Origin of the sequence: Streptomyces dysideae, from assembly GCF_001514305.1 — a bacterium.
Classification (GTDB): domain Bacteria; phylum Actinomycetota; class Actinomycetes; order Streptomycetales; family Streptomycetaceae; genus Streptomyces; species Streptomyces dysideae.
The window spans coordinates 1-114,505 of sequence record NZ_KQ949098.1; the positions used below are offsets into that span (position 1 = coordinate 1).

99 protein-coding genes and 6 pseudogenes (1 of these 105 cut by a window edge) are annotated in these 114,505 nt (G+C 71.9%); 55 read left to right on the plus strand and 50 right to left on the minus strand.

Features of this window, described 5'->3' with window-relative positions; translation table 11 throughout:
• Window positions 1–65: 65 nt before the first annotated feature.
• The gene (locus AQJ91_RS30795; RefSeq protein ID WP_067028050.1) at window positions 66–314 is read right to left on the minus strand and encodes a cellulose binding domain-containing protein; all 249 of its coding nucleotides are present in this window, start codon (window positions 312–314) and stop codon (window positions 66–68) included.
• A gap of 309 nt (window positions 315–623) precedes the next feature.
• Between AQJ91_RS30795 and AQJ91_RS30800 the strand changes: the two genes are divergently transcribed.
• The gene (locus AQJ91_RS30800) at window positions 624–1,064 is read left to right on the plus strand and encodes an ester cyclase (RefSeq protein WP_159054690.1); all 441 of its coding nucleotides are present in this window, start codon (window positions 624–626) and stop codon (window positions 1,062–1,064) included.
• On the opposite strand, the gene AQJ91_RS30805 is transcribed toward AQJ91_RS30800, so the two are convergent.
• From AQJ91_RS30805 to AQJ91_RS30835, 7 genes are read right to left on the minus strand one after another with little or no spacing between them, the layout of a single operon-like run.
• Entirely contained in the window at window positions 1,053–1,526 is a 474-nt protein-coding gene (locus AQJ91_RS30805; RefSeq protein WP_067028054.1) for a carboxymuconolactone decarboxylase family protein, read from the minus strand. The two genes, AQJ91_RS30800 and AQJ91_RS30805, sit on opposite strands and share 12 nt — an antisense overlap.
• Window positions 1,523–2,008, minus strand: coding sequence for a DUF6917 domain-containing protein (locus tag AQJ91_RS30810; protein ID WP_234383093.1), 486 nt, complete (start codon window positions 2,006–2,008; stop codon window positions 1,523–1,525). The genes AQJ91_RS30805 and AQJ91_RS30810 overlap by 4 nt, the downstream gene beginning before the upstream one ends.
• Window positions 2,005–2,958, minus strand: a complete 954-nt coding sequence (locus tag AQJ91_RS30815) for a Gfo/Idh/MocA family protein (protein WP_067028056.1) — start codon at window positions 2,956–2,958, stop codon at window positions 2,005–2,007. The genes AQJ91_RS30810 and AQJ91_RS30815 overlap by 4 nt, the downstream gene beginning before the upstream one ends.
• Window positions 2,958–4,076, minus strand: a complete 1,119-nt coding sequence (locus AQJ91_RS30820) for an Ldh family oxidoreductase (RefSeq protein WP_067028058.1) — start codon at window positions 4,074–4,076, stop codon at window positions 2,958–2,960. Before AQJ91_RS30820 ends, AQJ91_RS30815 begins: the two co-directional genes overlap by 1 nt.
• Window positions 4,073–5,386, minus strand: a complete 1,314-nt coding sequence (locus AQJ91_RS30825) for a M20/M25/M40 family metallo-hydrolase (RefSeq protein WP_067028277.1) — start codon at window positions 5,384–5,386, stop codon at window positions 4,073–4,075. The genes AQJ91_RS30820 and AQJ91_RS30825 overlap by 4 nt, the downstream gene beginning before the upstream one ends.
• Complete coding sequence (locus AQJ91_RS30830) at window positions 5,383–6,282, minus strand: sugar phosphate isomerase/epimerase family protein (RefSeq protein ID WP_067028060.1); 900 nt, start codon at window positions 6,280–6,282, stop codon at window positions 5,383–5,385. The genes AQJ91_RS30825 and AQJ91_RS30830 overlap by 4 nt, the downstream gene beginning before the upstream one ends.
• The gene (locus AQJ91_RS30835; protein WP_067028062.1) at window positions 6,272–7,300 is read right to left on the minus strand and encodes a Gfo/Idh/MocA family protein; all 1,029 of its coding nucleotides are present in this window, start codon (window positions 7,298–7,300) and stop codon (window positions 6,272–6,274) included. The genes AQJ91_RS30830 and AQJ91_RS30835 overlap by 11 nt, the downstream gene beginning before the upstream one ends.
• A 279-nt stretch (window positions 7,301–7,579) precedes the next feature.
• Between AQJ91_RS30835 and AQJ91_RS30840 the strand changes: the two genes are divergently transcribed.
• Both AQJ91_RS30840 and AQJ91_RS30845 read left to right on the plus strand, forming a co-directional pair.
• Window positions 7,580–8,788, plus strand: a complete 1,209-nt coding sequence (locus AQJ91_RS30840; protein ID WP_067028064.1) for a DegT/DnrJ/EryC1/StrS family aminotransferase — start codon at window positions 7,580–7,582, stop codon at window positions 8,786–8,788.
• A complete protein-coding gene (locus AQJ91_RS30845) occupies window positions 8,785–9,915 on the plus strand; it encodes a DegT/DnrJ/EryC1/StrS family aminotransferase (RefSeq protein ID WP_079085314.1) in 1,131 nt (376 codons plus the stop codon). Before AQJ91_RS30840 ends, AQJ91_RS30845 begins: the two co-directional genes overlap by 4 nt.
• 19 nt (window positions 9,916–9,934) lie before the next feature.
• On the opposite strand, the gene AQJ91_RS57510 is transcribed toward AQJ91_RS30845, so the two are convergent.
• Window positions 9,935–10,069 carry a hypothetical protein gene (locus AQJ91_RS57510; RefSeq protein ID WP_267891251.1) on the minus strand — a complete coding sequence of 45 codons (135 nt, stop codon included), beginning with the start codon at window positions 10,067–10,069 and terminating at the stop codon, window positions 9,935–9,937.
• A gap of 93 nt (window positions 10,070–10,162) precedes the next feature.
• Window positions 10,163–10,382, minus strand: a pseudogene (locus tag AQJ91_RS56200) (nucleotide sugar dehydrogenase); the annotation flags it as partial.
• 430 nt (window positions 10,383–10,812) lie between these two features.
• Here AQJ91_RS56200 and AQJ91_RS30850 point away from each other — a divergent pair.
• The 12 genes and pseudogenes from AQJ91_RS30850 to AQJ91_RS50305 all read left to right on the plus strand — a co-directional run.
• Window positions 10,813–11,301, plus strand: coding sequence for a hypothetical protein (locus tag AQJ91_RS30850; protein WP_159054691.1), 489 nt, complete (start codon window positions 10,813–10,815; stop codon window positions 11,299–11,301).
• Between the two features lie 69 nt (window positions 11,302–11,370).
• Entirely contained in the window at window positions 11,371–11,703 is a 333-nt protein-coding gene (locus AQJ91_RS30855; protein ID WP_199848064.1) for a hypothetical protein, read from the plus strand.
• Between the two features lie 93 nt (window positions 11,704–11,796).
• A complete protein-coding gene (locus AQJ91_RS30860; protein WP_067028069.1) occupies window positions 11,797–12,624 on the plus strand; it encodes a class I SAM-dependent methyltransferase in 828 nt (275 codons plus the stop codon).
• The gene (locus AQJ91_RS30865) at window positions 12,621–14,324 is read left to right on the plus strand and encodes a CoA transferase (RefSeq protein WP_234383094.1); all 1,704 of its coding nucleotides are present in this window, start codon (window positions 12,621–12,623) and stop codon (window positions 14,322–14,324) included. Before AQJ91_RS30860 ends, AQJ91_RS30865 begins: the two co-directional genes overlap by 4 nt.
• Window positions 14,321–16,015, plus strand: a complete 1,695-nt coding sequence (locus tag AQJ91_RS30870) for a class I adenylate-forming enzyme family protein (RefSeq protein ID WP_067028071.1) — start codon at window positions 14,321–14,323, stop codon at window positions 16,013–16,015. The genes AQJ91_RS30865 and AQJ91_RS30870 overlap by 4 nt, the downstream gene beginning before the upstream one ends.
• On the plus strand, window positions 16,012–17,463 hold the full coding sequence (locus AQJ91_RS30875) for an NAD(P)/FAD-dependent oxidoreductase (RefSeq protein WP_067028073.1): 1,452 nt from the start codon (window positions 16,012–16,014) through the stop codon (window positions 17,461–17,463). Before AQJ91_RS30870 ends, AQJ91_RS30875 begins: the two co-directional genes overlap by 4 nt.
• Window positions 17,453–18,454: a UbiA family prenyltransferase gene (locus AQJ91_RS30880; protein WP_067028075.1), complete on the plus strand. Its 1,002-nt coding sequence runs from the start codon at window positions 17,453–17,455 to the stop codon at window positions 18,452–18,454. Before AQJ91_RS30875 ends, AQJ91_RS30880 begins: the two co-directional genes overlap by 11 nt.
• Before the next feature lie 51 nt (window positions 18,455–18,505).
• The gene (locus tag AQJ91_RS30885) at window positions 18,506–20,119 is read left to right on the plus strand and encodes a class I adenylate-forming enzyme family protein (RefSeq protein WP_067028077.1); all 1,614 of its coding nucleotides are present in this window, start codon (window positions 18,506–18,508) and stop codon (window positions 20,117–20,119) included.
• An 86-nt stretch (window positions 20,120–20,205) separates the two neighbouring features.
• Entirely contained in the window at window positions 20,206–21,537 is a 1,332-nt protein-coding gene (locus AQJ91_RS30890; RefSeq protein WP_067028078.1) for a protoporphyrinogen/coproporphyrinogen oxidase, read from the plus strand.
• A 202-nt stretch (window positions 21,538–21,739) separates the two neighbouring features.
• On the plus strand, window positions 21,740–22,261 hold the full coding sequence (locus AQJ91_RS30895) for a hypothetical protein (protein ID WP_199848065.1): 522 nt from the start codon (window positions 21,740–21,742) through the stop codon (window positions 22,259–22,261).
• A gap of 215 nt (window positions 22,262–22,476) precedes the next feature.
• Window positions 22,477–23,022, plus strand: coding sequence for a copper chaperone PCu(A)C (locus tag AQJ91_RS30900; protein ID WP_067028079.1), 546 nt, complete (start codon window positions 22,477–22,479; stop codon window positions 23,020–23,022).
• A 55-nt stretch (window positions 23,023–23,077) separates the two neighbouring features.
• A pseudogene (locus tag AQJ91_RS50305) lies at window positions 23,078–23,284 on the plus strand (hypothetical protein); the annotation flags it as partial.
• Between the two features lie 74 nt (window positions 23,285–23,358).
• Here the strand turns inward: AQJ91_RS50305 and AQJ91_RS30910 are convergent.
• The 11 genes from AQJ91_RS30910 to AQJ91_RS30960 all read right to left on the minus strand — a co-directional run bounded on the left by AQJ91_RS30910 (window position 23,359) and on the right by AQJ91_RS30960 (window position 36,909).
• Window positions 23,359–24,162, minus strand: coding sequence for an ABC transporter ATP-binding protein (locus AQJ91_RS30910; RefSeq protein WP_067028083.1), 804 nt, complete (start codon window positions 24,160–24,162; stop codon window positions 23,359–23,361).
• Window positions 24,159–25,124 carry a FecCD family ABC transporter permease gene (locus tag AQJ91_RS30915; protein ID WP_067028287.1) on the minus strand — a complete coding sequence of 322 codons (966 nt, stop codon included), beginning with the start codon at window positions 25,122–25,124 and terminating at the stop codon, window positions 24,159–24,161. Before AQJ91_RS30915 ends, AQJ91_RS30910 begins: the two co-directional genes overlap by 4 nt.
• 77 nt (window positions 25,125–25,201) lie before the next feature.
• Window positions 25,202–26,230, minus strand: coding sequence for an ABC transporter substrate-binding protein (locus tag AQJ91_RS30920; protein ID WP_067028085.1), 1,029 nt, complete (start codon window positions 26,228–26,230; stop codon window positions 25,202–25,204).
• Between the two features lie 81 nt (window positions 26,231–26,311).
• Window positions 26,312–30,613, minus strand: a complete 4,302-nt coding sequence (locus AQJ91_RS30925; RefSeq protein WP_067028087.1) for a non-ribosomal peptide synthetase — start codon at window positions 30,611–30,613, stop codon at window positions 26,312–26,314.
• A complete protein-coding gene (locus AQJ91_RS30930; protein WP_067028089.1) occupies window positions 30,600–30,857 on the minus strand; it encodes a phosphopantetheine-binding protein in 258 nt (85 codons plus the stop codon). The genes AQJ91_RS30925 and AQJ91_RS30930 overlap by 14 nt, the downstream gene beginning before the upstream one ends.
• 40 nt (window positions 30,858–30,897) lie before the next feature.
• Entirely contained in the window at window positions 30,898–32,490 is a 1,593-nt protein-coding gene (locus AQJ91_RS30935) for a fatty acid--CoA ligase (RefSeq protein WP_079085319.1), read from the minus strand.
• Window positions 32,491–32,567: 77 nt separating this feature from the next.
• The gene (gene scoD / locus AQJ91_RS30940; RefSeq protein WP_067028091.1) at window positions 32,568–33,110 is read right to left on the minus strand and encodes a (2E)-enoyl-ACP glycyltransferase; all 543 of its coding nucleotides are present in this window, start codon (window positions 33,108–33,110) and stop codon (window positions 32,568–32,570) included.
• Window positions 33,107–33,994, minus strand: coding sequence for a (3R)-3-[(carboxymethyl)amino]fatty acid oxygenase/decarboxylase (gene scoE, locus AQJ91_RS30945; protein WP_067028093.1), 888 nt, complete (start codon window positions 33,992–33,994; stop codon window positions 33,107–33,109). Before scoE ends, scoD begins: the two co-directional genes overlap by 4 nt.
• Before the next feature lie 53 nt (window positions 33,995–34,047).
• Window positions 34,048–34,284, minus strand: coding sequence for an acyl carrier protein (locus tag AQJ91_RS30950; protein ID WP_067028095.1), 237 nt, complete (start codon window positions 34,282–34,284; stop codon window positions 34,048–34,050).
• The gene (locus AQJ91_RS30955; protein ID WP_067028291.1) at window positions 34,281–35,309 is read right to left on the minus strand and encodes a beta-ketoacyl-ACP synthase III; all 1,029 of its coding nucleotides are present in this window, start codon (window positions 35,307–35,309) and stop codon (window positions 34,281–34,283) included. The genes AQJ91_RS30950 and AQJ91_RS30955 overlap by 4 nt, the downstream gene beginning before the upstream one ends.
• Window positions 35,310–35,502: 193 nt before the next feature.
• A complete protein-coding gene (locus AQJ91_RS30960; RefSeq protein ID WP_067028097.1) occupies window positions 35,503–36,909 on the minus strand; it encodes an MFS transporter in 1,407 nt (468 codons plus the stop codon).
• Between the two features lie 426 nt (window positions 36,910–37,335).
• On the opposite strand from AQJ91_RS30960, the gene AQJ91_RS30965 reads away from it, so the two are divergent.
• From AQJ91_RS30965 to AQJ91_RS30975, 3 genes are all read left to right on the plus strand, one after another.
• Window positions 37,336–37,548, plus strand: coding sequence for a hypothetical protein (locus AQJ91_RS30965; RefSeq protein ID WP_234383095.1), 213 nt, complete (start codon window positions 37,336–37,338; stop codon window positions 37,546–37,548).
• The gene (locus AQJ91_RS30970; protein WP_079085323.1) at window positions 37,545–39,899 is read left to right on the plus strand and encodes a heavy metal translocating P-type ATPase; all 2,355 of its coding nucleotides are present in this window, start codon (window positions 37,545–37,547) and stop codon (window positions 39,897–39,899) included. Before AQJ91_RS30965 ends, AQJ91_RS30970 begins: the two co-directional genes overlap by 4 nt.
• 168 nt (window positions 39,900–40,067) lie before the next feature.
• Complete coding sequence (locus tag AQJ91_RS30975) at window positions 40,068–40,601, plus strand: copper chaperone PCu(A)C (RefSeq protein ID WP_079085325.1); 534 nt, start codon at window positions 40,068–40,070, stop codon at window positions 40,599–40,601.
• A gap of 4 nt (window positions 40,602–40,605) precedes the next feature.
• On the opposite strand, the gene AQJ91_RS30980 is transcribed toward AQJ91_RS30975, so the two are convergent.
• From AQJ91_RS30980 to AQJ91_RS52565, 3 genes are all read right to left on the minus strand, one after another.
• Window positions 40,606–41,358: an aspartyl/asparaginyl beta-hydroxylase domain-containing protein gene (locus tag AQJ91_RS30980; protein ID WP_067028101.1), complete on the minus strand. Its 753-nt coding sequence runs from the start codon at window positions 41,356–41,358 to the stop codon at window positions 40,606–40,608.
• A gap of 297 nt (window positions 41,359–41,655) precedes the next feature.
• The gene (locus AQJ91_RS30985) at window positions 41,656–42,264 is read right to left on the minus strand and encodes a sigma-70 family RNA polymerase sigma factor (protein WP_067028104.1); all 609 of its coding nucleotides are present in this window, start codon (window positions 42,262–42,264) and stop codon (window positions 41,656–41,658) included.
• Between the two features lie 221 nt (window positions 42,265–42,485).
• On the minus strand, window positions 42,486–43,253 hold the full coding sequence (locus AQJ91_RS52565) for a hypothetical protein (protein ID WP_067028105.1): 768 nt from the start codon (window positions 43,251–43,253) through the stop codon (window positions 42,486–42,488).
• Window positions 43,254–43,427: 174 nt separating this feature from the next.
• Here AQJ91_RS52565 and AQJ91_RS30995 point away from each other — a divergent pair, with 174 nt between their 5' ends.
• Entirely contained in the window at window positions 43,428–44,804 is a 1,377-nt protein-coding gene (locus AQJ91_RS30995) for a YyaL domain-containing protein (protein ID WP_067028106.1), read from the plus strand.
• 304 nt (window positions 44,805–45,108) lie between these two features.
• Here the strand turns inward: AQJ91_RS30995 and AQJ91_RS56205 are convergent.
• From AQJ91_RS56205 to AQJ91_RS31015, 5 genes and pseudogenes are all read right to left on the minus strand, one after another.
• Window positions 45,109–45,183: pseudogene (locus AQJ91_RS56205) on the minus strand (twin-arginine translocation signal domain-containing protein); the annotation flags it as partial.
• Window positions 45,184–45,236: 53 nt separating this feature from the next.
• On the minus strand, window positions 45,237–46,478 hold the full coding sequence (locus AQJ91_RS31000) for a LacI family DNA-binding transcriptional regulator (protein ID WP_067028108.1): 1,242 nt from the start codon (window positions 46,476–46,478) through the stop codon (window positions 45,237–45,239).
• Between the two features lie 140 nt (window positions 46,479–46,618).
• Window positions 46,619–48,658 (minus strand): ATP-binding SpoIIE family protein phosphatase, encoded by a 2,040-nt coding sequence (locus AQJ91_RS31005; RefSeq protein ID WP_234383100.1) that lies wholly within the window; start codon window positions 48,656–48,658, stop codon window positions 46,619–46,621.
• Between the two features lie 323 nt (window positions 48,659–48,981).
• Complete coding sequence (locus AQJ91_RS31010; RefSeq protein ID WP_067028110.1) at window positions 48,982–50,673, minus strand: bifunctional 3'-5' exonuclease/DNA polymerase; 1,692 nt, start codon at window positions 50,671–50,673, stop codon at window positions 48,982–48,984.
• A gap of 64 nt (window positions 50,674–50,737) precedes the next feature.
• The gene (locus AQJ91_RS31015; protein ID WP_067028112.1) at window positions 50,738–51,505 is read right to left on the minus strand and encodes a Clp protease N-terminal domain-containing protein; all 768 of its coding nucleotides are present in this window, start codon (window positions 51,503–51,505) and stop codon (window positions 50,738–50,740) included.
• A gap of 77 nt (window positions 51,506–51,582) precedes the next feature.
• On the opposite strand from AQJ91_RS31015, the gene AQJ91_RS31020 reads away from it, so the two are divergent.
• On the plus strand, window positions 51,583–52,698 hold the full coding sequence (locus tag AQJ91_RS31020) for a DUF2786 domain-containing protein (protein WP_067028114.1): 1,116 nt from the start codon (window positions 51,583–51,585) through the stop codon (window positions 52,696–52,698).
• A 1-nt stretch (window position 52,699) separates the two neighbouring features.
• Here AQJ91_RS31020 and AQJ91_RS31025 read toward each other — a convergent pair whose 3' ends face one another.
• The 4 genes from AQJ91_RS31025 to rpmB all read right to left on the minus strand — a co-directional run bounded on the left by AQJ91_RS31025 (window position 52,700) and on the right by rpmB (window position 54,464).
• Window positions 52,700–53,221: a DUF4232 domain-containing protein gene (locus AQJ91_RS31025; RefSeq protein ID WP_067028116.1), complete on the minus strand. Its 522-nt coding sequence runs from the start codon at window positions 53,219–53,221 to the stop codon at window positions 52,700–52,702.
• A 93-nt stretch (window positions 53,222–53,314) separates the two neighbouring features.
• Complete coding sequence (locus AQJ91_RS31030; RefSeq protein WP_407696952.1) at window positions 53,315–53,845, minus strand: hypothetical protein; 531 nt, start codon at window positions 53,843–53,845, stop codon at window positions 53,315–53,317.
• A gap of 77 nt (window positions 53,846–53,922) precedes the next feature.
• A complete protein-coding gene (gene rpsN / locus AQJ91_RS31035; protein WP_067028118.1) occupies window positions 53,923–54,228 on the minus strand; it encodes a 30S ribosomal protein S14 in 306 nt (101 codons plus the stop codon).
• Complete coding sequence (gene rpmB / locus AQJ91_RS31040; protein ID WP_067028120.1) at window positions 54,228–54,464, minus strand: 50S ribosomal protein L28; 237 nt, start codon at window positions 54,462–54,464, stop codon at window positions 54,228–54,230. Before rpmB ends, rpsN begins: the two co-directional genes overlap by 1 nt.
• A 62-nt stretch (window positions 54,465–54,526) precedes the next feature.
• Here rpmB and rpmG point away from each other — a divergent pair, with 62 nt between their 5' ends.
• The 5 genes from rpmG to AQJ91_RS31065 all read left to right on the plus strand — a co-directional run bounded on the left by rpmG (window position 54,527) and on the right by AQJ91_RS31065 (window position 57,210).
• Window positions 54,527–54,691 carry a 50S ribosomal protein L33 gene (gene rpmG / locus AQJ91_RS31045; protein ID WP_067028123.1) on the plus strand — a complete coding sequence of 55 codons (165 nt, stop codon included), beginning with the start codon at window positions 54,527–54,529 and terminating at the stop codon, window positions 54,689–54,691.
• Window positions 54,692–54,700: 9 nt separating this feature from the next.
• A complete protein-coding gene (locus tag AQJ91_RS31050; protein WP_067028124.1) occupies window positions 54,701–54,949 on the plus strand; it encodes a type B 50S ribosomal protein L31 in 249 nt (82 codons plus the stop codon).
• A gap of 4 nt (window positions 54,950–54,953) precedes the next feature.
• Window positions 54,954–56,375: a GTP-binding protein gene (locus AQJ91_RS31055; protein ID WP_407696953.1), complete on the plus strand. Its 1,422-nt coding sequence runs from the start codon at window positions 54,954–54,956 to the stop codon at window positions 56,373–56,375.
• 7 nt (window positions 56,376–56,382) lie between these two features.
• Window positions 56,383–56,616 (plus strand): 30S ribosomal protein S18, encoded by a 234-nt coding sequence (rpsR, locus tag AQJ91_RS31060; protein WP_067028130.1) that lies wholly within the window; start codon window positions 56,383–56,385, stop codon window positions 56,614–56,616.
• A gap of 315 nt (window positions 56,617–56,931) precedes the next feature.
• Window positions 56,932–57,210, plus strand: coding sequence for a DUF397 domain-containing protein (locus AQJ91_RS31065; RefSeq protein WP_067028132.1), 279 nt, complete (start codon window positions 56,932–56,934; stop codon window positions 57,208–57,210).
• Between the two features lie 92 nt (window positions 57,211–57,302).
• On the opposite strand, the gene AQJ91_RS31070 is transcribed toward AQJ91_RS31065, so the two are convergent.
• A complete protein-coding gene (locus AQJ91_RS31070) occupies window positions 57,303–57,791 on the minus strand; it encodes an ATP-binding protein (protein ID WP_107122582.1) in 489 nt (162 codons plus the stop codon).
• 352 nt (window positions 57,792–58,143) lie between these two features.
• On the opposite strand from AQJ91_RS31070, the gene AQJ91_RS31075 reads away from it, so the two are divergent.
• From AQJ91_RS31075 to AQJ91_RS31105, 7 genes are all read left to right on the plus strand, one after another.
• Entirely contained in the window at window positions 58,144–58,968 is an 825-nt protein-coding gene (locus AQJ91_RS31075; protein ID WP_067028134.1) for a helix-turn-helix domain-containing protein, read from the plus strand.
• A gap of 80 nt (window positions 58,969–59,048) precedes the next feature.
• Window positions 59,049–60,509 carry an aldehyde dehydrogenase family protein gene (locus AQJ91_RS31080; protein WP_067028137.1) on the plus strand — a complete coding sequence of 487 codons (1,461 nt, stop codon included), beginning with the start codon at window positions 59,049–59,051 and terminating at the stop codon, window positions 60,507–60,509.
• 123 nt (window positions 60,510–60,632) lie between these two features.
• The gene (locus tag AQJ91_RS31085; protein WP_067028139.1) at window positions 60,633–61,166 is read left to right on the plus strand and encodes a DinB family protein; all 534 of its coding nucleotides are present in this window, start codon (window positions 60,633–60,635) and stop codon (window positions 61,164–61,166) included.
• Window positions 61,167–61,184: 18 nt separating this feature from the next.
• Entirely contained in the window at window positions 61,185–61,826 is a 642-nt protein-coding gene (locus tag AQJ91_RS31090) for a PadR family transcriptional regulator (RefSeq protein ID WP_067028141.1), read from the plus strand.
• An 82-nt stretch (window positions 61,827–61,908) separates the two neighbouring features.
• Window positions 61,909–62,865 carry an ATP-binding cassette domain-containing protein gene (locus tag AQJ91_RS31095; protein ID WP_067028143.1) on the plus strand — a complete coding sequence of 319 codons (957 nt, stop codon included), beginning with the start codon at window positions 61,909–61,911 and terminating at the stop codon, window positions 62,863–62,865.
• Window positions 62,862–63,629, plus strand: a complete 768-nt coding sequence (locus AQJ91_RS31100; protein WP_067028146.1) for an ABC transporter permease — start codon at window positions 62,862–62,864, stop codon at window positions 63,627–63,629. The genes AQJ91_RS31095 and AQJ91_RS31100 overlap by 4 nt, the downstream gene beginning before the upstream one ends.
• Before the next feature lie 420 nt (window positions 63,630–64,049).
• Window positions 64,050–64,967 carry a hypothetical protein gene (locus AQJ91_RS31105; protein ID WP_079085331.1) on the plus strand — a complete coding sequence of 306 codons (918 nt, stop codon included), beginning with the start codon at window positions 64,050–64,052 and terminating at the stop codon, window positions 64,965–64,967.
• 4 nt (window positions 64,968–64,971) lie between these two features.
• On the opposite strand, the gene AQJ91_RS31110 is transcribed toward AQJ91_RS31105, so the two are convergent.
• Entirely contained in the window at window positions 64,972–66,384 is a 1,413-nt protein-coding gene (locus AQJ91_RS31110; protein WP_067028150.1) for a glutamate decarboxylase, read from the minus strand.
• Window positions 66,385–66,472: 88 nt separating this feature from the next.
• On the opposite strand from AQJ91_RS31110, the gene AQJ91_RS31115 reads away from it, so the two are divergent.
• The gene (locus AQJ91_RS31115) at window positions 66,473–67,234 is read left to right on the plus strand and encodes a MerR family transcriptional regulator (protein ID WP_067028153.1); all 762 of its coding nucleotides are present in this window, start codon (window positions 66,473–66,475) and stop codon (window positions 67,232–67,234) included.
• A 166-nt stretch (window positions 67,235–67,400) separates the two neighbouring features.
• Window positions 67,401–68,270 (plus strand): DedA family protein, encoded by an 870-nt coding sequence (locus AQJ91_RS31120; protein WP_067028297.1) that lies wholly within the window; start codon window positions 67,401–67,403, stop codon window positions 68,268–68,270.
• A gap of 56 nt (window positions 68,271–68,326) precedes the next feature.
• Here AQJ91_RS31120 and AQJ91_RS31125 read toward each other — a convergent pair whose 3' ends face one another.
• Both AQJ91_RS31125 and AQJ91_RS31130 read right to left on the minus strand, forming a co-directional pair.
• On the minus strand, window positions 68,327–69,967 hold the full coding sequence (locus tag AQJ91_RS31125; RefSeq protein ID WP_067028155.1) for a threonine/serine exporter family protein: 1,641 nt from the start codon (window positions 69,965–69,967) through the stop codon (window positions 68,327–68,329).
• Window positions 69,968–70,072: 105 nt separating this feature from the next.
• Window positions 70,073–70,564 carry an inorganic diphosphatase gene (locus AQJ91_RS31130; protein WP_030599677.1) on the minus strand — a complete coding sequence of 164 codons (492 nt, stop codon included), beginning with the start codon at window positions 70,562–70,564 and terminating at the stop codon, window positions 70,073–70,075.
• Between the two features lie 79 nt (window positions 70,565–70,643).
• Between AQJ91_RS31130 and dacB the strand changes: the two genes are divergently transcribed.
• From dacB to folE, 6 genes are all read left to right on the plus strand, one after another.
• A complete protein-coding gene (gene dacB, locus AQJ91_RS31135; RefSeq protein WP_067028157.1) occupies window positions 70,644–72,263 on the plus strand; it encodes a D-alanyl-D-alanine carboxypeptidase/D-alanyl-D-alanine endopeptidase in 1,620 nt (539 codons plus the stop codon).
• Window positions 72,264–72,318: 55 nt separating this feature from the next.
• Window positions 72,319–73,443: a zinc-dependent metalloprotease gene (locus tag AQJ91_RS31140; RefSeq protein WP_067028159.1), complete on the plus strand. Its 1,125-nt coding sequence runs from the start codon at window positions 72,319–72,321 to the stop codon at window positions 73,441–73,443.
• Window positions 73,444–73,635: 192 nt separating this feature from the next.
• Entirely contained in the window at window positions 73,636–74,679 is a 1,044-nt protein-coding gene (tilS, locus tag AQJ91_RS31145; protein ID WP_067028160.1) for a tRNA lysidine(34) synthetase TilS, read from the plus strand.
• A 107-nt stretch (window positions 74,680–74,786) separates the two neighbouring features.
• Window positions 74,787–75,347 carry a hypoxanthine phosphoribosyltransferase gene (gene hpt / locus AQJ91_RS31150; protein ID WP_067028163.1) on the plus strand — a complete coding sequence of 187 codons (561 nt, stop codon included), beginning with the start codon at window positions 74,787–74,789 and terminating at the stop codon, window positions 75,345–75,347.
• A gap of 195 nt (window positions 75,348–75,542) precedes the next feature.
• Complete coding sequence (ftsH, locus tag AQJ91_RS31155) at window positions 75,543–77,582, plus strand: ATP-dependent zinc metalloprotease FtsH (RefSeq protein WP_067028164.1); 2,040 nt, start codon at window positions 75,543–75,545, stop codon at window positions 77,580–77,582.
• A 117-nt stretch (window positions 77,583–77,699) separates the two neighbouring features.
• Complete coding sequence (gene folE / locus AQJ91_RS31160; RefSeq protein WP_067028166.1) at window positions 77,700–78,305, plus strand: GTP cyclohydrolase I FolE; 606 nt, start codon at window positions 77,700–77,702, stop codon at window positions 78,303–78,305.
• Window positions 78,306–78,336: 31 nt separating this feature from the next.
• Here folE and AQJ91_RS31165 read toward each other — a convergent pair whose 3' ends face one another.
• From AQJ91_RS31165 to AQJ91_RS31190, 6 genes and pseudogenes are all read right to left on the minus strand, one after another.
• Window positions 78,337–78,825, minus strand: coding sequence for a DUF3180 domain-containing protein (locus AQJ91_RS31165; RefSeq protein WP_067028167.1), 489 nt, complete (start codon window positions 78,823–78,825; stop codon window positions 78,337–78,339).
• A 99-nt stretch (window positions 78,826–78,924) separates the two neighbouring features.
• Entirely contained in the window at window positions 78,925–79,536 is a 612-nt protein-coding gene (gene folK / locus AQJ91_RS31170; RefSeq protein WP_067028169.1) for a 2-amino-4-hydroxy-6-hydroxymethyldihydropteridine diphosphokinase, read from the minus strand.
• Window positions 79,533–79,892 carry a dihydroneopterin aldolase gene (gene folB, locus AQJ91_RS31175; RefSeq protein ID WP_067028171.1) on the minus strand — a complete coding sequence of 120 codons (360 nt, stop codon included), beginning with the start codon at window positions 79,890–79,892 and terminating at the stop codon, window positions 79,533–79,535. The genes folK and folB overlap by 4 nt, the downstream gene beginning before the upstream one ends.
• Before the next feature lie 272 nt (window positions 79,893–80,164).
• Window positions 80,165–80,668, minus strand: coding sequence for a nuclear transport factor 2 family protein (locus tag AQJ91_RS31180; protein ID WP_067028173.1), 504 nt, complete (start codon window positions 80,666–80,668; stop codon window positions 80,165–80,167).
• Window positions 80,669–81,311: 643 nt separating this feature from the next.
• Window positions 81,312–82,176 (minus strand): annotated as a pseudogene (folP, locus tag AQJ91_RS31185) (dihydropteroate synthase); the annotation flags it as partial.
• Between the two features lie 144 nt (window positions 82,177–82,320).
• Window positions 82,321–84,129, minus strand: coding sequence for a phosphatidylglycerol lysyltransferase domain-containing protein (locus AQJ91_RS31190; protein WP_067028175.1), 1,809 nt, complete (start codon window positions 84,127–84,129; stop codon window positions 82,321–82,323).
• Window positions 84,130–84,427: 298 nt separating this feature from the next.
• Here AQJ91_RS31190 and AQJ91_RS31195 point away from each other — a divergent pair.
• Window positions 84,428–84,732 (plus strand): annotated as a pseudogene (locus tag AQJ91_RS31195) (esterase); the annotation flags it as partial.
• 133 nt (window positions 84,733–84,865) lie between these two features.
• On the plus strand, window positions 84,866–86,203 hold the full coding sequence (locus AQJ91_RS31200; protein ID WP_199848066.1) for a hypothetical protein: 1,338 nt from the start codon (window positions 84,866–84,868) through the stop codon (window positions 86,201–86,203).
• 40 nt (window positions 86,204–86,243) lie between these two features.
• On the opposite strand, the gene AQJ91_RS31205 is transcribed toward AQJ91_RS31200, so the two are convergent.
• On the minus strand, window positions 86,244–87,578 hold the full coding sequence (locus AQJ91_RS31205; protein WP_067028181.1) for a PH domain-containing protein: 1,335 nt from the start codon (window positions 87,576–87,578) through the stop codon (window positions 86,244–86,246).
• Complete coding sequence (locus tag AQJ91_RS31210) at window positions 87,575–88,078, minus strand: PH domain-containing protein (RefSeq protein WP_067028183.1); 504 nt, start codon at window positions 88,076–88,078, stop codon at window positions 87,575–87,577. The genes AQJ91_RS31205 and AQJ91_RS31210 overlap by 4 nt, the downstream gene beginning before the upstream one ends.
• Before the next feature lie 31 nt (window positions 88,079–88,109).
• Here AQJ91_RS31210 and AQJ91_RS31215 point away from each other — a divergent pair, with 31 nt between their 5' ends.
• Entirely contained in the window at window positions 88,110–89,261 is a 1,152-nt protein-coding gene (locus AQJ91_RS31215) for an NADH-quinone oxidoreductase subunit D (RefSeq protein WP_067028185.1), read from the plus strand.
• 21 nt (window positions 89,262–89,282) lie between these two features.
• Here the strand turns inward: AQJ91_RS31215 and AQJ91_RS31220 are convergent, their stop codons facing one another.
• Window positions 89,283–90,311, minus strand: a complete 1,029-nt coding sequence (locus AQJ91_RS31220) for an SAM-dependent methyltransferase (RefSeq protein WP_067028186.1) — start codon at window positions 90,309–90,311, stop codon at window positions 89,283–89,285.
• Window positions 90,312–90,429: 118 nt separating this feature from the next.
• Here AQJ91_RS31220 and AQJ91_RS31225 point away from each other — a divergent pair, with 118 nt between their 5' ends.
• Together AQJ91_RS31225 and AQJ91_RS31230 are read left to right on the plus strand one after the other, a co-directional pair.
• Window positions 90,430–91,632: a sensor histidine kinase gene (locus AQJ91_RS31225; protein WP_067028188.1), complete on the plus strand. Its 1,203-nt coding sequence runs from the start codon at window positions 90,430–90,432 to the stop codon at window positions 91,630–91,632.
• 65 nt (window positions 91,633–91,697) lie between these two features.
• On the plus strand, window positions 91,698–92,369 hold the full coding sequence (locus tag AQJ91_RS31230; protein WP_067028299.1) for a response regulator transcription factor: 672 nt from the start codon (window positions 91,698–91,700) through the stop codon (window positions 92,367–92,369).
• A 41-nt stretch (window positions 92,370–92,410) separates the two neighbouring features.
• Here the strand turns inward: AQJ91_RS31230 and AQJ91_RS31235 are convergent.
• The 4 genes and pseudogenes from AQJ91_RS31235 to AQJ91_RS31250 form a co-directional block, all read right to left on the minus strand.
• Window positions 92,411–93,505 (minus strand): annotated as a pseudogene (locus tag AQJ91_RS31235) (DUF5937 family protein); the annotation flags it as partial.
• Window positions 93,506–93,632: 127 nt separating this feature from the next.
• The gene (locus AQJ91_RS31240) at window positions 93,633–94,619 is read right to left on the minus strand and encodes an aldo/keto reductase (protein ID WP_067028190.1); all 987 of its coding nucleotides are present in this window, start codon (window positions 94,617–94,619) and stop codon (window positions 93,633–93,635) included.
• 51 nt (window positions 94,620–94,670) lie between these two features.
• Complete coding sequence (locus AQJ91_RS31245) at window positions 94,671–95,459, minus strand: thioesterase II family protein (RefSeq protein ID WP_067028192.1); 789 nt, start codon at window positions 95,457–95,459, stop codon at window positions 94,671–94,673.
• Window positions 95,456–96,733, minus strand: a complete 1,278-nt coding sequence (locus tag AQJ91_RS31250) for a cytochrome P450 (RefSeq protein WP_234383103.1) — start codon at window positions 96,731–96,733, stop codon at window positions 95,456–95,458. The genes AQJ91_RS31245 and AQJ91_RS31250 overlap by 4 nt, the downstream gene beginning before the upstream one ends.
• Window positions 96,734–97,068: 335 nt before the next feature.
• On the opposite strand from AQJ91_RS31250, the gene AQJ91_RS31255 reads away from it, so the two are divergent.
• From AQJ91_RS31255 to AQJ91_RS31300, 10 genes are all read left to right on the plus strand, one after another.
• Window positions 97,069–98,673 carry a condensation domain-containing protein gene (locus tag AQJ91_RS31255; protein ID WP_267891252.1) on the plus strand — a complete coding sequence of 535 codons (1,605 nt, stop codon included), beginning with the start codon at window positions 97,069–97,071 and terminating at the stop codon, window positions 98,671–98,673.
• Entirely contained in the window at window positions 98,673–102,095 is a 3,423-nt protein-coding gene (locus AQJ91_RS31260) for a non-ribosomal peptide synthetase (protein WP_067028195.1), read from the plus strand. Before AQJ91_RS31255 ends, AQJ91_RS31260 begins: the two co-directional genes overlap by 1 nt.
• A complete protein-coding gene (locus AQJ91_RS31265) occupies window positions 102,092–103,264 on the plus strand; it encodes a cytochrome P450 family protein (protein ID WP_067028197.1) in 1,173 nt (390 codons plus the stop codon). The genes AQJ91_RS31260 and AQJ91_RS31265 overlap by 4 nt, the downstream gene beginning before the upstream one ends.
• Window positions 103,265–103,266: 2 nt before the next feature.
• Window positions 103,267–107,184 carry a type I polyketide synthase gene (locus AQJ91_RS31270; protein ID WP_234383106.1) on the plus strand — a complete coding sequence of 1,306 codons (3,918 nt, stop codon included), beginning with the start codon at window positions 103,267–103,269 and terminating at the stop codon, window positions 107,182–107,184.
• The gene (locus AQJ91_RS31275) at window positions 107,177–108,481 is read left to right on the plus strand and encodes an MFS transporter (RefSeq protein ID WP_067028199.1); all 1,305 of its coding nucleotides are present in this window, start codon (window positions 107,177–107,179) and stop codon (window positions 108,479–108,481) included. The genes AQJ91_RS31270 and AQJ91_RS31275 overlap by 8 nt, the downstream gene beginning before the upstream one ends.
• A complete protein-coding gene (locus tag AQJ91_RS31280) occupies window positions 108,481–109,857 on the plus strand; it encodes a cytochrome P450 family protein (protein WP_079085339.1) in 1,377 nt (458 codons plus the stop codon). The genes AQJ91_RS31275 and AQJ91_RS31280 overlap by 1 nt, the downstream gene beginning before the upstream one ends.
• Window position 109,858: 1 nt before the next feature.
• Window positions 109,859–110,572 (plus strand): thioesterase II family protein, encoded by a 714-nt coding sequence (locus tag AQJ91_RS31285; protein WP_067028201.1) that lies wholly within the window; start codon window positions 109,859–109,861, stop codon window positions 110,570–110,572.
• Between the two features lie 31 nt (window positions 110,573–110,603).
• Window positions 110,604–111,428: an SDR family oxidoreductase gene (locus tag AQJ91_RS31290; RefSeq protein WP_067028203.1), complete on the plus strand. Its 825-nt coding sequence runs from the start codon at window positions 110,604–110,606 to the stop codon at window positions 111,426–111,428.
• Between the two features lie 43 nt (window positions 111,429–111,471).
• Window positions 111,472–114,186 (plus strand): amino acid adenylation domain-containing protein, encoded by a 2,715-nt coding sequence (locus tag AQJ91_RS31295; protein WP_079085340.1) that lies wholly within the window; start codon window positions 111,472–111,474, stop codon window positions 114,184–114,186.
• Between the two features lie 110 nt (window positions 114,187–114,296).
• Window positions 114,297–114,505, plus strand: partial view of a Rossmann-like and DUF2520 domain-containing protein gene (locus AQJ91_RS31300; RefSeq protein ID WP_067028207.1) — the start only. The gene runs 721 nt beyond the window's last position; 209 of the gene's 930 nt are visible here — the first part of the coding sequence; the start codon lies at window positions 114,297–114,299; its stop codon lies beyond the right edge, outside the window.

Here is a 114,505-nt window from a genome sequence, read left to right on the forward strand (position 1 = left end):
TCCCGTGCGGGGCCCGGACCGTCGGCGACCAGGACGGAAACGAAGGGGATGGCTGGTGGCTCCGATCAGACCTTCACGCAGCTGCGGCCGTTCAGCTCGAAGTCGTACGCCGGGGAGTTCGCGTCCTGTCGGGAGGTGGGGAAGCCGAAGGAAAGGGTGCCGTTCGCGGCGACCGCCCTGCTGTAGGCGGTGGCGGTGACGCGGGAGCCGTTCTGGGCGAACCTGGCGTCCCACATCTCGCCGACGTTCTGGCCGTCCCGGAAGGGCCAGGCGACGCGCCAGTCGTCCAGGGCCCGTTCGGCGGCGAGGGGCACCGACGGAAGTGCCTGATCAGGTGTGATGGATAGCCTTCCCAGGCTGGTTCCCGCGAGAGTGATCCTTTCCCATCTGAGGGTGGACAGACGCCTTTGGACGGTGCATCACGGGGTGGCACGGGTCAACCTGCTGCACATGCTCTGATCAGGTAAAACGTCACTGGACAGCATGACGAGGCACGAGGCAAGGAATCCTGGACACGGGTTACGCGGCTGGGGCCGGGGTAGTTGACCCCGCCTCACGGATCGAGGTTGCTCCCATTTGACCCGGATGCGTGATGGTGTGCGGGTCCCGGCACTCCTAGCATCGTGATCACTCAAGACAGGAGCGCGATAATGCTTGCCACCCAGATTCATCAGCGGCAATGGAAGGCCGTGGAGAAATACGACTGGGAGGACATGAGGTCGCTGTACCACCCGGACTACATCTACACCGACAACACCGGAACGCAGTTCCCGGAAACCGACACCCCGGTGGCTGTGATGCGCCACCTGCACACCGCGTTTCCGGATGTGCGGTTCTCCTACCAGGACTTTCACTCCGGCAAAGCCGATACCGTCTCCGTTGTCGAGGTGGTCTGCCGCGGCACCCACCTCGGCCCGCTCGGGGACATCCCACCGACCGGTAGAACGGTCGTGTCGCACGCCTGCCATGTCATCGAAGTCCGCGACCGGCTGATCTACCGTGAACGGGACTACTTCGACACCCTCTCGATCCTCCGTCAGATCGGTGCCGCGTCAGGGAGATGATGTTCTCCTGCCCATGCCGGTGGCGACGCCGATCCGGTTCCAGGCGTTGGCTGCCGCCGCCGTCCACAGCAGGTGGGTGAGACTGGTCTCGTCGAACCAGGCTGCCGCCTCGGCGTATACGGCATCGGGGACGCCGGTGTCGGGCAGCAGGGTCAGGGCCTCACAGAGGGCGAGCGCGGCACGCTCGGCCGGGGTGAACACAGCCGACTCGCGCCAAGCCGGGAGTACGTGAAGCCGTTGCTCGCTCTCGCCGGCCTTGCGCGCCGCGCGGGTGTGCAGGTCCACGCAGAACGCGCAGCCGTTGATCTGCGACACCCGGGTGCTCACCAGTTCGGCGAGGAGCGGGGGGAGCTCCTTCTCGGCCGCCTGCTGGAAGGCGGCCATCGCTTGGTAGACGTCGGGCGCGGCGGCCACCGCGTCCACCCGCTCGACAGCCTCGGTGTCGGTGGGGTCAGGGTTCATCGTGTCTCCTTGGGCTCGTTGGCGGGCATGGGCACGCGGGTGGCGCGAGCGAGCTCACGTGGACCGGCCACCACGGTCATGTCGGCGGGGACGAAGCGCACCTCGGCCTCGGGCCGCAGCGCGAGGTTTCGGCCGGTCACCGGCTCCGGCACGGAAATCAGGATGTTGTAGTGGTTGGGGAAGTGACAGGAGTCGAAGCCGAGGACGGTGCCGACCAGCCGGCCCTCGATCCAGACCTGATCGCCCCGGTCGAGGACTCCGGCGCAGCCGATCTCCGCGAAGCCGAGGAAACCGACCCGGTCCACCCGAGTGCCCGGGGCGGTGTCCCGCTGGTCCGTCGTCACCAGCTCGTGGACCTCGCCCCGACGCACACACCGGCTGGCGAACTCCTCCATGCGCATGCCGCGGTCGTCCCTGCGGTGGGTCAGCACCTTGACCACGGTCCCGTGGACCATTCGCTTGCCGCCGCCTTCACCGGTCATCGGGTCAGCGCCTCCTTCGTTGTCGCCGGGCCGCCCAGCGGGCGCGAGCGGGCAAGGCGATAGGTCTGCTCGGTCAGGGAGAGTGCGGCGAGTCCGGCGCCGCCGTGTTCGGTGTCCGTGCGGATCGCGTGCTCGAAGTCGTCGAGCACGCCGACGTATTCGTGCCACAGCGAGCCTTTGAACTCCCGGAATCCGCTCAGCATGTCGGCCGTGTGGACCGAGCCGTCCGCCAGGCGGACCGAGATGTCCTTCACCTCGCCCGGGTAGGACCAGTCGAGCTCGACACGTACCGGCACTCCACTGGGCGAGCGCAGCCCCACCGTGGCCCGCCGGTCCACGCCGAGTGCGTCACGCTCCACCTCGGCATGCTCCACCCGTACCTCGCCGACCAGGAGCCGGGCGAGGTCGTAGGCGTTCGGCCCGTTGTCGGCGACGCAGCCGCCGCCGCACCGCGCCGGGTCCAGGTACCAGGCGTCGCCGCCGATGTGGTCCTCGATCCGCTCCAGGTAGCGGATGGTGACCTCGACCGGCACGGTCGCGGTGCGCAACTCGCCGTGCAGCGCACGGACGGCGTGGTTGTAGCGGCGGTGAAACGCGGTGAACAGGCATACGTCACGCACCCTGGCCGCTTCCGTCAACGCCTCGGCGTCCGCCGGCCGGGTGGCCAGCGGCTTCTCCACACACACCGGGACGCCGGCGGTGACCAGGTCCGCCGCGATCGTCGCGTGCACGTCGTTGGGAACGGTGACCACGACCGCGTCCAGCTCGGCCTCGGCGAGCATCGACCGGTGGTCGGTGAAGGCGGGCAGGTGATCGCGGTGTGGGAGGAGCCGCTCGGCCGATACGTCGCACACCGCCGCCAGCTGCCAGGCGGCGGACGCTTCGATCGCGGCCAGGTAGAACCGGGAGATCGCGCCGAGCCCGACGACCGCGATCCGCCGTCCCCGCATCACCGTTCACCCCGGTCCGCCGGGAACGGAGTGCCGAGAGTCGCGGCGAGCTCGGCCAGCTCGTGGTGGACCTCCGGCTCCAGCGGGACGCCGTGTCGGCGGTGGTGGCGGGCCCGCTCCGCCTCCGGCCACCCGGGGTAGCGGACCGGGGCGTTCCGGTCGACCGGCGGGCAGGCCAGCACGGTGCCGAACAGCTGCTCCGCGTCCTGTGCGACGGCCTCCGGCCCGCGCAGCAGCGCGGGCGCGATCGCCACCATCAGCATGCCGATGTCGTCGTCGCGGCCGGACGGTCGGCCATCGCCGGTGAGCGCTTCGGCGGCGGGGCCGAAGCCGGAGCCGGCGACCAGGGCGGAGAGCACCTCCACCATCAGTCCGAGTCCGAATCCCTTGAAGGCACTGCTCGTCGCGCCGAGCCAGAGCAGATGCGCCTCGCCGCGGTCGAAGGCCGACGGGTCGGTCACGGCTCGGCCGCCGTCGTCGGCGAGCCACCCCGGCGGGATCTGGTGCCCGATGCGGGCCGCCGCCCGGACCCGACCGGTCGGCGCCGCGGTGGTGCTCATGTCGAGAACGAACGGCGGGTGCTCGCCGGCCGGGGCGGCGACGCTGAGCGGGTTGGTGCCGAGCAGCGCCACCGCGCCGCCGGGCGGGCGCGCGATCCGCTGCCGACCGCAGTTGGACGCCACCAGGCCGACCATGCCCTGCTCGGCGGCGCGCCGGGCGTGGTGGCCCGCGCACCCGAAGTGCGTGCCGTTGCGCACCGAGACGAGGCCGACGCCGAATCGCGCCGCCCGCTCGATCGCCAGGTCCATGGCGTCGCCGGCCTGCCACAGGCCGAGTGTGCGGCGCGCGTCCACCAGCACCGCTCCGCCGTGGTCGGCCAGGACAACCGGGGACCCGGCCGGATCGGCCCGCCCTTCTTCCAGCAGAGGCAGGTAGAGGCGGGTCAGGTTGACGGTGCCGTGTGAGCCGGCGCCGACGAGGTCCCCGTGGCAGAGCGCCTCGGACGCCTGGCTCGCACGTGTCCGGGGGAGTCCGCGTGCGACGAAGGCCGCGGTGGCGAGGTCCAGCAACTGCTCATAGGGGACGCGGACCTCGGTGGTCTCACTGGTTCCGATCACTGTGGCTGCTCCTCGCTTAGGGTGTCGCCCCTGCAGGTGTCCCGGAACGCGAGCAGGATCCTCGCGATACCGGCGGCGAACGATTCGAGCTCCGCCAGGTCGATGAACTCGCCGCGCGCGTGGGCGTGGTTGCCCTCCAGTGACCCCGGCCCGTACACCACCGCTGCCGCGTCCGCGCGGTCGGCCAGCCAGATCGCGTCGCAGGTGAACGGGGCCTCCTCGTCCGGCCACCGGTCGATGCCGGCCGCCTCTCCCAGCAGTCGCCCGGCCCAGGGAGCGGTGCCGGAGAGCGCGGGAAGCCCTCTCTTGCGCCAGTGCAGGCGGGTGATGGCCGTGGCATCCCGGGCGGTCCGGGCGAGCTCGCGAACCCCGCCGAAGCGGGCGCGGAACTCCGTGAGGCCGGCGCGCAGCGCGTCACCGGCCGCCGCCTCGAGCCGCCGCGCCGTCTCGCCGCTCGTGTACGAGAGGTTGAGCAGCAGTTCGCCGCGGCCGTAGACGCGGTTGTGCAGCGGTCCCGTCGTCAGCCCGGCCACGCACACCCGCCCCTCGGCGGCGAGCGGTGACAGCGCCAGACCCAGGTGCTGCGCCAGGTAGCCGAGGAGCACAGTGGCGTTGTGGCCGTGCTCGGCACGGTCGTCGACGGCGTCATCGCCGTCGACCCGGACGCTGGCCGTCATGGCCGCGCTCGCCCGGGGGAGATAACGCAGACCCGTCGGTTCGCAGAACACGTTGAGCCGGCCGTACCAGCCCTGCTCGACCAGCGGCCGCGTACCGATCGTGCCCAGCGCGCCGCCCTCCTCGCCGGCGACCGCCTGGATCACGACGCCGATCTCGCGGCCGAGGTCCGGTCGCCGGGCAAGCGCGGCCCTGATTCCGGCGAGCAGGCCGACCGCGGGACCCTTGGCGTCGACCGCACCTCGCCCGGTGAACCGCCGACCGTCGAAGCCCACCGGTTCCCTGCCTGACACGGTGTCGAGATGGACGTTGAACATGACGGTGCGCCGGCGCGGGTGGGCCGTGCCGAGCCGCAGTACCAGATTCGGCTGGCAGTCGAGGAACCCGGAGTCGGCCGCCGCGGCTTCGCGCACCGCGAGCGGCACACCGTCCGCCTCGATGTCCTCGGGCCGTGCCGGTGCGTGGTGCGCCACCGTGAAGCCGTGGGCCGCGGCCGCTTCGGCGTATCGCCGCTGCGCGGCCCACAGCTCCGGCTCGGGGGCGCCGGCGCCGGTCTCCAGGGGGCCCGCCGTGGGCAGCCGCAACAGGTCGAGCAGCAGCGCATGGTCGGCGTGGCCGACCAGTGGGGCGTTCATCGGGGCCACCCCGCCCCGACGGCGGAGGGACGGCACTGCTCGGTGGTCAGCGTCCCGAGCAGGTCGGCGAGGGCTCGTCCGCAGGCGGCGAATGCCGCCGCGCACTCGGCGTCCGGCGCCCGTCGTCCCTCGTGCGGCACCACGGCCAGGTGCGGCTCGATCGACAGTACGCCGGTGTAGCCGGCGCCGAGCAGCAGCCGCAGGCAGTCCGCGACGCGTGCGTGCCCCTGGCCCGGCAGCCGGTACACCGGAGCCGCGGACGGTCCCTCCGCGTCCTTGATGTGGACGTGCCGTACCCGACCGACGATGTCGCCCAGCAGGTCGTGGGCCGAGTAGCCATGGGCGATGCCGTTGCCGGTGTCGAAGAGCAGGCCGAGCGCCGGGCTGTCCACGGCGTCCAGCAGCTCGCGCATGCGGCGTGCGCTGGTTCCGGCCCAGCCGGCGCAGTTCTCGTGCAGCAGGGTGAGGCCGGCGCTCTCCGCGCCTTCCGCCAGCGCCTTCATCCGCTCGATCACGGTCGCCCGCCAGGCGGGCTCGGCCAGGGAGCCGCGCGGGTAGGACATGACCCGGACATGGCGTGTGCGCAGCGTGCGGCAGCGTCGGCTCAGGATGCGGAGTTCGTCCAGGTCGGTGGCGAAGTCGCCGTCGGCCGCCCGCGACCAGCCGCCGATGCGTGAGTCGACCGCGACCACCCTCAGCCCCGCGCCCTCCACCGCCGCGACCACCTGCGCGAAGGCCGGCTCGGAGAGTTCGGCCAGCGCGACGCCGTCGACGCTGCGCAGCTCGATCGCACCCCAGCCGAGCGCCCGGATCGCGGCCACTTGCGCATGGATTCCGTACCCTGCCTCGTCGCCGACTCCGGCGAGGGTGAGGCCCGCCCGGGCGTCAGCAGGCATCGCTGGTGCATCCCGCCGCGACCTGTGCCCGCTGCTCGCGAAGCACGCAGAACCGCTTGGCCTCGTCCACCAGCCGCACCGCCTCGGCGGCCAGGTGGGTGCCGAACGGGCCGCCGTCGGCGAAGCGTTGGTATGCGTCACGGAGAAACGAGGGCAGCGCGTCGTCGGGGAACACCTCAAGTGCCGTGCGGTCGCGGCTCGCGATGGCGAGTTGGGCGTACCCGTCGCCCCCGCTGACCGGGTAGTGGCCGACGACGGTCGCGTGGGCGAACTCGCAGGTGATCCTGCGCTCTCGGACCGGCGCTGTCAGATCCGAGGTGATGCTGGTCGACGGCCCCCGTCGGTGGGCCAGGCGCAGCGTCGCGGTACCCAGGCGGGGCCGCACGACACCGCCCGCGGCCAGGTCCGACCAGGCGGCGTCGGTCAGCCGGGCGGGTCCGGCCAGCCGCAGGGCGACGCCCAGCGCGTGCGGAACCTCGACGTCGAACGCGGTCGGATGGCCGGTGGTGGCCAGGCTGCGGCTGAAGCGGGGCTTGCGCTGGACGACGCGGATCTCGCGCAGCTCACCGAACTCCCCGTCGGCCATGCACTCCTCCAGCCGTCGCGTCAGGCTGCTGACCTGCCACTGCGCCACCACGACCAGCCGCAAGCGGTGGCGGCGGCAGAGCTCTTCGATCCGAGTGAGCTGGGCGACGTCCACCGCCAGCGGCTTCTCGACGAGCAGGTTGGCGAAACCGAGCCGGGCCAGTTGCTCGATCACCGCAGCACGGCCCTCCGGTGGCGTGCACACATGGGCGACGGTCTCCTCCGGGTCGAGGTGGGCGCGGGCCCGCTCCAGGGTCGGTAACACGACCGTGCCCGGGAGGAGAGCGGCAGGGCGTGGCATGGGATCCACGGCGACCACAGGAGCATCGGCGAACAGCGTCCCCGCAGGGCTGCGTTGCCGGAGCCGGTTCAGCACCGGCAGATGCAGGCCTGCACCGGCGCGGCCCAGCCCGACGACGAGAGTGCGGAACATCGCGCGTCCCCCCTTCCATCCACGTTCCATCAATGCCTGAGCTGGTCGATACAGGCCTTGAACTGACGCCATGTCGGCTTTGAGTAGATTTTCGATACGCGTGACCGGTGTCAACGCGACGCTCCCGCGACCGACCGCTCAACGGGTGAATGATCCGCAAGCGGCGCGCCGCTGCCCGATCCGGACCGGTCCGACGGCAATGTGATCGGCCGGACCCGATCGGAACGCACCAACGGCCGGGCCGTTTCCGCCCTTCACGCCCGAGTCTGCGGGAGACCCATGCAGCCCACCTCGCCGACCGAGCGCGGCCGAGTCGATCCGTCCGAGCAGTCCCTTTCCGTGCCGTTCTTCTCCCAGGCGGCGTCGTTCGAGCGAAGCTGGCCGGAGGTCGAGCGTCATCTCACCGAGGTGGCCAGGAGAGGGAAGTACTCGCACGGCCGCAAGGTCGCGGAATTCGAGGAGGCGCTGGCCGCATACACCGGTGCGCGGCACGCCGTCGCCGTCAACAGTGGCACCGACGCGCTCGTCCTGCTGCTGCGTGCGGCCGGGCTGAAACCCGGCGACGAGGTCGTGGTCCCGGCGTTCTCGTTCGTGGCCTCGGCCTCATCGGTGGTACTGGCCGGTGGCCGCCCGGTCTTCGCCGACATCGACCCGGTGAGCTACGCCCTCGATCCCGAGTCGGTCGCGGCCGTGGCCACGCCGCGAACCCGGTTCGTCATGCCGGTGCACCTGTTCTGTCAGATGGCCGACATGGACGCGCTGGCCGAGGTCGCCGCATCCCGGGGGCTGACGGTCGTCGAGGACAGCGCCGAAGCCGTCGGGATGCGGTGGAGCGGGAAGCATGCGGGGCTGCTCGGTGCGGGCGGCGTGCTGTCGTTCTTCCCCGCCAAGACGCTCGGGGCGCTCGGTGACGCCGGTGCGGTACTCACCGACGACGACCGGATCGCCGAGACCGTCGCCGCGCTGCGGCACCATGGCAGGTTCGGGCCGACGCTCGGGGATTTCCGGCGTATTTCGACTCAGACCGCGGTATCCGGCCAGAACAGCAAGATGGACGACATCCAGGCCGCCGTTCTGCTTGTCAAACTCGGCCATCTGGCGGCCGACATCGCGCGCCGTGCGGAGCTCGCCGCCGCCTACACCGAACGCCTCGCCCAGCTGCCGGGAATCCGGCGGCTGCCGACCATCGTTCCGCGCGGCGCCGCGACCAATCCGGTGTACTACGTCTACCTGATCGAGGTCCGTCACCGGGACGCGCTCGCGGAATTCATGGCCCGGCGCGGTATCGGGACCGAGACGTACTATCCGCTGCCGCTGCACCGCCAGCCCTGCTTCGCCGAATACGGCTGTCCCGAGGGAGCCTTCCCGTACGCCGAGGCCGCGTGCCGGCACACCCTGGCGCTGCCGCTCCACCCCGATCTGACCCTGGAGCAGGTGGATTACGTCTGCCAGACGATCCGAGCCTTCGGAGAGGAGGAAGCAGCGTGATCGAATTTTTTCCGCCGGACGTCTTCGAGGCCGATCGCGAGACTCTGTTCGAGATCGTCCGTGCCATCGGCACCGGGCCGGAGCAGCGGTTCATCCTCGGTGAGGCCACCACCCGCCTCGAGCGGGAACTCGCCGCGAGCCTCGGTGCCGCGGACGTCGTCGCCTGCTCCAGCGGCACCTCGGCCCTCACCCTGATCCTGCACGCGATGGGGGTGGGTCCGGGCGATGAGGTCATCGTTCCCGCGTACGGTTGCGCGCCGTTGGCCGCCACCGTGGTCAACCTGGGCGCCACACCGGTGTTCGCCGATGTCGACCCGTGGACGCTGGTGGTCGATCCGTCCGACGTCGAGGCATGTGTCACCGGGCGGACCAAGGTGCTGCTCCCCGCGCACATCTTCTCGGTGATGGCCGACATGCCCCGGCTGCTGAAGATCGCGGAGCGGTACGGCGTCCGACTGGTCGAGGACTCGGCGGTCGCCCAGGGCGCCGTGCTCGACGGCCGTCCGGCCGGTCTGTGGGGCGAGGCCGGGCTGTACTCGTTCGTCCAGGTGAAGAGCTTCGGTACGGCCGGGGAAGGCGGCGCCGTCGTGACGGACAACCTGGATCTGGCTCGCGACATCCGCATGCTGCGCAATCACGGCCAGGACGGCCGACGCCGCTTCCTGCACCACGTGATCGGCTACAACAGCCGGTTCGACGAGATCCAGGCGCGGTTCCTGCTCCACCGGCTGCCAGGCTTCCCCGAACGGCTGGAACGCCGTGCACGGATCGCCGACTACTACACCAGGCGGTTCTCCGCCCTGGCCGCGCACGGGGTGATCGCCCCGCCACCCGGCCGCAACGGCAGGTGCTACTACGTCTACACACTGCTGACCGACCGGCGGGACGCGCTGCGCGACCACCTGGCGCGCCACGACGTCGCCAGCCACGTCTACTATCCGCTGCCGCTGCCCGCCCAGGCGGCCTTCGCTGCCTGGGCACCACCCGGCCGTCGGTGGCCGGGCGCCGAGCGGGCGAGCCGGTGCACCCTCTCGATTCCCGTGCACCCGCTGCTCACCGACGCGCAGGCCGAGCACATCGCCGACACGGTCTGCGCGTTCGCGGTCGGCACCCACGACCGCCGCTGACGACGCCGCTGACGGTGACTCAGAGCCGGACCACGCGCTCCCCACCGGCCCGGCCCGTGGTGTCGAACAGCAGCCTGGCGGCACGGGGCAGCGGCACGGTACGGCTCCGCCGCGCGTGGAAGAGCCGTCCCGTCCACGGGGAAGCATTCGACATGCGGGTTGTGGAAGCGGACCGTCGCGCCGAGCCCGGTCAGGCACCGCCACCGCGGTCGCGAGTGATTCGCCCGACCCGGCGCCCCGCGTCGCCGTCGATCCCGAGCCTGTGGCAGTACACGGCGAACTCGTTGACCAGGGCGATGTTGACGTTCCGGTACGTGTTCTCCAGCTTGTCCGCCGACCACCTCGGGGGTGTCGGAGATCCCGAACTCGTGGTTGCCGGGATCGATCCGTTCCGGCGAGTACGCCAGGTACACCTCGCTCGTCGTGCCCGGGTACGAGGTCGACTCGACCACGACGACGACGGCGGGCGGCCAACATCCCCTGCACCTCGAGGTCGGTGATGTCCTGCACGTGCGAGCGCCCGGCGCGCAGACCCGCGACGACGCGGTCCGACACGTCGAATCCGGTGACCGTCTCCTCCCGCCGGGCTCCGGTGACCAGGCGCGACGGCGACTCGCCGACGGCTGTCACCACCGTGTATCGCGCCCTGGGACCCCGTCGGCGCCGACGCCCGAAAGGCTGCACGCCGCCGACCAGACGATCATGGTCACTCCCCGCAGTGAAACCGGGGCGCCTCCCGCGCGTGTCATGCAGCGGGAAACCGGGGGCGACGGGGCGGCATCGAGGCAGCAGTGGCCGCGATCACGCGGGCTCGCGGAGAGTGATCAGGCAGCTTCACTGTGTGATCGACTGTGCATGGTCTTCGGGCAACAGGCCCGAGATGTACAAGGAGATTTCATGCGTGGACCTGCTGTGAAAAGGCGGATCGCCGCCACCCTCGCCACCGCGTCCCTGGCGGGTGCCATCGGCCTGGCCGGTGCGGCACCGGCCCTGGCGGCGCCCGACCCGCTGAGCTTCACCGTCGACTTCACCAAGAACACCTCCATCCCGCAGGTTCCGAACCTGGGCGGAGGCTTCGCCGGCAACGGCCCGGTGTTTGACGACTCCGGCCAGCGGATCGGCACCGTCTACGACACGTGCGGCATCGACGCCGTCAAGAACTTCACGAGCTTCGAGGCCCTCTGCCAGGCGTACGTCGTCTTCAACGACGGCGACCGGCTCGACCTGAGCACCCAGGCCAACATCGAACTCAACCCGCTCAACTACCCGTACACGATCAAGGGCGTGGTACGGGGCGGCACCGGGTGGTACGCCGGCGCCCAGGGAGAAGCGACGATCACGGCCCAGAAGCCCGGCGTCTACGACGTCGACGTCAAGTTCAAGTGACGGCCTGAGCAGAACGTGGGGAGCCGCCGGTGTGGTCCGGCGGCTCCCTCCTCCCGAAAGGTGCATCCCATGCGTCGTGGCGCACTCACCGCCGCGTTGACCGCCGGCCTCGTCCTCGGTGCCGTAGGCCCGGCACTGGCCCAGAACGCCCCGGACGCCAACCGGGACGTCCCCAACACCAACCAAGTCGTCGTGTTCAGCAGCGAACTGCTCCCGCTGCAGGCCTACCCCGACCCACGCGGCTGTCAGCAGCTCCCTACGATCTCGCACGTGCTGTACAACGAGACCTCGCGGGTCGTCCTCCTGCACGCGGACCCGTACTGCCTGACCCCCGGAATCGCGGTCCAGCCCGGATACGGGGCGCACACCTCCCAGGCCTCCGGCAGTTTCTCCATCACCTGAATCCACAGAAGAACAGAAGGCGGGTGAGACCGGGTACCTGCCCGGCCTCACCGTCGGCCGGTCACATACGTTCCAGCACGCACAGGAGCCTCGGTGAAACCCTCTCTCCACGCGCCCGCCGTCGCGGTCGCGGATCCCGGCGAGGGATATGTCTTCGACAACGACAACGCTCACGCGACCGAGCAGCACCGCTGCCTCGCCGCGTCACTCGACGCGATCACCACCGCTCGGCTGGCCGACACCGGCGTCACCGACGGCTGGCGGTGTCTCGAAGTCGGCGCCGGCGGCGGCAGCATCGCCACCTGGCTCGCCGAACGTGTGGCGCCCACCGGTGAGGTGGTGGCGACGGACGTCAACCCGGTTCACATCCCCCAGCGCCCCGGCCTTCGGGTACTGCGTCACGACGTGGTGCGCGACCCCCTGCCCGAGGAGACCTTCGACCTCGTCCTCTCCCGTCTGGTGCTGCTTCATCTGCCCGAACGGCACGCGGCGCTAGCGGCGATGGTGCGGGCGCTGCGCCCGGGTGGCCGGATGCAACTGGACGAGTTCGACATCGACTACGGTCCGGTGCTGCTCGCGCCGACCCGCGCAGCCGGCGAGCTGTACGAGCGGTTCCTGGCGGCCAAGGCGCGCATGTTCGCGGACGCGGGGGCGGACGGCGGCTGGGGGCGGCGCGCGGCGGCGGCCATGCGGGAAGCCGGCCTGGTCGACATCGACCCGGTGCCCTACCTGATGCCCTGGCACGCCGACTCGCCCGGCGTCCAGCTCCTGATCCACCACACCCACCACCTACGTGACCGGCTCATCGCCGCCGGGATGACCGACGCGGAGCTCGCCGAGGTGCGCCAGGTCATGCGGCACCCGGAGTTCCGGGCCAGCTCGTGCGTCATCTACTCCGTCCAGGGACGACGCCCTCGATGACCCTGACAGAGCGCGTACGCGCCGAAGCCCGGCAGGCGCCGGAGCACAACCGGCCCCTTGCCGGGGTCTCGGCGACGGCCGTCGGCAGTTCGACCGCGCTCACCATCGCCGCCGACCATCTGATGCGCCTCGGCTGCGAGGTGTCCGACTCCGCCCCGGGCCCCGCTGCCGAGGGGGCGGGCGCGCTGGTCACCGCAAGCGGCACCGGCGCCGGGTCCCACCCGCTCACCTGCGCGATCGACTGGGCGGGGCCGGTGGCGCTGCCGCTGGCCGGCGAGGCCGACGTACAAGCCGCCTGCGGCATCGCCCACGTGCACGGGCGCAGATACGGCGAACCAACGCCGCTCCGCCTCGACTACGCGGGGACAGTGACCGGTGTACTCGCCGCTACCGGGGTGCTGGCCGCCCTCCATGCCGCCGCGCGTGGCGTGCGCATCAGCCGGGTTCGCACGTCCGTCGCGCAGGGCGCGCTCCTCGCCGTCGGCCAGTACCTGGCGGCGGCGACCACGGCCGACGACGGGCACCCCCCGGGCGCACCGGCGCCGGGTGCCGCCCCTCCGCCGTTCACCAGCGCCGATGGCGTCAGGTTCGAGCTCGAAACGCTCGACGCCGAGGTGTGGTGCCAGTTCTGGGCCGCGCTCGGTGCCGACCGGTCCGCGATCGGTCGGGGCTGGCCGCCGTTCCAGCACCGGTACGCCACCGCGGTCTGCCCGCTCCCCGCCGAACTGCACCGCGCCGCCGCGGGGACCCCTTACCCCGCGATCCGCGCGGCGGCCGACCGGGCCGGTGCCGACGTGCTGCGCGTCTGCGGCCCCGGCCAGACGGAGATCCTCGCTGAGCCCTCCGCTCCCTGGGCCGTCACGGAACTGCCCACGGACCGGTACGCCACACCGGGGACGGCACGCGCCGTGCCCGCCGCCGCCGTGACCCGGCCGCTCGCCGGCCTGGTCGTCGTCGAGTCCACGACGCGCGTGCAGGGCCCGCTCGCCGGCCACCTGCTCGCCATGCTCGGGGCCGGAGTGATCCGCGTCGAACCACCGGGCGGTGACCCGATGCGCGGCACTCCGCCGACGGCCGGTGACTGCTCGGCCCGCTTCCTCGCGCTCAACCGCGGCAAGGAGGTCGTCGAGGCGAACCTGCGCACTCCCGGCGGCCGCGGCGTGCTGCGCGAGCTCGTCCGCGATGCCGATGTGTTCCTGCACAACTGGGCTCCCGGCAAGGCATCCGCCTGGGAACTCGATGCCGCCGATCTGGCCGGTGTCCGGCCCGGCCTCGTCCACGCCTGGGCGTCCGGCTGGGGCGACGCCCTCGGCCCCACCCCGCCCATCGGCACCGACTACCTGGTGCAGGCAGGCGGCGGCCTGGCCGGGCTCACCGCACGGCCCGACGAGCCGCCGACCCCCTCGCTGATGACGTTGCTCGACGTGCTCGGCGGCCTGGTCTGCGCCGAGGGAGTGCTCGCCGCGCTGCTGGCGCGCGACGCCACCGGGCACGGTCGACGCGTGGACACCTCACTGCTCTCCGCCTCGACGGTGCTGACCAGGCACGGCCGCGGCGCCCCGGCCGACCCGCGCAGGTCCCCGCACCCGATCCCCCTGTGCACCGATCTGGCCGGGCTCGCCGCCGACCCGCGGTTCCGTACGGCACTGACCCGGTGCGACTGCGTACTGCCCGCCAAGCCATGGGAGTTCACCGCATGACGGCGACATGGACCTCGGCCCGGGGCATCCCCGTGCCCGACCGCGTACCGGCGCCACTGCGCCGCGCCTACGTGGAGCAGGGGCTCGTGCCCGGCCGCGATCTGTACACACTCTTCCGCGCCCAGGTGGCGGAGCACCCCGAGCGGCCGGCGATCATCGACGGCGAGGGAACCCTCGACTACGCGACGCTCGACCAGCGCGCCCGGCGCATCGCCGCGGCGCTCGTGGCGGCCGGGGCCGGCGCGGGCGACGTCGTCGGCGTGCACCTGCCGGGCGGCCGGCGGGCGCTCGCAGCCGACCTCGCCGTAGCCGCGATCGGTGCCGTGGCGCTGCCCTACCCGGTCGGGCGCGGCCGCCAGGATTCCCTTGCCCTGCTCGGCAGGGCGCGGGCCCGCGCGGTGATCACCACAGCCGAGTGGAACGGCGTCCCGCTGGCACGGACCCTGGCCGACCTGCGGGCCGATCTGCCGCACCTGCGAACCGTCGCCGTCTTCGGCGCCGCGCCCGACGGCTGCGTCCCGCTCGATCCATGGCTCGTGGGCCGACCGGACGGAGAGTTCCGGGAAACGGTCGCCGTCGACGCCGAGGCACCGGCCCGGATCCTGGTCACCTCCGGTTCCGAGGACCGGCCGAAGATGGTCGCCTACTCGCACAACGCCATGGCCGGCGGCCGCGGCAACTACGTCCGCGCCCTGCGACGCGGTGCGGATCCCATGCGGTGCCTGGTCCTCATGCCGCTCGCGTCCTCGTACGGCTCCCTCGGCCTGCTCGTGCTGGTCCGGCTCGGGGGAACGCTCGTACTGCTGGACGGCTTCGACCCGGCCGCGGCGCTGAGGGCCGTGACCGAGCACCGCCCGAGCCACCTCTTCGCGGTGCCCACGATGTTGCGCCGCATCGCGGAGGCGCCACGGGAACCCGGCGAGGACCTCTCGTCGCTGCGGGCCGTCGTCTCCAGCGCCGCGCCCCTGCCGCCGCAGACGCTGCGCGTCACCCTCGCCCGGTTCGGCTGCCCGGTCGTGAACATCTACGGATCGACCGACGGCGTCAACTGCCATACGACATGGACCCGTCCGGCCACCGACACGCGCCGCGCGGGGCGACCCGATCCCGCCGTGGCCGAGATCCGGGTCGTCGGGCCGGACGGCCGGACCCTGCCTTCCGGAGAGGCCGGCGAGATCCAGGCCCGTGGCCCCATGACACCCCTGTGCTACCCGGACGCGCCCGAACTCGACGCCGCCTATCGCACCCCGGACGGCTGGGTGCGGACGGGAGATCGCGGACTCGTCGACGGCGAAGGGGAGTTGTGGGTGCTCGACCGGCTCCGGCACACCGTCATCCGAGGCGGCTACACGATCAGCCCGGCCGAGGTCGAGCGCCACATCGGCGCGCACCCGGCGATCGCGGACGTGGCGTGCGTCCCGGTGCCCGATCCCGATCTGAACGAGCGGCTGTGCGCCTGCGTGGCGCGGCGCCGCGGCACCGAACCTCCCACTCTCTCCGAACTCCAGACGTTCCTGGAACGCGAGCGGGGGCTGGAGCGCCGCAAGCTGCCCGAGCATCTGCTGGCCCTGGACCGGCTCCCGCTCGGCCCCACCGGCAAGGTCTGCCGGAGCACCCTGGCCCGGCTCGCCGTCACCCAGGCCGCCGGCTCCGCGCGCACCCCCTCGACCGCGCAGGGAGCCTCCCGATGAGCGGGCGCGGACGCTCCCGTGCCGTGGTGATCGGCGCGGGCGTGGCCGGACTGCTGGCCGCCTTCGCACTGGCCGACACCTTCGACCAGGTCACCGTGGTCGAGCGGGACCGCCTGCCGGACGGGCCGGACCCCAGAGCCGGTGCGCCCCAGGGCCATCATGCGCATGTCCTGCTGCCCCCCGGCGTCGCCGCGATCGAGGAGCTGGCCCCCGGAGCACTGGCGGCCCTGGACGGTGCGGGCGCCCCCCGGGTCGGGCTTCCGCGGGACATCGTGGTCCGCAGCCCGTTCGGGTGGCTGACCCGGCACGGTCCCTGGGAGACGCTCCTCACCTGCACCCGGGGCCTGATCGAAGGGACGCTGCGCAGGCGCCTCCTCGCGGACGCCCGCGCGACCCTGCTGACGGGTACCGAGGCGCTCGGCCTGCTGGGCGACGCCGGCTCGGTCACCGGCGTTCTGGCCCGGCCCCGCGGTGGCGGCGAGACCCGGCGCATCGAGGCGGGCCTCGTCGTCGACGCCTCCGGACACGGCTCGGCCGCGCCGCGCTGGCTCGCCGGGTTCGGTGCCGTCGTACCGGAGACGGTCGTCGACAGCGGCGTCGCCTATGCGACCCGCCCCTATCACCTGCCCGAGGCGCTCGCCGAGGGGTTCCCCGCCGTGTACATGCGGCTCGACATGCGCAGTGTGAGCCGGGGCGGACTTCTGGTTCCGGTGGAGGGCGGCCGCTGGCTCGCCACGCTGTTCGGTACGCGGGGCGCGACTCCGCCCCCCGCTGCCGACGGCCACCGTGCGTTCGCCCGGGACCTGCCCGACGGGCTCATCGCGGACGTGCTGGCCCTCGCCGAACCCGCCGGCCCGGTCCGCGCCTTCCGGCGGACCGTCAGCCACCGTCGGCACTACGACAGGCTGCGCGCCTGGCCGGAGGGTTTCGTCGTGCTCGGAGACGCGGCCTGCACCTTCAACCCGGTCTACGGGCAGGGCGTGTCGGTCGCCGCGCTGGGCGCGCTGGCACTGCGCGACGCATACCGGACCGGCGTGGGCCGCGGTACCGCACGGCGCGCACAGCGTGCGGTGGCCCGCGCCGCGGACGTCGCCTGGGCCATCGCGGCCGGTGTGGATCAGCGGCACCCGCTGACGCGGGGCCCGCGCCCGGGGCCGTCGAGCCGGTTCGTCAACCGCTGCCTGGACCGGCTCGACGCGATCTCGGCTCACGACCCGTTCGTGCAGCGGTCGATGGTCGGCGTCTACGCCCTGACGGTACCGCCGACACGACTGCTCGGCCCGGCGATGCTGTACGCCGCCGCACGCGGACCCCGCGTACCGCCCCTCGGCCGACCACCGCTGACCCCCCACGAACTCGGACTCCTCGCGAGAGCGGGCGGCACCGGGCGGCGCCACGCCGCCGACAGCTTCGACGGCACGACAGCAGGGAGCACCCATGACCGGTGAGCTGAATCCGGGCACCGTCACGGCGACCCCGGACCGTGCCACCGCCGCCCGGCCGGCCCGCGGTACGCGGCCGCGGCGCCTGCCCGCCTACGCCCGGCTGGCCAAGCTCGGCATGGTGGACTACTACCTCAGCCTGATCGTCGTCTGGTCGCTTCTCCCCGCCGCCGGGGTCGGAATCGACGGCTCGTCATGGGCCACGATGATCGCGTTCCTGCTCGGCGCGGTGGGTCTGGTGGGCGCGGCGGTCGCGTTCGACGACGTCGCCGGCTACCGGGACGGAAGCGATGCCGCCAACTACGGCGCCGATGCGCCGGTGCGCAGACTCGCCCGCAAGCCCCTGCTGGCCGGCACCCTGACCGAAGGGGCCGCGGTGCGCTTCGCCCGGGGAGCGCTCGTCGTCGGCGGCCTGTTCTGGACGACGGCTCTGGTCCTGGCGCCCCACCGACCGTTGTGGGCGGTGCTCGGCCTGGTGGCCGCCGGATGTGTCATCCCTCAGTACTCGTGGGGCCTGCGGCTGGGTTACCACGGGTTTCAGGAGGTGTTCCTCGCCGCCGTCGGCTGGGCCTTCGTCCTGCCGCTGTACGGCCTGCTCACCGGAGAGGTCACGAGTCTGGCCGTCCTGGAAGCGTTCCTGTTCGGCCTGGGCCCGCTCCTCTTCGGCGTGTACTCGAACACGAACGACATCGCCGGTGACCGCGCCGTGGGCCGGCCCACGGCCGCGTGTGTGCTGTCCCGTCGCGGCAACGCCGTGTTCATCGGGGCCCTCTCCGCGCTCGAGACCGTGGTGATCGTCGCCGCGACGCTCCTGGGGATCGCGCCGTGGTGGTACACCGTGTTCCTCTTCCCGGTGATGATCGCCCGCACCGCGCAGTTCATGAACGGCATCGTGCGGGGCGACATCCTTCGCGGCCGGCTGATCGGTATTCGGGCACACCGGATCCTGGTCGCCGCTCTCGTGACGGCCAACCTGGTGAGCAGTGGCACGGCCTGATCCAGAAAGACCAGAGAGACAGACAGAAAGACACAAAGACAGAGAGACGAGATGAAACCCCTCGACCCCGGGCCGTTCTTCGACGTCCTGGCCGACCGCGGCACCGGGACCCTGGTCCACCTGAGCCGACCACTGGACATCGCCACCGACGCCACCGATGCCGCCGACGCCCGGACGACCTACGACATCGAGGTCCTCGCCGGTCTCGTGGCGGAAGCCGCGGGGTGGCTTGCCGGGCTGGGCGTCGGGCCGGGCGACCGGGTCGCCGTGATCAAACCCAACCACTGGGACTACGTCCTGCTCGCCTGTGCCGCCGCCCGCCTCGGCGCGGTGCCCGCGCTGATCTCCGGCCGCCTCCCGGCCGAGACACAACAAGTGCTGCTGAAGCGTCTCGAGGCAACAGTCCTGGTCACCACCTCGGACACACTGGCGGCCGCCCGCGAGGCGGAGACCGACCTGACGGCCTTCGTCCGCCGCACCCTGGTGCTCGACGGCCCGGCACCCGGTGCCGTCGACCTGGCGGACGTGCGCGGTCACCGGCCGCCACCGCCGGTGCGGCGCCCCGACGGCGTGCCGCTGGCCATCATGCACACATCGGGCACCACCGGGGTTCCCAAGCTGGTCAGCCACACCGCCACGACCCTGATCCGCCGGATCGCCGCGGCCGAGGCACGGCGGTGGCCGGTGGTGTCCAGCCGGCGCGACGACACCGTCGCCCAGGCGACGTCGTACGCCCACGGGCGGGGTCTCGCCTGGACGCTCAGCGTGTTCTGGCTGGCCCCGCGCGAGGTGGTGATCCTGGACCGCTTCGAGCCGCAACACGTCGAACCCGTCCTGCGCGCCCATCCGCCGACCGCACTGGAAGCGACTCCATCGGCCTTCGTGCGCTGGCAGTCACTCGCGGCGGCACCGGACAACCCGTTCCGCGACGTGCGGCTGTTCATCAACACCTTCGACGCGATCCATCCGCCCACGGTCCGCACGTTCCTCGCCGCCACACGACGCCGCCTGCCGCTGTGGGTGCAGGTCTGGGGGCAGTCCGAGACCGGGCCGCTCACCTTCCGGTGCCTCACCCGAAGGTCGGTGCGCGCGTCCGGGCAGCGCCACCCCACCACCCGCGACCTGGGCCGGCCGGTACCCGGCAAGGCGAGGCTGCGGGTGGTGGATCCGGAGACCCTCCAGCCGGTCCGGCGTGGCCGTCCCGGTCTGGTGCTGGCCCGAACCCGGGCACTGTGCGCCGGGTACGTCGGTGAACCGGAGCGGCTGCGGGCCAAGTCGGCCGACGGCTGGTTCGCCACCGGGGACCTGGGCGTCATGACCCCTTCCGGTCGGCTGCTCCTGCTCGACCGCGAGGTGGACACGGTCCCCGGCGGCAGCTGCGTGGAGCTCGAGGACGTGATCCACGACAGGCTCCCGGACGTCGTCGAAGCGGTGGTGCTCGGCCGTGCGAGCGGGCTGCCGCTGCCGGTGCTGGTGACCCGGGACGGCACGGTCGACCGCGCCGCGTGGCGTCGGGCCGTGGCCGACCTGCCGCCGCTCGGCGAGCCGGCGCTCCTGCCCGCGGATCAGCTCCCGCTCACCGCGACGGGCAAGGTCCGCCGACAGGAGCTGCGGGACCGGTTCCTCGACGGCGCGCCGCCCCACGGGACCGGCCGCTGGACCTGAGGGTCTGCGTCTGAGCCCGAGGGGAGCCCGAACCACTCGGGGCTCCGCACATCCGTATCGAGGCCCAACGGAGGGACGAGTCACCGATGGCCGAGACAGATGTCGACATCGCCGTGGTGGGGGCCGGGATCTCCGGCCTTGCCACCGCCTACCAGCTGGCCGCGACCGGCAGGTCGGTGCGGGTGTTCGAAGCGCGCAGCCGGGTGGGCGGACGGATGGTCAGCCGGCGCCACAGCGGCTACGTCCTGGACGAGGGCGCGGAACACATCGCGACCCGTGGCTACGACAGCAGCTGGCAGCTGGTCCGGGCGGTCGGCCTCGCCGAGGACGCCGTCGTCCCCGTCGGCGGCCGGATCGCCGTCTGGCGCGACGGCCGTGCCCACACCAACCTCGGCCACCCGGCGGGGCTGTTGACCGGAGCCGGGATGTCGTGGCCCGGCCGGCTGGCGTGGCTGCGGTTCACCGCGACGCTCGTTCGGCACAGGAACGGCTTCGATCAGGACCGCCCGGAGGCGACGCCGCTGGGGAGCGTGACCATCGAGGAACACGCCCGCCGGTATCACCGCGACCTGTACGACTGCCTGTTGCAGCCGATGGCCTCCGGTTTCTTCGGCTGGCGGCCCGAGCGCTCGGCGATCGGGCCGATGGCCTCGCTCCTGCTCGCCGTCGGTGGCGCCGGGGCGCGCTGGGTGGCGTACCGCAACGGCATGGACACGCTGGCCAGGGCGCTGGCCGACCGGTTGGACGTCGTCACCGGCAACGGCGTCGTCGCCGTCAAGCCAGGACCGCGTGCGGTACGCATCGGCCTGGCCGACGGCGAGACGGTGACCGCCAGGTACGCCGTGCTGGCCGTGCCGGCGCCGGTGGCGCTCACGCTCCATGCCGACCTGCCGGACGACGAGCGTCCCTACCTGGCGGCGAGCACCTACAGCCCGATGCTCAAGGTGCTGTGCCTGCTGGACCGCCCGCTGCCCAGCCCGACCCGTCGGCCGTCCTACGCCCTGGAGGTCCCGGCCGCGGACGACGGGGTGTTCGCGGGGGCCATCCTCGATCACATCAAGGCACCTGACCGGGTGCCGCCGGGGCGTGGCCTGATCAGCCTGTTCGCTTCGCCGTACGCGTCCCCGGACCTGCTTGAGCGGTCCGACGACGAGGTCGTGTCCGCGGTCAGCGCGCACGCCGAGCGGTATCTGCCGGGCCTGACCGAGGCGACGCACACAGCGTTCGTGGTGCGCTGGCCGATGGGCCTGCCGGAGGCGACACCGGCCGCGCTGCGCCTGCGACGGGCGTTTCTGGCGCGCCCCGTGCGCCGTGTCGACTACGCCGGTGACTGGGTGATGCTCCGGCCCAACAGCGAGGCCGCCGTCCGCTCGGCGGGGATCGCCGCGCGCCGCGTCCTCATGGCCGATGCGGGATGACCGGGATGACCGGGACACGGCGAGCAAGGCGGTCGGGCCAGGGAGGTCGACGCACGGCAGGGCTGGGAGGCCGAGGAGCGGGCGTTTAGATATCTCCGTCTTCTCCTGCTCCGAGCCGCCGCACTACGTCTCCTTCGAACCTGCCGGGTAGGGTCTCGCGAGCGTGATCGTATGTCTGAGCGAGTGGAGGGGTGGGGGAGTCGTGAGCGAATCCGTGTCAGTCGGAGGCGACTTCAAGGAGCTGGGGCCCGAACGTGGTGGCGAGCTGGCCGCCCGCTGGTGGCAGTGGGCGCTGTCCGCGCCCGACGACCGTAGCCCTGTCCGGGATCAGACGGGGGAGTTCGCGGGCTGGCGCCAGCCGGACGATGTCTGGTTCCTGGCCGGTACCTACGGCGGTCGCGTGGTGCGACGCTGTTCGATGCCTTCGGGACGGCCGGTCTTCTTCCCGGTGTTCAACACGCAGCGGCCACTGACGCTGACATCTCGCGAGCCGATGGTGATGGAGGTAGCCGAGGCCGAGGCGTGCCTGAACGGAGCTCCTCTGCCGATGCAGGAGTTCACGTCGAAGCCCTTCCGCGCGGCGCTGCGGCGGCGCATCGCCTGGGGGCTTTGGTGTGCGTTCGATCCATTGCCCGCCGGCCACTACGTGGTCGAGATCAAGGCGCGTACCACCGGGGGTTTCTGGGTGGACACGACGTACCACCTCGATGTCGTCGACAGCTGAGTGGGGACACCGCGACTGATGGGGGTCAGGGACATGGCGCCTTGAGCCCGCTCTGTTGCTGTCGGTCTGCAGGCCTGACATCGCCGGCGCCGGCACGGCCAGGGCTGACCGCGTGATGAGTGCCACACGCTCGCCCCGGAACCCAGCCCGCTGCCGCCCCGACTTCTGAACCGACCCGCGGCGTACAGCGCGAATCAGGAGACCGGTGATGGGTGATGGGTGAGGGAAGAGGCCCGACTGGCATCCTCCTCCGGCGGTCCAGTCGGCGTCGGCTCACCGACGCCCTGTTCGCCGCGCTCGCGCCCGTCGCAGCTTGCGGCGTCGTCCTCGGGGGGCTGGCCGTCTGGGTCGGGTCCGGGAACGCGGGCAGGCCGGCGCGGGTGGAGGTGGCTGGTGCCGGGCGGGTGTTGTTGCCGTACGGGGATACGCGGGACACCGCCGCGTTCTTCCGGATCTCCAACCCCGGAGACGTGGACGACCGGTTGGTCGGTGTCACCTCGGCGTCCGGTGCGGGCGGTGACGTCGAGCTCTCGCGGCACCGCAGCGCGGGCGGGTCGGCGGCGTACCGGGAGGCCGTGGGGTCGGCCGTGGTGCCGGCCCGCGAGACCCTCACCATGTCCCCGCACGGTCTGGCCGTGACGCTGCGCGCCGGAGAGGGCTGGCGCGCGGGCGATCGTGTGCCGTTCACTCTGGACTTCCGGCGCAGTGGGCGGATCGAGGTCGTGGCGGTCGTGGTCCGGCCGGGAGAGGGCTCGCTGTGAGCGATGTCCGTACTCCACCGTGACACCAGGGCCCGGATGCGACGATGACGCCGGCATGACCGTCGGCTGGTGTTCTCGCATGCTGCGGGCCGCGGTGTTCGCGGCCGTCTGCGTGCTGCTCGCCGCCCTGGGGCACGTGCTGATGTCCGGCAGCCGGGTGACCTGGTGGGTCCTGACCGCCGGTGCCGCCGCGACCGGCGCCGTGGGCTGGTGCCTGGCCGGCCGGGAACGCGGACTCCCGCTGATCGTGCCGTTCGTGGTCCTGGACGGTCCGGGGACGGCGGAGGAGGTCCGTAGGTCCATCCAGGTCCATCCAGTACGACGACCGGGCGGCCGTCAGCTGACCGCCTTCTCCGGCAGCAGGTCCAGGGCGAGCGGCTTGGCACCGTAGGTGATGCGTACCACGCCGTCGGGGTGGCGGCCCGCCGTGGCGGTCACCCCGAAGACGTCGCGCAGGAGGTCGGGAGTCAGGACGTCCAGAACGGGCCCCGCCGCGACCACCTCTCCGCGGTGCAGGGCGACGAGGTGGTCGCACAGTCGGGCCGCCAGGTCGAGGTCGTGCAGGACGGCGAGGGTGGTGATGCCCGTGGAGCGGATGAGGTCGAGGAGTTCGAAGCGGGCGCGGATGTCGAGGTGGTTGGTGAGCTCGTCGAGGACGAGGAGCCGGGGGCGCTGGGCGAGCGCGCGGGCCAGCAGTACGCGCTGACGTTCGCCGCCGGACAGGGACGTGAAGTCCCGGTCGGCCAGCGGGCGGGCGCCGCACTGGTCCAGGGCCTCCTCGACGGCCTCGTGGTCGTCGGCCCCGTCGCGGCCGAGGAGGCCGTGATGCGGCGTACGGCCGAGGGCGACGATCTCGGTGACGCACAGCCCGGTCGGACTGCCGCCCGAGTCCTGGAGGACCGCGGCGGTACGCCGGGCGGCGTCGCGCGCGGACAGGGCCCATACGTCGTCGCCGTCGACGCGCACCACGCCCTGCTGCGGGCGGAGTGAGCGGTAGACGGTGCGCAGCAGCGTGGACTTGCCGCTGCCGTTGGGGCCGACCAGGCCGACGATGTCGCCCGGCCGGGCCTCCAGAGTCACGTCGCGCAGGATCGGGTTGCGGTCGAGGGTGATGTGGAGCTGTTCCACGGTGAGTTTCATAAGGAGTCCAGGCTCTTGTTGCGGCGGAGCAGCCACAGGAAGAAGGGCGCGCCGAACAGGGCGGTGAGGATGCCGAGGGGCAGCTCGTTGGGGCGGTTGACGGTACGGGAGAGCAGGTCGACGACGACCAGGTAGATGGCGCCGACCAGGGCGGCCTGGGGGAGCAGACGGCGGTGGTCGGCGCCGGTCGCGAGGCGCACCAGGTGGGGGATCATCAGGCCGACGAAGCCGATCCCGCCGGCCACGGCGATGACCGTGCCGGTGAGCAGCGAGGCCAGGACCAGCAGCAGGGCGCGCAGCCGGTGCACGTCGACGCCGAGGGCGGTGGCGGACTCGTCGCCGGCGAGCAGGGCGTTGAGGCGCCGGCCGAACAGCGCCAGGGCGACGGTGGCGGTGAGGACGACGACGCTGACCAGCGGGAGCTGTCCCCACTGGGCTCCGGCGACGCTGCCCAGCATCCAGAACATCACGGTGCGCAGCTCGGTCGGGGTGGCCCTCAGCTGTAGATAGCTGGTCGCCGCCAGGAAGAGGTAGCCCACGGCGACGCCGGAGAGGACCAGTCGGGTGGGGGCCAGCCGTCCGCCCCGCCGGCCGAGGAGGAAGACCAGGACCACCGCGACGACCGCGCCGGCGAACGCCGCCGAGGACACCCCGAGTCCGCCGAGGGCGCCGCTGGTGAGGGTGATGACGAGCACGGCGCCGAGGGAGGCGCCGGAGGAGACGCCCAGGACGTACGGGTCGGCCAGCGGATTGGCCACGACCGCCTGCAGGACCACCCCGGAGACCGCCAGGCCCGCGCCGACCAGCGCGGCCAGGACGACGCGCGGGGTGCGGAAGTTCCAGACGATCTGGTCCAGGGCCGGGTCGGCGGTCGCGCCGCCGCCCCCTAGATGGTGGAGGACGATCCCCCAGACGTCGCCCAGGGGGATGGTGACCGCACCGATGCTGACCGCCACCATCATGACGGCGACGAGCACGACCGTGAGCGCCACCAGGACGACGAGCGCGGGGTTCAGCCGCCTGTTGCGTTGCGGGCGGCTCAGAACGCGTCGGGGTGCAGCATCCTCGCGATCCGGTCCACCGCCAGGTCGTTGCTGGGGCCGAGGTAGATCGAGTCGGACAGCACGGTGTAACGGTTGGTCTTCGCGGCCGGCCACTGGGGGAACTCCTTGAGCAGTTTGCGGGCGTACGCCGCGGGGTTGGGGTCGTTGTAGCTGATGACCACGAGGGCGTCGACCGGCTCGGCGGCGACCGTCTCCTTGCTGAGGTCGGCGAAGGAGGTCTTCGAGGCCGAGGCGAAGGCGTTGCGGCCGCCGGCCCGCTCCAGGACGTCGTTCCAGATGCCGTGGGCCGCGACGGAGCTGAAGTCGTTGCCGCCCATCGACATGTTGGAGAAGACCACCATCACGTTGGGCGTCTTCTCGCCCTCGACCTTGGCGGACACCTCGCTGATCTTCCTCTTCGACTCCGCGACGATCCGCTCGGCGCGGTCGCTGACGTGGAAGATCTTCCCCAGGTCGCGCAGCAGGGAGTAGCTGTCCTCGACGGTCATGCGGGAGGTGTCCTGGTCGCAGCCCTGCGGGGAGACGTAGCTGTTGGCGTTGACCGATTCGAGTTCGTCGCGGGTGGCGAAGCCGTTCTTCGAGTCGAAGCCGTACGAGGTGGTGGACAGGACGAGGTCGGGGCTCAGGCCCAGCATCGCCTCGCGGGGGATGTCGTAGGCGTCGTTGAGTTGGATGTTCCCGTCGGGCAGTGCCTTGATGGCCTTGGCGCGGCCGTCGACCTCGGACATCCCGTACGACTGAACGTTGGCGACGATGCGGTCCTCGAGGCCGAGGGCCAGCAGCGCGGAGACCTCGGCGACGGAGGCGCCGTTCATGACGACGACCCGGCTGGGCGCCCTGGTGTACGTGGTGGTCTGCCCGCAGTTCTCGATGGTCACCGGGTAACCGGGCGCGGTCCCCTCCGCCGCGGTCTGTGCCGTCGGGGAGGACGAGGCTCCGCAGGCCGCGGTGGCCAGACAGAGCGCTCCGGCCAGGGCGACGGCGGCGGGCCGTTTCGTCAGCATGCGGACTCCTCCGGGATTGGGGGGGGGTGGGCGGACTCCGCATCAGTAGTCGTGGCGAAGTCCGCCCGGGTTCCCGGGGGTTCACGCACCTCGCGTGGCCGGCGCCGGCAGGGTCCCGGTCTTGACGCAGTGGTCGAGGTAGCGGAACACCAGGGCGCGGTCGGCGAGGGGGCAGGAGATGCCGGTGCCTTCGAGGCCGCGCAGGACGTTGTCGGCCCGCACCCGGCCCAGTCCGAGGTCGGTGTCGCCGCCCTCGGCGCTGTCGGTCCAGGAGTCGAAGAACGCGCCGGTCGTCGCGGCCACGTCGGCGGAGCGGGGCAGTTCCGCCCGCCACCGGGACAGCGGAAGCCGCTTCACCCCGTAGCCGTACTCCTGGACCCAGTCATAGAGGTCGGCCAGCCGGACGGGCGGTACCGGGGCGTGGTTGAAGACCGTGCCCGGTGCCGGAGCGGTCAGGGAGAGGCGGACGACGGCTCGGGCGACGTAGTCCACCGGTGTCCAGACCTCCGCGTCGAACAGGTCGGGCAGGATGCCGGCGGGGATGCCCGACTGGAGCACGCTCCACAGGAAGTCTTTCTCGTTGACGTAGCCGGTGTCCGGCGCGCCGACGACCCGGCCCAGCCGGTGCAGTGTGACCGGCAGCCCGCGCTCGGCGGCCTGCTCCAGCAGCCGTTCGGAGGCCCACTTGGACTGCTGGTAGCCGTAGACCAGCCCGGGGTGCGGCGGCAGGAACGCCTCCGGTACTTCGGGGGCCCGGCCGCGGGGCGGGGCGGTGGACAGGGTGGAGACCAGGTGGACCGGGACCGAGCGGGGCACCGCCATGCGCAGCAGCTCGCGGGTGGACTCGGTGTTGGCGCCGCGCAGGCTGGCGTAGTCGCGCATGATGCTGACCGTCGCGGCGTTGTGGAGGATCGCGTCACAGGTCTCGGCCAGTTCCGTGAACCGGGCCTCCCCGAGCCCGAGTCGGGGCTTGGCGAGGTCGGCGGGGAGGGCGGTGACGCGCCGCTGGTCGGCGGGGAGCGCGAGCTGCTGGTCGGTCAGGGCCCGGTGGACGCGCTCGGCGGCCTCGGCCGGGCTCGCCGCGCGGACCGGGCAGACGATCTCGGCGTCGGTGGTGGCCAGGAGTTCGGCCAGCAGGTGGGAGCCGACGAACCCGGTGGCGCCGGTGAGCAGGACCCGGCGCGGTGCGTTGCGGGTGCCGGCGACCGGGGCGGCGGGCGCGATGTCCTTGTCCAGTACGGCGTCGGCGAGGACCGCCTCCGGCAAACCGGGCGGCGTGGTCGTCGGCGCCTTCTCGCGGGCCTCCAGGTGGCGCGCGAGTCCGGCCGCCGTCGGATGCTGGAAGAGCCAGGCCACGCGTACCTCCCGGGCCAGCTCCACGCCGAGCCGGTTGGCGACCTGGATGGCCTGCAGCGACTGGGCTCCCAGGTCGAACACGTCGTCGTGGGGCGCGATGTGCTCGGCGCCCAGGATCTGCTCCCAGATGGCCGTGATGGCCCGCTCCAGCGAACTGCCGGTCTCCGGGGCCGAGCTGGACACGCTGTCCCCGGCGCTCTCCCCGGCGGCCTCCCCGACCGTGCCGAGCGCGTTCCGGTCGATCTTCCCGGAGCCGGTGCGGGGCAGCCGCTCCAGGAACTCCACGGCGGACGGCACGATCGCCGCCGGCAGCATCGCCCGCAGATGCTCCCGGACCTGCGCCGCCGTCGGCGCCGGGTCGGCGGGGACGACGTACGCCGCCAGCCTCCGCGTCCCGTCGGGCAGCACCTGACCGACCGCGGCGGCCTCGCGGACCCGCGGATGGGTGAGGAGTACGGTCTCGACCTCGGCCGGCTGCACCCGATGCCCGCTGATCTTGAACTCGTCGTCGGCCCGTCCCACGAACCGCAGCTGCCCGTCGTCGCCGAGCCGCACGAGGTCGCCCGTGCGATAGCCGCGGGGACTGCCGGGCAGCTGCCCGAGCGGGGCGAACCGCGCCTCGTCCTGCGGCCGTTCGCCCCGGTAGCCGAGGGCCAGCGCGTCGCCGACGAGGTACAGCTCACCGCCGAGGACGGCGGCCCGCATGCCGGGCAGCGGCACCCCGATCGGTACGTCGCCGGGGGCGAGCCCGGGGTCGTGGAGGTCGGCGACGGTGGCGACGACGGTGGCCTCGGTCGGGCCGTAGGTGTTGAACAGCCGCACCGAGGAGCCGACCGACTCCCGCCAGCGGCCGACGCGTTCGGGCAGTGCGGCCTCGCCCCCGATGATGACGGTGCGCACCCCGGCGGGCAGGGCGGCGGCGCCGGTCGAGACGGCGAAGGCGAGTTCGTGCCAGTAGGCGGTGGGCAGGTCCAGCACGCTGATCCGCAGCCGGTCGCACGCGGCCAGGAGCCCGGGCACCGACTCGGTCATGTCGTCGGTGCGCACGACGAGCGTCGCGCCGGTGCAGAGGGTCAGGAAGATCTCCTCGACACTGGCGTCGAAGTGCAGCGGCGCGAACTGCAGGACCCGGTCCTCGCGGTCCAGCCCGTAGCGGTACGCCGCGCCCGCGACGAAGGTGGCGAGCGCGCCGTGGCTGATCCGGACGCCCTTGGGCCGGCCGGTGGAGCCGGAGGTGTAGATGACGTACGCCGGATCGTCCGGACCTGTGGTGGCCGGAGCCGCCGCCCGGTCACCGGCGTCCGGGGCGGCGTCGAGCAGCAGGACGGCACGGTCCTGGAAGCGGGCGGCGTGGGCGCCGTGGGTGAGGACGAGGGCCGGGTCCGCGTCCGTCAGGAGCGCCGCCGTACGGGACTCGGGCGCGCCCGGGTCGAGCGGGCAGTACGCGGCGCCGGAGAGCAGGACGCCGAGGATCGCGGTGATGGCGTCGATGCCGCGCGGCAGGGCGACGGCGACGAGGGTGCCCGGGCCGGCGCCACGGGCCGCGAGCCGGCGCGCGAGGTGGCGTGCGGCGCCGAACAGCTCGGCGTAGGTGATGCTCCGGCCGTCGTGTTCGACGGCGGTGGCGCCGCCGCGCCGGGCGGCGTGGTCGGCGATCAGGCTCAGCACCGGCCGGGCCGGACCGGGCAGCGGCCCGCCGTCGAGCACGGTGCCGGACCGCTGACCGCCGAGCACCCGGGCCGGGTCGGCGACCGCCTCGCGCAGCAGGTCCAGCAGGCCCCGCTGGTGTGCGGCCAGGTCGCTCTCGGCGTAGAGCTGCGGGTTGGCGTCGACGGCGATGCGCAGGCCCGCGCCCTCGGCACGGTCGTACACGTTGACCGCCAGGTCGTCGACGGGCCCCGCGGACACGTTGTGGACGGTGCTGCGGTGTCCGGCGAAGCGCAGGTCGTACTCGAACGGCATGATGTTGACGCCGGGCCCGGACAGTCTGCGCCGGCCGCCGACCAGCTTCAGATCGCGCCGCAACCGCTCGTAGCGGTACCGCTGGTGCGGCAGCCCCGCCCGCAGCTCGCCGGCCACCCGCGCCGCCAGGTCCCGCAGGCTGTCCTGCTCGTCGACGGCGACGCGCAGCGGCAGGATGTTCCGCACCATGCTCGGCACTCGCAGCGACACCGAGCCGAGGCGGCCCATCGCGGGCAGGCTGAGGACGATCTCCGGCGCCCCGGTCGAGCGGTGCAGATACGCCGCCGTGACGGCCAGCACCACATCGGACCAGGACACCGAGAGCTCGCGCGCGACGGATCGCAGCGCCTCCGTGTCGGCCGCGTCGAGGTCCGTGACGTGGCGCAGGAAGTCCCGCGCCGGGAGTGCCTGGCCCTCGGCGAGGGCGGCCACCGCCGGGCGGTCCGCGAACCGCCGGGTCCAGTACGCGCGGTCCTTGGCGAACCGGTCCGACTCCCGGTACGCGTGCTCCTCCCGCCGTACCGACTCCAGGGTGCCGAATCCGCTCTCGCCGGGCGGCACGCCCTCCACCAGGGCCGTGTAGACCTGCGCCACGCGCTGGGCGACCAGGGAGAGGCCGAAGCCGTCGAGGGCGATGTGGTGGACGCGGTGGTACCAGAGGTACTCCGCGGGGGCCGTGCGCAGCAGGGCGTGGCCGAAGACCGGGCCGCGTTCGAGGTCGACCGGGCGGGCCAGGTCGCGGGCCATCCAGTCGAGGGCGGCCTGCCGTGGGTCCGGGGCGGTGGTGAGGTCGGCGAGGTGCGGCTGCCAGTCGAGGCCGGGGGCGGACAGCTGCCAGGGCTGTCCGCGCTCGTCGGTGGTGAAGCGGACGTTCAGGGCCTCGACCTCGGCCACCGTGTGGCGCAGGGCCCGCTCGAAGGCGGCCTCGTCGACCGGGCCGTGGATGAGCACGTACTCGGCGGTGTTGTAGGCGGGGCTGTCCAGGTCGAGCTGCTGGCCGGTCCAGATGCCCTCCTGGGCGGCCAGCAGCGGGTGCCGCTCGCCGTGCGGGTCAGGCGTCGGCATGGGTGGCTCCCGACTGGCGTTCGGACAGCAGCTCCCACCACTGGGCGAACGAGGTGCGCTCGGCGAGCTCCAGGAAGCTCACCTCCGCGCCGGCTTCCCGCCACCGCGCGGCCAGGGTGGTGATGCGCAGCGAGTCCAGGCCCGCGTACAGGGGGTTCTCCTCGAGGTCGACCTCGTCGGGTTGCTGGTGCAGGAACTCCGCCAGGTCCGCACGGAAGCGTGCCGGCGTCAGGGGCTCGGGCATGTCGTCTCTCTCGGTAGCCGGGGTGATGGCCGCGTGCCGGTCAGTTGACCTTGCGTTCGGAGCCGTTCCAGAAGCGGTCGCGCAGTTCGCGGCGGAGGATCTTCCCGCTCGGGTTGCGCGGTACGTGGTCGATGAACTCGTAGCGGGCCGGCAGCTTGAAGGCGGCGAGCCGGTCGACGAGGAAGCGGTGCAGGTCCCGCGGCTTCGGCTGCTCCCCGGGGGCCGCTACGACGAAGGCGTGGACCAACTCCCCCCACTGCTCGTCGGGGGCGCCCACGATCACCGCCTCGGCCACACCGGGATGGCCCTCCAGCGCGTTCTCGATCTCGGCCGGGTACACGTTCTCGCCGGCGACGAGGATCGCGTCCTTGATGCGGTCGCGGATGAAGACGTAGCCGTCCTCGTCGACGTATCCGGCGTCCCCGGTGTGGATCCACCCGTCGACCAGGGTCTCGGCGGTCTTGTCGGGCAGGCCCCAGTACTCGACCATGTGCGCCGGGGTAGCCAGACAGACCTCGCCGACCGCGCCCGGCGGCAGCTCGCGGCCGTCGTCGTCGATCACCTTGCTGCGGACGCCGGGGTACGGGTGGCCCGCGGCCTGCATCCGGGGGTGGCCCGGAACGTGGTCGGCCGGGGGCAGGCAGACGGCGGTGTTGCCGGTCTCGGTGAGGCCGTAGATCTGCGCGAACTCGGCCCCGAACATGGCCAGGCTCTCCTCCAGCAGCGCCTCGGAGATGGGAGACCCGCCGTACACGATCTTGCGGAGGGTCGCGAAGTCGCTCGGCGTCGCGCCGGGTTCGCTGAGCATCATGCGCAGCATCGCGGGGACCACACAGGCGGTGGTGATGCCCAGGTCCCGGATGAGGCCGATCGCGTCGCGGGCCGCGAAGGCGCGCATCGCCACCACGGTCACACCGGCGTTGAAGTTCTGGGTGGCCCACCACAGACCGCCGACATGGAAGCCGGGGATGCCGACCAGGGCCGTGTCGCCGGTCCGCCAGTCGATCCAGTCGAGGCCTTCGCCGGCGAGGGCGTCACGGATGGCGAAGAAGCTGCGGTGGGCCAGGACGACGCCCTTGGGCAGACCGGTGGTGCCGCTGGTGTAGAGCTGGGCGACCGGGGTGCCGGGGTCGGCGGACAGCGCGGGGTCGGTGGCGGGCTGGGCCGCCTTCCAGGCCGGGTAGCCGTCGGCGGTGCCGAGCCGGACCACCGTCTTCGGGGGCGCGGTCGGCAGCCGGTCCAGGACCGGCGCGAAGTCCTCCTCCAGGAAGAGCAGTTCACTGCCGGAGTCCTGGAGGATGTGGCTGACCTCGGGCGCGGTCAGCCGCCAGTTGATGGGCACCAGAACGGTCCCGCTCTTGGCGCACCCGAAGAGGATCTCGTAGTAGTGCTCGGACTCCTTGCCCAGGTAGGCGACCCGGGCGCCGGGAGCCAGGCCGGCGGCGCGGATCGCGTGGGCGACGCGGTTGCTCTCCTGGTGCAGCTCCGCGTAGGTGAGGCCGCGTCCCTCGCAGAGAACGGCGGTGGCCTGCGGCCGGTGCTCGGCGTGGAAGCGTGCCGTGTCGAGAAGGGTCTTCAGTTCCGGGTGGTGCAGTCGGCTGCCGGGTTTCCGCGGGGCTGACAGTTCGGCCATGTTCGGGCCCTCCGTTCTCGGTGGTCCGACGGCGCGCCGCCGAAGGGGGCGGCGGCGCGCCGGGGGATCGGTTCTGCCTACGGGGCGTTGACGATGGCGAGCTTGACCTCGCCGTCGCAGCGGCCACCCGCGCTGTCCCAGTACCGGTAGGAGGTGTCGGCGACGATCAGCGGGCTTCCGCCGCCGGGGGAGCGCCGTTCCACCGACTGGAACTCGATCTCGCCCGAGAAGGAACGGGCGTTGATGGGCCGCCGGAAGCTGCCGGCGAACCGGGCGATGAGGATGTCCGGGAGCTGGTGCCGCCAGTAGTCGTCCAGCGTCCAGGACCTGAAGTCCTCGAGCAGGCCCTCCTTCACCGCCTTGGCGACGGTGTAATACATCATCTGGTTGTAGCTGATGTTGACTTCGACCGCGTTGAGATGCCCGGTGTCGTCGATGTAGCAGGACTCCGGGATGGCGAACTCGCAGCGTGCCGTCACCCGGTCGGACCGGGCGCTGACCGACGCGGACTTCAGGTACTTGCAGTTCGCCTTGTACGGCCTGAGCACCTGCGCCAGGAGTTCGTCGTCCGAGTCGAAGTGCAGGGCGGGCGCGTCGAGTTGGGCGGCCCGCGCGCTCATGCCGCGACCTCGTCGGAGAGCTTGCGCTCGTCGTGCACGGTCACCCGGAAGGAGACGGTGGGCTCGGGCGTGGTGGTGTGCCGGGCCCGGTGGATGAGGCTGCGGTTGTCCCAGACCAGCAGGTCGCCCTTCTCGAACTCCTGCAGGTGGATGCCCTCGTGCGCGAAGGTGTCGTCCAGCTGGCCGGTGGCCTCGAAGAGCTGGTGCAGCAGGTCCGTCTCCAGCGGCTTGCCGTCCTCGTCCTCGATGCCGACGGTGAAGCCCTCACTGATGTAGAGGATCGTTTCGCCGGTCATGGGGTGGGTGAAGGTGGTCGGCTTCACGACGGGCGGGGTCTTCGTCTCGACCTCCTCGATGATCTCGGAGATAGGCCGGTAGACGTCGTGCGGGCGGATCTTGAAGTACTTGCGCACCGAGTGCCGGCAGTACGTCCCCGCGGCCTCCTTCTTGAGCTCCTCGGGGAGCGCCTCGTAGGCCTTGCCCATGTCGATGAAGTAGGTGCCGCGGTTCTTCTCGGGGATGACCTGCGGGTGGATCAGGGTGAGGCCGAAGGGGTCGGGCATGAACTGGTAGTCGGCGTGCCAGAACTTGCCGGTCTTCGGCACGCCTATCTGCTTGCCGTCCTTCGGCACGTTCGAGGACACGAATATCTCCTCGACCTCCGGGTGCTTGTACATCGGCTCGTAGTAGGTCTCCGGGCGGCCCAGCAGCCTGCCGAGTTCCAGGAACTGCTGCGGCGTCAGGTCCTGGTGCTTCAGGACCGCGATCTTCTGCGTGTAGACCGTCTGCTTGAGCGTCTCGATGTCCGCCGGGGAGGCGCTGGCGTGGTCGAACCCCTCGACGGTGGCGCCGAGTGACTTGCCGGTCTGGGCCTTGATCTCCATGGTTCTCCGCTTTCTGTGGTTGCTGCGGTTTCCGTGGTGTCCGGGTGGGACGGCTACTGGGCGAGCTTCGAGTCGATCAGGCGGGCGGTCGCGTCCAGGGTCAGGTCCTCCTGGAGCTCGTTGTCGCCGACCGGGACGCCGAGGTCGCGTTCGATACGCATGCTGATCTCGACCATGGTCAGCGAGTCGACGTCCAGCCCGGCGAAGGTCGCCTCCGGGCTGATCCGGTCGGTCGGCGCGTCGTGCAGTTTGGTGAGGATCGCGACCAGTTGGTCATAGGTGGTGCTCATGATGCGGGTGCTCCTCCTTGGTCGTACGGGTGGTTGACGTGCGGGAGAGCGGGCCAGCTCAGCAGGCAGGAGCCCCAGGTGAGGCCGCCGCCGAACGCGGTGAGCAGGACGCGCTCCCCCGGCCGGACGGTGTGCTGGGAGGCCGCGTCGGCCAGGGCCAGCGGGATGGACGCGGCACCGGTGTTGCCCACCGACTCGACGTTGGACACACAGCGCTCCGGGGGCAGCCCGAGGTCCTCCGCGACCGAGCGCAGGATGCGCAGGTTCGCCTGGTGGGGGACGAAGTGGTCGACGTCCTCGGCCTTGCGGTCGGCCCGGGTGAGGGTGGCGCGCGCCGAGGCCGCCATGCGAGTGACCGCGTGCCGGTAGACCTCTTTGCCGCGCATCGAGAAGTGGTGGTCCCGCGGGGCCGGTTCGCCCGGTGCCGAGCGCTGCCGGGAGCCGCCGGCGGCCACCATGATCAGCTCTTCGCCGGCGCCGTCGCTGCCGAGGTCGAAGTGGCCGACGGCGCCGGGCTCTTCGGGGTGCCCGGCCCGCAGGACGACCGCGCCGGCGCCGTCCCCGAAGATGATCGCGTTGGCACGGTCCTCAGGGTCGACGATCGACGAGTAGGTGTCCGCGCCGATGAGCAGGACGCGTTCGGCCACCCCGGCCGCGATCAGACCGGCGGCCGAGGCCAGCCCGTACACGAACCCGGTGCAGACCGCGCTGACGTCGAACGCCGCGGCGCCCGTCAGACCCAGCCGGCTCGCGACCAGCGGAGCGGTGGCCGGGCAGGAGCGGTCCGGGGTCGTGGTGGCGACGATCACCGCGTCCACGGTGTCGGCGTCCCCCCCGTGGCCGGACTCCAGCGCGCGCCGGCCCGCCTCCACCGCGAGGTCGGAGGTGGCCTGACCGGGCGCGGCGAAGTGCCGACGGCCGATCCCGGTGCGGGTCCGGATCCACTCGTCGCTGGTGTCGAGCCGCCGGGACAGCTCCGCGTTGGTCACCACGCGCGGCGGCACCCAACCGGCCAGACCGCACAGGACGGCTGACCGTTCCCGCCCCGCGGGGGACGGTGGGACATGGGGGCCGAGGGGGTGTGGGGGCGTGCTGGACACGGCTCTTGTCTCCTCGTTGTCGTACGCCGGATGGGGACGCGGGGTGCTCAGAGGGAGGGGGAGGGGAGGGGTGTGTCGGCAGAGCGGAACCGGGCCGGCCGGATAGGCGCGGTGGCGCCTAAGGCCGGGCGGTCCGGCGCCCGAGAGCCAGGACGGCCACCGCACCGACACAGATGCCGGCCGCGATGACGTACACGGCGTCGCGGACCCCGCCGAGCAGGGCGGCGCCGGTCAGGCCGTGGCCCCCGGTGCCGGCGACGGCCACCAGGACCGCCAGGCCCACGGCGCCGCCCACCTGCAGCGTGGTCGACGCCATGCCGGAGGCGATGCCCTGGTCGTCGGGGGCGACACCGGCCGCCGCCGCTATCCACATGGCGGTCCAGGTGGCGCCCTGGCCGAGGCTCAGCAGCACGATGCCGGGCAGCAGACGCGTGTACGAACCGTCGTCGGTGAGGGCGACGGCCAGCAGCAGTCCGCCGAGGGCGCCCACGGCCATGCCGGCCAGCATCGTGCCGCGCACCCCGAGGGCGGCCACGGCCTTCTCGCCGGTCTGGGTTCCGGCGGCGACCACAAGGGCGGGCACCAGGAAGGCGAGTCCGGTGCCCAGCGCGCTGTAGCCGCGCACCGTCTGGAAGTACAGGGTCAGGAAGTAGGGGACGGAACTGAACGTGGCACTGAACAGCGCGGTCAGCGCCATGGCACCGAGCAGGCCGCGGTGGGCGAACATCCGTGCCGGGGTGAGGGGATCGCGGGTGCGCGCCTCGGTGACCGCGAAGAGCGCCAGCAGTACGGCGGACAGCGCCGCGCAGACCAGCACACCACGGCTGCCCCAGCCCGCCTCGGGGGCGTGCACGAGGACGAACACCAGCAGCGTGATGCCCGCGGTGGCGGTCAGGGCGCCCAGGAGGTCGAAGTCCCCACGCCGGGACAGCGGCCCGTCGGCGGGGAAGAGCAGCGCACCGGCCAGCGCGATCCCGCCGGCCACGGGGACGTTGACGAGGAACACCGACGGCCAGCCGAAGGCGTCCACCAGCACCCCGCCCAGCAGCGAGCCGAAGCACAGTCCGCCCGCGCCGGCGGCTCCCCACGCGGCCAGGGCCCGGTTACGGCTCGGACCCTCCTCGTAGAGGGTGTTGATCAGGGAGAGGGTGGCCGGGAACAGCAGGGCCCCGCCGACACCCTGCACGGCGCGCACCGCGACGAGGACGCCCGCGGACCCGGACAGCCCGCCCACCAGCGACGACACCGCGTACAGCAGGGCGGCGACCACGAAGATCCGGCGCCTGCCGAGCAGGTCGGTCGCCCGTCCGCCGAGCAGCAGGAACCCTCCGGTGGCCACGACGTAGGCGCTGACCACCCACTGGAGGTCCTGGCCGGAAAAGCCCAGCCCGCCGCCGATGCTCGGCAGGGCGACATAGACGATGTTGAAGTCGAGCGAGATGACCAGCTGCGCGGTGGCCAGGACGAGCAGGGGCAGTCCAAGACGTGGACGGGATGGAGCGGATGGCGACTTCAGCACGGACATGTCTGGACGATCCCCCTTGACGGGCGTGGCTCGTCCTGGATCGTGGCTCACTCCGTACGCAGCGACAAGCCATCTCCCTCCGTTTTCGGACTGGCTAGGATTCCGGTTGCTGGACTCGCTCGCGCACATATTCCAACGGCAAGTCGCACAGAAAATCCCTTACGTCTCACATAGGCCTGCGCTTTTCAGCCAAGTGCAGGGCGGCCGGATGTTGAATAGATGGCCAGTTCGATTGCTGATTCAGTTGAATTGACGCCGTGTCATAAAGCATTCCGGGGGGTGTGGAACTAGTCGTTCCGGCACGAATGGAAAATGGGTATTAACCAGTAGTCGGACGGTGGGTCGCTCTGGTTCCCGGTGGTGCCGACTTTTTTCATCACATCGCCCGGGGGCTGATTTTACCGAATGCCCCCGTACGGTATGCGCATGAGGAGTTTCGCCGTACCCCCCGCTTTGGTGGGGTTCATCTTTCTCCTGCTCTCGCTGACGGCTCTCTCGTACGCCGCCGGGCGTATGGCGGGCCCCGTGGCCCCGGGCATGCACAGCACCGTGGAGAAACCGGGAGGCGCCGAGGACCCGGGGATGTCGGACATGCATGGCATGGGCGCCGTGGACCGCGCCGGGCAGGGGGGCCGATGAGCTCCGCCGACGACCGTCCGGTGCCGGACGGAGACCTGCTGACCACCGATCTGCTCGTCGGCGGGATGACCTGTGCCGCCTGTGTGGGCCGGGTGGAGAAGAAGCTGAGCCGCGTCGAGGGCGTGACCGCGACGGTCAACCTGGCCACCGGGCGTGCCCGGGTCTCCCACCCCGAGTCGGTGACCTCGCAGGAGCTCATCTCCACCGTCGAGAAGGCGGGCTACACCGCCGAACTGCCGCCCGCGCCCACGGACCAGGACGACCAGGACGGCGAGCAGCAGGAGCCCGCCGGCGGCCTGCACGAGCGGACCCGGCTGTGGATCACGACGCTGCTGGCCCTGCCCGTGCTGGTGCTGTCCATGGTCCCGGTCCTGCAGTTCGACTACTGGCAGTGGCTGTGCTTCGACCTCACCACGGTGGTCGTGGTGTGGAGCGCGTGGCCGTTCCACCAACGGGCGCTGAAGGGACTGCGCCACGCCACGGCGACCATGGACACCCTGGTCTCCCTCGGCGTGATCGCGTCTTTCCTGTGGTCGGCGTACGCGATCTACTTCGGCGGCGCGGGCCAGGTCGGCATGCGGATGCCGTTCAGCCTGCTGCCCGGCGCCGAGGCCGGTACCGCGCACCTGTACCTGGAAGCCGCGGTGAGCGTGCCGCTGTTCGTGCTCGCCGGCCGGTATCTGGAGGCGCGGGCCAAGCACGGCACGGGGTCGGCGCTGCGGGCACTCGCCGAACTCGGCGCGAAGGACGTCGAGCTGAGGGAGGACGGCGGCAACCGCCGGGTGCCGGTCGCCGAACTCCGGGTGGGCCAGGAGTTCGTGGTGCGCCCGGGGGAGAAGGTCGCCACGGACGGCGTCGTCACCGAGGGCAGCTCGGCCCTGGACCTGTCCCTGGTCACCGGCGAGAGCGCCCCTGTGGAGGTGAGCCCGGGATCCGCCGTGGTGGGCGCCGCCGTCAACGCCGGCGGGCTGCTCCTGGTCCGGGCCACCGCGGTCGGCGCGGACACCCAGCTCGCCCGGATCACCCGGCTGGTGACCGACGCACAGGCCGGCAAGGCCCGTATCCAGCGGCTCGCCGACTCCGTCGCGGGCGTCTTCGTACCCGCCATCGTCTCCGTGGCGTGCACGGTCCTCGGCTTCTGGCTCGGGGCCGGTGCGGACGGCGAGGCGGCCGTCACGGCGGCGGTCGCGGTCCTCGTCGTCGCCTGCCCCTGTGCCCTGGGTCTGGCCACGCCGACCGCCTTCCTGGCGGCCACCGGCCGGGGCGCCCAGCTCGGTGTGCTGATCCGGGGGCCCGAGGCGCTGGAGCGGCTGCGCCGGGTGGACACCGTGATCTTCGACAAGACCGGCACTCTGACCACCGGCCATATGACGCTCGTAGCAACGACCGTCGCCGACGGCGAGGACGCGACGCGGGTGCTGCGGCTGGCGGGAGCGGTCGAGTACGGCTCCGAACATCCCATCGGCCGCGCCGTCCTCGCCGCGGGCCGGGCCGCGGACCCCGCGCCGCTGCCCCCGGTGACCGGGTTCCGGGCGGTCGCCGGATCCGGTGTACGCGGGACGGCCGACGGCCGTGAGGTCTTCGTCGGCCGCCCGCGACCCGACACCGAACTGCCGGACGTACTGCGGCAGGCTCTGCGGGAAGCCGAGGCCGCCGCGCACACCGCCGTCCTCGTCGAGGCGGACGGCCGCCCCGTCGCCGTCCTCGCCGTCGGCGACAGCCTGCGCCCCTCCAGCGAGGACGCCGTCTGCCGGCTCCAGGCGCTCGGCATCGAACCGATCCTGGTGACCGGCGACGGCCCCGCCGCCGCCCACGCCGTGGCCGCACAGGTGGGCATCGACGAGGTGCACGCCGGCATCACCCCGGAGGGCAAGGCCGACATCGTCGCGGCGCTGCGGGCCGAGGGCCGGCACGTGGCGGTCATCGGCGACGGCGTCAACGACGCCGCCGCCCTCGCCTCGGCCGACCTGGGTATCGCCATGGGCAGCGGCACCGACGCGGCGATCGGTGCGGCCGACATCACCCTCGTACGCGAGGACATGCAGGCCGTAGTGGCAGCGGTACGCCTCACCCGCCGAACCCTGACCACCATCCGCGCCAACCTCGTCTGGGCCTTCGGCTACAACGCGGTCACCGTTCCCCTGGCCGCGACCGGCTGGCTCAACCCGATGTTCGCGGCCGTGGCGATGTCCGCCAGCTCGGTCCTGGTGGTCGCCAACAGCCTGCGGCTGCGCGCGTATCAGGCGGCCCCGCTGACGTCGGGCCTCGCGTCCGGCACCGCCGCGGAGGGCGCCGATGACACCTCGTTCCGGAAGGAGTCCGGTGACCTCGGCGTCCCCAGCGTCCGCTGACCGGCCGTTCCTGTCGTGGCGCCGGCTGGCCGGGGCCGGCACGGCGCACTCGGCCCCGGGGCCGGCGGGCACGTGCGCGGCGGTTCTCCGGCGAGCGGTGGCGATGTCCGCCAGTTCCCCCCGGGACCGCGGAGAGCGCCGACGACACCCCGTCCCGGAAGGAGCCCGATGACCTCGGCGTCCCCAGCGTCCGCTGACCCGCCGCGCCCGCTGTGGCGCCGGCTCGCCGAGTCCGGTGCCGTGCGTTCCGCCCTGGTGCCGGCCGGCACCTGCGTGGCCGTTCTGTTGCTGCTCTCCGCCTATACGGCCGTAGGGGCGGCCGGTGAGCCGCCGGGGGCCATCGAGGTCAATGGCGCCCGGGTCTTCCAGCCGGACGGGTCCGCCAACACCATGGCCTTCTTCTCCCTGACCAACACCGGCGGTGCCGAGGACGTCCTGGAGTCCGTCTCGTCCCCCGACCTCGGTGTCACGGTGCTCGCCCGTACGGCCTGGGAGAACGGCAAGAGCCGGATGGAACTCGTCGGCCCCGTCACCCTCCCCGCCGGCGGCAGCCTCCGTATGGACGCGTCGACCGTCAAGGTGGCGGTGCTGGATCCGCCGGACCTGGAACTGGGCGAGGAGATCCGCTTCGACCTGTGGTTCCGGAACTCCGGCCGTACGGAGGCCACCGCGGTGACGGTGAACCCGGGGCCCTTGTGGTGAGGGATCAGGCCTCGCCCATCAGTTTGCGGATCTCCGTGATCAGGGCGACCAGCGCCGCCCGCTCCGGGACGGTGGTGTCCGGGTGCCAGAGGTCGACGAGCAGACAGGTGCGCGGGCGGGTACCCCGGTTCCAGGCCTCGTGCTCGAAGGAGTAGTCGAAGAGCAGGCACTTGCCCTCGTCCCAGGTGCGGGTCTCGCCCGCGACCGTGATGCCGCAGCCCTCCGGGATGTCGACGGCGAGATGCAGGTTGATGCTGAAGTTCCACAGGTCGCAGTGCGGGGCGATCGCCGCACCGGGCAGCAGCGTGGAGAAGTGGCACTCCAGGAGCGGGCAGAGCTTCTCCGTGTCCACGGCGTGTTCCCGCAGCACCTTGAACGCCGTGGGCGCGGTGTCCGTCGACTCCTCGACCAGCGCACCCTTGCGGAACAGGTACAGGGCCTGCCAGTCCTCCTGGCGGGTGAGGTAGTGCTCGTAGTCCGAGAACGCCGCCCGGCGGGCCGACCAGGCGGTCTCCAGCTCGGCCTTGATCGAGGCGTGGCTCGCTTCGAACGCGTCCACCACGGGCCGCAGCTCCGGATGCCCGTACGGATCGTGCCAGGGCTGCTGGGAAATACCCGGCATGATCCACTTGGCTCCCTTCTGGAGGGGATGCCGTGCCTGCTTCTTCGATTCCAGCATCTCCTCGACCCGCACGATCGATTCCGAGCCGTACTTCTCCCGGATCGCGGCGAAGGCGTTCTCTATCTCCGGTGTCATGGGTGTCTCCAGGGTGATGAGAGGGCGATGAGGGGTAGGGCCGGCGCATTCTGTCCGGACAGCAGGGGCCGTACCCCTGCCGCCCGAACGGAAAGCGCCCGGCGGCGTGGCGACGGGGGCGCGGAGGGAGTGAAAAATGCCCCCGCTCACTCCCCGTGCTTCGAATGCCTCCGATTCTCGGAAGAACCCGGGAACCAGACGCGACCGCGCCCCGACTACTAGTAGGGACCGTCGGATCTCGGATACGGCCCAACAATTCGGACGGCTGACAATTCGGACGGCTGACAATTCGCGCGGCTATCGCTTTCCTTCTCCGCACGCCTCCGCCGCCCTCAGCAGCGTGCATAAGTCCTCGCGCGCCCGCGCCACCCGGGAGCGGACGGTGCCGATCGGGCAGCCCACGGCCGCGGCGGCATCGGCGTAGGGCAGCCCGAGCAGCTGCGTGAGCACGAACGCCTCGCGGCGCGGGGCGTCCAGGCCGTCCAGCAGGTCGAGCAGGGCCACGCCCTCCTCGAAGCCCGGCAGCCCGGACGGCTGCGCGTTCTCGGCCGCGGTCCGCCAGTCGGCGGTCTCGGCGAGCTGCGGGCGGGCGGAGGCGTACCGGTAGCGGTCGATGACCGACCGGCGGGCGATGGCCATCAGCCAGGTGCGGACACCCGAACGCCCGGCGAACTGCGGCAGGTTGTTCAGCGCGCGCAGGAACGCGTCCTGGGTCAGGTCGTCGGCGCCACGGGTGTCGCCGCTGAGATGGGCCACGAACCGCCAGACGTCGCCGTAGGTCGCCCGGACGAAACGGTCGACGGCCGTCGGGTCGCCGCTCCGGGCGGCCAGCGCCCAGTCGGTCACTTCTTCGTCGTTCCCCGGGCCGGACGGCCCCGGGGCATGGCAGGCAAGGGCAGGGATCATCGCAAAGGGTCCTTCGGGATGCCGCCGGCGCGTCCCGGGGTTCCCAGGGCGGAGCAGGGCGTGTCAGGGCGCGGCCCGGCAGTCGGGCGCACTCGGACGCGGCCCCGTCCACGGTGGGCGGGCACGCCGGAGTGTCATGGGCGTATGGCCGGTGTGCGGCGCCCCGTCACCTCACGGGCACGGCCGGGCACACCGGTACTCCGTCTGTCGGGGACAGACGGTCAGCCGAGGGCCACGTACCCCGGAGGGCCTCTGCGCGAGACGACATGCTGCAGCAGTGCCGCCCGCAGGACGCGCGCGGGACCCGCGGGCACCGGACGCGAGGGCGGCGGCGGCCCGGCCGGCGCGCCCGTGATCCGCAGGGCCCGCCACAGTGGCACGAACAGCACGGCGGCGAGCGACCGGGCGAGCCGGAACGCCGCGGCCTCACCGCGCCACAGCCACAGCCCGCACACCAGGGCGGCGAGCGAGTGCGCGGCGAACATGAGGGCGGAGCTGTGACCGCCGGGCAGCATCATGCCCACGGCGCTCATGTCCATGGAGCCCATGCCCGTGGAGCCCATGCCCGTGGAGCCCATGCCCGTGGAGCCCATGCCCGTGGAGCCCATGCCCGTGGAGCCCATGCCCGTGGAGCCCGACTCCATGCCGGCCATGTGCTCCGCGAGTTGCTCATGACTCATGTGCCGCATGAGCTCGGCGTGTTCCGCACCCGTAAGGGCCGGCGCCGGCGCCGGAGCCGGCCGCAGCAGACCGAACAGCGAGTGCAGGCCGAGCTGGGTCACCACCGCGGAGCCGGTCACGACCACCGCCCCGCGCTCCCGCCCGGCGATCCACCACGCGACGGACGCCGTGCCGGCGAAGGCACTCCCGAGGGATAACCAGGGGAGCGGGGCGCCGGACGCCAGGGCATGGCCGAGAGCCGCGGTCAGCACGCAGACGGCCGCGAAGATCGCGGCTCGTGCGGCGCGGGACACCGGCTCACTGGTCATGTCGACATGGTGTCATCAGACAGCTGTACGAGGAGGGCCATCCGCCAACCATGTCGCAACCGCTTGCCTTCCGCCCCTCAATTACCGTACACACAACGGTCGTTGACCTGCCCCACCGGTACCAGCAGAATGAGCGCGCAGCTGTGAGAGCGCTCTCAGACCCGAGGGAGACCCATGACCGGCAGACAGCGGGCGGCGCTCAGCCGTCGTACGTTCATCGGGGCCGGAGTGGGTGCCGCGGCGCTCGCCTCGGTCGGCTCCGGCGTCGCCCGCGCGGAAGCCGGGGCACCGTCGTCCGCCGAGGAGCGGGGGCACGGATTCCTCGCCGCCGCCATGGACGGCTACCCGGACCACGGCGGCATCCGCCTGGCCCAGAGCTACACCGACCAGGCCGGCCTGTTCAGTACCGCCTTCACCTACGACAACGCCCTCACGGTCCTCGCCCACCTCGCCGGACGCACCCGGGACGGACGGGCCCGCGCCGTCGTCCTCGGCGACGCGCTGCTCTACGCCCAGGAGCACGACCCGGTCCATGACGACGGCCGGCTGCGGCAGGCGTACAACGTGGGGCCGTACGTCTTCTACGACGGCTCGCGCCAGCCGGACGGCTTCGTGCGGGCGGACGGAACCGCCAACGTCGGCACGCAGTTCGGGTTCACGGGGACGGCCGTCGGCGACATGGCCTGGGCCGGGATCGCGCTGAGCGCGCTGGCGCGGCGGACCGGAGAACCCCGTTTCCTCGCCGGTGCCGTGCGGATCGCCGAGTGGATCGAGCGGACCGGGCGGACCGAAGAACCCCTGGGCGGCTACAAGTTCGGCGTCAACGGGGCCGACGAGAAGCTGCCGTTCACCTCGACCGAGCACAACACCGACCTGGTCTGCCTCTTCGGCCGGCTCGCCCGGCTCACCGGGGACCGGGTGTGGCTGGAACGGCGGGCCCGGGCCCGGGACTTCGTACTGCGGATGTGGGAGCCGGACGGCGGGTTCTTCTACACCGGTACGAACGACGGCGTGACCGTCAACACCTCACCCGTCCCCGAGGACACCCAGACCTGGACCCGGCTCGCCCTCGACTCCCGCACCCACGCCCGGTCACTGGACTGGGCCGCGGCCGAACTGGCCGTCCTCGACCACGCCGGCCGGCCCAACAGCACCGTGCCGGAGGGCCAGTCGTACGAGGGCGTCACCTTCAGCTCCGCGAGCCTCCTCGCGAACGAGGACGCGCCCATCGCCGACTCCCAGCCCAAACCCGACCGCAACGGCGTCTGGTTCGAGGGCACCGCCCACCTCGCCCTCGCCCTGCGGAACCGGCACGCCCGCGGCGACGAGGCGCGGGCCCGGCGGCTCATCGCGTCCATCGAGCGCGCCCAGGATCTGCTGGGCGCCGGCCAGACCGTCGGCGGCACGACGCTTCCCGAGCGCTCCGGGGTCGTGTCGGCGAGCAGCCCGCTCGACACCGGTTTCGGGTTCGGCTACTACCCGTACCGGCACACGGGCGCGACCGCCTGGTACCTGCTGGCGGCGACCCGGACCAACCCGCTGAAGGCATAGCGGACACGTCACCAGTCCGCGCCGGGTACGGCGATGCCCGGCCGGGGGCCGGGGTGTTCATGGCGACGTTGTCGACGATGGCGATGTCCGGTAGATCCCCGGAGATCGCGCCCAGCGTGATCTGCCGGTCGAGCTCCGCGAACGGGGAGGTCCGCCGCTCGATCCGTACGTCCGGGACGCCGGCCTCGATGTCCTTGATCAGGCGGTTCATTCCCGGCTGAAAGTTGTCCAGCGTGAAGTAGTCCCACCAGGTGAGCGTGACGGCACCCGACTTCTCGGAGCCGCCGCCGCAGGAGACCAGGGCACCGCCGAGTCCGAGAGCAGCCGCTCCCGCGCCCGCGGTACGCAGGAAGTGGCGGCGGTCGACCGGGTAGGACATGGTCCCCTCCAAGGGTCGGTGAACTGGGGGCTCGAGCCTCAGAAACGGACGTATCAGAAATCCAGGTCAAAATCCGGGAAATCGGGCTCCGGCTCCGAGCCGGGTACCGGACGGCAGCGGTCGGTGCTGGCACGCAGGGTGATCAGGGGTTTCAGCAGGACGTGCCGGGGAGGTGAGCCGGGTGCGCGCAGTCGCTCCACCATCAGGTCTACGGCGACTTGGCTCATCTCCTTGGCCGGAATCTCGGCGGCGCTGAGCGGCGGGTTCACCTGCTCGGCCCAGGGACTGGCCGCCACGCCGACGACGGAGAAGTCCCGCGGGACGCTGCGGCCGTGCCGGGTCAGCGCGCGGTAGACGCCCTCCAGGGCCGCCTCGTTCATGGTGGCCAGGGAGGTGATCGCCGGATCCTCGAACAGCATCCGCTCCACGACCTGCTCACCCGAGGTGAGGTCGTCGCCGCAGAGGTAGGCGTGCGGTTCGAAGCCGAGTTCCGTCATCGCGGAGGTGTAGCCCTCGTGCCCGAGCCGGGCGAACCCGTACCCGCTGTTGAACAAGTGCTCCGACCTATTGACGAAGGCGATCCTGCGATGCCCCAGATCGGCGAGATGCCGGACGCAGCCGCTCGCCAGCCCGGCGAAGTCCAGATCGACCCAGCCGGCCACGTCGGCACGGTGGTTCCGGCCGATGGCGACGAAGGGGAAGGCCGAGTCGGAGAGATGCTCGATCCGGTCGTCCTCCCGCCGGATCTCCATGACGATCACCCCGTCCACCCGCCGCTCCTCGACCATCCGCAGAAAGGAGGGGGCATCGTCCGAACCGCCGGGGCCGAGCAGCAGGTCGTAGCCGTGCGCGGCAGCGGCCTCGGCGACACCACCGACGAAGGCGAGCTGCATGGTGGTGTAGTCACGGTTCCGGCCGGCGGGCGGGTAGAGGAGCCCGAGGATGTGGGTTTGGTTGGGGGAGGTGGGGGTTGTGGGGGCGGCGGCTGTGGGGGTGGTGGTGTCGGCGCGGCCCTCGCCGGCGGCTGTCGTGCCGCTGTCGCGGGTCGCGGCGTTCTCGTCGGCTGGGGCGACGGCCTCGCTGTCGCTCCCGATGTTCCGGCCCTCGGCCCCGAGTTTCCCGGCGTCGGCCGCACTCCACCGGCCGTCGTCCTTGGCGTTTCCCTCGCCGGCCGCGAGGTTCCCGTGGCCCCCGGCGCACTCCTCGTCGGCCGCGAGGCCCTCGTTGGCCTCGGTGTTCCCCTCGTCGCCTGCGAGGCCCCCGTCGCCCCCGGCGTTCCCCTCTCCGGCCGCCATGCCCCCGTCACCTCCGTCGACCACATGCCCCCCGCCCCCCACAGCCGCACCGCACCCGGCACCACCCCCAAAGCCCCCGAACTCCTCCTCCACCACCGCACCCCCCTCCCCGTACGCGGCCTCCGAGTGCCCTGTCATGGTCAGTTGGCCGGGAGGGACTGTTCGGCCCAGATCGTCTTGCCGGTGGGGGTCTGGCGGGTGCCCCAGCCCTGGGTGAACTGGGCGACCATGTGCAGGCCCCGCCCGCCCTCGTCGTAGGTGCGGGCACGCCGCAGGTGCGGAGCGGTGTTGCTGGCGTCGGACACCTCGCAGATCAGGGTCCGGTCCCGGATCAGCCGCAGTCCGATGGGCACGGCGCCGTACCGGATCGCGTTGGTGACCAGCTCGCTCACCACCAGCTCCGTGATGAAGGTGGCCTCCTCGAGGCCCCATTGCGTGAGCTGGCGGGACGCCTGCGCCCGGGCGTCGGCCACGATCGCGGGGTCGGACGGCAGTGCCCACGCGGCGACCTGGTCGGCGTGCAGCGCACGGGTGCGGGCGAGGAGCAGGGCCACGTCGTCGGCGGGGGTGTCGGGGAGCATCGCCTTGAGGATGGCGTCGCAGGTGACCTCCAGCGAGGGAACGGGCGATGCCAGTGCCTCGCACAGCCGCTCCAGCCCCAGGCTGACGTCCCGGTCGCGGGCCTCGATCAGACCGTCGGTGTAGAAGGCCAGCAGCGAGCCCTCCGGCAGCTCCAGCTCCGTGGACTCGAAGGGCAGACCGCCGACCCCCAGCAGCGGCCCGGGGGTGAGCCGGACCACGCTCACCGAGCCGTCGGGCAGCAGTACGGCCGGCGGGACATGTCCCGCGCTGGCGAGGGTGCAGATACGGGAGACCGGGTCGTACACGGCGTACAGACACGTCGCCCCGATCTCACCGGTGTCGTCCCGGATCCGGCTGTCGACGGTGTCGTCGTCCGAGGTGAGGTGGATGACCAGGTCGTCGAGGTGGGTGAGCAGTTCGTCCGGCGGCAGGTCCACGTCGGCGAGGGTCCGCACCGCGGTCCGCAGCCGCCCCATGGTCGCCGAGGCATGGATCCCGTGCCCGACCACGTCACCCACCACCAGCGCCACCCGGGTGCCCGACAGCGGAACGACGTCGAACCAGTCACCGCCCACCCCGGCGCCGGAGCCGGCCGGCAGATAGCGCTGCGCCACCTCGACGGCCGCCTGCCGGGGCAGATCGCGGGGCAGCAGGCTGCGCTGGAGGGTGAGCGCGTTGGTGCGCTCACGGGTGTAGCGGCGGGCGTTGTCCACACCGACGGCCGCCCGGCCCGCGAGTTCCTCGGCGAGGACCAGATCGTCCTGCTCGAAGGGCGCGGAGCCCTCCGCGCGGGCGAAGACCGCCACCCCGAGGGTGATGCCCCGGGCCCGCAGCGGCGCGGCCATGACCGAGTGGAATCCGTACTCCTGGACGCTGGCCCTCCGCCTCTCGTGCTCGGCGACCCACTGCGCGAAGTCGGGATCGTCCGCGCTGCTCAGCACCGGCCGTCCGCTGGTCAGCGACCGCGCGGGCGGCGAGAACGGCGGATAGGTGTCGATCCCGCCGAGATCCACGGCGGCCTCGGGCACGCCCTCGGCGACGGACTGGTGCGCGACCCGGCGCAGCACCACCGCGGCGTCGACCGGCCCCGGCACCGGCTCCTCGCCGCGCATCACGGAGTCGATCAGGTCGACGCTGGCGAAGTCGGCGAGCCGCGGTACGGCCAGATCGGCGAGTTCCTGGGCGGTGCGCGTCACGTTCAGCGTGGTGCCGATCCGGGAGCCCGCCTCGTTCAGCAGGGCCAGCCGCTGCCGGGCCACATGCTCGTCGGTGCTGTCGAACGTCGCGGTGCCGACCTCGATCACCTCGCCGCCGGCCGGCTCCCGGACCGGCCACAGCTCGATGATCCAGGCGCGCTGACGCGTGGGGGCTGCGGGCGGAGCGGGGGCGACGTGCTCGTACCGCATCGGCCTGCCCTCGTCGGCGACCTGGCGGACGCACCGCAGGAACTCCTCGTCGGCGCGGAGCTCGCCCAGGGGCTCCGGGGGCGACGCGGGCTGCCAGGAGCCCGACGCGACGCTGTACGTGGACAGCGCGATCGAGGACTGGGCGAAGGCCCACTCCACCACCTGACCGTTGCGCTGATCAGAAGTGGTCATTCTTTCTCAATTCGCACTGGGGTGTTACTCACAGTCCAGCGTGCGCGCCGCGCAGGAATCGGACAAGTCGGATTCGTGTGCATAGATGTGAGGGATGGAACAGGGCAAAGGCTGCGCAAAGCGGGAAGAGGTCCGAGGAGCCCGCCCGACGAGGTCGACGCCCTGCTGAGCTCCGTGGCCAGGCAGGACCCAGGGCCTGCCCCCGACCCGCATCGTGATCGTCGGCAACGGCGGCCGGACCTGATGAGGGGCGGCTACGCTCGGCCGCCGGTGGTATGAGCGACTCCGGCGTCTCAACGGCTGTTGAGTACTTGACGACTTGATCACTTCGCGTCGGCATAGCACTCCACGACCGCCGTGGTGAACGGAAACCGCACCGGCGTCCGGCCGAACGTCAGCCGCCCCGCCAGCTCGGCCGCCTCCCGGATCGCCGCCACGACCGTCTCGGCCTCCTCCTCGGGACAGTGCACGATCACCTCGTCGTGCTGGAAGAAGACCAGCTCGGCCGCCATCCCGGCGCACGCCTGCCGCAGCGCGGCGAGCAGCAGCAGGGCCCAGTCGGCGGCACTGCCCTGGACGACGAAGTTACGGGCGAAGCGGCCACGGGCCCGGGCGTCGGTGGAGGCGTAGCCCGGCGCCCACTCCCCTCCGGCGGGGGAGTCGGCCGGCTCGTCCTGCGGGATCCCGGCCTCCTCGGCGGCGTCGTCGCCCACCCCGGCCGCCGGCGGACAGGTCCGGCCGAGCCACGTCCGCACGAGCCGCCCCTCCTCGCCCGCGCGGGCGGCGTCGTCGACGTACGCCACCGCCTTGGGGAACCGCCGTCTGAGCGCGGCGAGGTTCTTGAGCCCGTCCCCGGAGGTCTGGCCGTACACCGCGCCGAGCACGGCGATCTTGGCCTGGTCGCGGTCGCCGGAGAAGGCCCGGTCGGACACCGACTGGTAGAGGTCGGTCTCCCGGCCCGCCACCTCCATCAGCCCGGGATCACGGGAGATGGCCGCCAGTACCCGCAGCTCCATCTGGTCGGCGTCGGCGACGACGAGCCGCCAGCCGGGATCGGCGACCACCGCCCGCCGGATGACCTTGGGGATCTGCAGCCCGCCCCCGCCGTTGGTCACCCAGCGCCCGGTGACGGTGCCGCCCGCGACGAACTCGGGCCGGAACCGCCCGTCCCGCACCCAGTCCTGCAACCAGGACCAGCCGTGCGCGACCCAGATGCGGTACAGCTTCTTGTACTCGACCAGCGGCTTCACGGCCGCATGGTCGAGGGACTCGATCTCCCAGCGGCGCGTCGACCTGACCTTGATGCCGGCCTGCGCGAACGCCTTGATCACATCGGCGGGCAGATCGGGCCGCACCCGGCGCCCGAAGGCGGCGGACACCTCGTCCGCGAGCTCGGCGAGCCGCCGGGGCTCGCCGCCGCCCGCGTACCGCTCCCCGAGCAGGTCGTGCAGCACCTGCCGGTGCACCTCGGCGCTCCACGGCAGCCCGGACCGGTTCATCTCGGCCGCCACCAGCATCCCCGCCGACTCGGCCGCCGTCAGCAGCCGCATCCGCTCCGGGTGCGCGGTGGCGTCGTGCCGGCGCTGCTGGTCGGCGTACACCTCGACGAGGTCGGCCAGCGGGAGAGGGACCGACTGCGGCTCGAACAGCGAGGACTGCGCGCCCGGTTCGGCGGACCGCTGGGGCGGATCCGGCGGCACGGGGCCGCCGCGCAGCCTGGCCAGGGCGGCGGCCGCCGAGCGGGGCTCGCCGTGCCGCCCCTCGTGCCCGAGCAGGAGCGTCTCGGCGTCCTCGATGTCGTAGCACCGCTCCACTCGCACCCCCGTGGCGAGCAGCCGCGGATAGACCTCGGCGGTGGACCGCCACACCCACCGCGCCACCTCCGGCCGCCCCCGCACGGCCCCGGCGAGATCCGCCTCCCGGTACACCGGCCCGGCGGGCAGCCCGTCCCGACCGAGGGGGGCGATCTCCACGCCACCGTCCTCGGCCGGAGCGAGGGCCCACCGGTCGGTCATCTCTGCGAGTGTGACAGCCGGGTCTGACAATGGCGCTGACGTGCGGTTTCGCTCCGGAGGGGCCTCAGTGCTGCTGCTCCTCTCCCTGCTCTCCTCCCTGCTCCTCCTCCGTGAACTTCACCGCGATCCTGGAGAGCACCGCGACGATGTTCTCCTCCACCGCCGGCTTGGTGATGCCGAGGCCCGACAGGACGCCCTCGCCGTTCTCGAACTCCAGCAGGGCCAGCAGGATGTGCTCGGTCCCGATGTAGTTGTGGCCGAGGCGCAGGGCCTCGCGGAAGGTGAGCTTCAGGACCTTCGTGGCGTCGGAGCCGTAGGGGATCAGTTCCGGGACCTCGTCGGCGGCGGGCGGCAGCGCCGCGGCGGCGGCCTGGCGTACGGCGTCGAGGAGGACGCCCTGCGTGGTGATCGCCTTGGCGGCGAGTCCCTCCGGCTCGGCGAGCAGGCCGAGGACCAGGTGTTCGGGGCGGCCCTCGGGGGTGCCGGCGGCGATGGCCTCGTTGTGGGCGGCCGTCACCACGTTGCGGGCACGGGGGGTGAAGCGGCTGAAGCCCTGGCTCGGATCCAGGTCCGCCGACTCCTTCGGCACGAACCGCTTCTGCGCGGCCTGCCGGGTGACCCCCATGCTCCTGCCGATGTCGGTCCAGGAAGCCCCCGAACGCCGGGCCTGGTCCACGAAGTGGCCGATCAGATGGTCGGCCACCTCACCGAGGTGCTCACCGGCCAGCACCGCGTCCTGGAGCTGTTCGAGGGGCTCGCCGTGGACCTGCTTGATGGCTGCGATGAGGTCGTCGAGACGTACGGAAGACGTGATGGTCGAGTTCGTCGTCATGTGTCAACCTTAGGTTGACGCTTCTCGGGTCGTCAACCCTTGGTTGACGGTGGGCGGGGGAGTGAGACGATCCCCGCGTGAGCACGAACAGCACCGTCGACCGCGCCTTCGGGACCGCCCTCTACGCCGACTCCGGCACCGCCCTCGACACCGGCGCCTCCCTCCTCGCGGCCGACCCCGCGGCGGACGCCGAACTCGCCCGGCGCGGCGAGGAGTTCGTGGCGGCGGCATGGAGCCGTGGCTGGCAGCCCGCCGACGTCGTACGCGTCGTCCGGCGCGAGCTGGACGACGGCCACGCGCGCGTGCTGACGGCGCTGATCCGTTCCCAGGCGTCGTACGACCGCCCGCGCGGCCCCCGCTGGACCGCACAGCTCGACGAGCTGACCGCCGCTGATACCGCCCCCCGCCCCGACCGTTTCACGCACGCCACCACGGTCCTGGAGCTCTACCGCCTCCTCCTGCGCCTGCCCTCGATCGAGCCCCTGGAGGATCCCGCGCCCGCCGCCCGGCACCACACCAAGTCCGACTCCCGCATGCTCACCCGGATCCGCGCGCTGCTCGCCAAGGCGGAGGCGACCGGGTTCCCGGAGGAGGCGGAGGCGCTCAGCGCCAAGGCGCAGGAGCTGATGGCCCGGCACAGCGTCGACGAGGCGCTGCTCGCGGCCGGGGCCCCCGCGCCCGACGCCCCCGGGGCCTGCCGCATCGGCGTCGAGGCGCCGTACGAGCAGGCCAAGGCGGTGCTGCTGGACGCGGTCGCCACCGCGAACCACTGCAAGGCCGTGTGGAACGAACCCTTCGGCTTCTCCACCGTCGTCGGCTTCGCACCCGACCTGGAGGCGGTAGAACTCCTCTACACCTCGCTCCTCGTCCAGGCGCAGTCCGCGATGACGAAGGCGGAGGCGGCCCAGCGGGCCGGCGGGCGCAGGCGGACCAAGACCTTCCGGCAGTCCTTCCTCGCGGCCTACGCCCACCGCGTCGGCACCCGCCTGGCCGCCGCGGCGGACACGCAGGTGACCGACGACCTGCTCCCGGTCCTCGCCACCCGCGAGGTCGCCGTCACCGACCGTCTCGACCGCATGTTCCCGGAAACGACCACGACCCGCCTGCGTGGCGTGAGCGACGAGGCGGGCTGGACGGAGGGTTCCGAGGCGGCCGACCGGGCGCAGGTCACAGGGCGCCGGCCGCTGCCGTGAGTCAGTCGCCGACCTGTGTGAACCCGCTCGTGGTGGCGTCGGCCTCGGGCCCGGCGCCCTTGATCGCGACATCGCCGTACGACCACGGGAAGCTGTGGGTCGCCGTCGACCCGGGCAGCATGAACTTCCCCTTCTTCACGGCCAGACTCTTCGCGGGGTCCGCCTCACCCCGGACGTAGGTGATCGTGAAGGACACGGCCTGGTCCTTGGCGAGGGTCAGCTTCTGCGGCTCGGCGGCCGGGTCGGGGACGGCGTTCGTCACGATGTCGCCGGCGTCGAACTCGACGGCGGGGAGGCCGTCGAGGGTGCACTCCTCGGCGCGGTTGGTGATCGTGATCGGGACGTTGCCGGTGTCCCCGACGGCGGGGGCGGCGTTGGCGGGGCCGACCTCGACGGCGACCTCGTCGATCTTGCAGGCGGTGCTGTCCTGGCTGGTGTCCGTGCCCTTGTCACCCTCGTCACTGCAGGCGGTGAGGAGGAGGGCGGCGGCGAGGACGGCGAGGGGGAGGGGGGTGGCGCGCATGGGGTTCCTCGGGGGAGTGGAGCGGGCGTGATGTGCATGGATCATCACGCATGAGGCTGCGGCGCGGTTGCCCGCCCCACCCGAAGTCGGGAGTCAGGGGCCCGAGTTCGGGTCCGGCAGCCCCGTGGGCAGCTTGCCGCCCTCCGCCTTGGTGTACGTCTCCGCGCCGAGACCGCCCTCCCACGTCACCTTGAGCGTGCTGTCGCCGACGGAGTCGACCGTCCCGGCGGCCCGGTCCTTGCTGCCGTCCGAGCACTTGAGGCGGATCCGCTCCGTCCCCGACTCCTCCCCGGCGGTCCCGCTGCACACCGTCCCGCCGGTCGCGAAGAGCCCGGCCTCGGTGCCGGTGACCACCAGGGCGACGGCCTTGCCGCCGGTCGTGGCCAGCCAGCTGCCCTCCAGCGCACCGGAGGCGGACGCGGAGCCCGAGCCTCCGGTGCCGCCGCCGGTGTCCGCGGACGCGGAGGCGCTGGGGGAGGAGGTGCCCCCGGAGTCGTCGGAGTCGCCGTCGGAGCCGCCGCTGCACGCGCTCAGCGCGAGCGCGCCCGCCAGACACGCGGCCGCGATCCGCATCCGCCGGCCCGACATCGTGCGCGAGCAACGCGAGAAAGTCGCCGAGGTCACTGGAAGCTCCCAAGCTGTAGCGGTCGGCCGAAACGACCGCAGCAAGCTATCAGCCCCCTCCGCGGCTGCCCCTGGCCCTACCAGGACGACTTGCGCACTCCCGGCAGATACCCGGCGTGCGCCTGCTCCCGCAGTGACACCCGGGACAGCCCGAACGCCCGGAAGTACCCGCGCGGCCGCCCGTCCACCTGGTCCCGGTTGCGCACGCGCGTGGCGCTCGCGTCCCGCGGCTGCCTGCGCAACTCCTCCTGCGCGGTCAGCCGTTCGGCATCCGTCGACGACGGCCGCCGGATGATCTCCTTCAGCTCGGCCCGCCGCTCGGCGTACCGGGCGACGACTTCCTGGCGCTTCTCGTTCTTCGCGATCTTGCTCTTCTTGGCCATCAGACCTTCACCCCCCGGGCGCGGATCCGTGCCACAGCCGCTTCCACGCCGATCACGTCGACGGTCTTGATCCCCTTGGTGCTCAGCCGCAGCCGCACATGCCGGCCCTCGCTGGGCAGCCAGTAGCGCTTGGTCTGGATGTTGGGGTCGAAGCGGCGCGAAGTGCGCCGGTGGGAGTGGGAGATGCGGTTGCCGAAGCCGGGCTGGGCGCCGGTCAACATGCAGTGCGCGGACACGGGTGATGCACCTCTCTCGAAGCGGATGTGTAAATGGAATTCATTTTCAGTAAGATACCAGCATGGCTCGCAACGAACTCCGCCCGGTCATCAAACTCCGGTCCACGGCAGGGACCGGCTTCACCTACGTGACGCGCAAGAACCGCCGCAACGACCCGGACCGCATGACGCTGCGCAAGTACGACCCGGTCGTCCGCCGCCACGTCGACTTCCGAGAGGAGCGCTGAACCACCGCCATGCGCAAGGGAATCCACCCGGACTACGGTCCCGTCGTCTTCCGCGACCGGGCCGCGAACTACACCTTCCTCACCCGCTCGACGATGACGAGCGAGAAGACGATCGAGTGGGAGGACGGCAACACCTACCCGGTCGTCGACGTCGAGATCTCGAACGTCAGCCACCCCTTCTACACCGGCACCGCCCGCGTCCTGGACACCGCGGGCCGCGTCGAGCGCTTCGAGCGCCGGTACGGGAAGCAGGGCTGACCCGGTGGCTGTGCCTTCTGCGCTCCCCGTCGTGATCGTCGGCGGCCTGCACGCCGACGCCCGCAAGGCGGCCGTCGCCCAGCTCCTCGCCGATGTGCCCGGCAGCGTCGTACTCCACCACGACCTGGCTACGGCCACCGCCGGCACGGTCGTACGGACCATCCGGGACGCCACCGGCATCGTCGACGCCGGCGAGGCGCCCCTGGTCAACGACTGCGCGTGCTGTGCGCTCCGCGAGGACCTCGTCCCCGAGCTGCGCCGGCTCGCGGACGCCGGCGGCACCCGCCTCGCGGTCGTCGAACTGTGGGACTCCGTCGAGCCCAAGGCCATGGCCGAGGTGGTCACGGCCGGCGGGCTCACGGTCACCGGCGTCATCACCGCCGTGGACCCGGCCCTGATCCTCCCCTACCTCGGCAACGGCGACGACCTCGCCGAACGCGGCCTGGCCGCCGCGACAACCGACCAACGCACGGTCGCGGACACCTTCGCCCGCCAACTGGAATACGCCCCCGTCCTGGCGGTGGCCCCGTCCCCGGAGGCCGACGAAGAGGACCGCGAACTACTGGCCCAACTCCACCCGACGGCCCGCCAGGTCCCGATCGGCCAGGGTGAGGTAGGGGGCCCGAACGCCCTGGGCGAGGGTTGGCCGGGCATGGCGGACTGGCTGGATTCGCTGGGCGACTTGGGCATGCCTGGCACACCGGGTGCGCTGCGTGTGCCGGATTCGCTGGGTGAGCCGGGTGTGCCGACCTTGCCGGGTGGGTCGGACTCGCCGAACACGCCGAACACGCCGAACACGCTGGGCTTCGCCGGAGGCGGCCCCGTCGGCTCCGGTCGGGACCCGCGTCCGCACTCAAACCAGCAACCACACTCCCACCCCCACCGCCTCTCCCCCCTCGCCCAAGCCGCCCTCGTCGGCTTCGACGTGGAGGCGGCGGACGCCGCTCAGCATCCCGCCTGCGCCCTGCTGCCCGCCGAGGCCGACGCGCACGGGGTGTCCACGCTCGTCTGGCATCGCCGGCGCCCCTTCCATCCGGAGCGGCTGTACGAGGCGTTGGAGGACATCACCTGCGCCGCCGCCCGCAGCCGGGGACGGTTCTGGCTGGCCGACCATCCGGACACGCTGCTGCACTGGGACGCGGCCGGCGGAGCGCTGTGCGTGGAGAGCGCGGGCCCCTGGCTCGCCTCCCTGCCGGACGCCGCCTGGGACATGGTCCCGCCGGTGCGCCGTGCCGCCGCCGCCATGGACTGGCACCCGGAACACGGCGACTGCTGCCAGCACCTCGTCTTCACCTCGCCCGGCCTCGACCGCGACGGACTCGAACGGCTCCTGGAGTCCTGCCTGCTGACCGACGCCGAGTACGCCGCCGGGCGCGCCGCCTGGAAGCGGCTCCCGCCCGCCTTCGACACCCTCCTGGAGGTCTGACCCCCCCATGGCCCGCAAGCCCGAACGCAAGCCCGCCAAGAACCGGCCCAACCCGCTGGACCAGGCCAAGATCACGTACATCGACTACAAGGACACCGACCTGCTCCGGAGGTTCATCTCCGACCGCGGAAAGATCCGCAGCCGCCGTGTCACCCGCGTGTCCGCCCAGCAGCAGCGCCGGCTGGCCAGGGCGATCAAGAACGCGAGGGAGATGGCCCTGCTGCCGTACTCCTCCCGCTGACCGGTCCTGACCCCTGACGGCGAGACGCCGATCGCGCCCCTCCGCCCCGCTCCCCGAAGCAACTCCCGGGCCGATGGAACATGTTGAACGCCGCATGCGTCTGTTCCAGTGCACGAGGGGCGCGATCCGGAACCCGGACGCATGTGATGCGATCACTGGGGCATGCGCTGGAACGCAATAAGGGCCACGTACGTCACACCTGTAACCGCAGGAACACCCCGCGTGCACGTGCATCTGCTCATGCAGTTGCACGTGAACAGAGCTATGATCCGGAGTAGTTGACCACTGCATCACCGCAGCATCAGCTCTGCATCAATGGCCCCAAGCCACCGCATCACCGGGGAGCGACCTGTGGACCACGACGTGTACAACGGCATGGCGGCCACGGCCCTGAGCGAGGTGGCCTGGCAGAAGAGCCGGCACAGCAACTCGCAGGGCTCCTGCGTGGAGTTCGCCAGGCTGCCCGGCGGAGACGTGGCCGTCCGCAACTCCCGCTTCCCCGACGGCCCGGCGCTCGTCTACACGCGCGCCGAGATCGAGGCGATGCTCCTGGGCGTCAAGGACGGCGAGTTCGACCACCTCGTCGCGGGCTGACGGAACCTCAACCCAGCGACAACTCAGGATAATTGGCGCTTAACGCACTGTAACGCGCGTAGAACCGCGGCGCCGATGAGCGCCGCGGTCCGTCATTCCGAGGCCGTCGCCGCGGCCTCCAGCCGGAACAGCGCCCAGACGACCTTGCCGTTGAGCGTCCCGGCCAGCGGGTGCCAGCCCCAGCTGTCGCTGAAGGAGTCGACGAGGAACAGCCCACGGCCCGACTCCGCCGAGAAGTCGTCGGAGTCGCGCGCGACCGGGCTGTCGTGGCTGGGATCACGCACCGCGCACACCAGCCGCTCGGTCCACCGCATCAGATGCAGCCGCACCGGCGGCGCCTGGTCGGGTACCCGGGAAGCGCTCGCCGGCAGTGCGTGCCGCAGGGCGTTGGTGACGAGCTCGGACACCACCAGGCACACGTCGTCGAAGCGGTCGCCCAGCTCCCACTGGTCCAGCGTCCTGCGTGTGAACTGCCGTGCCTCGCGCACCGCTTCGTAGCGGGCGGGCAGAGCACAGGAAGCGGCGCTGGACACGGCCGCGGGATCCAGCGGCGGAAGGCCCTGCCGTAACGGCTCGAGCATGGTCGATCCATTCGTCCCCATGCGAGGCACTCCCGTGAATTCGCGGTCAGCGATGCGGCGGTGGCGCGGGACCATGGTTTCGGATGCGTACAGCAGATGCAAGGGCAGATGCACGTGCACGTGACCGAATTGGATGCTCCCGTACCGCTTGTTGGCCATTTTTTCCGCCAACTTCACTCCCTCTTCTTGCCTTCTCACCCCTCCTTCCCGTGTGGAATCCTTGGCTTCTTTCCATCTCTGTAATCGGACGAGTACTGCTCGGAGTGATTTAGTGGCAGACTGCGGCCCTTGGAGACGGTTGGGGAGGCTGGCGAACGTGAGCGCGGGAGAGCCCGGATCGGTGGTGCGGCGCATGCTGCTCGGCTCGCAACTGAGGCGACTGCGGGAAGCGCGCGGGATCACGCGTGAGGCGGCGGGGTACTCGATCCGTGCCTCCGAGTCGAAGATCAGCCGGATGGAGCTGGGCCGGGTGAGCTTCAAGACGCGAGACGTGGAAGACCTGTTGACTCTGTACGGCATCACGGACGAGGCCGAGCGCACCTCGCTCCTCTCCCTCGCCCGCGAGGCCAACGTCGCGGGCTGGTGGCACAGTTACTCGGACGTCCTGCCGAGCTGGTTCCCCACCTATGTCGGCCTGGAGGGCGCGGCCTCCCTCATCCGCGCGTACGAAGTCCAGTTCGTGCACGGCCTGTTGCAGACCGAGGCCTACGCCCGCGCGGTCGTCCGGCGCGGCATGAAGGGCGCGAGCCCGGCCGACATCGAGAAGCGGGTCGCCCTGCGCCTGGAGCGGCAGAAGTACCTCGTCTCCGAGAGTGCCCCCGAGTTCCACATCGTCCTGGACGAGGCCGCCCTGCGCCGCCCGTACGGCGACCGCGAGGTGATGCGCGGCCAGCTCCAGCACCTGATAGAGGTCTCCGAACGCCCCAACGTCCGGCTGCAGATCATGCCGTTCAGCTTCGGCGGCCACTCCGGCGAGAGCGGTGCGTTCACCATCCTCAGCTTCCCGGAGTCCGACCTCTCGGACGTCGTCTACCTGGAGCAGCTGACCAGCGCGCTGTACCTGGACAAGGCCGAGGACGTCGCCCAGTACGAGAAGGCGCTGAAGGAGCTCCAGCAGGACAGTCCGGGGCCCGACGAGAGCCGCGATCTTCTCCGGGGTCTCCTCCAACTCTCTTGAAACACAAGTACGATGACATGTGATCAGACCGTGAAGGCGCTCACCTTTGACCGGGTGTCTGCTAGGGATTGAGGGATCGCATGTCGTCGTACTTCACCGACCTGGCTCAGCAGTACATCGACGGTGAGTGGCGCCCGGGCACCGGCTCCTGGGACATCATCGACTTCAACCCGTACGACGGCGAGAAGCTGGCGTCGATCACCATAGCCACGGTCGACGAGGTGGATCAGGCATACCAGGCGGCCGCCGCCGCCCAGAAGCAGTGGGCCGCGACCAACCCGTACGCCCGCCGTGCCGTGTTCGAGAAGGCGCTGCGGCTGATCGAGGAGCGCGAGCAGGAGATCGCCGAGGTGATCATCGCCGAGCTCGGCGGCACCCGGCTGAAGGCCGCCTTCGAACTCCACCTCGCCAAGGAGTTCCTGCGCGAGGCGGTCCACCTGGCGCTGCGCCCCGAGGGCAGGATCATCCCGTCGCCGGTGGACGGCAAGGAGAACCGCGTCTACAGCGTCCCGGTCGGCGTCGTGGGCGTCATCAGCCCCTTCAACTTCCCCTTCCTCCTCTCGATCAAGTCGGTCGCCCCGGCCCTCGCGCTCGGCAACGGCGTGGTGCTCAAGCCGCACCAGAACACCCCGATCACCGGCGGCTCCCTGGTCGCGAAGATCTTCGAGGACGCGGGCCTGCCCGCCGGTCTCCTCAACGTCGTCATCACCGACATCGCGGAGATAGGCGACGCCTTCATCGAACACCCCATCCCGAAGGTCATCTCCTTCACCGGCTCCGACAAGGTCGGCCGCCATGTCGCGACCGTCTGCGCGTCGCAGTTCAAGCGCGCGGTCCTCGAACTCGGCGGCAACAGCGCGCTGGTGGTCCTCGACGACGCCGACATCGACTACGCCGTCGACGCCGCGGTCTTCAGCCGCTACGTCCACCAGGGCCAGGTCTGCATGGCCGCGAACCGGGTCCTGGTCGACCGTACGGTCGCGGACGAGTTCACCGAGAAATTCGTAGCCAAGGTCAAGACCCTCAAGGCCGGCGACCCGCGCGACCCCGAGACCGTCATCGGCCCGGTCATCAACTCCTCGCAGGCGGACGCCCTCTCGGCCGTCGTCACGCAGGCGATCGCCGACGGCGCCACCGCCCTGGTGCACGGCACGACCACGGACAACCTCGTCGAGCCGTCGGTCCTCACGGACCTCCCCGCCGACTCCGCCCTCCTCCGGCAGGAGGTCTTCGGCCCGGTCGCCTTCCTCATCCCCTTCGACGGCGAGGAGGAGGCCGTGCGCCTCGTCAACGACACCCCGTACGGCCTGAGCGGCGCCGTCCACACCGGAAACATCGAGCGCGGCGTGAACTTCGCCAAGCAGATCGACACCGGCATGTTCCACGTGAACGACGGCACGGTCCACGACGAGCCGATCGTCCCGTTCGGCGGCGAGAAGCACTCCGGCCTCGGCCGCCTCAACGGCGACACGATGCTGGACGCCTTCACGACGACGAAGTGGATCTCGGTGCAGCACGGCCGGAGCGGCTTCCCGTTCTAGGGCGTTTCGAGGCTTCGTCTCCTCGCCGGGTCCTTGCGGACAGAACCTGACCGCAAGGGCCCGTAGCTTCGTCGGCGTCAGCAGGCCTCCCCAGGCCCTCACCCCGACGAAAGGCGGCCGGCCATGGTCACCCACGTACCCTCCGAGGCACATGGCGACGAGCGCGGAGTGCTGCTCTCCTATCTGGCCGCGGAGCGCGGCGCCATCCGGCGGACGCTGCTCGGGCTGACGGAGGAGCAGGCGGCGAGCAGGCCCAGTACCAGTGAACTGTCCCTGTCGGGCCTGCTCAAGCACGTCGCCGAGGCCGAGCAGAGCTGGGTCGCGCGGGCGAAGGGCGAGGCCCCGGCCGTCAAGCGGGACGAGTCGAACTGGCACGAGTGCTTCGCCCTCGTAGACGGCGAGACCATCGAGTCCCAGTTGGCCTACTGGGAGAAGGTCGCCGCCGACACGGCGGCGTTCGTCCGCGCGGTGCCCAGCCTCGACGACACCTTCCCGCTCCCGGACGAGCCCTGGTTCCCCGAGGAGCGCGTCTCCATGCGCTGGATGGTCCTCCAGCTGATCCGCGAGGTCGCCCGGCATGCCGGCCACGCCGACATCATCCGCGAGTCACTGGACGGCAGGACCGCCTTCGAGCTGGTGGACCTCGCCCAAGGCTGAGGCCATAACCTGGACGGCATGTCAGCGATCCGTCTCCTCGTGCTCGGCGCGGTCCGCCAGCACGGGCGGGCCCACGGCTACCAGGTGCGCAACGACCTGGAGTACTGGGGCGCCCACGAGTGGTCCAACGCCAAGCCCGGCTCGATCTACCACGCCCTGAAGCAGATGGCCAAGCAAGGCCTGCTGCTCGCGCACGAGGTCGCACCCTCCACGGCCGGCGGCCCGCCGCGCACGGAGTACGAGATCACGGAGCAGGGCACCGAGGAGTACTTCACGCTGCTGCGTGAGGCGCTGACCTCCTACGACCAGAAGATGGACGTCAAGTCGGCGGCCATCGGCTTCCTCGTCGACCTGCCGCGCGCCGAGGCGGTGACCCTCCTCAAGGAGCGGACTCGGGGAATCGAGGAGTGGCGCGCCGCCGTCACCGAGCACTACGTCCCCGAGGGCGGCCCCGAACAGCTCGGCCACATCGGCGAGATCATGAACCTCTGGATCCACACGGCCGACGCCGAGGCCGAGTGGACCCAGGGGCTCATCGAGCGGATCGAGGGCGGGGCGTACACGTTCACGGGGGAGGGCGAGCCGTTCGTAGGCGTCCTCGCCGAGGACCAGGAGAACCCGTACGCCACGGGTGAGCGTCACCCCGGGGATGCCGGCTAATCAAGTTTGATGAGTGGGGTCGGCGGTGTTATCTTGGCGATGTAGTCAAGTTTGATTAGTGCGCATCGCGAGGGAGTGGCCAGTGGCCGACACGGCGATCACCGTCGAAGGCGTGGAGAAGAGTTACGGCGACAAGAAGGCACTTGCCGGGCTCGACCTGCGGGTCGCGCGCGGCACGGTGCATGCGGTGCTCGGCCCCAACGGCGCGGGCAAGTCGACCCTGGTCCGGATCTTGTCCACCCTGCTGCGCCCCGACGCCGGACGCGTCGAGGTGGCCGGGCACGACGTGGTGCGCCAGGCATACGAGGTACGCCTCCGCATCGGCCTGCTCGGCCAGCACGCGGCCCTGGACGAGGAACTCGGCGGTCACCAGAACCTGGAGATGTTCGGCCGCCTCCACCACCTCGGCGCCCGCCACGCGCGCGTGCGTGCCGACGAGCTCCTGGAGCGCTTCGGCCTCGTGGACACCGGCCGCAAGGCGGTCAAGCAGTACAGCGGAGGCATGCGGCGCCGCCTCGACCTCGCGGCCTCCCTCATCACCGACCCGGAGGTGCTCTTCCTGGACGAACCCACGACCGGCCTCGACCCGCGCGGCCGCGCGGAGGTGTGGGCCGCGATCCGCTCCCTGGTCGGCGGCGGTACGACGGTCCTGCTCACCACCCAGTACCTGGAGGAGGCCGACCAGCTCGCCGACTGCATCTCGGTCGTCGACGCCGGCCGGGTCGTCGCGGACGGCACGGCGGACGAGCTGAAGGCGCTGACCGGCGGCGACCGCATCGACGTCGTCCTGCGCGACGCCGGCCAACTGGGCGCGGCCGTGGCCCTGTTGCCGGTTGGGGCATCGGGCGTCTCGGTCGACACGGACCGCCGCCTGCTCAGCGCTCCGGTCACCGACCGGATGGCGGCGCTCTCCGGCGTCGTACGAGCCCTCGAGGAGGCCGGAATCGAGGCCGAGGACGTCGCCCTGCGCCGCCCGACGCTGGACGAGGTGTTCCTGCACCTCACCGGAGACGACCGCCGAGTGAAGGAGCCCGCATGAGCACCAGCACCCACGCACTGACCGACTCCTGGACCATGACCCGCCGCGAACTCGCCCACTGGGCGCGGCAACCGGTGCGGGTCGTGGTCAGCCTGGTCTTTCCCGTGATGCTGCTGCTGATGTTCGGCTATCTCATCGGCGGTGGCCGGGGCGTCCAGGGCTCATACATCGACTACCTGGTCCCCGGCCTGCTCGCGCTCACCATGGCCTTCGGCCTGGAGGGCACGATGATCGCGGTCACCCAGGACCTCAACAAGGGCGTGATCGACCGCTTCCGTTCCATGCCGATGGCCAACGGTGCGGTGCTGGTGGGCCGTTCGGCCGCCGACATGCTCCAGTCGGCGCTCGCCCTGTTCGCTCTCATGGGGGTCGGGTACGCACTCGGGTGGCGCGCGGACGGCGGCCTCGGGGCCTTCCTGGGCGCCGTAGGACTGCTCCTGCTCTTCCGTTTCGCGATGCTGTGGATCGGCATCCATCTGGCCTTGGTGGCCGGCAAGCCGGAGCTGGTGCAGGCCGTGCAGATCCTGGTCTGGCCGATCGGCTTCCTGTCCAACGCCCTCGCCACACCGGACTCCATGCCCGACTGGCTGGGCACAGTCGTCGAGTGGAACCCGATGTCCCGGACCGCGATGGCCGTACGCGACCTGTTCGGCGGCCTCGGCGCGGATCCCGGGCACGTGTGGCCGGCGGTCGTGTGGCCGCTGGTGCTGCTCGCGGTGTTCTTCCCGCTGGCGGTGCGGAAGTTCGGGACCTTGAGCAAGTAGACGGGGCCGGAAAATCGTCGCGGGGGAGGGGGAACCCGAGCGCGCCGAGCGGTGTACCAGAAATGACATCGCATCGCGGGCCGGGCATGCCGGTCGGATCGGGGGCTTCCCATGAGGTGGCGCGAGGGCAGGGGCAGGGGTAGTAGAGGCATTGCGGTCGCCGCCGTGCCGGCAGTGCTGGCCCTGGTGTCGGCATGCGTCGCGGTGGACACGGACAGGGACAGGGGCAGGGACAGGGGCAGGGACAGGGGCGCGCATTCGGCTGAGCGCGCCCCGTCCCCGGAGGCGGCGGCATCCCCCTGGGTCCCGTCGGGGACGGACCTGCCCGGCAGCCCGATGGCCGTCGACTTCGCGAGGGACGGCAGTGGGTTCGCGCTACTTGCGGAGTGCGGGAAGACACGCTGCCGACAGCGAGTCGCCGTGCTCGACAGGGGCGCCGACGCCTGGCGGCTCGGGCGTTCCCCGCTGGCGGACGTGACGGTGGAGCACGGCATCACGGCGACGCTCCGGACGCTGGGGCCCGGCCGCGCGCTGATCACGGAGGGCGTGTGGCCACCGCCGGACCGGACCTGGTTCACGAGTGACGGGGGACGCCACTGGCGGCAGGGCTCCGCCAAGCCCTCGGGCACGACCCCGGTGGTGCCCGAGGGTGCCCCTCTGGTCGAGGACTGCACACGGATGGACCAGGAGGGCAACAGCTGCGAGCACTTCCGCGTTCTCACGGTCCTGCCCACCACGGGAGAGTTCCGGACCCTGACCACTCAGCCTCCGCTCAGGGCCCCGGTGATCCCGGCCGGGCAGACCGAGGACCTGGTCTTCGCCTCCGGCCGTGACCCCCGCTCCGGTCGCGTCGTCCTCGCCGTCAGCGAGGACAGGGGACGCAGCTGGCGGTTGTCCCGGCCGACGGGAACCGGAGAGTCGGTCTGGGCCCTGCATGTGACCGGCACCGGAAAGGTGCTCTACGCGGCAGAGCCGGGCGAGCTGCCCGACGAGGAGAACGTGAAGAACGGCCTGCTCGCCCTCCACCGCAGCACGGACGGCGGCCGCACCTGGACGCGGGTCTGGGAGCACCGCAAGGGCGTGGATCCGCGCTCCCTGCTCGGCACCCCGATCGCCGCCGCCGACGACAGCCTGACGATCCACAGTGAGGACGGCGTCTGGCGCAGTACGGACGGCGGCCGTTCCTTCGCACGCCACGAAGGCTCCGGAGGAATGTCGGGCTGGGTGACCAAGACCGCGCTCGGCTATCTGTGGAGCGACAGTTTCGGCGCCGGAAGCCGGCGCATATCCACCGACGGTGTCCGGTGGACCAGGTTCGAACTGGGCGACGGGAACTGACCGTTCAGTGGTGGAAGCTGGTGGCCGCCGTCTTGTCCCGCGTCAGCGGCCCCGACTGCCGCCGCAGTTCCGGCAGCAGCCGCCCCAGGTCCTCCATGAACAGCTCGGCGAGATCGGCGGAGAAGCCGTTGCGGCATACGACCCTGAGCACCGACAGGTCCTCACGGTTCGGCGGGAAGGTGTACGCCGGCACCAGCCAGCCGCTCTCCCGCAGCCGCCGGGAGACGTCGAACACGTCGTACGCCGTCACCTCCGGCGCCGTCGTGAAGGTGAACACGGGCAGCTGGTCGCCCCGGGTCAGCAGCCGGAAGTCGCCGAGCGCCTCGACGCGTTCGGCGAGCCTGCGGGCCACGTCCCGCGTGGACTGCTGCACGGTCCGGTAGCCCTCACGGCCCAGCCGCAGGAACGAGTAGTACTGCGCGACCACCTGGGCGCCCGGCCGGGAGAAGTTGAGCGCGAAGGTCGGCATGTCGCCGCCCAGGTAGTTGACCCGGAACACGAGCTCCTCGGGCAGCGCCTCCCGGTCCCGCCACAGCGCCCAGCCGACACCGGGGTAGACGAGCCCGTACTTGTGCCCCGAGGTGTTGATGGAGGCGACCCTGGGCAGCCGGAAGTCCCACACCAGGTACTCGTCCAGGAAGGGCGCCACCATGGCCCCGGACGCCCCGTCCACATGCACGGGGACGTCCAGCCCCGTCCGCTCCTGCAGGGCGTCCAGAGCGGCGCACAGCTCGGCGATCGGCTCGTAGGACCCGTCGAAGGTCGAGCCGAGGATACCGACGACCCCGATGGTGTTCTCGTCGCACAGCTCGGCGGCGGCCTGCGGATCGAGATGGAACCGGTTCCCCTCCATGGGCACCTGCCGGGCCTCCACCTCCCAGAAGGTGCAGAACTTCTCCCAGCAGACCTGGACGTTGACGCCCATGACGAGATTCGGGCGGGCGTCCTTCGACGGATACCGGCCGGCGTTGCGCCGCACCCACCGCCGCTTCAGCGCCATCCCGGCGAGCATGCACGCCTCGCTCGACCCAGTCGTCGAACACCCCACGACGGCGGCCGGATCCGGCGCGTGCCACAGATCGGCGAGCATCGCCACACAGCGCCGCTCCAGCTCGGCGGTGCGCGGATACTCGTCCTTGTCGATCATGTTCTTGTCCCGGCACTCACCCATCAGGACCCCGGCCTGCGGTTCCATCCAGGTGGTGACGAAGGTGGCGAGATTCAGCCGTGAGTTGCCGTCCAGCATCAGCTCGTCATGCACCAGCTGATACGCCGTCGAGGGCGCCAGCGGGCCGTCCGGGAGCCGGTGCCTGGGCGGGGCCTCGGTCATGCCGGCGACGGGGTTGGCCTCGGAGTAGAAGGGGTTCACGGCGAGCCTGCGCTCGTCGGGCTCTGCGGGACCTCTGTGGAGCGGCATGGATACGACGGTAGGTCCGGACCGCCGGGCTTGCACCTCACGCCACGTGAGGACTCATCGTGGAGCGCGTACCGAGAAGGGAGCGGAAGTGAGCTACTCCGTAGGACAGGTCGCCGGATTCGCCGGGGTCACGGTGCGCACCCTGCACCACTACGACGACATCGGCCTGCTCGTCCCGAGCGGGCGCAGCCACGCGGGCCACCGGCGTTACAGCGACGCCGACCTCGACCGGCTGCAGCAGATCCTGTTCTACCGCGAGCTCGGCTTCCCCCTCGACGAGGTCGCCACCCTGCTCGACGACCCGGCCACGGACCCGCGCGCACACCTGCGCCGCCAGCACGAACTGCTGACCGCCCGGATCGAGAAGCTGCAGAAGATGGCGGCGGCCGTGGAGCACGCCATGGAGGCACGCAAGATGGGAGTCAACCTCACTCCGGAGGAGAGGTTCGAGGTGTTCGGGGACAAGGACCCCGAGCAGTACGCGGAGGAGGCGGAGCAGCGCTGGGGCGGCACGGAGGCGTACGCCGAGTCCCAGCGCCGCGCCGCCCGGTACGACAAGGAGGACTGGCTGCGTATCCAGGCGGAGGCCGCCGACTGGTCCGAGCGCTACACCGCCCTGATGGCCGCCGGCGAGCTGCCGACCGGCGAGGCGGCCATGGACCTGGCCGAGGAACACCGGCAGCACATCGGCACGTGGTACTACGAATGCCCGTACGAAATGCACCGCTGCCTGGGCGAGATGTACGTCTCGGACGAGCGCTTCAAGGCGTTCTACGACTCCATGGGCGCCGGCCTGGCCGAGCACCTGAGGGACGCGATCCTCGCCAACGCCGCCCGCCACACCGCGTAACCCCCGGCCCGGGAGCCCCGTTCCCGGGCTCACAGCTTTGTCCCAGCGGGACCACGGTGCATCCTGGGAATACTCATGGAACCTGGGCGCCCAGCGCTGCGTTGATACCTTGAGGCAACCAGCCCAGCCGCCCCCACCACCCCGCAGGAGCCACGAACCCGTGACCGTGACCACGCTTGCGCTCGGCCCCGAGTGGCTCAGCCCGGACTATCTGATCGAGACCTTCAGCCTGCCCGGCATCCTGCTGATCGTCTTCGCCGAGTCCGGCCTCTTCGCGTTCCTGCCCGGTGATTCGCTCCTGTTCACGGCGGGCCTCTTCGTTGCCGAGGGGAACTACATCACCCAGCCCCTGTGGCTGGTGTGCACCCTGATCGTGCTGGCCGCCGTCATCGGCGACCAGGTCGGCTACACGATCGGCAAGTTCTTCGGCCCGAAGCTCTTCAGCCGGCCCGACTCCAGGCTCTTCAAACAGGAGAACCTGGAGAAGGCCCACGAGTTCATGGAGAAGTACGGCCCCAAGGCGATCGTCCTGGCCCGCTTCGTCCCGATCGTGCGCACCTTCGCCCCCATCGTGGCGGGCGCCGGCCGCATGAAGTACCGCACGTTCCTCACGTACAACGTCATCGGCGGCATCGCCTGGGGCTCCGGCGTGACCCTCGCGGGTTACTGGCTCGGCCAGATCGACTTCATCAAGACGAACGTCGAGGCGATCCTCGTCCTGATCGTCATCGTCTCGGTCGTCCCGATCCTCATCGAGTACCTGCGCGAGCGCTCCAAGAAGAAGCGCGCGGCCGCCGAGGCCCCCGCGGTCACCCGGCAGCAGCCCCCCATGATGGACGACGCGACGACCCAGCTCCGCCGCATCCCGTCGGAGGATCAGCCCCAGCATCCCCAGCCGTACGGCAACCAGGGCTACCAGGCCAACCAGCAGTACGGCTACGACCAGTACTACGACCAGACCCCCCAGCAACAGCCCTACGCCCAGCAGTACCCCCAGCAGCAGGGCGACGGCCACCCCTACAACCAGGGTTACTGAATCGCCCCGTCAGGGGCGCGGGGCTGTGTCGATTTCGGCTACCGCCGTGGGTGCGCTCAGAACCCGCGGGTGCGCTTCGCAGCCTTGCGCCCCCCGCCGGCCCCCACGGGAATCCGCAGGAACAACCGCGAGATCTCCGACCCCAGATTCACCCCAATGGCGATGGCCATGGCCAGAGACGCGGCCGTGGCCAACGACACCAGCCCGTTGTCGACCTCGTTCTGCGCGATGTTCAGCAGCCCGAAATACGTGGCGGAACCCGGCAACAGTGGCCCGATGGCGGCGGTCGTGTACGGCAGCGCGGAAGCGAACCGATACCGCGACAGCAACTGCCCGAACAACCCCACCAGCCCCGCCGCAACAGCCGTAGAAGCAACCGGCGAGATCTCGCCCACGTAGTGCATCGCCCCGTACACCGACCACGCGACACCGCCATTGAGCGTCACCCACAGCACGGTGGACCGTTCCTGCTGCAGCAGCACCGCGAACGTCAGCGACAACAGCATCGACGCCCCGATCTGCAACAGCGGCCGCGGCTCGATGCTCAGCGCCGCGTCCGGGTTCAGCTCGGCCCCCAGCTTCACACCGAAGTACAGGACCAGCAGCACCCCGACGACGATGCCCACGAAGAAGTACATGACCTCCAGCAGCCGCGCTGACGCGGTGATGTAGAAGCCGGTCAGCCCGTCCTGCACGCCCGCCACCAGCGCCCGCCCGGGCAGCAGCGCGAACAGCCCACCGGTGATGACAGCGGACGCCTTGACGTCGACGTGGGCGACGGTCAGCGCGACCCCTATGGCCGCCGGAGGCATCGCCGCGGCCGTGAACTGGTAGAACTCCGGCAGCCCCCGCCCCGCGCACAGCCACGCCAGCCGGTCGCCGAGCATCGCGCCCAGCGCGGCCGCGAAGAACACGAGCACGCCACCGCCGACCAGCACGGAGGCCGCCCCCGCGAGCAGCCCGCTCGCCGAGGTGAGCACCCAGCCGGAGTACGGGTGCCGGTTGCGGCGGATCTCCGCGAGGCGCCTGTAGGCCTCCTCCAGCGAGATCTGGCTCTCCGGGTCGCTGAGGTCGTCCACCAGCCGGAAAACGGCTGCCAGGCGCGTGTAGTCCGTTCCCCGGCGGCGTACGGTCCGTGACGCGGTCACCGGATCGTCGACGAGCGACGGCTGGTACGAGATCGACAGCAGTGTGAAGGTGACGTTCGGCTCGCAGCGGTCCAGCCCGTAGGACCGGCAGACCGCGAACATCGCCGCCTCCACGTCCTCCGCGCCCTCACCGCCGGCCAGCAGCAGTTCCCCGATCCGCAGCGTCAGGTCGAGCACGCGCGGGACGGCAGGACCCTCTTCCTCCTCCGTCTTCGGCGCCCGCTCCGGCGCCGGCCGATCGGCCACCGGCATCCGCAGCATCGTGCGCATCCGGTCCTGCCACGGCACGTCCTTGGGCAGACTGACCACGGGGATGCCGGTCGGCGGTGTGAACGCGGCCGGGGCCTGCCGGGCGCTGTAGGCGGTCGGCGGCGTGAACGCCGACCCTTCGCTGTCGGCGGGCGGCCCGTGCGGGGCGTCCAGGCCCTGCGGGAGGGCGAACTCCGACGTGGTCTCCGACTCGCCGTCCCCCACCTCGACCCCGGCCGGAGGCATGAACGCCATCCGTGCCTCGTCCGACTGCGGCTTGCGGTCTTCCGCGTCCGTCACTGAAGTAGCGCTCCCTGTACGACACCTCCTGCCGCCCTCAGTATGCGCACAGACACACGAACGGGCCGCACGCGTAGGCGTGCGGCCCGTTCGTCGGCAGGGTGCTCAGTGGCCGCCCTGGTCCTTGAAGCGCTTGTAGGAACGCTCGATCTCGGCCTCGGCCTCCGTGCGGCCCACCCAGTCGGCGCCCTCGACGGACTTGCCGGGCTCCAGGTCCTTGTAGACCTCGAAGAAGTGCTGGATCTCCAGCCGGTCGAACTCCGACACGTGGTGGATGTCACGCAGGTGCTCCACACGCGGGTCGTGCGCGGGCACGCACAGCAGCTTGTCGTCGCCGCCGGCCTCGTCCGTCATCCGGAACATGCCGATCGCGCGGCACTGGATGAGGCAGCCGGGGAAGGTCGGCTCGTCCAGGATGACCAGGGCGTCCAGCGGGTCGCCGTCCTCGCCGAGGGTGTTCTCGACGAAGCCGTAGTCGGCCGGGTAGCTGGTCGACGTGAAGAGGCGACGGTCCAGGCGGATCCGACCGGTCTCGTGGTCCACCTCGTACTTGTTCCGCGAACCCTTCGGAATCTCGATCGTGACGTCGAACTCCACCGGTGGCTCCTCCATGATCAGCACATAGTTCTGGTGGTTAAGTGTCCCTCACGCAGGTGTGTGATCGCGAAAGGGGCTGGTGGTCGTGCCAGAGCTGAGGCCTTGGCGGGCCGCGAGACCGCATGTGACGCGGGTCGCGGGCGCCGTACGACCGCGTCTGACACGGGCCGCGAACGCCGTACGGCCGCGTCTCTCACGCGTCGCCACGGCCACGAAACCGCAGGTCACGCGGCTCGCGCGAGCCGTGTCACCGCAGCTTGCGCGGATCACGAGGCCGAAGACCTGGCAGTACACCGCGGGCGCTGCCACCGCCGGACTGGCGCTGGCCGCCGGAGTGGTGGCCTTCGCCGGTCCCTGGGACTCCTCGGGTCAGCGTACGGCCGAGCGGGACTGGGCAGCCGCCCAGGAGGGCACGGGTGGCGCAGATCACGGTCGCAATTCCGCTACGTCACCCAGGGCGCCGCGGCCGGCTCCCAGCGCCGCCTCCGTGCTGACCGGCCTGGGCGGCGCCACCAGCACCGTCAAGTCGGCACCGACCGGCAAGGCCCTCGCCGAGCTCCTGGACCCGCTCCTGCGGGACACGGCGCTCGGCACCCGCCGTACGGCCGCGATCGTCGACGTGGCCACCGGCAAGCGCCTCTACGGCGAAGGCGCGTCCGAAGCCCTCGTCCCCGCCTCGACGACGAAGATCGCCACCGCCGTGGCCGCCCTCGCCGCGCTGGGCCCCGACCACCGCCTCACCACCCGCGCCGCCCTGGAACCCGACACCCGGGAGCTGGTCCTGGTCGGCGGCGGCGACCCCACCCTGACCGCCCGTAAGGACGCCGAGGGCTGGGCGAGCCTGCGCGACCTGGCCGGCGAGACGGCCGCGGCCCTCGAGCGGAACGACGTGCGCGAGGTGACCCTCTCGTACGACACGACCCTCTACGCGGGCCCCGAGACGCACCCGATCGGGGTGAACGACAACCTCGCCCCGGTCAGCGCCCTGATGGCCGACGAGGCCCGCAAGGACGACTCCACCAGCGGCCCGGCACTCCGCGCGGTGAACCCGGCCGAGGACGCGGCCCGCGCGTTCGCAGCCTTCCTCGAAGAGGAAGGCATCAAGACGACCTCCCCGGGCCCCTCCAAGGCGACGGCCCGCGCCGAAACCATGGCCACGGTCTCCTCACCCCCGCTCGCCACCCTGGTCGAGCGCATGCTGACCAACAGCGACAACGACATCGCCGAACACCTGGCCCGCCAGACGGCCGTGGCGAGCGGCGAACGCGCCGACTTCGACGGCGCCGGCGAAGCCATCGAGGCCCAGCTGAAGAAGCTGCAACTTCCCCTGTCGGGCGCCGACTTCAAGGACGGCAGCGGTCTGGACCGTGACGACAGACTCACCACCGACCTGCTGACCGCCCTCCTGGTGAAGGCGGCCGACCCGTCCCACCCCGAACTCCGCCCCACCCTCACCGGCCTCCCCGTAGCGGGCTTCACCGGCACCCTGACCGGCCGCTACACCGACGGCGCGGCAGGCGTCGTACGCGCCAAGACGGGCACCCTGACCGGCGTGAACGCCCTGGCCGGAACGGTGGTCGACCAGGACGGCCGTCTCCTGGCCTTCGCCTTCCTGACGTCCGACACGACGAACCCGGCGGCAGCGCAGTCGGCCCTGGACCGGACGGCGACGGCGCTGGCGGCCTGCGGCTGCGGGTGACCGCGCCGACCCCGACGGCCTGCCCCCGACGGCAGTGCTCACGTACGGTTGACGCATGACGAGCATCGGTGGTGCGGAGATGGTCGACTGGAATCTCGCGGTGGCGACCGCGACCCGGCTCGTACGGCCGGGCCCCGAGGTGAGCCGCGACGAGGCCAGGGCCGTCGTCGCGGAGCTGCGCCGGCACGCCAAGTCCTCGGAGGAACACGTCCGGGGCTTCACCCGTATGGGCACGGAGGAGACCCACAACACCCCGGTCCTCGTCGTCGACCGCCCGGGATGGATCCGGGCGAACGTCGCCGGGTTCCGGGAGATCCTCAAGCCGCTGCTCGACAAGATGCAGGAGCGGCGCGGCAGCACCCCCGGCGGAGCGGTCCTCGGCGCCGTCGGCGGCAAGGTCACCGGCGTGGAACTCGGCATGCTGCTGTCGTTCCTGGCCTCCCGGGTCCTCGGCCAGTACGAGACGTTCGCCCCGGCCACCCGCGAACTCCCGGCCGGCGCGAACGGCGGCGGCCGCCTCCTCCTCGTCGCCCCGAACATCGTGCACGTGGAGCGCGAACTCGACGTACAGCCCCACGACTTCCGCCTGTGGGTGACCCTGCACGAGGAGACGCACCGTACGCAGTTCACGGCCGTGCCCTGGCTGCGGGACCACCTGGAGGGTGAAATCCAGTCGTTCTTGGGGGAGACCGACGTCGACCCCATGACCGTCCTGGAACGCATCCGGGAGGCCGCGCAGTCGCTGGCCGGAGGCCGCCCCGAGGCCGAGGAGGACGACGGCGGACGGTCCTTCGTCGAGATCGTGCAGACCCCCGCCCAGCGCGAGATCCTCGGCCGCCTCACCGCCGTGATGTCGCTCCTGGAAGGCCACGCCGACTTCGTGATGGACGGAGTCGGTCCGGACGTCGTACCGACCGTCGCGGAGATCCGCGAGAAGTTCCAGCAGCGACGCGCGAGGGGCGCCTCCCGGCTGGACATGGCCCTGCGCAAGCTGCTGGGTCTGGATGCCAAACTGAGGCAGTACCGCGACGGCGAACGCTTCGTGCGGGCCGTCGTGGACCAGGTCGGCATAGACGGCTTCAACCGCGTGTGGACCTCCCCGAACACCCTCCCCACCAAGACGGAGATCGCCAAACCGGCGGACTGGATCGCGCGGGTGCACCGCAAGCCCGAGGCGTGAACCGCGCGGGACAGTCGTGAAACGAATTCGGCCGACGGCAGGCGAACGCCCCTTCAATCACCCGTCCGAGGGACCGTGAGCCCTGGGTAGGCGTGCAATGCTCGGGGAACGGCCCGGTTCTGTCACCATCTACACACTCTGAGTGACCGAGCTCGGGCTCACCCCCGAAAAACTTCATGAAGGGAACCGGACATGGGTCCCCATCCTGCGGTCGCGGCGATACGCCTGGCGGTCCGCCGCGTCCTCCACGACATCCTCACCGAACACAGCCGCACGACCTCCGACACCCCCGACACCTCGCACGAGCGTCCGCCCTCGCCGCTCGTGCTCGTGGCGTGCTCCGGCGGCGCCGACTCCATGGCCCTCGCCTCCGCCCTCGCCTTCGAAGCGCCCAAACTCGGCATCCGCGCCGGCGGCGTCACCGTCGACCACGGCCTGCAGCCCGGCTCCGACCTGCGCGCCGACGAAGTCGTCCTGCGCCTGCGCGAACTCGGCCTGGACCCCGTCGAGTCCGCCACCGTCACCGTCGGCCGCGAAGGCGGCCCGGAAGCAGCCGCGCGCGACGCCCGCTACGCCGCCCTCGACGCCGCGGCCGAACGCCACGGCGCCACCGCCGTTCTGCTCGGCCACACCCGCGACGACCAGGCCGAAACCGTCCTGCTCGGCCTCGCCCGCGGCTCCGGCATCCGCTCCCTGTCCGGAATGGCAGCTGTTTCCGGGGGGCCGGGGGCGGCCCGCCGTTACCGGCGCCCCTTCCTCCAGCTCGACCGGCAGACGGCCCGCAAGGCCTGCATGGCCCAGTCCCTGCCCGTCTGGGACGACCCCCACAACGCCGACCCGGCGTACACCCGGTCCCGGCTGCGCCACGAAGGCCTGCCCGCCCTGGAGAAGGCCCTCGGCAAGGGCGTCGTCGAAGCCCTCGCCCGGACGGCCCGGCTCTCCCGCGACGACGCCGACGCCCTCGACGCCTGGGCCGGCCAGGCCGAGGCCTCCGTACGCGACGCGGCCGGCCTCCTGGAGTGCGCCAAGCTCTACGCCCTGCCGCCCGCCGTACGCCGCCGCATCCTGCGCCGCGCGGCCATCGAGGCCGGCGCCCCGGCCGGTTCGCTGTTCGCCCGCCACATCGAGGAAGTCGACCGGCTGATCACCGGCTGGCGCGGCCAGGGGGCCATCAATCTCCCGGGCAAAGTCCTCGCCCAGCGGCAGGGTGGCAGACTGGTGATTCGGCAAGGCTGAAAACGGGCCCCCGGGGAGACACCGGACCTCCTCCCGGGAGCCGCCGGGTCTCCCCTCCGGGGAGACCGGACGGGCCGACGGCCGTAAGTGCGGGACGACCGAAAGTGATGCGGGTGGACGCGAAAGACATGGGTGCCGACCTCAAGCAGGTACTCATCACCAAGGAAGAGATCGACGCGAAGCTGGCCGAGCTGGCCGCGAAGATCGACGCGGAGTACGCGGGCAAGGACCTGCTCATCGTCGGCGTCCTCAAGGGCGCGGTGATGGTCATGGCCGACCTCGCCCGGGCGCTGTCCACCCCCGTCACCATGGACTGGATGGCGGTGTCCTCGTACGGCGCGGGCACCCAGTCCTCCGGTGTCGTGCGGATCCTCAAGGACCTCGACACCGACATCAAGGGCAAGCACGTCTTGATCGTCGAGGACATCATCGACTCCGGCCTGACCCTGTCCTGGCTGCTGTCCAACCTCGGCTCGCGCGAGCCGGAGTCGCTCAAGGTGTGCACCCTGCTGCGCAAGCCCGACGCCGCCAAGGTCGCCATCGACGTGGAGTGGGTCGGCTTCGACATCCCCAACGAGTTCGTCGTCGGCTACGGCCTCGACTACGCCGAGAAGTACCGCAACCTCCCGTTCGTCGGTACGCTCGCGCCCCACGTCTACGGCGGCTGACCCGAAGGGCCCGGTGCCCATGGGACGCTCGTAGGACGATCGGGAACCCTGGCGGGCCTCGCGCCGTTGGAGCATGCAGACGGGTTTGCCAGCCCGCCCGTGCGGCTCCGCGCGACAAAGCTGGGGTACCGTCAGAAGAACTGTCTTATCAAACTCACTATGGCAGGAGGGACGGGGCGGCACCGCTCCGTATGGATGGACGTGAAGCGATACTTCCGTGGGCCGGTCATGTGGATCGTGCTGGCCGTCCTTGCCGTGGTCGTGTTGATGCAGGTCGTCGGCTCGTCCGGCGGCTACAAGACGGTGGACACCGGCCAGGTCGTCCAGGCGATCAATGACAACAAGGTCGAATCAGCCAAGCTGACCACCGGCGACGAGTCGACCATCAAGGTCCAGCTCAAGGACGGCGAAAAGGTCGACGGCAGCTCGAAGATCCAGGCGAGCTACATCGGCGACCAGGGCGTGACCATCGCCGGCACGCTGCAGAACAAGTTCCAGGACAAGCAGATCCCCGACGGGTACACCGTCTCGCCGACGAAGCAGAACGCCTTCGTCAGCATCCTGCTGTCCCTGCTCCCCTTCGTCCTCATCGTGGTCGTCTTCCTGTTTCTGATGAATCAGATGCAGGGCGGCGGCGGCCGAGTCATGCAATTCGGCAAGTCCAAGGCGAAACTCATCACCAAGGACACCCCGAAGACGACGTTCTCCGACGTCGCCGGCTCGGACGAGGCGGTCGAGGAGCTCCACGAGATCAAGGAGTTCCTCCAGGAGCCGGCCAAGTTCCAGGCCGTCGGGGCGAAGATCCCCAAGGGCGTACTGCTGTACGGCCCGCCCGGCACCGGCAAGACCCTGCTCGCGCGCGCCGTCGCGGGCGAGGCCGGCGTCCCCTTCTACTCGATCTCCGGTTCCGACTTCGTCGAGATGTTCGTCGGTGTCGGTGCCTCCCGAGTCCGTGACCTGTTCGAGCAGGCCAAGGCGAACGCGCCGGCGATCGTCTTCGTCGACGAGATCGACGCGGTCGGCCGCCATCGCGGCGCCGGCCTCGGCGGTGGTCACGACGAGCGCGAGCAGACCCTGAACCAGCTGCTCGTCGAGATGGACGGCTTCGACGTCAAGGGCGGCGTGATCCTCATCGCCGCGACGAACCGGCCCGACATCCTCGACCCGGCCCTCCTGCGCCCCGGCCGCTTCGACCGCCAGATCGCGGTCGACCGCCCGGACATGCAGGGCCGTCTGGAGATCCTCAAGGTCCACCAGAAGGGCAAGCCGGTCGCTCCGGACGTCGACCTGTCGGCGGTCGCCCGCCGCACCCCGGGCTTCACCGGCGCGGACCTGAGCAACGTCCTCAACGAGGCCGCACTGCTCACCGCCCGCTCGGACAAGAAGCTGATCGACAACCACATGCTGGACGAGGCCATCGACCGCGTCGTGGCGGGCCCGCAGAAGCGGACCCGGATCATGTCGGACAAGGAAAAGAAGATCACCGCGTACCACGAGGGCGGCCACGCCCTGGTCGCGGCGGCCTCCCCGAACTCCGACCCGGTCCACAAGATCACGATCCTGTCGAGAGGCCGTGCCCTCGGCTACACGATGGTCCTGCCGGACGAGGACAAGTACTCGACCACGCGCAACGAAATGCTCGACCAGCTGGCCTACATGCTGGGCGGCCGCGCGGCCGAGGAGCTCGTCTTCCACGACCCGACCACGGGCGCTGCGAACGACATCGAGAAGGCCACGGCCACGGCCCGCTCGATGGTCACGCAGTACGGCATGACCGAGCGCCTGGGTGCGATCAAGTTCGGCGGCGACAACACCGAGCCCTTCCTCGGACGTGAGATGGCTCACCAGCGTGACTACTCCGAAGAGGTCGCCGCGCTGGTGGACGAGGAAGTCAAGAAGCTCATCGAGAACGCGCACAACGAGGCCTGGGAGATCCTGGTCGAGAACCGCGACGTCCTCGACAACCTGGTGCTCCAGCTGCTGGAGAAGGAGACGCTGGGCAAGGAGCAGATCGCCGAGATCTTCGCCCCCATCGTCAGGCGCCCGCCCAGGCCCGCCTGGACCGGCTCCTCCCGCCGTACGCCGTCCACCCGCCCGCCGGTGCTCTCCCCCAAGGAGCTCGCACTGACGAACGGTGCCAACGGCGCGACCCCGGCGATCACCACCGCCAAGTCGACGGCGACGGAGACCGCCCCGGTGGCCGAGCCGGCCCCCGAGGACCGCACCGACAGCTGACGCCGTCGGCCCCGGTGGCCCCACCAGGCCCGGAATGGATGCCGTGCCCCCCCAGGTTTTAGCCTGGGGGGCACGGCATTTTCAGGCCGTGTGACCCGCACAGGAACGAGGCACCACATGACCGACCCCGTGATGCTGGACGGCGAGGGCTCCATCGGCGAGTTCGACGAGAAGCGCGCCGAGAACGCCGTACGCGAACTGCTGATCGCGGTCGGCGAGGACCCGGACCGTGAGGGACTCAGGGAGACGCCGGCGCGGGTGGCGCGGGCGTACCGGGAGATCTTCGCGGGGTTGTGGCAGCAGCCCGAGGACGTGCTGACGACCACGTTCGACCTGGGGCACGACGAGATGGTGCTCGTGAAGGACATCGAGGTGTACAGCACTTGTGAGCATCATCTGGTGCCGTTCCGGGGCGTCGCCCATGTGGGATACATCCCGTCCACCACCGGCAAGATCACCGGCCTGTCCAAGCTGGCCCGTCTCGTGGACGTGTACGCCCGCCGTCCGCAGGTGCAGGAACGACTCACCACGCAGATCGCGGACTCCCTGATGGAGATCCTGGAGCCGCGCGGTGTGATCGTCGTCGTGGAGTGCGAGCACATGTGCATGTCGATGCGCGGCATCCGCAAGCCGGGCGCGAAGACCATAACGTCGGCGGTGCGGGGGCAGCTGCGGGACGCGGCGACGCGCAACGAGGCGATGAGCCTCATCATGGCCCGCTGAGGCCGCCGCTGCGGGCCGCCGCCTGGGCGACTCAGGCCGCCGGCGCGGCCCCCGCGCCGTTGTGTTCGTCGTCCTCCGGGAGCCGGCACACCCGCTCCAGGAAGATGGCCGCCACTATGACACCGATGCCGGCCAGGACCGAGAAGCCGGCGTAGATGGCCTGGTCGCGGCGGGCGGGGATGTCGAGGGACTCCAGCAGGAAGACGCCGGTGCCGCCGTACATACCGGAGACCAGGGCGGCCACCAGGGCGCTGGCCTGGCCGAAGACCACCGCGCGGGCGGCCATCAGGGGGTCGACGCCCTTGGCGCCGGGGCGGCGCTCGCGCTGGGCCCTGAGGCGGGCGCGGATCGAGAGCGCCGTGGCCAGAAGGACCACGGCGATCAGGGCCAGGACGACGGGGGCGGCCAGGGGGACGCTGGGGAGGGTTCCGACGGAGTTCCAGAGGCGGGCGCCCGCCCAGGACAGGATGCCGGCGACGGCGAAGACGCCGGCCAGCACCCTGATGTGCAGCTCTCTCACGGTGTCCCTTCAGCTCCCTGGACGGCTTCTGCTCCGTGCGGTCATCCACGTGGTGGTCGTCCGGCCCGGCCGTCCCTGCGGTCGTCTTGACCTTAACGACTATTCGGGCAGCTGGAGTTCCAGGTCCTTGCGCGGCGTGACGCCCTCGCGGGTGACGGCGTCCAGGAGGCCGGCGACGGTGCCGCGGCCGGGCAACTGGGCCTCGGGTTCCACGTCGTACCAGGGGGCGAGGACGAAGGCGCGTTCGTGGGCGCGCGGGTGGGGGAGGGTGAGCTGCGGGTCGTCCGAGATGACGTCGGCGTACGCGACGATGTCGACGTCGAGGGTGCGCGCGCCCCAGCGCTCGTCCCGTACCCGGTGGAATGCCTCCTCGACGGCATGTGCCCGCTCCAGGAGGGAGGTCGGGGGGAGCGTCGTCTTGAGGACGACGACCGCGTTGAAGTACGAGGGCTGGCTGCCGGGCTCGACGCCCCACGGCTCCGTCTCGTAGACAGGGGACACGGCCTTGACGCGGACGCCCGGGGTGTCCTCCAAGGCGTCGATGGCGCCCTGCAAGGTCTCCAGGCGGTTGCCGAGGTTGGCGCCGAGGGAGAGCACGGCCCGTTTCGGGTTGTGGAGGGTGGTGTCGGCGGCGTCGACCTTCTCGACGACGGAGGCGGGTACCGGCTGTACGGTCGGGTCGCTGTGACCCTCGGTGAAGGACGCGGTCATGCTCGGCTCCGGGTGATGGTGACGGTCACGTCGTCGAAGGGGACCGTGATCGGCGCGTCGGGCTTGTGGACGCAGACCTCGACCTCCTGGACCCCCTCGTGCTTCAGACAGGCCTGGGCGATGCGCTCGGCGAGCGTCTCGATGAGGTCGACGGGCTCACCCTCGACGACGGCCACGACCTCCTCCGCCACGATGCCGTAGTGCACGGTCTTCGCCAGGTCGTCGTCGGCGGCGGCCGGCCGGGTGTCCAGGCCCAGGACGAGGTCCACGACGAAGGTCTGGCCCTCCTCGCGCTCCTTGGGGAACACACCGTGGTGCCCGCGGGCCTTCAGGCCGCGCAGCGCGACACGATCCACGCGAATCACTCCTGCAATCGTCGGTGACGGCCGGTTCGTGCCGCGTGTGGGCGGCACACCGGCCTCGAACGAATCTACCTGCGGGCACTGACAGGACCGGGCCACGGGGGCGTGGGCCCGTGCCGGGACCAGGAGGATTCATCGCGTGTTTCCCCTGGGGAACCCGGCGGCTCACGGGTTGGTAGCCGCCCCTACCCAGGGGTGCGTGATTCCAACCACTCTTGGTTCCGGCGGGCGGTCCTCCGAGTGGTCCCGGTGGGGCGCCTACCCACTCACGAGGGTGTGTCGTCGCTCTCGGCCTCGTCGTTTTCGGCCAGAACGGGGGAGGCGTGATGGGACCACATCTTCCAGCCCTCGGGCGTGCGGCGGAACACGTTGGTGGCGACCACCAGCTGGCCGACGAGCGGGCCGAGTTCCTCGCCGCCCTCGGGTGCGGGGCCGCCGCTGAGGATGTTCTCGGTGCAGGTCACCAGGGCGGTGTCGCCGGTGACCGAGACATGTACGTCGGTGAGGAAGAACTGGATGTAGTCGGTGTTCGCCATGATCAGCGCATACGACCTGAGGACCTCGCCGCGGCCGGTGAGCACGGGCCAGCCGGGGTGCACGCAGGAGACCACGCCGGTGTCCGCCGGGTCGTGGTACGTCTCGTCGACGCCCAGGTCGGACGGGGTGAGCCAGAGCGAGGACAGCGCCTCGAAGTCGCCGCGCTCCATGGCCTCGTAGAAGGCGGTGTTGGCGGCTTCCACCTGCTCGACGTCGGTGTGGGGGGCGCTCACCGGGCTCCTTCTGCGCCGGGGGCGGGTGGCGCGTCTTCGGGGGAGGGGGCGCTTTCGGGGGACGAGTGGGCGCTCTCGTGGGTGTGTGCGCTGGGCTTGGGCTCTGGTGATTGCGCCGGGCGCGGGGTGTCCGTGCAGGGCGTGCGCTGTGTTGTCTGCGCCTGCTGCGGAGTGTCTGCGCTGGGGGCGTGGTCGCTCGTCTGCGCCATGGGCGAGTTGTCTCCGCCTGGCGTGTGGGTTGTGGGCTGCGCCCTGCGCGGGTTGTCCCCGCCTGGCGTGTGTGTCGTGGGCTGCGTCCTGCGCGGGTTGTCTCCGCCTGGCGTGTGGGTTGTGGGCTGCGCTCCGCGCGGGTTGTCCCCGCCTGGCGTGTGTGTCGTGGGCTGCGTCCTGCGCGGGTTGTCCCCGCCTGGCGTGTGTGTCGTGGCCGGCGCCCCCCGTGTGGCTTCCGCACCCGGCGTGTGTGTCGTGGGATGCGCCCCGCGCGAGTTGCCCGCGCCCGGCGCGACCGTTGTGGCCGGCGCTCCGTGTGTGGCTTCCGTACCCGGCGTGATCGTTATGGCCTGCACCCCGCGTGCGGCTTTCGCGCTCGGCGCCTGTTCTGACCTGCGCGCCATGCCTGCGATGTCCGAGCCTGGCGCGTTCTCCGCCGTACGCGCTCCCTCGATCGCGTGCGCCACCCGCACCGCGTCCGCCGTGGCGCGCACCTCGTGCACGCGCACCGCCCATGCGCCGGCGTGCGCCGCGAGCGCGGAGACGGCGGCCGTGGCCGCGTCGCGCTCGCGGGCGGGCGGTGGGGCGGACTCCGGTCCGGCGAGGACGCGGCCGAGGAAGCGCTTTCGGGAGGCGGCGACGAGCAGCGGGTGTCCGAGGCCGAGGAGGCGGTCGAGGTGGGCGATGAGGGTGAGGTCGTGCTCGGCGTCCTTGGAGAAGCCGAGGCCGGGGTCGACGACGACGCGCTCGGGTGCGATACCGCCCTCCAGGACGGCCTCCACGCGTGCGTGGAGCTCGTCGGCGACTTCGGCGACGACGTCGGCGTAGACGCCCCGGATGTTGCCGCCCTCCAGGAAGCCGCGCCAGTGCATGACGATGAAGGGGGCACCGGCGTCGGCGACGACCGGGACCATCGCGGGGTCGGCGAGGCCGCCGCTGACGTCGTTGACGAGGGCGGCGCCGGCGGCGAGGGCCTGTTCGGCGACGGAGGCGCGCATGGTGTCGACGGAGACGACGACGCCCTCGGAGGCGAGGCCGCGGACGACGGGGATGACGCGCTTGAGTTCCTCGGCCCCGTCGACGCGGGTGGCGCCGGGACGGGTGGACTCGCCGCCGACATCGACCAGGTCGGCGCCCTCGGTGACCAGCTCGAGGCCGTGCTTCACGGCGGCCGTCGTGTCGAACCAGCGGCCGCCGTCGGAGAAGGAGTCGGGGGTCACGTTGACGACTCCCATGACCGCGCAGCGGTCCCATTCCGGAAGGCCGGCGACGCGTCCGCGTCCGCTCTGCTTGCTCATACGTTCAGCGTAGGCCCAGGGCGGTACCGCGAGGTCGTGCGGCCCGGGCGGAAGCCCCCGGGCCGGAGGGGGCGGGGCTTCCGCCCGGGCCTGTCCGTGGCCGTCCCGGGCCGGTCTCGCGGGCGTACATGTCCCGCGGGGTCGTTACGCCGCGCGGACGTCCCGCTGTTCCGCGACCGCGTGGGCGCAGGGGCGCGGGACCGCCGGGCGGCGGCGCAGGAGGCGGGGCATGGCCAGGCTGACGAAGCCCTCCGCCTGCATGGCGGCGAAGCCGATGCGGGGCAGGTCGGCGGAGGCGCGGTAGACGACGAAACGCGGCTCCCAGCGGGGCCGGAACTTCGCGTTGAACTTGTACAGCGACTCGATCTGGAACCACCGGGACAGGAACACCAGCAGTTCGCGCCAGGCGCGCAGCACCGGGCCCGCGCCGATCTTCTCGCCGCGAGCAAGCGCCGAGCGGAACATGGCGAAGTTGAGCGACACGCGCGCGATACCGAGCCTCGGCGCCGCCTGCAGTGCCGCGACGATGAGCAGATCGTTCATGCCGGGGCCGGCCGAGCGGTCGCGGCGCATCAGGTCCAGGGAGACGCCGTCGGTGCCCCACGGCACGAAGTGGAGGATGGCCTTCAAGTCGCCGTACGGACCCGGCTGGTCGTCTGCCTTGTGGGCGGTGGCGATGAGGCAGTTGCCGTCGGAGGGGTCTCCGATGCGACCCAGGGCCATGGAGAAGCCGCGTTCGGTGTCGGTGCCGCGCCAGTCGTCGGCGGCGCGGCGGATGCGGTCCAGCTCGGCGTCGCCGAGGTCACGGACACGTCGTACCCGGGTCTCGTAACCGGCGCGCTCGATGCGCTTGACCATCTGGCGCACATTGCGCATCGCGCGGCCGGCGAGCGAGAAATCCGGGACCTCCACCACCGCCTCGTCGCCCAGTTCGAGGGCGTCGAGGCCGGTCTCACGGGCCCAGACCTCGCCGCCGGTCTCGGAGCAGCCCATGACGGCGGGGGTCCAGGAGTGGGCGCGGGCCTCGTCCATGAACCGCTCGATGGCGCCGGGCCAGGCCTCGACGTCGCCGATCGGGTCGCCGCTGGCGAGCATCACGCCGGAGACGACGCGGTACGTCACGGCGGCCTTGCCGCTGGGGGAGAAGACGACGGCCTTGTCGCGGCGCAGGGCGAAGTGGCCGAGGGAGTCACGGCCGCCGTGCTTCTCCAGCAGGGCGCGCAGCCGGACCTCGTCGTCCTCGGTGAGGCGTGCGGCCGGGTGTTCGGGGCGGAAGGCCAGGTAGATGGTGGTGACGGCGGTGAGCAGGCCGAGGGCGCCAAGGGAGAAGGCGACCGTCCACGAAGTGGCGCCCTGGTAGTCGACCGGACCCTCGAAGCCGAACAGGCCGTAGATGACGTGCGTAATGCGATCGGCCAGGCTCGGGTCGCCCAACAGGGTCTTCGGGTGGACGCTGACGATGATCAGCCCGAGAGCGAGGGAACCGGCGCCCATGAGGACGAAGTTGGCCAGCGCACGCCACCGGCTGCGCGGGTCGGGCAGGGCCGCGAACTGGTCGCGATGGCGCAGCAGCGGCGCGAGCAGCGCGAGCGAGATGAGCACGCCCACCAGTGAGTGGCGGTACGTGAACTGCGCCACCGCGCCGGCCGGCAGCAGGACGACGGCGGCCCGCCAGGCACGGCGCTTGCCGCGCCGGAGGCCGTGGGCGAGCAGCAGCAACAGCACTCCGGCGCTGAGCGAGAGCGCGGCCGCGAACGGACCCATCGCGCCCGGCAGCACCTCGGCGACGGCATGCATACGGCTGTGCCGGAAGCGCGGGAAGACGCCCGCGGCGATGTCCAGCAGGCCCACGAGGGCGCACGCCTTGCCGACGAGAACGGGAACCGCCTCCGGGCGCGGGCCGCGGAGCAGGTGCCGTACCCGGCTCGATCGTTTCGGAATCCCGCCCGACATTTCCTCATCTGTCCTGACAGACATCGCATCCCATAGTTCTGCGAGAGACCTTGGATCCGGTGCCGATTGGGGCATCCGGCGACATTGCGCCCTCTAGGACGGTGTCTCGGGGGGAGAGGTTCACTCGCTTCCCCAAAGCCGTTTCAAAGGCCAGGGAAAGTCCGTGCCGGCGTTGGCGGTCCTGTCCGCCGTCCCGCTGTTCGTCGGCACTTTGTGGCTGTGGCCACGGCTGGCGCGCAACCAGGCCTTCGGGTTCCACGCGAGCTGGGCCGACCTGTTCGGGCAGGAGAACGGCCAGGGCGTCATCGGCGACTCCACGGGCGGCTACTGCGTGCTGAAGCTCGGCATGCACCACCCCGAGGTGTACGCCGCCGGCCGGTCAAGCACATGCCCGCGCCGGACACTTCACTGCTCGTCAGCAGCAGCAAAGTTGGAGAATCCAACTACGAGGACACGCTGAAGTTCATAGAGCGCGTGAAGGCCACGAAGCTGACCCGGATCTCGTCGATCATCCTCGAAAGCGGCGGGCACAACTTCAACACCTGGCGGCGCGAGATTCCGGGGACGCTGCAGTGGATGAGCGGGCGGTTGAGCGACCGGTGAGGGCGGTCCAGTGGTGGTTCTCGCCGAATTCGGTGGCCGGTCCGATTCCTGATGCCGTGTGAACGCAGTGGGATGGCTGTGTTTTTACGGGGCGGGGCACCACGATTCGCCTACGCGCGGTAAGTTTCTGGCCATGCCACGTGGACGCCACCGCCATTCCCCGCCCTTGCACAGGCTGCTGCCCCCGTCGGCGATCGCAGGCGTCTCCGCCGTCTGCGCGCTCGCCCCCTGGGTGTTCTCGGAGCCGACGGTGCTCCGCGGTCTGGCCGCCGTCGCCGCGGTCACGGCGGTCGGCGGTGCGGTCGTCATGCGCCGGTGGGACACCCAGGCGGGCAAACAGGTCGCCGATCTCACGCGCGCGCGTGCGAGCGACGAGTGGCGGCACGAGGAGCGGGTCGCCGAACTGGAGACCGACCTCGAGGAGTCGCGCGAGCTGCGCGGCAAGCTGGAGCAGCGGCTGCGGGCCAAGCGCGCGGAGCTGGCGGGGCTGCGCAACGAGCACGCCGCGCTGCTGCGCCGGTACGCCACGGCGGAGACCGAGCGCGCGAGTGTCCTGGAGAGCCGCCGCGTGCTCGAGATAGAGGCGGCGACCCCCACGCGCGCGTTGCCGCCGGTTCCGGTCGCGGCGGACGTTTCCGAGGCGGAGGCGGGGGCTGTGGCTGCCCCGGCCAGGACGGAGACGGCGGACACCGAGGCCGCCGAGGAGACGGCGGAGGCTCCCGTGATCTTCTCGCCGGAGGGTTCCCAGCTGTTCCTGCGGGCGAAGGCGGCGCTGGCACGTTTCGACGAGAACGGCGCCCCGGAGGGGGGCGACTTCCCGAACGGTGACGACTTCCCCAACGGCGACGGCTCCCCGAAGAGGGACGACTCCCCGAAGGGCGACGACTCCCCGAAGGGGGACGGCCCGGCGAAGAACAACGAGCCCGCGAAGAACAACGAGCCCGCGAAGAACAACGAGCCCGCGAAGAGCGACAGCCCGTCCAACGACGAGCCGGTGAAGGTCGCTTCGGCCGCCGTCGAGGCGGGTGCTCCCGGAGGCTCCGGAACGGAGCCCGCGCAGGAGGACGAGGCGCAGGGGAAGCCCGAGGCGGCCGACGGGCACGAGCGCGCGGCCGCCGCAACCACCACGACGGCCCAGCCGGCCGCCCAGCAGCCCTCGGGTCACTTCATAGCGCCGACCGCGGTGGCCGTCGTACCGGCGACTCCCGTACGGCGTCCCGCGGTCGAGGGCGACTTCGACTTCTTCGGCACGAAGCAGGGGGCGGCCCCGGCCGCCCTGGAGGCCGTCCAGAACGAGGACCTCGCGGACGTCGTCGGCCAGGAGGCCCTCGCCCTCCACAAGGCGGAGGCCGAGGCGGAGTTCAAGCCGGCCGACGAGGAGTCCCGCGGCATCGGCCAGGTCATCGACCTGACGGCACACGACGAGACGGAACAGATCGACCTACAGGGGCTGCGGAGCGCGGTTTCCTGACAGACCCTGCGGGCGACGCCGGGCAGCCCCCGAACGGACGTCAGGCCATCCAGCGATCCGGCCGCGCGTCCCGCCGCCCCGTCCGTGACCTCTCCGCCTGCTCCCGCAGCAGCTCCGCCGCCTCCTCCGCGTCCCGCAGACGCGCTGTCACGGTCTTGTCGGCCCCCGTGTCCACATGCACCTCGGCAAGCCGCCACACGCGCTCCCAGGGCCCCTGGACCAGTCGTACGCTCTGCACCTTCGCGTGCGGCACGAGCGCCACGCTCCGGCGCAGCAGCCCCTGCCGCGCGGCGAACACCGCGTCGGTGGCGACGAATCCGTACCCCCGCCACCACACCGGCACGCACCACTTCGCCCGCCGCGGCACACCCGACAGCGACGCGCGCGGCGGGACGGTCACGCCGGGCAGCACGCGCGCGACGACCGATTCGGCGACCTCGCGCGGGGCGACCGGTATGAGCACCGAGTTGGACGACCCGGCGACGTCCAGCTCGACCCGCACCCATCCGCGCCGCCGCCACAGCAGCGGCTCCACGATCCGTACGGTCTGCACGCGCCCCGGCGGCACCGTCTCGTGCGTACGGTCCAGCAGCCCGTGGTCGATGCGCAGCCCGTCCGGCGACTCGCCGACCGTCCAGTCGTACTCGCCGACGAACCGCCCCACACTGCTCGCGCCCGCCGCGCCGAGCAGCGGGACGGCGGTGGCGAGGACCGTCCACGCGCTCTCGGTGGCCAGCCACAGCACCGGCGGTACGACGAGCGCGGCGGCCAGCGTGCCCCAGGTCGCGCCGGTCAGCACGAGCGAGACGGCGAGCACGCCGGCCGGCACGCGCAGCAGCTCGCGGGAGGGCGCCTCACCGACCTCGTGCGCCGTCTCGGGGGCGAATCCGGCGGCGCGCGCGAGGAGTTCCGCGCGCAGCGCTCGCGCCTCGTCCGCCCCCAGGAAGGAGAGTTCGTCCTTCTTGTCGGTGCCGACGACGTCGAGTTTCAGCTTCGCGACGCCCGCCACGCGCGCGAGGAGCGGCTGGGTGACGTCGATGGCCTGGATCCGTTCGAGCCGGATGTGCGCGCTGCGCCGGAACACCAGGCCGGTACGGATGCGCAGTTCGGTGTCGGTCACCGCGAAGTGTGTGAACCACCAGGTCAGAAAGCCGTAGAGGGCGGCGGCCGGGACGACGACGGCGAGCGTGATCAGCAGTGTCGTGGTCGTCAGCCGGGTCAGCTGGCGCTGTGCCTGGTCGGGGTCGTGCACGGCCCACCCGATGACCACGGCGACCGGCGCCCACGCCCGCCTCAGCGGTGTCACGGGGTGCAGCCGTCGCTCGGTGACGGGCCGCTGCTCCCGTATGGCGTCGCCGACGCCCGGTGTGGTCACAGTCCCGCCGATCGTGCCTCGCCCAGCTCGGTGAGCCGGTCGCGCAGCCGTTCCGCCTCGGCCGGGTGCAGGCCTGGAATGGTCGCGTCGGTCGCCGCGGCGGCGGTGTGGAGCTGCACGCTGGCCAGGCCGAAGCGCCGCTCGACGGGCCCGGAGGTGACCTCGACGAGCTGCATCCGCCCGTACGGCACGACGGTCTCCTCGCGCCACAGCACGCCTCGGCTGATCAGTAGGTCGTCGGCGCGCTCGGCGTACCGCCAGGAGCGCCAGTTGCGCCCGATCATCACCCAGCCCCATGCCATCAGCGCCAGCGGCAGCAGTGCGAAGGCGGCCCAGCCGGGCCCGGCGAGCATGCCGAGCAGCAGCCCGAGTCCCACGGCCAGCAGCCCCAGCCACACCACCAGCAACAGCCGTCGCATCCGCAGCAGTCCCGGCGGCAGCCCGATCCAGACCGGTTCGGCCCGCATTGTCCCTACGTTTTCCGGACTCCCCGTCTCCATGGGCCCAGCGTACGTAGGAGAGACTGTGTCCATGACTCCTACGACGGAGACCATGGTCGGTATCGGCGGCGCCGCGGAGAGCACCGACATGGTGCTCAACATCGGGCCCCAGCACCCGTCCACGCACGGTGTGCTGCGCCTCAGGCTCGTCCTGGACGGCGAGCGCATCACGCACGCGGAGCCGGTGATCGGCTACATGCACCGGGGCGCCGAGAAGCTCTTCGAGGCGCGCGACTACCGCCAGATCATCATGCTCGCCAACCGCCACGACTGGCTGTCGGCGTTCTCCAACGAGCTGGGCGTGGTCCTCGCCGTGGAGCGCATGCTCGGCATGGAGGTCCCCCCGCGCGCGGTGTGGACGCGCACGCTCCTCGCGGAGCTCAACCGGGTGCTCAACCACCTGATGTTCCTGGGGTCGTACCCGCTGGAGCTGGGCGGGATCACCCCGATCTTCTACGCCTTCACGGAGCGCGAGGAACTCCAGCACGTCATGGAGGAGGTCTCCGGCGGGCGCATGCACTACATGTTCAACCGCGTCGGCGGCCTCAAGGAGGACCTGCCCGCCGGCTGGACCGCACGCGCGCGTGCCTCCGTCGCCGCCCTGCGCTCCCGTATGGACCGGTTCGACGGCCTGGTGCTCGGCAACGAGATCTTCCGGGGGCGCACCCGGGACGTGGGCGTCCTCGCGCCGGAGACCGTGCACGCGTACGGCGTGAGCGGGCCGATCGCGCGCGCCTCCGGCGTGGACTTCGACCTGCGCCGCGACGAGCCCTACCTGGCGTACGGCGAGCTCCAGGACACGCTCAAGGTCGTCACCCGGCGGGAGGGCGACTGTCTCGCCCGCTTCGAGTGCCTCCTGGAGCAGACCCACAACTCCCTCGACCTCGCCGACGCCTGCCTCGACCGCCTCGCCGACCTGCCGCCCGGCCCGATCAACCAGCGGCTCCCCAAGGTCCTCAAGGCGCCCGAGGGCCACACGTACGCGTGGACCGAGAATCCGCTCGGCATCAACGGCTACTACCTCGTCAGCAAGGGCGAGAAGACCCCGTACCGTCTGAAGCTGCGCTCGGCCTCGTACAACAACATCCAGGCGCTCACGGAACTGCTGCCGGGGACGCTGGTCGCGGACATGGTGGCGATTCTGGGGTCGCTGTTCTTCGTGGTCGGGGACATCGACAAGTAAGCCGTCGGGCCGACAGAGCCGTCAGGCCGAACGGTCGTCGAGTGGGTCCGGAATTCCAACCGGCTGAAGCAGCCAGCCGAAGTCCCCGAGCCCGCCCGCCGCGGTGAGCTCGGCGGCCTCGCCGGCGCTCGCGAGGGCGCGTACGTACTCCGCGGGGCGCGTGGATGCCAGCGCGAGCGGGGGGCGTGCGCCTGTGAGGCCCAGGGCGCGCAGGGCGTCGCGTTGTGGCAGCAGGCGTGCGCCGGGGAGCATGCGCGGCGCGTACTCCGCGTGCGCGGCGCATGCGTCCAGGGCGACGTGCGCCGTCAGGTCGCACGACCCGTCCGGCACGGGCGTCGTCTCGCGCCCCTCCCGGAAGCCGGTGAGCGTCCCGAAGGGCGGCCGCGCGTGCGCCGTGTGCGCGTAGTCCACGGCGACCGCGAGCCCCCGGTCGACCGTCGCGACCGCGGACGCCCAGGCCTCGTCCCTCGGCAGCCCGATCTCCGCGCGCAGCCCCTCCTCGGTCGGCAGCGGCCACCACCGCGCGAGCCACTGGGCCTGCGCGCCGCCGACCGGCGCCCCGAGCCGCTCGGTGCCGTCCTCCCGTACGAGAACGAGGCGCGGTACGCCCGCCGTGTCCACCTCGGCGACGTCCACGGGCACGTTGTCCAGCCACTCGTTGGCGAACAGCAGCCCGGTGAGCCCCTGTGGCGGCTCGGCCCGCCACTCGATCCGGCGATCGAGGCCGGCGGGGCGGTCGGCGATCTCGACGGCGTACCCGCGCGCGCGGGCGGCCACGTCGGCGGGCAGCGCGGCGAGGACCCCGGTGACCAGTTCGCCCCGTCCCGCCGCCATGTCGACGAAGCCGAGCGAGGCGGGCCGGCCCAGGGCCTCGTCGACCCGGCACAGCAGCCGGGCCACGGCCGCGGCGAAGAGCGGCGACGCGTGGACGGACGTACGGAAGTGCCCGGCCGGTCCCTCGGGCCGGCGATAGAAGCCGTCCGGACCGTAGAGGGCGGATTCCGCCGCCGCCCGCCAACCGCGCCACTCGCCCGCCGTCCCCGCTGTCACCGGCCCAGGCTATGCGCACAGGGGAAGGCAGCCTCCACCTTGGGGAGTACGTGCGCCTCCTGCGGATCGGCCCTCCGGTTGACCCCCGCACGCATCAGGCTTCCCTACGCTGGGTTACGTGCAGCGCCTCTATGACTTCCTCCGCAGGCACCCGACCGGGGTCGACACCTTCTGGGCCGTCTTCCTCCTCGGGATCTCGCTGGTTGGCATCACGGTGCCCGACGAGGGGCGGGGCACCGGGTCCGAGGCCGTCATCGTCCCCGTCGTGCTCCTGCTGTGCCTGGTCGTCGCGCTGCGGCGGCGCATGCCGGAGAAGATGCTGCTGCTGGCCGGCGCGCTGGGCGTCGCGCAGCTGGTGCTGGACGTCGCGCCCACGCCCGCCAACTTCGCCATGCTGGTGATCACCTACACCGTGGCCGCGACCGGGGCCCGCTGGGCCTCCCGGCTGGCGCTGGCCGTCGGCCTGTGTGCGGCGCCCCTGGCGCAGCTGCGCTGGCCGGAGAACGAGTCGAGCGTCCTCGGCACCATCGCACTCATGATCTTCACTACGGTGCCGTTCGCCCTGGCCTGGGTGCTCGGCGACTCGATCCGCACCCGCCGCGCCTACTTCGCACAGCTGGAGGAGCGCGCGACCCGGCTCGAGAAGGAGCGCGAGGCGCAGGCGAAGGTCGCGGTCGCCGCCGAGCGTGCCCGGATCGCCCGCGAGTTGCATGACGTCGTGGCGCACAACGTCTCGGTGATGGTGGTGCAGGCCGACGGTGCCGCCTACGTCCTGGACTCCGCGCCCGACCAGGCGAAGAAGGCCCTGGAGACCATCTCCTCCACGGGCCGCCAGGCCCTCGCCGAGATGCGCCGCCTGCTCGGCGTACTGCGCACCGGCGAGCACCAGGAGGGCGGCGAGTACGTTCCGCAGCCCGACGTCGAGCAGATCGACGACCTCGTCCAGCAGTGCCGCAGCTCCGGCCTGCCGGTCGATTTCAAGGTCGAGGGCACCCCGCGTCCGCTGCCCAGCGGCGTCGAGCTCACGGCGTACCGCATCGTGCAGGAGGCGCTCACCAACACCCGCAAGCACGGCGGGCCGAACGCGGGCGCGAGTGTCCGCCTGGTCTACTTCGACGACGGCCTCGGCCTGCTGGTGGAGGACGACGGCAAGGGCGCCCCGCACGAGCTGTACGAGGAGGGCGGTGCCGACGGCCGGGGCCACGGACTGATCGGGATGCGCGAGCGGGTCGGTATGGTCGGCGGCACCCTGGACGCGGGACCGCGGCCCGGCGGAGGATTCCGCATCAGTGCCCTGCTGCCGCTCAAACCAGCGCACTGACGCCGACGCACGCCCCCTGTTGACACCTGTAACGCCCCCCTGAGACGGACACGAAAGAGGACCCGATGACGATCCGCGTGATGCTCGTCGACGACCAGGTGCTGCTGCGCACCGGGTTCCGGATGGTGCTCGCCGCCCAGCCGGACATGGAGGTCGTCGCGGAGGCGGGCGACGGCGTCGAGGCCCTTCAGGTGCTGCGCGAGACCCCTGTCGACGTGGTGCTGATGGACGTCCGTATGCCGAAGCTCGACGGTGTGGAGACCACCCGGCGCATCTGCTCGGAGCCCGACCCGCCGAAGGTGCTGATCCTGACCACCTTCGACCTCGACGAGTACGCCTTCTCCGGGCTGAAGGCGGGCGCCTCCGGCTTCATGCTCAAGGACGTGCCGCCCGGCGAACTCCTCGCCGCCATTCGCGCCGTGCACAGCGGTGACGCGGTGGTGGCGCCCTCGACCACGCGCCGGCTGCTCGACCGGTTCGCGCCGATGCTGCCGTCCGCCGGCAAGGAGCCCCAGCACAAGGAGCTGGAGCGGCTCACCGACCGCGAGCGCGAGGTCATGGTGCTGGTCGCCCAGGGGCTGTCCAACGGCGAGATCGCGGCCCGGCTGGTGCTGTCCGAGGCGACGGTGAAGACCCATGTGGGCCGCATCCTGACCAAGGTGGGGCTCAGGGACCGGGTGCAGGTGGTCGTCCTGGCGTACGAGACGGGGCTGGTGCGGGCGGGCGGGCACGGCTGACGGGCCGTCACCGGGCTGTCCCTCGCGGGGCTACCGCAATATCCCTCCAGGGAGTCGCTGCCCAGCCGGGCCACCACCGTCACGTCCAGCTGGTGCAGGACGTACCGACCGGCGGCGGCGCGTGGTGAGCAGGCCCGCCTTCTTCAGCACGCCCAGATGCCGGGATATCTCCGGAGCCGTCATGCCGTGCACCTGGGCGAGCTCGCTGGTGGTGTACGCGCTGCGGGCCAGATGGCGGCACATGCGCATACGGACGGGGTGGGAGAGCGCGGTCATGCGCAGGGCGAGCTGCTCGACGGAGGGCGGGGCCGCGAGCTCGGGCGAACCGACCGGGAAGTGCAGCGCCGGCTGCCAGCCGTACCGGTGCAGGACGCTCAGATGCGGCCGGCCCGGCTGGTCGGGATGAGCAGCAGGCCGCCGTCCTCCGTGGCCGAACGGCCGCTGCCCAGCTTGTCGACCGTGATCCGCGCGGCACCCTCGTCGAGCGTCACCGCCGGGGACACCGCGGCCAGCGCCTCGGCCAGGCCCTTGCGGCGCAGGAGATCGGACTTGTGACGGGCGTCCGCCGCGAGCTGGTGGCGCAGCCGGGACCAGGTCTCCGCGAAGAACGCCTCGTCGCAGTCCTGAAGGAACTGCCGCAGCCAGGCCCGGATCCGGGGCGGGTCGGACAGCAGCCGCTCACTGAACCGCACCTGCCGCGGCCCGCGCGAGGCGGCCAGCTCCAGCGCGCGCCGGCGCACCTCGGCGTCGGAGAGCGCGTTGGGGACGTGCGAGCAGTAGGGCAGCGCGCACGTGAACTCCAGGGCCGCGTCCACGAACTGCTCGTCCGTCAGCTTGTCCAGCAGATCCAGGTCCTCGGCGAGCGTGGCGCCCGGCAGGGTGGTCCGGCCCGCGATGCCGGCGAACCGCATGAACAGGTCCGAGAACGTCGTCCGCCACAGGAAGTCGGCCTCGCACATCCGGTCGGCCAGGTGCGAGTCCAGCCGGGCGGTCACGCCTGTCACCCAGCCCTGCAGGCCCGGATGGTGCCCCGGTTCGGACAGTGCGTGCAGCGCCATGCCGAGCTCGGCCAGGGGCGAGGGCACGACGGCGACCCGCCACCGTCGCAGCCCCGCGATGTCGATGCTCACGCTCATGGGGCCGGTCCGGCGGACGGGCGCGCCTGGCCCCGCGTCTGCGACCTGATGGACAGGCCTAGGACCTGTCTCGGAAGTGGCGCCTGCCGGACGCCGTGGGTGCTGTGCGGGACTTTCGAAACACCCCCTAGTTCACGCTGTCGAGCTTGGCGCGCTGCTCCGAGGTCAGGTCGAGGTCGACGGCGGCCAGGCTGTCGTCGAGCTGTTCGACCGAGGACGCGCCGACCAGGGGCAGGATCGGGATGTCGCCGCCGATCAGCCAGGACAGGACGACTTGGTTGACGCTCGTGCCGGTCTCCTCGGCCACCTCGCGCACCGCCTGGAGGCGGGTGGGTGTGCCCGCGTGCTCGAAGCCCGGGCCCAGCGGCTTGTCGTCGCGCACGTACGCCCCGCTCAGCAGCGGAGAGTAGGCGACCTGGGCGAGGGACGGGTTGGCCCGTACGTAGCTGAGCAGGTCCGCGCTGACCAGGCCCTGGTTGCCGTCGGGCGAGCGCAGGCTGGGGATGTCGGTGCGCTGGCGCAGGTAGCTGTGGTGGTGCTGGAGGACCTCGTAGCCGGGCAGTCCGGCGGCCTTGGCGAGGTTGCGGGCGGCCTCCACCCGCCAGGCCCAGTGGTTGCTCGCGCCGAGCAGGCCGGCGACGCCGTCGGCCACGACCTCGGCGAAGCCGGTGACGGTCTCCTCCAGGGGGGTCTTCTCGTCCTGGATGTGCGCGTACAGGAGATGGATGCGCTCGATGCCGAGCCGTTCTCTGCTGCGTTCGGCGGATTCCCGGATCGTTTTGGCCGAAAGTCCCTCGACGTCGCGGCTGAAACCGGTCGCCGGGGCGTTCGGGCGGGCGCCGAGTTTTGTGGCGATGGTGATCTCGTCGCCGATGCCCCGGCTGCGGATCCAGCGGCCGAGCAGTTCCTCGCTTTCCCCGCCCTGCGTTCCGTTGACCCAGAACGCGTAGTTGTTGGACGTGTCGATGAAGGTGCCGCCCGCCTCGACGAAACGGTCGAGAATGGCGAAGGACGTCGCTTCGTCGGTCACCGTCCCGAAGAGCATGGAACCGAGGCTCAGAACACTCACCTCGCGGCGGGTGGCCGGGTTGCTGCCGATGACGCGGTATTTCATGCGGGGTCCTCTTCAGGGCTTCGGGACTTCATGAGACGGAGGCCGGAATCGTTAATTCCGGGTGAACAGTTCATGCTCGCCTGTTGTGTCGAGAGCCGTGGCGATGGTCTCCACAATGGCATCGATATGCGGTACGAGAAAGAAGTGGCCTCCGTCGAGTACATGGAGACGGAACCCCTCCGTCGTGTGGTCGGCCCAGGCCTGTGCCATGGGGGCGTCGACGCGCGGGTCGACGTCCCCGATGAACGCGGTGACGGGACAGTCGAGCGGGGGCACACCCCGGTAGCGGTAGGTCTCCGTGGCGACGTAGTCGCTGCGCACCGCGGGCAGGATCGCCGCGAGCAGCTCGGGGTTGTCCAGCATCCGGGGGTCGGTGCCGCCCAGGAGCTTCATGTCGGCGATCAGCTTCTCGTCGCTCGCCAGGTGCACCGAGCCGGGCGCGGGCACCGAGGGGGCACGCCGGCCGGACACGAACAGGGCGCTCGGGCGAGCCCCGGCGGCGTGCAGCCGGCTGCCCACCTCGAAGGCGAGGGTGGCCCCCATGCTGTGCCCGAACAGGGCGAACGGCTCCTCGGCCCACTCGGTGAGTTCGGCGGCGACGGTGTCGGCCAGCTCGTGCAGGTCCTCGACGCAGGGCTCGTGGAACCGCTCCTGGCGCCCCGGGTACTGCACGACCAGCACCTCGGCCCGCGGCGCGAGCCGGGCCGAGAACGGGTGGAAGAACGAGGCGTTGCCGCCGGCGTGCGGGAAGACGAACAGCCGTACCGCACCGGGTTCGGCGGTGTGGAAGCGGCGCAGCCACCGGCTGGACGGGGCGCTGCCGGCCCTTGCCCCGGTCACCCGGCCTGGCCCGCGCCGCTGCGCGGCCGGGCGGTGATGGGCACGTGCTTCCAGCCGGAGACGAAGTTCGAGGCGAGGCGTTCCGGCTTGCCGGCCGGCTGGAAGTCCTCGAAACGGGTGAGGAGTTCCTCGAACAGGATGCGCAGGGTGACCCGGGCCACGCTGTGCCCGACGCAGTAGTGCGGGCCGATGCCGAAGGCCACGTGCTTGTTGGGCCTGCGGCGGATGTCGAAGGTCCGTGCGTCGGGGAAGACGGCCTCGTCGCGGTTGGCCGATCCGAGCCAGACGACCACCGCGTCACCCGCGCTGACCTTGGTGTTCCTGACCTCCACGTCCCTGGTCGCGTAGCGCAGGAAGTGGTTGACGGGCGAGGCCCAGCGCAGTGCCTCCTCGGTGGCCGAGGTGGTGAGTTCCGGGTGCGCGGCCCAGTCCTCGAGGATGCCCTTGCCGATGAACTCCGCCATCACGTAGTTGGGGGAGTGCGGGGTGGTGACGTTGGCGCCGAGCAGCAGGCTGTAGCAGTTCGCCACGATCTCGCCGGGGTCCATGCGGCGGCCCTCGAACTCGGTGGAGATCAGCACGCTGAGCAGGTCGTCGCCGAGGTTGGCGCGGCGGAAGCGCATCAGGTCCTGGAAGTACGCGAAGAGGTCGCGGTGGGCCCGCGCCAGGGTGGCCGCCTTGCCGCCCGGGTCCTGGTATTCGGGGTCGTCCGCGGCGATGCAGATGGTCGTCAGCCGGCTGAGCCAGGGCCAGTCCGTCTCGGGCAGACCCATCATCGTGCCGGTCACGGACATCGGCATCGCCAGCATCGCCTCGGCGAAGTCGAACACACCGCCGTCGCCCAGCGGGGCGATCAGGTCGACGACCAGCGCTCTGATCATGTCCTTCTGCCGCTCCACGGCCTTCACCGCGAGGGCCTTTTTCAGGCGTGTCTGCATTTCGGTGTGGCGCGGCGGGTCGGTGACGGCGATCTGCTTGCCGCCGGCCGGGTCGTCGGTGCCGAGGAGGTCGAGCATGGTGCCGCGCTCCGAGGTGAAGGTCCCGGTGTCGCGTAGGACGCGCTCGGCGTCGTCGAATCCGACGATGTTCCAGAAGCCGCGTCTTTCGTCGACTTCCTGGCGTGTCAGGGTCTCCTGGGCCCGCATCCACCGCCATACGGCGTGTGCGTCGCCGCCGCTGTACAGCCAGGGGTCGACCAGATCGGTTGCCGCCCCCTGGTGCACGGGACATCCGGAAGTCGCTGCGTCGGGTGTGGCGGCGTCATGGACTTTCAAGGCGGTTGTCCTTTCGTCCGGGAGGATGCCGCGAGACAACGTACACGAGCATGCAAGGAAATCGGACATGTTCCGGGAGATAAACGGTTTTACGTCATGTGGCCAAAAAGCGCCGCCTGAGTGTTGATTGGCAGGTCCGCGGGGTGGGGCGCGCCCGGAAAAGAAAACCCTTGACATGCACACCGGCGACTGCCTACCGTAATTCAGCCATCGGCCGTGGCGGCTGTCCCGCCTTGATTGGCTTTCTGTCTCGTCACCTGAACTCGTGATTCCGGTTGGCGATTTCTTTGTTCGCATGAGTTTCGGGGGGATCTCTCGCGTTGTCCGATTCATTATTGGAAGAGCCGGAAGAACCTCTTTGGTACCCGGCCACCCGGATGCAGCAGGGCCTGTGGGTCCTCGATCGTGACGAACTGCAGAGGCCGACCCAACTCGTCCCGTCCGTTGTCGAGTTCACCGGCGACGTGGACCACGGACAGCTGGTCGAGGCCGCCCGGGTGACCATCGCCCGGCACCCTTCGCTGCGGGCCCGCTTCCGTTTCAACCCCAAGCGCCGACGGGTCGAGTACGCCACCCACCAGGAACCCGGCAGAGCCGTACTCCGTGACGCCGAGGCCGAAGGGCTCCGCGAGGCCGAGGTCGACGCGCTCGTGCGGAAGCTCTGCAGCACCCCGTTCGACCTGGCCGTCGACGCGCCCGCCCGGGCCGTCGTGTTCCGGCTCGATGCCCGGCGCACCCTGCTGGTGCTGGTCTCGCACCACATCGTGGTCGACGGCCTGTCGCGCACGATGCTCCTGGAGGAGATCTTCGCCGTCTACCGGGCCGGGCTCGCCGGCACCCGGCCCGAGCTGAGCGATCCGCCGCATCCCGCCTCGGTCGTCGCCGACCGCTCGCCCGAGGAGGTGGCCGCCCAGGTCGCCGAGGTCGTCGAGCGGCTGCGCGGCGCCCCTCTCGACGTGGCCCTGCCCTTCGAGCGCGGTGCCGGTGACGACCTGGAGGCCGCCCGGCTCGGCGCCACCGTCACCACCCGGCTCGACGCGGAGCGCACCGCGAAGGCCCTGTCGGTCGCCTCCGAGGAGGGCTGTACGACGTTCATGCTCGGCGTCGCCCTGCTCGCCGGCACGCTGTCCCGCGGCAGCGGACAGCGGGACTTCCTCATCGCCTTCGCCTGGCCGGGCCGCGACCATCCGGACGCCGGCGACGTCATCGGCATGTTCATCACCACCGTGGTGCTGCGTGTCTCCCTGGAGCCGGACACCAGCTGGCGGGAACTTCTGCGCAACGCCCGGATCGCGAGCATGGAGGCGTTCATGGACGCCGACGTGCCGCTGGACGCGCTCGCCGCCGAGCTCAACCCCGACCGGACCAGGCTCTGGCCGCCCCTCACCCCGGTCCTGCTCAACCTCGACGACGCACCGCACACCCCGGCCCTCGCCCCGGGCGTCACCGGCCGGCTGCGCCCGCTCGACCCCCTCTACGTCAAGTACGACCTCGCGGCGTTCGTCAGAGTCGCCGACGCCGCGGAGGGCCGGCAACTGGAGCTGTCCCTGGACTATCCGACGGACGCCACCGACCACTCCGCCGTGTCCGCCTTCCTGACGGATCTGCGGCACAGCGCCGCGGACCTTGCCACTTCACCGGAGGAACCCGTGCTGGAACAGCCCGTCGAGACGATCAACCTGGACGACCCCGAGGAGCGGCTCTCCCTCGTGCGGTCCATCTGGTGCGAGGTCCTCGGCATCGACGCCGGCGATGCCGCCGATGCCATCGACGACGACGTCAGCTTCTTCGAGGCCGGCGGCGACTCGCTGCTCCTCGTGGTCCTGGTGGAGCGCCTCAGCCAGGCCTCTGGGCGGACCCTGCGCACCATGGACCTGTTCCGCTCCGCCACCGTCAGCGGCCAGGCCGATCTCCTCGCGAAGCCCGCCGAGGCGGTCTGATGGCGCCGACTCGCGAAGCGCTGGCCGTCTCCGTCCTCGGCGACGGGGTGGACCCGGTGAGCTTCGCCACGGAGACGTTCCTCTCCCTCGGCGGTGACTCGCTGCGGGCCATGCGCCTGGCCGCCCAGGCCCAGGAGCAGCTCGGCCTGCGCATCCCCGTGAGCGAGCTGCTCGGCGGCCGGCCGCTCGCCGAGGTGCTCGCCGGGGCGTGGGCCGAACGGACCGTCGAGGCGACCGTGGGGGCCGGCTCCCGCGACGACATCGCCCTGACGCCCGTCCAGCGCGGCATGTGGCTCATCGAGCGGGTCGTCGGCGGATCGCCGTACAACCTCGTCTTCACCTGTCACGCCGAGGACGGCGGCCGGATCGACCGCGGCGCCCTCGCCAAGGCGCTCGCCGAGACCGCGGCCCGCCACGAAGGGCTGCGCACCGTCTTCCGGGAGAGCTCGCGCGAGGGCGAGGACGATGTCGTACCGGACGTACTGGCGGCCCACACACCGCAGTTGACGGAGATCGTGCACGAGGGGCCCGTCGAGGACTTCACGGCGTTCGTGCGCCGCGAGGGCGCCGAGCAGGGCCGCCGCCCCTTCGACCTGTCGGCCGCGCCCGCCTGGCGCCTGCTGCACTTCTCGCACCCGCAGGGCCGCGACGCCGTCGTCCTGGCCGCGCACCACATGGTGCTCGACGGCTGGGCGGTCGGGCTGCTGCTGCGCGAGCTGTTCGCCCGGTACGCCGCGCTCACCGGTACCGGCCCCGAACCGCTCACCGAACCCCCGGTCCCGCTACGTGCCCTGAGCGACCGTCAGGAAGCACAGCACGCAGGAGGCGTGTGGGATACCCAGGCCGAGTTCTGGAAGAGCCACCTCGCCGGTGCGTCCACGACCCTGGAACTCCCCGCCGACCGGCAGCGCCCCGCCCTGCAGGACGCCTCGGGCGAGCGCACCGGCCTCGACCTCGGGCCCGCCGTGTCCGCCGCCGTCACCGAGCGGGCCCGCACGCTCGGCGTCACGCCGTACGCCTTTCTGCTCGGCGCGTTCGGTCTGGCCCTCGGCCGCCGTACCGGGGCCCGCAGCCTGCTCGTCGGTGTGCCGCTGCTCGGGCGGCAGAGCAGCGACCTGGAGCGGCTGATCGCCGTCGCCGGCAACCTCGTACCGGTCCGCGTCGACCTCGACGACGAGGCGAGCCCCGCCGACTACCTGCGCTCCGTGCACGCCTCGCTCGCGCACAGCATCGACGCGGGCGACCTGCCCTTCGAGGAACTGGTCTCCCGGCTCGGCGCCGAACGCAGCCTCGGCTGTCACCCGCTGGTCCAGGTCTGCTTCGGCATGCACGACCAGCTGGTGCCGCAGCACATCGACGCGGGCACCGCACGGCTGCGGGTCGAGGAAGGGCACGGCGGCGGCTCGCAGTTCGACCTGACCATGCTCATCGGGCACTCCGACCCGGCCTACGCGGGCCACGTCGAGTACGCCACCGCCGTGTGGACCGAGACCGAGGCCCGCTCCTTCGTCGCCGACTTCCTGGCCGGCGTCGCAGAACTGGCCACCGGTGCGGCGGAGCGCCTGGCGGACGTGCGCTGCATATCCGCCGACGGCCACGCCCGGCTCGCCGAACTCAACGACACCCGCCGGGAGTTCCCCGACACCTCCCTCGACGCGCTGTTCCGCGCGGCCTCCGCCCGCACCCCGGACGCCATCGCCGTACGCGACGAGTCCGCGCAGCTGACGTACGCCCAACTGGCCGACGCCGCCCGTGAACAGGCGCGGCTGTTGCGCGCGGCCGGGGTCCGCCCCGGGGACCGGGTGCTGGTCGGTGTCGAACGCTCGGTCGCCGAGGCCGTCGCCGTTCTGGGCGTGCTGGAGGCGGGCGCCGCGTACGTCGGCGTCGAGCAGAGCGCCACGGACGCCCAGCTGGCGAGGATCGTGGCCCGCGCCGAGCCGTCGGCCGCGCTCGTCGGACCGGCCGACGGCGAGGCCGCCGTCCGCTTCCGCGCCCTCGGCGCCGCACCGGTCGCGGTGTGGGAGCCCACCTGGCAGCCCGCCCCGGCCGCCGACGGCCACGACCTCGCACCTGAGGACCCCGCCCGGCTCGCCTACGTCGCCTTCACCTCCGGCTCCACCGGCGAGCCCAAGGGCGTAGCCGTACCGCACCGCGCCGTGATCCGGCTCGTCCACGAGGCGGGGTTCGTACGCCTCGGACCGGGCGAGCGGATGCTGCGCCTGTCCCCGCTGGCGTTCGACGCCTCGACCCTTGAGGTGTGGGGCGCCCTGCTCACCGGGACGACCCTGGAGGTGCACCCGGCGGGCCTCGCCTCGCCCACCGAACTCGGCGCGTTCCTGCGCGAGCGCGAGATCACCGTGGCGTGGCTCACCGCGGGCCTGTTCCGGCTCGTGGAGGAGTTCGCGCCCGACTCCCTCGGTGGCCTGAAACAGCTGCTGACCGGCGGCGACGTGGTGCCGCACGAGCACACCGCCCGCGTGCTGGCCCGCCATCCCGGCCTCGTCGTCACCAACGGCTACGGCCCCACCGAGAACACCACCTTCACCACCACCCACTCGGTCTCCTCGCCCGACGAGGCCGACGGCCCGTTGCCCATCGGCCGGCCCGTGCCCGGCACCCGGGTGTACGTCCTCGACACGCACCGCAGACTGCTGCCGCCCGGCGCGGTCGGCGAGCTGTACGCGGCCGGAGCAGGCCTCGCCGACGGGTACCTCGGGGACCCGGACGAGACGGCACGCTCCTTCGGGGAGTTCTCGCCCGACGTGCCCGAGCGGCTCTACCGCACCGGCGACGTCGTGCGCATCGACTCCCGTGGCCGGCTGACCTTCCTCGGCCGCGCCGACGACCAGGTCAAACTCCGCGGCTACCGGGTCGAACTCAGCGCCATCGGCGACGTACTGACCGGCCACCCCGCCGTCCAGGACGCCGTCGTCCAGGTCACCGAGGGGGACAGCGCCGACAAGCGGCTGGTCGCCGCGGTGGTGCCGGCGCCGGGCGCCGCCCTCGCCGCCACCGAACTGCGCGCCCTGCTCCAGCAGAAGCTGCCCGCCTACATGGTCCCCACCCTGTGGACGATCGTCGACCGCATCCCCGTCACCGCCAACGGCAAGGTCGACCGCCGCGCCATCGCGGCCGGCGCCGTCCCCGCCGGGCAGGCCGAGCGGGCCGCGGCCGACCGCGGCGCGACCGCCACCGCGTACATCGTCGAGCTGTTCGCCGAGCTCACCGAGGCAGCCGAGACGGGGACGATCGACACAGACACCGACTTCTTCATGGTGGGCGGCAACTCCCTCGGGGCGGTGCGCCTCGTCCGCAAGGTGAAGGAGAAGCTCGGCGTGACCGTGCGGCTGCGCGACTTCCTGCTCTCCCCGACCCCGGCGGGCCTCAGGGCACTCGTCGAGAAGGAGGCCGGCGGCGCGTGAACGGTACGCCCCCGCTCGCGTGGGACGAGGGCCTCGAATGCTGGGTGGTCGCCGATCCGCGACTTGCCCGGCAGGTCCTCAACCACCCCGGCTTCACATCCGGGACGTTCGAGCGCTCCTTCCAGCTGTACATGACCGACGCCGCCCGCGAGGAGTACCGCGAGCTCACCGAGTTCCTGCGGCTGTGGTTCGTCCAGACCGACTCTCCCGAGCACACCGCGCTGCGCCGCCCGGTGCAGCGGGTGATGTCTGCGTCGTACGTACGTTCCCTCACGCCGCACGTCGAGGAGATCACCGACGCGTGCCTCGACGCGCTGGCCGCGGCCGTGCCGCACGACGTCGTGCCGGCCGTCGCCGACGGCATCTCCGGCACGGTGATGGCGCACGTCGTCGGCGTCGCCGAACCGCCCGAGGTACTGCACCGCTGGGCACGCACCCTGTCGCTGTTCATCGGTGCGATGTACCGCCGGGACTACGCCCGCGAGGCCCATCACACGATGGTGGAGATGACCGAGGCCCTGTCTCGGGCCACCGCCCCGAAGGCCTTTCCGCAGGAGACCCCCGAGGACCGGGCGCGCACCACGGCGACCTGGGCGATGAACCTCTTCGGTGGCCTGGAGACCACGTCGTCGCTGCTCGCCTCGACCGTCCTGGACGTCCTGGGCGAGCCGACGGTGTGGGACGCCGTGCGCGAGCAGCGCCCCGGCGCCGCGGAGGCGTTCGTGGAGCGGGTGCTGCAACGCCGCCCGCCCCTGCGGCACCTGGGCCGCGTCGTCGCCCACGACCAGGAACTCGCCGGGAAGCGCATGAAGCGGGGCGACCTCGTCCTTGTCAGCCTCACGGGCGAAGGCCTGCTTGCCGACGATGGCACACCGGCTGGGGGCTCCCCCGTCACCGACGGCACCACACCGGCCGCGGGCTGCCCCGTCACCGGCGCGGGGGTGGGGGCGGGCGCGGCCGGGGGCGGCTCGGGCGAGCAGCATCTGGTCTTCGGGTTCGGGCCGCACTACTGCGTCGGCGCGCCGCTCGCCCGGCTGGAGGCGGCAGTGCTGCTGCGCCGGTTCGCCGCGCGCTTCCCGGACGCCCGGCTCGCGGGCGAGGCCGCGGTGTGGGGTCCCAACCTCTCGTACGTGGGCCTCGATCATCTCTACGTCGATCTGGGGGTGTGACCGTGCCGAGCGCGGCAGAGCGCGGGGACGGCGCGGTGGCCGTCGTGGGCATGGCCTGCCGGCTGCCCGGAGCCGACGACGTGGACCAGTACTGGGCGACGTTGACCGCCGGTGCCGACGGCATCAGCCGTTTCGACCCCGAACAGCTGATCGCCCGGGGCGTCGACCCCTCGTACGTCCGCCGGGAGAACTTCGTCCCCGCCATGGGCGTCATCGCCGGATCCCGCCGGTTCGACCACGCGTACTTCTCCTACAGCCGGGCCGAGGCCGCGGCGACGGACCCGCAGCAGCGGGTGTTCCTGGAGTGCGCGGTCACCGCGTTCGACGACGCGGGGCTCGACCCGACCCGCTTCCGGGGCCCGATCGGGGTGTACGCGGGTGCCGACCGGGTGGGCGAACACACCGACCCCGACCTGGGTGAACTCGCCCGCTACATCGGGCGGGAGAAGGACTTCCTCGCCACCCGCGCTGCCTACAAGCTGGGGCTGCGCGGCCCCGCGATCACCGTCCAGACCGCCTGCTCCACCTCGCTGACCGCGACCCATCTCGCCGTACGCGCCCTCGTGGGCGGCGAGTGCGACGCGGCGCTCGCCGGGGGCGTCACCGTGATGCCCGACGGGGAATGGGGCTATCTGTACGAGCCGGGCGGCATCCTCTCGCCCGACGGCCGCTGCCGGCCCTTCGACGAGGACGCGGCGGGCACCGTGCCCAGCGAGGGCGTCGCCGTGGTGGTGCTCAAGCGGCTCGCGGACGCGCTGCGCGACGGCGACCGGATCGCCGCCGTGATCACCGGCACCGCCGTCAACAACGATGGCTCGGACAAGATGGCGTACACCGCGCCTTCCCCGACCGGGCAGAGCGCGGTGATCCGCGCCGCGCAGACGGTCGCGGGCGTGGACCCGGCGGACGTCGGCTACGTCGAGGCGCACGGCACCGCGACCCGGCTGGGCGACCCGGTGGAGGTGCAGGCCCTCGCCGACGTCTTCGGCAGCACCGCGGCGGGTCGCGAGCGGTGCGCGCTCGGCGCCGTGAAGGGGAACATCGGGCACACCGGGGTCGCCTCCGGAGTCGCCGGGCTGATCAAGACCGCGCTGATGCTGGAACACGGCCGGCTCGTGCCCACCGCGCACTACACCAGGCCCAACCCCCTTCTGGAGCTGGACGGTTCGCCGTTCCGGATCGTCGAGCGGTGCGAGCCGTGGGAGCCCCGCCGGGGCGACGGAGCCCGGATCGCCGCCGTCAGTTCCTTCGGTGTGGGCGGCACCAACGCCCACGTGGTCCTCGCATCCGCGCCCCGCCGCGCCTGGCTCCCGGACCGTGCCGGACCCCGGCCCCTGCTGGTGTCCGCGGCCGCGCCGCACGCTCTCGGCCGGATGGCGAAGGCACTCGCCGACCGGCTCGGCCCGGCGGACCGGGAGGGGGCCACGCCGTCCGTCGCCGAGGTCTCCCGCACCCTCGCCGCGCGGCGCGCGTACAAACACCGGGCGGTCGTCGTGGCGAGGGACGCGGAACAGGCGGCCCGGCTGCTGCGCGGGGTCGCCGAGCGGGAGGGCGCCAGGGACTCCGCCGCCAGGCCGCGCAGGCTCGGCAAGGTCGCGTTCGTCTTCCCCGGCCAGGGCACCCTGCGGCACGCGGCGGGTGCCGCGGCCCATCGCGCGCTCCCCGGATTCCGGACGGCGTTCGACGCGATACGCAAGCATGTGCACGACGGTCACGGCATCGACCTGACGCCCGTCGTCGCGGAGGGATCCGCCGGGCGGGACGGCACGCCGGAGGACTGGTTCGCCGACACCGTGCACCAGCAGCTCGCCCTGTTCGCCCTCGGACAGGCCTTCGGCAGCCAGCTCCGGGAGTGGGGCGTACGGCCCGCCGCACTGCTCGGCAACAGCGTCGGCGAGTACGCGGCCGCCGCCCTCGCCGGGGTCTGGTCGCCCCAGGACGCCGCCGACCTGGTGTATCGCCGGGCCCGCGCCATGTGGGACACCGAACCCGGCCGCATGGTGAGCGTCATCGCCGACGTCCGCGAGGTCGCCGCCCGGCTCCCCGCAGACGGCGAGGTCACCGTCGCCGTCGAGGGTGCGGGCTCCGTCGTCCTGTCCGGCCCCGAGCATGCCGTCGCGGACCTGCTGGCGGGGGACGCACTCGCGGACCTTTCGATCACGCCGGTGCACACCCGGCGGGCCTTCCACTCGAAGGCCATGGAACCGGCAGCCGAGGCGGTGCGGGCGTCCCTGTCGTCGGTGCCCGCCCGCCCGCCCCGGCTGCCGCTGGTCTCCAACGCCACCGGCGACTGGGCCGACCCGGCCCAGGTGGCCCGACCCGGCTACTGGGCCACCCAGGTGCGCAGCCCCGTGCTCCTCGCCCACGCCATGGAAACCCTGCTCGCCTCGGGCTGCACGACGTACGTCGAACTGGGCCCGGGCAGCTCGATGCTCGGCGGACTGCGCCGCAGCTCCGGCTGGGACGCCGCCGCCTTCACGGCCGTACGACTGACCGGCCGGCCCGGGGAAGACGCCGACGCCGCACTGCTGTCGGCGCTCGGCACGCTGTGGGAACTGGGCGCCGACCGCGCGATCGACGACGTACGGGAGTCCGCCGGCCCCGGGGCGGTGCGCTGCTCGCTGCCCGGCTACCGGTTCCAGGGCGAGAACCCACGCGACGACCGCCGACGCTCGCGTGCTCCCGCGCCCGAGTCGGCGGCCGCATCCGGGTCGGTGGCCGCGCCCAGGCCGGCGGGGGCACCGAGGCTGGCGGGGGCACCCAGGCCGGCTGCCGCATCCGAGCCGGCGGCCGCGCCCGAGCCGGCGGGGGCACCGAAGCCGGCGGGAGCACCCAGTCCAGTTGCCGTACCAGGGCCGGCGGCCGCGCCCAGACCGGCGACCGCACTCAAGCCCGCAGCCGCACCCCGGGCCGTGCTCGAAGAGCTGTGGTGCCGCAGCCTCGGTGTCACCGTCGCGCGCGACGACGACGACTTCTTCGCCCTGGGCGGCGAGTCCCTCATGGCCGTCACCCTGATGTCCGCGATCAGGGAACGCACCGGGTGCGCGCTGTCCGTCACCGACTTCTCCCGGCACCCCGCCTTCGGCGACCTGGTGGCGGCCGTCACGAGCCGGCTGCCGGCCTCCGCACCGGCCGGTAGTGCTCCGGCGCCGGTGCCCGGCGTGGCCACCCTCGCCGAGGGACGGCCCGGCCGGCGGCCGCTGTTCCTCGTCAGCGACGCGGTCGGCAACGCGCTGCCCTACCGGGAACTCGCCGACGCACTCGGCGCAGCCGGCGGCAGACCGGTGCTCGCGCTGGAGGACACCGACGACCCCCGGGGCACACCGCGCACGGTCGGTGCCGTCGCCGCGGCCCACCTCGCCGCTCTGCTGCGGGCGCAGCCCGAGGGCCCGTACACGATCGGCGGCTGGTCCTACGGTGCCGTGGTCGCCCATGAACTGGCCCGACTGCTGATCCGGCGCCACGAGCGCGTCGATCTGCTCGTGTGCCTGGACGGATTCGTGCCCGACACCGCCGGTCTGCCCGTCGGCCTCGCCCCGGAGTTCCTCCGCGCGGGCCTGCGCGCCCAGGCCGAGGCGGCACTCGGCGTCGGCCCGCTCGCCCGGCGGCTGCGCGGGAATCCGGCACTGCGGCGGCGGTTCGCGACCCGTCAGGCGGGGCTGTTGCGCTACCGGCCGCGGCCGCTGCCCTGCCCCGCGGTGCTGTTCAAGGCGTCGGACGGACTGGCGCCGAACGGCGCGGACCTGCTGCGCGCCCGCCTGGCCGGCCTGTACGGCGGCGGGCTGCGGGTGGAGCCGGTCCCCGGCGACCACTGGTCGATGCTCGCCGCCCCCCACGCGGGGCCGCTGGCGCACAGGCTCCTGGGCGTGCTCGATGCAGGCGACGCGCCGTTCGGTAAGAAACGGAGTGACCATGGCTGACGCCGTCACACAGGAACCGGCACGGCAGCAGGAGCCCAAACCCCTCCTGCGCAACGCCGACTTCCAGGCGCTGTGGACCAGTGAGGCGTTCGCCGCGCTGGCCAAGGAGACCGCCGAGGTCGCGTACCCGCTGCTGATCCTCGCCACGGGCGGCTCCGCGTTCTACGCCGGTGCCGTCGGCTCCGCGCAGCTGATCACGGCCAGCCTGATGTCGATAGCCGGCGGCACCCTCGCCGACCGGGTCGACCGGCGGCTGCTGCTCATCGCCTGCAACATGGTGCGTGTCGTCCTGCTCGGGCTGCTGGCGCTGCTCGTCTCCACCGGGCACACCCACCCGGCCGTCATCTTCGCCGTCGCCGTCGGCTCGGCCGCCTGTCTCGGCATCTCCAACCCGACCGGCCTCGCCGTCATCAAGCAGCTGGTGCCGCCCTCGCAGCTGACACAGGCCACCGCGCAGAACCAGGTGCGCTACTTCGCGGCCACGATGGGCGGGCCGCCCGCGGGCGGTGCGCTGTTCGCCGTCGGGCGCGCCTTCCCGTTCCTGACCGCGGCCCTCGCCTTCCTGGTCTCGTCCGTGCTGATGCTGTTCATCCGCAAGCCCCTGAAGGTGGAGAACGCGGCGCCCGGCGAGAAGCGCAACGCCGCCGAGGGCTTCCGTTTCCTGGCCCGGCAGCCCGTCCTGCGGCTGCTGATCATCTGGATCATGGGTTCGAACATGGCGTTCACCCACACCGGTGTCTTCCTGGCGCTGATCGCCACCGCCGAGAGCCGGGGCGCCTCGTCCACCTTCACCGGCCTGCTCCTGTCGATCGCCGGCATCGGCGGCGTGGTCGGCTCGCTCCTCGCGAGTCCGATCATCAAGCGGGTGCCGCCGCCGGTGCTGTTCCTCACCGCCGCCTGGATCGGGCCGGTCGCCGCCGTGCTGCTCGCCACTGTCTCCGGCCTCGTCCCGCTCGGCATCATCGTCGCCTGCGTCTTCCTGCGCGGGCCGATCACCAGCGCCCTGTTCCTCGCCTACCTGGCGGCGATGGCGCCGGACAAGACGCAGGGCCGGGTGCTCGGTGCCGTGATGTTCATGTCGATGGTGGCCGCCCCGCTCGGGGTGTTCGGCATCGGCACCCTCTTCGATCTGGCCGGACCCACCTGGGTGTTCACCGCCATGGGCATCGTCTCGGCCCTGGCCGCGCTGCCCACGCTCAGCTCCCGCATCCGCAATCTCGCCCCGCCGGAGGAGTACGCCGTCACCACGGTGGACCCGGCCGCGGACCAGACCTCCCCGACCTCCAAGGAGACGTGATGCCCGCCGACACCACCCGGCCGACCTCTGCCCCCGCGACCGACCAGGCCGAGGCGACGGCCGGTGCCGGTCCGGCGTACGACGCCGGCCCCGCCGCGGCGAAGCCGGCCGCCGCGACGGGAAGCGCCGACCGGCTGCCGCCCGAGTTCTTCACTGATCCCGACCCGGCGCCCGGCGCCACCCACGCCGCCAACGCCCGCCTGCGCGAGACCGGTTGCCCCGTCCACCCCATCAACTACCCGCCCGGCGGCGATGCCTACGTGGTCTCCGAGTACGAGACCGCGCTCAGCGCGTTCGGCGACCCGCGGCTGTCCAAGTCCGTGGACAACGCGCCCGCCTGGTTCCGCGACCTCCTCAAGGACAGCAGCCCGGTCCTCATCCGCAACATGATCACCGCGGACGCGCCCGAGCACACCCGGCTGCGCCGCCTGGTCAGCCGCGCCTTCGTGCCGCGCCGGATGGCCCTGCTGCGGCCCCGCATCCAGGAGATCACCGACGAACTCATCGACGCGCTGCCCGAGTCGGGCGAGGTCGACCTGATGGAGTTCGCCTTCACCCTGCCGATGCGGGTCATCTGCGAGTTCCTCGGCGTCCCCATCGAGGACCGCCCCGACCTGCACGCCTGGGGCCACTGGCTGAGCGGTGCCCCCTTCGCGGACGAGGAGTCCAACCGCCGGCTGAAGGAGGCCAGCGACAGCATCGAGCAGTACCTCGTCGGGCTGCTCGACCGGCGTCGCGCCGAAGGGCTCGGCGACGACCTGGTCTCCATCCTGCTGCGGGCCGCCGACGAGGAGGGCGTCTTCACGAACGACGAGCTCGTCTCGACCCTCGTCCTGCTGATCATCGCCGGCCACAAGACCACCGCGAACCTCATCGGCAACGGCATGCAGGCCCTGTTCAGCCACCCGGACCAGCTGGAACTCCTGTGCTCCAAACCGGAGTTGGTGGAGTCGGCGGTCGAGGAGTTCCTGCGCTTCGAGCCGCCGGTCTACCGCGGCACCCTGCGCGTGGCCACCGAGGAGATGGAACTGGGCGGCTGCCCCATACCCCGCGAGGGCTTCGTCCACATCCTCATGGACTCGGCCAATCGCGACCCCGAGATCTTCGAGAACCCCGACCGCCTCGACATCACCCGCGCCAACAACCGCCACTTCGCCTTCGGCCACGGCGCGCACTTCTGCGTCGGCGCCCCGCTGTCCCGCGTCGAGGGGGCGGTCGCCTTCCCGGCGCTGCTGCGCCGCCTGCGCGGCCTCGAACGAGCCGTTCCCCACGAGGAGTTGGAGTGGGTCTTCGACAACTCCACCAGCCGGGGCCTGAAGAAGCTGCCGGTGCGGTACACGGCCCGGCTCGCCGCCGACCCCGAAGGGGCCAACTGAGATGACGACCACCACACTGGTCTGCCTGCCCTTCGCGGGTGCGGGCGCCTCCTTCTTCCGCCCCTGGCAGCGGGTCGCGGGCGAGCGTCTGACGATCCTGCCGCTCCAACTCCCCGGCCGTGAGCGCCGTATCGACGAGGACCCGTACACCGACGCCCGTACGGCGACCGACGGTCTGCTCGACGACCTGCGCGGCGCGCTCGCCGCCGACCCCGCCCTGCCGCGCGGGATCGCCCTCTTCGGCCACAGTCTGGGTGCCGTCCTCGCCTACGAGCTGGCGCACCGCCTCGCCGCGGAGCCGGGCGACACAGAACTCGTACGTCTCTTCGTCAGCGGCTCCCCGCACCCCGCCGAACAGCGGACCCGCCGCGCCACGGGCCTGCCCGACGACGCGTTCCTCGCTCAGGTCAACGAGTTCGCCGGGTACACACACGAGGCGCTCGACGACCCCGAGATGCGCGAGCTGATCCTGCCGACGCTCCGCGCCGACGTGGAGATGCACGAGAGCTACGAGCCCTCCACCGGCCTGGCGCTGCCCGCGCCGCTCACCGTGCTGCGCGGCGACCACGACGCACTCGTGTCCCGCGACGAGGCGGCGGCCTGGGCGAAGGTCGCGGGCGCCGGCTTCCGGTCCGTCGAACTGCCCGGCGGCCACATGTATCTGACCGAGTCCGCGGCGGAGCTGCTCGACGTCGTCGCCGCCGACGTCAGGTGACGGACACACCGAGCCGCAGGGGGAGCGAGTCATGCGCTTGACGGGGAAGACCGTCGTCGTCACCGGGGCGTCCCGGGGCCTCGGCCGTGCCACGGCGGTGGCGTGCGCGGCCGAGGGCGCCGACCTGGCGCTGCTCGACCTCTGCGCCGACCTGCCCGGGGTGCCGTATCCGCTGGGCACCGCCGGCCAGCTGGAGCACACCGCGGCGCTGTGTCGCAAGGCCGGTTCCGCGGTGCTCACGGTCCGCTGCGACGTACGCGACCTGCGCTCCGTGGAGGAGGCCGTGGCCCTGGCGGAGGACCGCTTCGGCCCGCTCGACGGTGTGGTCAACAACGCGGGGATCGCGGCACCCTCGGGCCGGCCCGCGCACGAGATCGGCGAGGAGGAGTGGGCGCTGATGATCGACGTCGACCTCTCCGGGGCGTGGCGGATGATCCGTACCGTCGGCAAGGCGATGAGCGCCCGCCGCTCGGGCAGCATCGTCAACATCGCCTCCACCGCGGGCCTGGTCGGCTACCGGCACTTCGCCGGGTACGTCGCCGCCAAGCACGGCCTGATCGGGCTCACCAAGGCGGCGGCGCTCGACTACGCGCCCAGGAAGGTGCGGGTCAACGCCGTGTGCCCCGGCTCGGTCCGCGACGCCCCGGCCGCCGAGGGCCGGATGCTCGCCGAGATCGCGCGGGCCCTGGACGTGCCGGTGAGCGAGCACGAGGAGACGTTCGTCACGGCGCAACCGATGAACGCGCTGATCGAGCCGGAGGACGTGGCGGCGGCCGTGGTCTACCTGCTGTCGGACGACGCCCGGCAGGTGACGGGGACGACCCTGACGGTGGACGGCGGCTTCACGGCCCGCTGAGCGGCGTAGTGGAAACAGGACGTAACAGATCAGGGGGATATTCGTGCCGGGTGCACAGTGCCATGCGGTCCGCGTCTCGGCGACCGGGGTCGGCGTACGACGATTGGAGAACCGGCTGGCCGTCGCGGGCCCGTGGCGGCTGTGGCCGGACGACGTCCCGGCCACACCGGCCGAGCCGCTCGCCGTACGCCGCCGCGAGGCCGAACTGCGCCGCCCGGTGACCCGGGACGTACGGTGCGTCCTGCTGCGTTACGCCGACGGCACGGCGGACCTGGTCGTCGTGGCCCACCGGGACCGTCTGGACGGCCCCGGCCTGCGCCACCTGACGGAGGTCCTGACGGGGGAGCGCCCGCCGTCCCCCTGCCCGCCCCCCGACGTACCCCGCGCCGAGACGCCGCCCATGGCCCCCGCCCCGGACTGGGGCCACGGCGAACCGACCGCCACGACCCACGGCTCGCACCACCTCGACCTGCCCGTCCCCTACGTCACCACCCCCGCGTCCCTCCGCCTCCCCGCCCTGGCCCTCACCCTCACCCGCTACGACGGCCACGGCTCGACGGGCACGGCCACGGTCGGAACCGACCGGACGGGGGCACTGGAGTACGCGGTACCCGCGTCGATCACCCTGCGCGATCTGGCCACGGCGGAGCCGACGCGGGTGACACGGGGCGTGGTGGCGGGCATCCTCGACGAGCCGGAGGCCACGCCGCCGCTGCCGGTCGGCACCGGTGCCGGACCGTGTGAACGGCTCCCGTGCCTCGCCCCGCCCTTCCCTCTCACCTTCGTCTTCTCGCCGCTCCCCGACGGCGGCACCCGCCTCTCCTGCTTCTTCCGGGCCGGCCACGTCTCGGCGGCGGTCGCCGAGGGGTTCACCCGGCATCTCGGCGCGGTGTACCGGCAGTCGGCGCTCGCGGCGGGGACAGCCGTCGCGGACGTGGAGCTGCTCGACTCCGACGAGCAGGACCGCGTGGCCCGGCTCGGGCGGCCCGGCGCGGCCCTCGCGTCCGAACCGGACACCCTGCCGCGGGCGTTCGCGCGGGTGGCGGCGGCCACGCCCGACGCGGTGGCCGTCCGCGACGGCGAGGAAGAGCTCACCTACCGGGAGCTGGACGAGCGATCCGCCCGTGTCGCCGCCGGGCTGCGGGCCCGCGGAGTGCGCCGCGGCGATCGCGTGGGCGTCTGTCTGGAGCGGACCGCGGAACTCGTCGTCACCCTGCTCGGCGTGGTCAGAGCGGGAGCCGCGTACGTCCCGACCGATCCCGCCTACCCCGTCGACCGCCTGGCCCACACCGTGTCGGACGCCGGGCTGAACGTCGTCGTGACCCGCCTCGCCGAGTTCCCGCGCGACGGCGGGGTCACGCTGCTGCGCCCGGACGAACTCGCCGACGCGGACGGGCTTTGGGACGTGCCCGGCGCGGCTCCCGACGACCCGGCGTACCTCATCTACACCTCCGGTTCCACGGGCCGCCCCAAAGGCGTGATCGTGCCGCACCGCAACGTCGTCGCCCTGATCGACGCCACCCGGGACGAGTACCGGCTCGGCCCCGACGACACCTGGACGCTCTTCCACTCGGCCGCCTTCGACTTCTCGGTGTGGGAGATCTGGGGCTGCCTGCTGACCGGCGGACGGCTCGTCGTCGTGCCGTACTTCGTCACCCGCGACCCGGAGGACTTCCGCGACCTGCTCCTCGCCCGGCAGGTCACCGTGCTCAGCCAGACCCCGTCCGCGTTCTCCCAGCTCCTCCAGGTCGACCACGCACGGCTGCCGGTCCGGCTCGTGGTGTTCGGCGGCGAACCGCTGGACAGCCGCATGCTGCTGCCCTGGTTCGACCGGCACCCCGAGCACACCTGCCGCATGGTCAACATGTTCGGCATCACCGAGACGACCGTGCATGTCACCGCCCAGACCGTGACGCGCGAACTCGCCCTCGCCGGCTCCCGTTCCGTGGGCCCCGCCCTGCCGGGCTGGCACCTGTACGTCACCGACGAGCGCGGCCGTCTCGTGCCCCCGGGCGTCACCGGCGAGATCCGCGTCGGCGGCGCGGGCGTCGCCGCCGGGTACCTCGACCGGCCCGACCTGACGGCGCAGCGCTTCGTGCCCGACCCGTACGCCCAGGATCCCTCGGCCCGGGTGTACCGCAGCGGCGATCTGGGCCGACTGCGCCCCGACGGGCGGCTGGAGCACCTCGGCCGGATCGACAGCCAGGTCAAGATCCGCGGCTTCCGCATCGAACTCGACGAGATCCGCGCCGTACTCCTGGAGGACCCGGCCGTCGCCGCGGCGGCCGTAGTGGTGCGCCGCGACGACCCGGCCGACCCGGCCACGGCCCGGCTCGACGCCTATGTCGTACCGGCCGACGGCACCGCCGCCGACCCGCAGGGCATTCGCAAGCGCGCCGCCGGCATCCTGCCCGAGCACATGGTCCCGGCCACGGTCACGCCCCTCGACGTCCTCCCGCTGACGACCAACGGCAAGCTCGACCCGGCCCGGCTGCCCGTCCCGGTCCGCTCGACGGCGTCCGCACGGCCCGCACCAGGACCCGGCGGCGAGGGTGACATCGGTCTCGCCGAAGCCCTCCGGGAGATCTGGGAAGCCGTCCTCGGCACCCCCGTCGGTCTCGACGACGACTTCTTTGAACTCGGCGGAAACTCCCTGTTCGCCGTCCGTGTCAGTGCCGCCCTGCGCGCCCGCGGCCTGCCGTCCCTGCCACTGCGCGACCTCTACCGGACCCCGACGATCCGGGCCCTCACCACATAGCGCGGAACGACGGTCCAGCCGCCCCAAACCGCCCCGCACTCCAATCGCGTTAACATGACGAGAAATCGTCCGGTACCCCGCGCGGACTGGAACGGGAAGGCCGCCGTCGAGTGAGTGCATTTCAACAGCCAGACCCCAGGGACCGCCCCGCGCGGCTCACCGTCGGCGTCGTCGGCGCCGGCCGCGTGGGCCCCGCGCTCGCCGCGTCCCTCCAGCTCGCCGGACACCGCCCGGTGGCCGTCTCCGGAGTCTCCGACGCCTCCAGACGGCGCGCCGCGCAGCTGCTCCCCGACGTACCGCTCGTGCCGCCCGCCGAGGT

Bases quoted from the DNA above. Each gene is read 5' to 3' on its own strand.
- AQJ91_RS31015 (WP_067028112.1), bottom strand. From the start codon at position 51,505: ATGACGACGAACTCGACCATCACGTCTTCCGTACGTCTCGACGACCTC.
- hpt (WP_067028163.1), top strand. From the start codon at position 74,787: ATGCGGGTGGACGCGAAAGACATGGGTGCCGACCTCAAGCAGGTACTC.
- AQJ91_RS31025 (WP_067028116.1), bottom strand. From the start codon at position 53,221: ATGCGCGCCACCCCCCTCCCCCTCGCCGTCCTCGCCGCCGCCCTCCTC.
- AQJ91_RS31190 (WP_067028175.1), bottom strand. From the start codon at position 84,129: ATGTCGGGCGGGATTCCGAAACGATCGAGCCGGGTACGGCACCTGCTC.
- AQJ91_RS31070 (WP_107122582.1), bottom strand. From the start codon at position 57,791: ATGCTCGAGCCGTTACGGCAGGGCCTTCCGCCGCTGGATCCCGCGGCC.
- AQJ91_RS30850 (WP_159054691.1), top strand. From the start codon at position 10,813: ATGCGTGGACCTGCTGTGAAAAGGCGGATCGCCGCCACCCTCGCCACC.
- AQJ91_RS30985 (WP_067028104.1), bottom strand. From the start codon at position 42,264: ATGATCCCTGCCCTTGCCTGCCATGCCCCGGGGCCGTCCGGCCCGGGG.
- folE (WP_067028166.1), top strand. From the start codon at position 77,700: ATGACCGACCCCGTGATGCTGGACGGCGAGGGCTCCATCGGCGAGTTC.
- AQJ91_RS30965 (WP_234383095.1), top strand. From the start codon at position 37,336: ATGAGGAGTTTCGCCGTACCCCCCGCTTTGGTGGGGTTCATCTTTCTC.
- AQJ91_RS30815 (WP_067028056.1), bottom strand. From the start codon at position 2,958: ATGCGGGGACGGCGGATCGCGGTCGTCGGGCTCGGCGCGATCTCCCGG.
- AQJ91_RS31200 (WP_199848066.1), top strand. From the start codon at position 84,866: ATGCCACGTGGACGCCACCGCCATTCCCCGCCCTTGCACAGGCTGCTG.
- AQJ91_RS31275 (WP_067028199.1), top strand. From the start codon at position 107,177: ATGGCTGACGCCGTCACACAGGAACCGGCACGGCAGCAGGAGCCCAAA.
- AQJ91_RS30960 (WP_067028097.1), bottom strand. From the start codon at position 36,909: ATGTCCGTGCTGAAGTCGCCATCCGCTCCATCCCGTCCACGTCTTGGA.
- AQJ91_RS30865 (WP_234383094.1), top strand. From the start codon at position 12,621: ATGACCCTGACAGAGCGCGTACGCGCCGAAGCCCGGCAGGCGCCGGAG.
- AQJ91_RS31230 (WP_067028299.1), top strand. From the start codon at position 91,698: ATGACGATCCGCGTGATGCTCGTCGACGACCAGGTGCTGCTGCGCACC.
- rpmG (WP_067028123.1), top strand. From the start codon at position 54,527: ATGGCTCGCAACGAACTCCGCCCGGTCATCAAACTCCGGTCCACGGCA.
- AQJ91_RS30935 (WP_079085319.1), bottom strand. From the start codon at position 32,490: ATGGCCGAACTGTCAGCCCCGCGGAAACCCGGCAGCCGACTGCACCAC.
- AQJ91_RS30980 (WP_067028101.1), bottom strand. From the start codon at position 41,358: ATGACACCGGAGATAGAGAACGCCTTCGCCGCGATCCGGGAGAAGTAC.
- folK (WP_067028169.1), bottom strand. From the start codon at position 79,536: ATGACCGCGTCCTTCACCGAGGGTCACAGCGACCCGACCGTACAGCCG.
- AQJ91_RS30915 (WP_067028287.1), bottom strand. From the start codon at position 25,124: ATGATGGTGGCGGTCAGCATCGGTGCGGTCACCATCCCCCTGGGCGAC.
- ftsH (WP_067028164.1), top strand. From the start codon at position 75,543: ATGGACGTGAAGCGATACTTCCGTGGGCCGGTCATGTGGATCGTGCTG.
- AQJ91_RS31000 (WP_067028108.1), bottom strand. From the start codon at position 46,478: ATGGCGGCCGGAGAGGGGAACGCCGGGGGCGACGGGGGCCTCGCAGGC.
- AQJ91_RS30880 (WP_067028075.1), top strand. From the start codon at position 17,453: ATGACCGGTGAGCTGAATCCGGGCACCGTCACGGCGACCCCGGACCGT.
- AQJ91_RS52565 (WP_067028105.1), bottom strand. From the start codon at position 43,253: ATGACCAGTGAGCCGGTGTCCCGCGCCGCACGAGCCGCGATCTTCGCG.
- AQJ91_RS31280 (WP_079085339.1), top strand. From the start codon at position 108,481: ATGCCCGCCGACACCACCCGGCCGACCTCTGCCCCCGCGACCGACCAG.
- AQJ91_RS31140 (WP_067028159.1), top strand. From the start codon at position 72,319: ATGACGAGCATCGGTGGTGCGGAGATGGTCGACTGGAATCTCGCGGTG.
- AQJ91_RS31085 (WP_067028139.1), top strand. From the start codon at position 60,633: ATGGTCACCCACGTACCCTCCGAGGCACATGGCGACGAGCGCGGAGTG.
- AQJ91_RS31110 (WP_067028150.1), bottom strand. From the start codon at position 66,384: ATGCCGCTCCACAGAGGTCCCGCAGAGCCCGACGAGCGCAGGCTCGCC.
- AQJ91_RS30930 (WP_067028089.1), bottom strand. From the start codon at position 30,857: ATGCCCGAGCCCCTGACGCCGGCACGCTTCCGTGCGGACCTGGCGGAG.
- scoE (WP_067028093.1), bottom strand. From the start codon at position 33,994: ATGGAGATCAAGGCCCAGACCGGCAAGTCACTCGGCGCCACCGTCGAG.
- AQJ91_RS57510 (WP_267891251.1), bottom strand. From the start codon at position 10,069: ATGTCGAATGCTTCCCCGTGGACGGGACGGCTCTTCCACGCGCGGCGG.
- AQJ91_RS30875 (WP_067028073.1), top strand. From the start codon at position 16,012: ATGAGCGGGCGCGGACGCTCCCGTGCCGTGGTGATCGGCGCGGGCGTG.
- AQJ91_RS30825 (WP_067028277.1), bottom strand. From the start codon at position 5,386: ATGAACGCCCCACTGGTCGGCCACGCCGACCATGCGCTGCTGCTCGAC.
- AQJ91_RS31100 (WP_067028146.1), top strand. From the start codon at position 62,862: ATGAGCACCAGCACCCACGCACTGACCGACTCCTGGACCATGACCCGC.
- rpsR (WP_067028130.1), top strand. From the start codon at position 56,383: ATGGCCCGCAAGCCCGAACGCAAGCCCGCCAAGAACCGGCCCAACCCG.
- AQJ91_RS31285 (WP_067028201.1), top strand. From the start codon at position 109,859: ATGACGACCACCACACTGGTCTGCCTGCCCTTCGCGGGTGCGGGCGCC.
- AQJ91_RS31065 (WP_067028132.1), top strand. From the start codon at position 56,932: ATGGCCCCAAGCCACCGCATCACCGGGGAGCGACCTGTGGACCACGAC.
- AQJ91_RS30840 (WP_067028064.1), top strand. From the start codon at position 7,580: ATGCAGCCCACCTCGCCGACCGAGCGCGGCCGAGTCGATCCGTCCGAG.
- AQJ91_RS31075 (WP_067028134.1), top strand. From the start codon at position 58,144: ATGCTGCTCGGCTCGCAACTGAGGCGACTGCGGGAAGCGCGCGGGATC.
- AQJ91_RS30810 (WP_234383093.1), bottom strand. From the start codon at position 2,008: ATGACCGGTGAAGGCGGCGGCAAGCGAATGGTCCACGGGACCGTGGTC.
- AQJ91_RS30870 (WP_067028071.1), top strand. From the start codon at position 14,321: ATGACGGCGACATGGACCTCGGCCCGGGGCATCCCCGTGCCCGACCGC.
- rpsN (WP_067028118.1), bottom strand. From the start codon at position 54,228: ATGGCCAAGAAGAGCAAGATCGCGAAGAACGAGAAGCGCCAGGAAGTC.
- AQJ91_RS30855 (WP_199848064.1), top strand. From the start codon at position 11,371: ATGCGTCGTGGCGCACTCACCGCCGCGTTGACCGCCGGCCTCGTCCTC.
- AQJ91_RS31010 (WP_067028110.1), bottom strand. From the start codon at position 50,673: ATGACCGACCGGTGGGCCCTCGCTCCGGCCGAGGACGGTGGCGTGGAG.
- AQJ91_RS30835 (WP_067028062.1), bottom strand. From the start codon at position 7,300: ATGTTCCGCACTCTCGTCGTCGGGCTGGGCCGCGCCGGTGCAGGCCTG.
- AQJ91_RS31080 (WP_067028137.1), top strand. From the start codon at position 59,049: ATGTCGTCGTACTTCACCGACCTGGCTCAGCAGTACATCGACGGTGAG.
- AQJ91_RS30805 (WP_067028054.1), bottom strand. From the start codon at position 1,526: ATGAACCCTGACCCCACCGACACCGAGGCTGTCGAGCGGGTGGACGCG.
- AQJ91_RS30830 (WP_067028060.1), bottom strand. From the start codon at position 6,282: ATGCCTGCTGACGCCCGGGCGGGCCTCACCCTCGCCGGAGTCGGCGAC.
- AQJ91_RS31005 (WP_234383100.1), bottom strand. From the start codon at position 48,658: ATGACCACTTCTGATCAGCGCAACGGTCAGGTGGTGGAGTGGGCCTTC.
- AQJ91_RS31240 (WP_067028190.1), bottom strand. From the start codon at position 94,619: ATGAAATACCGCGTCATCGGCAGCAACCCGGCCACCCGCCGCGAGGTG.
- AQJ91_RS31260 (WP_067028195.1), top strand. From the start codon at position 98,673: ATGGCGCCGACTCGCGAAGCGCTGGCCGTCTCCGTCCTCGGCGACGGG.
- AQJ91_RS30890 (WP_067028078.1), top strand. From the start codon at position 20,206: ATGGCCGAGACAGATGTCGACATCGCCGTGGTGGGGGCCGGGATCTCC.
- AQJ91_RS31210 (WP_067028183.1), bottom strand. From the start codon at position 88,078: ATGGAGACGGGGAGTCCGGAAAACGTAGGGACAATGCGGGCCGAACCG.
- AQJ91_RS30885 (WP_067028077.1), top strand. From the start codon at position 18,506: ATGAAACCCCTCGACCCCGGGCCGTTCTTCGACGTCCTGGCCGACCGC.
- AQJ91_RS30970 (WP_079085323.1), top strand. From the start codon at position 37,545: ATGAGCTCCGCCGACGACCGTCCGGTGCCGGACGGAGACCTGCTGACC.
- AQJ91_RS30975 (WP_079085325.1), top strand. From the start codon at position 40,068: ATGACCTCGGCGTCCCCAGCGTCCGCTGACCCGCCGCGCCCGCTGTGG.
- AQJ91_RS30900 (WP_067028079.1), top strand. From the start codon at position 22,477: ATGGGTGAGGGAAGAGGCCCGACTGGCATCCTCCTCCGGCGGTCCAGT.
- AQJ91_RS31215 (WP_067028185.1), top strand. From the start codon at position 88,110: ATGACTCCTACGACGGAGACCATGGTCGGTATCGGCGGCGCCGCGGAG.
- scoD (WP_067028091.1), bottom strand. From the start codon at position 33,110: ATGAGCGCGCGGGCCGCCCAACTCGACGCGCCCGCCCTGCACTTCGAC.
- tilS (WP_067028160.1), top strand. From the start codon at position 73,636: ATGGGTCCCCATCCTGCGGTCGCGGCGATACGCCTGGCGGTCCGCCGC.
- AQJ91_RS31290 (WP_067028203.1), top strand. From the start codon at position 110,604: ATGCGCTTGACGGGGAAGACCGTCGTCGTCACCGGGGCGTCCCGGGGC.
- AQJ91_RS30920 (WP_067028085.1), bottom strand. From the start codon at position 26,230: ATGCTGACGAAACGGCCCGCCGCCGTCGCCCTGGCCGGAGCGCTCTGT.
- AQJ91_RS31090 (WP_067028141.1), top strand. From the start codon at position 61,185: ATGTCAGCGATCCGTCTCCTCGTGCTCGGCGCGGTCCGCCAGCACGGG.
- AQJ91_RS30910 (WP_067028083.1), bottom strand. From the start codon at position 24,162: ATGAAACTCACCGTGGAACAGCTCCACATCACCCTCGACCGCAACCCG.
- AQJ91_RS30925 (WP_067028087.1), bottom strand. From the start codon at position 30,613: ATGCCGACGCCTGACCCGCACGGCGAGCGGCACCCGCTGCTGGCCGCC.
- AQJ91_RS30950 (WP_067028095.1), bottom strand. From the start codon at position 34,284: ATGAGCACCACCTATGACCAACTGGTCGCGATCCTCACCAAACTGCAC.
- AQJ91_RS30995 (WP_067028106.1), top strand. From the start codon at position 43,428: ATGACCGGCAGACAGCGGGCGGCGCTCAGCCGTCGTACGTTCATCGGG.
- AQJ91_RS31050 (WP_067028124.1), top strand. From the start codon at position 54,701: ATGCGCAAGGGAATCCACCCGGACTACGGTCCCGTCGTCTTCCGCGAC.